This is a genomic window from Streptomyces sp. AHA2 (genome assembly GCF_036857595.1).
Lineage (GTDB): Bacteria > Actinomycetota > Actinomycetes > Streptomycetales > Streptomycetaceae > Streptomyces.
Map to the genome: position 1 here is coordinate 1 of NZ_JAUQWJ010000025.1, position 94,425 is coordinate 94,425.

A 94,425-nucleotide genomic window follows, 5' to 3' on the forward strand; every position below is an offset into this window, starting at 1 on the left:
CGCGGTCCGGCGGCCCGGCGGCCCGGTCACCTGCGGCGGTTCGGCCCCCGCACCGCTTGTGGTGTCCAGGCCGCCTCCGCGATCCGCACCCGGTCACGATCCGGCCGCCCGCACCCGATCGCGATCCAGGGGCCCCGCCGCGGTCCGGCGGCCCGGCGGCCCGGTCACCTGCGGCGGTTCGGCCCCCGCACCGCTTGTGGTGTCCAGGCCGCCTCTCCGATCCGCACCCGGTCACGATCCGGCCGCCCGCACCCGGTCACGATCCAGGGGCCCTGCCACGGTCCGGCGGCCCCGTCACCTGCGGCAGTTCGGCCCCCGCACCGCTTGTGGTGTCCAGGCCGCCTCCGCGATCCGCACCCGGTGACGATCCAAGGGCCCTGCCACGGTCCGGCGGCCCGGTCACCGTCTCGCCGGCCCGGACCCGGACCCGGTCCTGCGGCCCGGTCGGCGGGGATCGCTCACCCGCGCGACGCGGCGCGGGCCGGGCACCCGCGGCCGTCACGCCCGGCCGCCCGCTACGCCGACAGTTCCTGCCGCAGCGCGTCCCGCAGGCGGGCTGCCCGTTCCGCCACGGACTCCGGGCCGAGCGTCACCGCGCGGTCGGCCCAGCGCTGGCCCTCCGCCAGCTCTCCCCGACGCGCGTAGACCAGGGCGAGCCGCAGCGCCGCCCGTCCGTGACCGGCGTCGGCCGCCCGCTGCCACCAGACCGCCGCCTCCGGCTCACTGCCCTCCCGCGCCAGCAGCAGCCCGAGGTTGAACGCCCCGTTGCGGGAGCCGGCCTCGGCCGCCTCCCGGTACCACCGGGCCGCCTCGACGACGTCACCCCGCGCCGCCGCGAGCATGCCGACCCGGACCTGGGCCCGCCGGTGCCCCTGGGAAGCCGCCCGCTCGTACCACTCCTCGCACTCGCTGCGCCGGTGCACCGGCTCCCCCAGCTCGTGCGCCGGCTCCGGCGGCCGCCGCGCGTCCAGCACGGTCGCCAGCCGGTACGCGGCCTCCGCGCTGCCGCCCCCGGCCGCGCACCGCAGATGCCGCTCCGCCTCCTGCTCGTCGCCGGCGCGCAGCCGCGCCATGCCGACCTGGAGCGCCGCCTCGGTGTGCCCGGCGGCAGCGGCCCGCTCGTACCAGCGCAGCGCGGCCTCGTCCTCACCCCGCCCGGCGTGCAGGATGCCCAGGTTGAACGCGGCGTCCACGCTCCCGGCCTCCGCGGCCTTGGAGAACCACGGCTCCGCCCCCGTCTGGTCGCCCCCCTGCAGCAGCAGGATCGCCAGCGCGTTCGCGGCCTCCCGGTGCCCGGCGTAGGCGGCGCGGCGGTACCACTGCTCGGCCTGCGGTGTCCGGCCCTGCTCGGCGCAGAGCAGCCCGAGGTTGTACGCGCCGTTCACGTCACCGGCGTCCATCGCCGCCCGGTACCACCGCTCGGCCGTCTGCGTCTCGCCCCGCTCCGCGTGCAGCGCGCCCAGCGCGTTGGCCGCGTTGCCGTCGCCGTCCTGGGCGGCGCGCAGCCACCACACGGCGGCGTTCTCGGTGTCGCCCGCGTCGCGCAGCAGGAACCCGAGCGCGCACGCGGCCCGCGCCTCGCCGTCCTTGGCGGACGTCAGGTACCAGCGTCCCGCCTCCCTCAGCTCGCCGCGCCGCTCCAGGATCGTCCCGAGGTGCAGCGCCGCCCGGCGGTGGCCACGCGCGGCGGCCTGGCGGTACCACTGCTCCGCCTCGGCGGCGGCCCCGTGGACACCGTTGTCACCGTCGCTCTCCCCTGCCGCCCTGCGGTCCAGTGCTCGCGCCAGCCGGTACGCAGCCTCCCGGTGGCCGCGCTCGGCCGCGACCCGCATCCACCGCTCGGCCCCGGCGTCGCCGCGGTGCTCCAGCAGATCGGCGAGCGCGTACGCGCCCAGTGTGTGGCCCTGTTCGGCGGACTGGCGCAGCCAGTACTCGGCGGCGGGCTCGTCCCCGCGCTCGCGGTGGTGCCGGCCGAGGGCGTGCGCGGCCGCTGCGGACCCCGCGACGGCGGCGATCCGCCACCATCCGGCGGCCTCGTCGGCGTATCCGCGCTGGTGGAGGAGGACTCCCAGGTTGTTGGCCGCGGCCCGGTCGCCCGCGGCGGTGGCGGCACGCAGATGGGGTTCGGCACCGTCGAGATCACCACGGCGCAGCAGCATGGCCCCGAGGACACTCATCGCCTCGACGTCGCCGGCCTCCGCGGCGAGCCGCTGACGCAGCTCTTCGGCCGCCTCGTCGGCGATTTCCCCGGTCTCGTCCGGGGTCTCGGTGTCCTCCCGGCTGGAAGGCTGCACAAAACGCCCTGTCTCGAACAGAGTTGCCTTGTCCCCCATAACGTCCATCGTCGCACCACCTGCAACCTGGGTACACCTGGTATACCGCAGCCAGTGAGGTCACTACAGCGTTTTGTCGACATGCCCACAGAGAGACAAGTCAAACACAGATCGCCCAACTCCCCCCGGCGGCGCGGCCACAACTCCCGCCAGCACATGCGTTCACACATCACGAAGGCCCGGATTCCTCTGTGGAATCCGGGCCTTCGTCGCCGCTTCGTCACTCGGACATCGCGACTGCAGTAGCGGGGACAGGATTTGAACCTGCGACCTCTGGGTTATGAGCCCAGCGAGCTACCGAGCTGCTCCACCCCGCGCCGTTGTGTTCACCACCGTATCACGGCGCGGGGTGGGCCATTTGACCAGGCTGGAGCGCTAACTGCTCGGCTTCGGGCTCGGGCTGCCGCTGGGCTTGCTCTCGCCGCCCCCGGCACCCTGTCCCGCCGCGGCCTGCGCGTCCTCGGCCCTCTTCAGGGCGTCCTCGAGGTCCTCCTGCGCCCGGCCGTACGCTTCCCAGTCGTTGTTCTTCAGGGCCTCCTGGCCGGCGTCGAACGCCTTCTGGGCGTCCTCCAGGGCCTGTTGGACCGTCGGGTTCTTCGACGACGGCGGTGGCGGCGTCGGGTCGTTGTCACCCTCGTCCGGCGGTTCGGGGGTCGCCCCCTCGGCCCCGAAGACCTTGTTGAGCGCCTCGTCGAGCGTGTTCTCGAAGGCGGTCTGGCCTCCGTAGGTCACCAGGACCTTGCGCAACAGCGGGTACTTCAGTCCACCACCGCGTACGTAGACCGGCTCCACGTAGAGCAGTCCTCCGTCGAGCGGGACCGTCAGCAGGTTGCCGTACTCGACTTCGGAGTCGCCGCCTCTCAGGAGCCTGATGGACTCGGCGATGTCCTCTTGGGAGTTGAACTGGCTCTGGACCTGCTTGGGTCCGTTCACCGTGGTGTTGGTCGGCAGTTTCAGAATTCTGATCTTGCCGTAGTCGGTGGTGCCGGCCTCGGCGTCGACCGCCATGAACGCACTCAGGTTGTCCCGGCCGTTGGGCGTGAAGGTCGTCGTCAGCGAGAACGCCTGCGCCTTCTGGTCGGGCATCTTCATGCTCAGGTAGTACGGCGGCACCGCGCTGCCCGACCGGTTCGTCGGGTCGTCCGGCACCTGCCACACCTCGCTGCCGCTGAGGAACGTCGTGGCGTCCCTCACGTGGTAGCGGGTGAGCAGCTCACGCTGGACCTTGAACAGGTCCTGCGGGTAGCGCAGGTGGTCCATCAGCTGCGGGGAGATGTCGCTCTTGGGCTCGACGGTGTCCGGGAAGGCCTTCATCCAGGTCTTCAGGACGGGGTCCTTGGTGTCCCACTGGTAGAGCTTGACCTCGCCGGTGTAGGCGTCGACGGTCGCCTTCACCGAGTTGCGGATGTAGTTGACCTGGTTCTGCTGGGCCACCACCGCGCGGTTGTCGTTGGTGGCGGTCAGCGAGTCGGCCGTGGTGTCGCCGAGCGTCGTGCGCGAGGAGTACGGGTAGCCGTTCGTCGTCGTGTACGCGTCGACGATCCACTGGATGCGCTTGTTCACCACCGCCGGGTAGGCGTCGCCGTCGATGGTCAGCCAGGGGGCGACCGCCTCGACGCGCTCCTTGGGCGTGCGGTTGTACAGGACCCGCGAACCGTCGCCGATGGCACCGGAGTACAGGATCTGCGGCTCGCCGAACGCCACCGCGTACGCGGCCCGGTTGACCGGGCTGGAGAGGTTGACCCCGCTGTCGCCCCGGTAGCTGGTGGTCTTCTCGCCGTTGTCGTCGGAGTAGTCGATCTCCTTCTGGGGACCGCCGACGATCGAGTAGGTGGTGGTCTTCTCGCCGTAGTAGACCCGCTGCTCGTACGTGCCGAGGTCGCCCTTGGAGGGCAGGTCGGACTCGGTGAAGTTCGGCCGGCCCTGGGCGTCGGCGCTGGTGCCCTCGGCGGCGACCACTCCGTAGCCGTGGGTGTAACGGAAGTGGTTGTTGATCCAGTTCTTCTTCGGGATGCCCGCGAGGTTGATCTCGCGCAGACCGAGGACCGTGTCCTGGTCCTTGCCGTTCTTCGGGTAGCGGTCGACGTCCAGGTTGGTCGGGAACGCGTAGTAGTTCCTGATCTGCTGGAGCTGCTGGAAGGTCGGCGAGACGATGTTCGGGTCCAGGATCCGGATGCTCGCCGTGGCGCCGACGTCGTCGCGGAGCGTGGACTTGTCCTCGGTCTTGCTGGTGCCCGAGTAGTCGGTGACCTTCGTGCCGTCGATGCCGTAGGCCTTGCGCGTCGCCTCGAGGTTCTTCTCGACGTACGGCGCTTCCTTGGCCTGCTCGTTCGGCTGGACTTGGAACTTCTGGACGATCGCCGGGTAGAGGCCGCCGATGAGGATGGCGGACAGGACCATCAGGCCGAAGCCGATGACGGGCAGCTGCCAGGTGCGCCGCCACAGGGTGGCGAAGAACAGCAGCGCGCAGATCACGGCGATGCAGAACAGGATCGTCTTGGCCGGCAGGTAGGCGTTGGCGTCGACGTACCTGAGGCCGGTCCAGTTGTCGGTCGCCCGGAAGTCACTGGACTTCACCGCGAGCCCGTAGCGGTCGAGCCAGTAGGCGACCGCCTTCAGCGCCACGAAGATGCCGAGCAGCACCGACAGGTGGCCGGTGGCGGCGGCCGTGGCGCGGGCGCCGGGGCTGGTGACGCGCAGCCCGCCGTACAGGTAGTGGGTGAGCGCGGCGGCGATCAGGGAGAGGATCGCGGCGGCGAAGCCGAAGCCGAGCAGGAACCGGTACCAGGGCAGGTCGAAGGCGTAGAAGGAGACGTCCAGCTTGAACTGGGGGTCCTTCTGCCCGAAGGGGACGCCGTTGACCCACATGAGCCAGGTGCGCCACTGGCCGGACGCCGAGGCGCCGGCGATCAGACCCACCAGGGAGGTGACCCCCAGCAGCAGCCACTTCTTGTAGGGCGCGATGCCCATGCGGTAGCGGTCGAGGTTCTGCTGCTCCATCGACATCGCGCTCAGCGGCGGCCGCAGTCGGTGGGCCAGCCAGATGTTGACGCCGACGGCGAGAGCCATCAGCAGCCCGAAGACGAAGAAGAGCCCGATCTTGGTCCACAGGGTGGTGGTGAAGACCGACGAGTAGTTCACCGACCGGTACCACAGCCAGTCCGTCCAGAACCCCGCGAACATGGTGAACGCCATGCCGAGAACGGCCAGGACGCCCAGGGTCATGAGCAGGGTCCGGACACGCCGGGACGGGCGGCCCACTCTCATCCGCGGCCCTGTCGGGCCTCCGCCGCGGTCCGGCATCTGGAAAGCCAAGGTGCGCACCTCGAAGTCGCTGTCGATTCGTCGGGCCCGCGTCTTCACGGACCGTCAGCGGCCCCCGTGATCGTGGGCCCCCACCTATGCAACTTACTCACCGTTTACTCGGTTCCCGATTTCGGCCAGGAACGAGAGAGGATTGTGACCATGTCCAACACTCCCATGGCTGCGAACCCGCTCACCCGGGCCGTTCTCGAGATCGACGAGTACGTCTCCGGCCTCGGCTGGGACCAGCCGGCCCGCCTCTTCGCCCTCGTCGACACCGCACGGCTCAAGGCCGAACAGCCCTCACTGGCGGATCGGCTCGGTCTCGGCGACGAGCCGGAGAGCGCCGGCCTCACCCCGATCGAGCAGGACGAGGTGCCGACGGGCAAGCCCCTCGACGAGTTCCTCGCCACCATCGCCTGGCCGGACGCGGTCGCCGGCTGCGCTCTCACCGTGGAGCGCCTGATGCTGCCGCCGTCCGCGGAGGCGCAGGTTCCGAAGGATCTGGACGAGGCCGCGCTGACGAAGTGGGTGGCGGACCACCCGGACCGCCAGGAGGTCCGCATGACGGTCGCGGTCCTGCGCGACGGCACCCGCGACTCGGCCCTGCGTCTGCGGGAGAAGGACTCCCCCACCGAGGTCCTGACCGGGTCCGACCTGGTGCCGGGCCTGGCGGAGGCCCTGACGGCGACCTTCGAGGACTAGGGCCTGTCTGACGATTCCCGCCGTCGGCCGGAGGGCGGCCTCGCGGCGTCAGGTGCGTGCTCTCGGCGTGCCGGGCGTAGAGCGTCGTACCGGATGTACTCGGCTCTGCGCCCGGTGCGGCCAGAGTGCGTGCATGGCGTCGCGAGGCAGGAGGGAATCGTCAGAGGGGCCCTAGCGGACGCCGCTGCGCCCGGCCGGGGCGCCGGCGCCGGGAGGGTGCGCGCTCGACCGGCCGCGCATCCCGGCCTGCCGGCCGCAGACCCCGCTACCGAGGGCGCACCCGGGCCCGCCGCCCGTGGGCGCCGGTCTACTCACCGCACTTCGGCAGGTTCGCGGTGTCTCCGCCGCGCAGGTCCTTCAGCGCGCCGAGGGCGTCCTCGATGGTGTCCACCTTGATCAGGGTGAGCCCTTCGGGGGTGTCCTTGGCGGCGGCCGCGCAGTTGTCGGCGGGCGTCAGGAAGTACTGGGCGCCCTTGCTCCGCGCGCCGACGGTCTTCATCTCGATGCCGCCGATCGGCCCGACCTTGCCCTGGTCGTCGATCGTGCCGGTGCCCGCCACGAACGTGCCGCCCGTCAGGCTGCCGGGCGTGAGCTTGTCGTAGATGCCGAGCGCGAACATCAGCCCGGCGCTGGGACCGCCCACGTCCGCCAGCTTGATGTCGATGGTGAAGGGGAACGTGTGGTCGGTGCCCGCGGAGATGCCGACGATGGCGCGCTTCTCGCCGGTGTCGTCGGACGTCGCCGTGGTGATGGTGACGTTCTCCGTCCGGGTGGGCGTCCGCTTCTCCTTCTCCGCGGCGGCCTGTTCCTTGGCCGGCACGATCGTGAAGCGCACGTCCTGTCCGGGCTTGTGCTTGGTGACCAGCTTCGCCACGTCGGCCGGCTCCTTGACCGCCGTGCCGTCGACGGCCTTGATCACGTCCCCGGCGTGCAGCTCGCCCTCGGCCGGTGAGCCCTTGACGACGGTGGAGACGATCACCCAGGACCTCACCGGGACACCGAGTTCCTTCAGCGCCGCGACCTTGGCGCTCTCCTGGGACTGGCTGAACTCCTCGGCGTTCTCCTGCGTTGACTGCTCCTCCGTCTTGCCGTCCGGGTAGAGCGTGTCGTGCGGCACGACCTTGTTGTCGTGCGCGAGCCAGCCGTAGACCGCCTCGACCAGGTTCATGCGGTAGTCGGCGCTGGTGACCCGGACCGTGGTCATGTTCAGGTGACCGCTGGTCGCGTAGGTCTTGCGCCCCGAGATGTGCAGCACCGGCTCGCCGTCGTGGTCGCCCAGCGTGTTCACCGTCGGCCCCGGCGACATCTCCGCGTACGGCACGGGGATGAAGACTCCCGCGCACAGGAGCGCGATCAGCATCAGGGTGGAGGCGAGCATCGTCGCGGTGCGGCGTGGCATGACTCGACAGTACGGGACGGTTCTGTCAGCGCACCGTCAGGGCCGCCCGTCCGGGGCGGCCCTGTGGCTTCAAGCGCTTGTGACCTGCTGTTCTCCGGCCCCGAGCTAGCGGACCGGGGGCTTCTCCATGGCCTCGCGGAAGCGGGCGTACCCGACGAGTTCCGGGCCGTCGTTGCGGACCTTGCGCGTCCGGTTGGCCCAACTTCCCCACAGACCGGCGCCGATCGCAGCCACAAGCGGAATCAGCAACCAGGCGAGCGCCGCCATGCCGACCTCCAACCCCATCGAGCTCCGCGAACTGACTGATCAGCAGATTAACCATCCGCAGTGACAACGCTCACGCCAGGGGTGCGGTTACGCAACCGGAAATCCCGGTTCCCGGGGTCAGCAGGCGCCGACCCACTCCTCGGTGCCGTCGGAGAACCTTTGGTGCTTCCAGATGGGCACCTCGTGCTTGAGGTCGTCGATCAGCCTGCGGCACGCCTCGAAGGCCTCGCCACGGTGCGGGCAGGAGACGGCGACGACCACGGCGAGATCGCCGACCGCCAGGTCGCCGACCCGGTGCACGGCGGCCAGCGCCCGCACCGGGAACTCGGCGGCGACCTTCTCGGCGATGCGCCGCATCTCGGCCTCGGCGCTGGGGTGGCACGAGTAGCCGAGCTCCTCGACGTCGGCACCTCCGTCGTGGTCGCGCACGGTCCCTACGAAGAGGGCGGTGCCCCCGGCCGCGTCGTCCCCGACGGCCCGGAACACCTCGTCCACGGAGAGGGCCGTCTCACGGATGGCGATCAGCCGGATCGGGTCCTGCGCCGCCTGCTCACCGGGGTGCTCGCTCGTGGGTGCCATGCCTCCATCGTGCCCCACGGCACCGACGGCACGGAATAGAGCCATCGACCGGCACGCGCGCGTACGCGTTGGAGCGTCCTACAGGTGCGCCGCTCCACAGGGTGCCCGGCACGGAGGCGCGGCTCAGATGCGCCGCCGCGCCTTGCGGGCGCGGCGCACCACCGCCGCCGCACCCAGCAGCGCCACCGTCGCGCCGGCGGCACCCGCGGCCGTCGCGTCCTTGCGGCCCAGCCGGCGCCCCGCCACCGTGTGCCGGCCGGAGACCTCCTCCAGCAGTTGCGCCAGCACCTCCTCGTTGGTGTACCGCGGCCGCCAGCCAGCGTCGTGCAGCCGGCTCCCGCTCACGACCCAGGGGTACATCGTGTAGGCCAGGTCACCCGCGGGTGACGGGGTGAGTCCGATGCGGTGCAGCCGTGCCGCCGCCCCCAGCGCGACCGCCGAGGGCAGCTCCATCCGCCGGATGCCGCTGAGCTCCTCCACCTCCTCCTGCTCCAGCCATCCGTCGCAGCCGACGGCCAGCTCCCCGTCAACCTTCTCCAGGACGGCGTACTCCAGCGCGCTGCACAGGTCCTCGACGTGGCAGAACTGCCAGGCGGGCCGCGAACCGGCGACGACGAGCAGCCGCGGCGACTCGAAGTACCGGGTCAGTGCCGTGTCGGTGCCACCGACCAGGACGGCGGGCCGCACCACGGTGACGTTCAGCCCGGGGTGCGCGCGGGGCGCCCGGCGCGCCAGCCGCTCGACCTCCAGCAGGTCGCCGACGCCCGTGGCCTCCGCCGTGGCCCGCAGCTCCGCGTCCTCCGACAGCGGCAGCTCGTTGTCCGGCAGGGCCCCGTAGACCATCGCCGACGTGCACAGCACGACCCGGTGCACCCCGGCCGCCGCCGCGGCCGTCAGGACGGTCTGGGTCCCCCGTACGTTGTAGGCCGTCCGGGCGGCCGCGTCGGTCTCCAGGTCGAGGTCCAGCGCCAGGTGGACGACCACGTCGGCGCCGCGCAGCTTGTCCGCGATGGCCGGGTCCCGGACGTCGAGGATGTGCCACTGCGCCGCGGCGCACTCGCCGCGCCGCTCGTCGATGGCCACGACCTGCTTGACCTCGTCGGACGCCGCGAGGCGCTCCGTGAGCAGGGCTCCCACGCCGTACGCGGCGCCGGTGACCGCGACGACGGGTCCGCGCGCCGCGGGGCCGGCGGAACTGGTTGACTGGTTTCGCGCTGCGCGAACCTGCGGATCTGGGGAACTCACCGGGCGTCTCCAGCGGTTGTCTTCAGTACGAGCGCGTGCCACGCGTGCGTACCAGGTGGCATCCATCCTGCCGCAGGCCGTCAGTCGGCGAAGCACCGAGGCCCGATCCGCCCCAGGTGTCTACGCTGGGTGGTGTTGTCGGGCAGCCGTGCCGCCGGAAAGAACCGGCGGCCCTACCAGCCGAGGAATCCCGTGAGTGACACCCCATTCGGATTCGGCCTTCCGCCGGAGGAGCCGGACGACGGCGACGAGGGCAAGAAGAAGGACCAGCAGAGCGGTGGTGGTCAGGGACCGGCCAACCCGTTCGGTTTCGGCGGCCTGCCCGGAGCCGGTGGCTTCGGTGGTGGCCCCGGTGGCCCCGGCGGCCCCGGTGCGGACAATCCGTTCGCAGCCATGTTCGGGTCGCTGAACCCCACCGACCTGGGCGCCGCGTTCCAGCAGCTGGGCCAGATGCTCTCCTACGAGGGCGGCCCGGTGAACTGGGACATGGCCAAGCAGATCGCCCGCCAGACGGTGTCCCAGGGCTCCCCTGACGGCACCAAGGACGCGAGCGTCGGCCCCGCCGAACGCCGCGCCGTCGAGGAGGCCGTCCGCCTGGCCGACCTGTGGCTCGACGACGCCACCTCCCTGCCCTCCGGCGCCGCCTCGGCGGTCGCGTGGAGCCGCGCGGAGTGGGTCGAGGCGACCCTGCCCGCCTGGAAGGAGCTGGTCGACCCGGTCGCCGAGCGCGTCGGCACCGCCATGGGCGATGTCCTGCCGGAGGAGATGCAGGCCATGGCCGGCCCGCTGATCGGCATGATGCGCTCGATGGGCGGCGCGATGTTCGGCACGCAGATCGGGCAGGCCGTCGGCGTGCTCGCCGGCGAGGTCGTCGGCTCGTCCGACATCGGCCTGCCGCTCGGCCCGGCCCGCAAGGCCGCGCTGCTGCCGGTCAACATCGAGACGTTCGGCAAGGACCTGAGCGTCCCCCAGGAGGAGGTCCGGCTCTACCTGGCCCTGCGCGAGGCCGCCCACCAGCGCCTCTTCGCGCACGTGCCGTGGCTGCGCTCGCATCTGTTCGGCGCGGTCGACGGCTACGCCCGCGGCATCAAGGTCGACACGGCCAAGCTGGAGGACGTGGTCGGCCAGTTCGACCCGCAGAACCCCGAGCAGTTGCAGGAGGCTCTCCAGCAGGGCATGTTCCAGCCCGAGGACACTCCGGAGCAGAAGGCCGCCCTGGCCCGGCTGGAGACGGCTCTGGCGCTCGTGGAGGGCTGGGTGGACGCGGTGGTCCACGCCGCCGCGAAGCCCCGCCTGTCCTCCGCCGACGCCCTGCGCGAGACGTTGCGGCGCCGCCGCGCCTCGGGCGGCCCCGCCGAGCAGACGTTCGCCACGCTGATCGGTCTGGAGCTGCGTCCGCGCCGCCTGCGGGACGCCTCCCGCCTGTGGGCCTCGCTCACGGACGCGCGCGGGGTCGACGGCCGGGACGCCCTGTGGCACCACCCGGACATGCTGCCGACGGCGACCGACCTGGGCGACCCGGACGGCTTCGTGCACCGGGAGCAGATCGACTTCTCCGAGCTGGACAAGATGCTCGGCGAGGCGGCCGACAAGCCGGACCTCGACAAGCCCGGGACCGAGGACGGCGGCGAGGACGAGCGCAAGGGCGACGACGCCGGGTGAGTCTGTACGACGACGCGGTCCTCGTGCTGAAGGGGTACGAGGACCAGACGGAGCTGCGCGAGGCCTACCTCGCCCATCTGGCGGAACACCCGGACGGTCTGTGGAAGGCCTGCCACGCCGGTCACCTCACGGCGAGCGGCCTGGTCGTCGATCCGCAGCGCGGCCGGGTGCTGCTGACCCTGCACAAGAAGCTGCGGATGTGGCTGCAGATGGGCGGCCACTGCGAGCCCGGTGACACCTCGCTCGCGGCCGCAGCCCTGCGCGAGGCGACGGAGGAGTCCGGCATCTCGGGGCTCTCCCTGCTGCCCGGCGGCCCCGTGCGCCTGGACCGCCACCCGATCCCGGCCCCGTGCCACTGGCACTTCGACGTCCAGTACGGCGTCCTGGCACCCCCGGACGCCGCGCACGCCGTCAGCGACGAGTCCCTCGACGTGCGCTGGTTCGGCTACGACGAGGTGGCGGACGTGGCCGACGAGTCGGTCGTCCGGCTGCTGGAGGCCACGCGCGCGAGGCTGGCCGTCTGCTGATCACAGCGGGCAAGGGGCGACCGCATCGGCGGCCGCCCCTCGCAACTCCGTCACACGGGAAGCGCAACCCACGAGGGCGCGGCGCGGGAACTGCGTGACCAGCCGCAGACCGGCCCGCAGCCGGGCAGGCCGCGCAGTCCACGACGCGTCGGCTGACCGGCGGCGGAGCGCTCAGCTCCAGGCGTTGCCCTGGTTCTGCCCCCGTGCCCCCTGCTGGCCCATCCCGTACTGCGCGGCGAGGCCCGAGCCCATCTGGGCGTTCTGCGGCGGCAGCAGTTCACTCGGCTGGACCAACGCGAAGCCGGAACCCATGAAGCTGAGCTCCCAGCCCTCGCCGGTGTTGCCGCGCCGCCGCCACACGCCGGAGGAGTGCGTCTGCGCCTGCATCTGCACGCGCAGACTCGTCGACCAGGCGACGATCGCGTCGGCGTCGCAGTTGACGTACTTGTCGGGCGTCACCTGCATCAGCAGCGGCATGCCCGAGGTCATCAGGGCGACCTTGCCCCGGCCGCTGATGTTGAGCTGGTACTTCCCCGAGCCGGCGATGCCGTAGAGGCTGTCGACGGCGATGACCTCGTGGTGCAGCGAGGAGTCCATCGCCAGCACGTAGCTGCTGTCGACGGTCAGGCCCTCCTGGTCCACCTCCATGATGTGCACGTGCTGCTTGAGGTTGGCGAGGTAGACCGTGCCCTGCCCGTGGCAGCGCATCAGGTCCAGCCCCTCCCCGGTCTGCGCACGCGCGCGTGACTGCTGGTTCGTCTGGAACTCGGCGTCGAACTCGACGAGTCCCTGGTAGGCGACCATGGTCCCCTTGCGGGCCAGGACGTCGTCGTGGCCCTCCAGGCTGACGCGCAGCATCTGCTTGTTCTGCAGGCTCCAGCGTTCCTGGGTCTGCTGATCGTTGTAGGCGAAAATCGGGCTCTGCATGGTGTGTTGCTCCCCCTCAGCCCCGGAACCGGAGGCGGTCGGTGCTGTCCTCGCTGGGCTGGACGACGACGATGCCCTGACCGGAGAAGGCCATCTGGTAGGCCTCGCCGCTGCCGCGGCCGATCAGCGACTGGGCCCGGAAGCTGCGCTTGCCCTTCACCTTGAGGTTCGGGGACCAGGCGACGAGCGCGTCGGGGTCCACGTAGGTCTCGTCCTCGCCGCCCCCGCAGTCGACGACGATGGGCTTGCCCCGGGAGGTCAGCGCCACCCAGCCCTGTCCGGAGATACGGGTGTTCCATAGACCCTGGCCGGCGAACTTCGCCAGGCCCTTGACCCGCTCCACGCCCCAGTTCAGGTGGGCGTCGAAGGCCAGCAGGTTGGTGGCGTTGACGGAGATGCCGTCGCCGTTGAGGTTGATGACGACGACGTTCGCCCCGTAGTCGGCCAGGTAGAGCAGGCCGTCGCCGGAGCACTTCATCAGGGGCGCGCCCTCGCCGGTGAGCCAGTCCTTGGCGATCTGGCGCACGGCCGGCGGGTTGGGCTCGTACTGGACGAACCCTTCGTAGGCGACCATCGACCCCACGCGCGCGAGGAGGTCGTTGCCCGTCTGCATGGCGACCTTCAGCATGTGGTTGCCGTGGTTCTCCATGCGGGCGGTGACGGGTGCGGGGGCGTAGCCCGCGAGCGGCTGGTTCATGACGGGCTCTCCCTCAGATCTCGTACGGCTGGACGACGATGAAGTTGCCGGGGGCGCCCCGGAACTGGAGGTTCACGCTCTCGCCGGTGTCGCCCGGGTAGGCGTTGCGGCGCATGCGCACCTGGCTGGAGACGACCACCTGGGAGGCGGCCGACCAGGCGACCACGGCGTTGCAGTCGGCGAACGTCGTGGGCGTGACCGGGAGCACCACGGGCGTGCCGTGCGTCTTGACGACGATCGTGCCGGTGCCGGTGAACTGCATCGTGAACAGCGCGCCGCCGGGGATGCCGTGCCCCTCGATGCGGCGGACCTCGTACTGCAGGCTCTCGTCGAAGGCCAGGACGTTCTCGGCGGAGACGCAGATGCCGTCGCCCTGGAGCTCGATGGGGTGCAGCATCGTCGAGTTCTCGGCGAGGAAGACCTGTCCCTGGCCGGTGCAGCGCATCAGCTGCATCTCCTGGCCGGTGGCGTTGCCGACGATCCGGCCGGAGAAGCCGGCTCCCTTGTAGCTGAAGTCGACCTTGCCCTGGTAGAGCACCATGCTGCCCTGCCGGGCCAGGACGGGCTGTCCGCCGACGCCGAGGTCGACGCGCACCAGCTTCTTGTTCTGCTGCGTCCAGCGGTGGCCGGTGGGCGTCTCCTTGAACTGCTGCAGCGCGGCGGCCACGCCGGGCCCCTGTCCGGCACCGGCCTGCGGGGCGCCCTGCTGGGGGACGCCGTAGGGCGCCTGGCCGTACGGCTGCTGCTGGCCGTAGCCGGGGGGCGGGGTGGGCTGGCCGTAGCCGGGGGGCGGGGCCGGGGCGTGGGGTGCCTGCGGGGCCGGGGGCTGGCCGTAACCGGGCGGCGGGGGCGTCTGGCCCGGGGGCTGGCCGTACGGCGGCGGCTGCTGGCCGGGCTGCCCGTAGGGCGGGGGCGCCGCGGTGGGCGGGGGCACCGGGGAACCGCCGGGCGGGGTGTGCAGGGGCGCGACGATGGTGGGCGCGGCGTGCACCTGGGGCGCGGGCGCCGGCGGCGGGGTGGCACCCGGCGGGGGCGCGAAGCCCTGCGCGGCCGGCTGCGGTGCGGGAGCGGAAGGCACGGCCGGCGCGGGCGCCGGAGCCGGCGGGACGGCCGGGGCGGGAGCCGGCGGGGTGGCCGGGGCGGCGAAGGCGGGAGGGGCGAAGCCGGGGGCGGCACCTGCCTGCGGCTGCTGCGGAGCGGCGGCCGGTGTCTCCTCCTCGGCCACCTCGCCGCCGAAGTTCTTCAGCAGCGCCTCCAGCCCGCCGTCGAAGCCCTGCCCGACGGCGGCGAACCGCCACACGTCCTTGAGGTAGAAGTCGCCCAGCATCACGGCCCGCTCGGTGGAGAACTCCGAGCCGTTGAAGGAGTAGCGGGCCACCTCCTCGCCGCCCGCGACGATCCGGATGTATCCGGAGGCGATCTGCGACATCTGCCCGGCGCCGTCGATCGTCGCCGTGAAGGACAGCTTCCGGATCTGCGGGGGAACCCGGTCGAGCGTGACCCGGAAGGACTCCGTGTCGCCCGCCTGGGCGCCCAGGAGCTGGATGGCCTCCTCGGGCGACTTCGGCTGGTTGAAGAAGACGAAGTACCGGTCGTCGGAGAGCCGTTCGTCGGCGTCGAGGCCGAAGCAGCTGATGTCGAAGCTCAGGCCGGGGCCGGAGATCTGCACGCCTACGTACAGATCCGTGCCCGCGGTGAGGTCACTGATCCTGGCCTTGTGGCCGCGTTGGAATTCCCTGGCCATGCGTAACGACCGTCCCCCATCCAGAACGTGAGTGCGTCGCGCCAGGCTAACGGCAAATCCGGACACCGGTAGATGTCGGTACAGACCCGGTACAGAACCCGCGTCCGGCCGTATCCGCTGCTCGCTCCCGGTGAGCGGTCACTCACCCGTGGGGGTCGCGTCCCGTGCGCCGGGCACGTGGGGCAGGCGCTCGGCGGCGGCCACGCCTTCGAGGTAGCCCCGCGCGCGTTCGGTGCGCGGATAGGCCTTCAGCAGCGCCCAGAAGCGGGGACCGTGCCCGGGGACGAGGAGATGGGCCAGTTCGTGGAGGAGGACGTAGTCGACGACGTACTCGGGCATCCCCTGCAGACGGTGGGACAGGCGGATACTGCCCTCGGCGGGGGTGCAGGACCCCCAGCGGGTGTTCTGGTTGGTCACCCAGCGCACCGTCGCCGGCCGGGCCCGCCCCCCGAAGTACTGCTCCGACAGGCGCCGGGCCCGCTCGGCCAGCTCGGCGTCGCCGAGGGCCCGCTTGCTCTCCTGGGCCGCCAGTTTGGCGAGCATGACGTCGACCCAGCGCTGCTCCTCGGCCTCGGACATCCGGGCGGGGATGAGCACCACGGTGCGGTCGCCCTCGCGGTACGCGGAGACCGTTCTGCGGCGGCGGGTGCTCCGGCGGACCTCGATCGCGCTCGCCCCGGAGCCGCTCGGCGGCTGGCTCGTCGTGCTGCGCTGTGGGTTTCCGGCGCGGTGCAGTGGGTCGGCGGGCACGCCCCGACGGTACCCGCTGGGCCGGGGGAAGTCCCGGCTCCGGGACGCTTCCGTGCCGACACCGCCACCGGCCGCCGGATTTGTACGACGAATCCCCGGGCCTGTGGACAACTTCCGGCAGCGGGTCGCGGTGGACGGGCAACCTGGACCGCGTCGGCGAGCGCTGCGGCGGTCGTGGGCGGCGGTCCACCACCGTGGACCGGAGCAGCGGCGGGCGCCGGTCCGGCCGCAGGAGCGACCGTGAACGAGCTGGGACCGTCTATGACATACGGGGGTTGTCGTGCATCCGGTGGTGAAGCCCGCGCTCAGGCGCGGTTGGCGCGATCTGAAGACCGTGCAGTTCGGGATGGCTCCGGCGCACGCGATGACGCTCGGTCCGCTGGACCAGGCGTCCGGGTATTTCCTCGACCTGCTCAACGGCACGCGGGGCATGGAGCTCCTGCGCGAGGAGGGCCGCCGGATGGACCTCCCCGACGGCCACGTCGACCGGCTCGTGCGCGGCCTCGCCGAAGCCGGGCTGCTCGACGACGCCCGGGGCGGCGGGCCGGACGCCGAGGCGCTGCGGCAGAACAGGGACGTCCTCGACCGTCTGCGCCCGGACCTGGCGACCCTCTCCCTGACGACGTCCCGGCCCGGCGAGGCGATGGGCCGGCTGGCCGCCCGGCGCGCGCAGCGGGTGCAGGTGCGGGGCGCGGGCCGGGTGGGTGTGATGCTTGCCTCACTGCTCGCGGGCGCCGGTGTGGGCGAGGTCGAGGTGCTCGACGGCGGCTGTGTGGAGCCCTGGGACGTCGCCCCCGGCGGGCTGCCCGTGGAATCCGTCGGGGACCGCAGGGACGCAGCGGCTCGCCGTGCCGTGCGGCGGGCCGCTCCTGACCGCCCACCGCGCCGGCCGGCGGCCGGAGCGGCTCCGTCGGCGGCTGATCCGGGCTTGTCGCTGGTGGTTCTCGCTCCCCGCGACGACGTCGCCGTGCACGCGCCGGACCCTGCCTCCGCCGAGCCCTTCATGTCCGCCGGCACACCCCATCTGTTCGCCGGTGTCGTGGAGGGGACGGGTGTCGTCGGACCGTTCGTCCTGCCCGGGGAGACCGGCTGCGCGGAGTGCCTGCACCGCGACCGCACCGACCGTGATCCCACCTGGCCCCGCCTCGTCGCCCAGTGGCGCTCGGGCCGGCAGCGTCAGGTGCGGCCCTGTGACCTGACCCTGGCCACCACCGTGGCCGGACTGGCCGCCGCCCACGCGCTGGCCTTCCTGGACGGCCGGCTCCCGTCCAGCGCCGGGGCACGCTGGGAGGTCTCTATTCCGGAGCTGCACTGGCATGCACGGCCCGTCTACGCGCATGCTGCATGTCCGTGCGGGGCGACGACGAGAGGAAACGAGGAGCACCTTTCCGAGGACGGGGAGCCGCACGAGACAATGGCTGTGCAACGGCCGCCGACGCAGTGCCGTGAGGCAGCGGCGGAGCGGCCGGCTGGGACTTGGAGGGCGCATGTCTGATCTTCCCCGGAAGGCGGTCACCCGGACCGCCAAGCTCGCCGCGCTCCCGCTCGGCATCGCCGGGCGGGCGACCTGGGGGTTCGGCAAGCGGATCGTCGGCGAGTCCGCCGAACTCGTCGGCCGTGAGCTCCAGCAGCGCACCGCCGAGCAGCTGTTCAAGGTGCTCGGTGAGCTCAAGGGCGGGGCGATGAAGTTCGGGCAGGCCCTGTCCGTCTTCGAGTCCGCCCTGCCGGAAGAGGTGGCCGGGCCCTACCGGGCCGCCCTGACCAAGCTCCAGGAAGCCGCACCACCGATGCCGACCCGTACGGTGCACACGGTGCTGCGCGAGCGGCTCGGGGAGGACTGGCAGGAGCTGTTCCTGGAGTTCGAGGACAAGCCGGCCGCGGCCGCCTCGATCGGCCAGGTGCACCGGGCGGTGTGGCACGACGGCCGTGAGGTGGCGGTCAAGGTGCAGTACCCGGGCGCCGGCGAGGCCCTGCTGTCCGACCTGAACCAGCTGAGCCGCTTCTCCCGCCTGCTCGGCCCGCTCATCCCCGGCATGGACATCAAGCCCTTGATCGCCGAGCTGAAGGACCGGGTCTCGGAGGAACTGGACTACGGGCTGGAGGCGCAGGCCCAGCACGCCCACGCCGACGAGTTCGCGGACGACCCGGACGTCGTCGTGCCGCAGGTGGTCCATCAGTCCGAACAGGTCCTCATCACCGAGTGGATCGACGGCATCCCGCTGTCGGAGATCATCTCGGACGGCACCCAGGAGCAGCGCGACCGGGCCGGTCAGCTCCTGGCCCGGTTCCTGTTCTCCGGCCCCGCCCGCACCGGCCTGCTGCACGCCGATCCCCACCCGGGCAACTTCCGCCTCCTGCCCGGCGGCCCCGGCGGCGAGGACGACTGGCGGCTTGGCGTGCTCGACTTCGGCACGGTCGACCGCCTGCCCGGCGGACTGCCCGCCACCATCGGGGAGTGCCTGCGGCTGACCCTCGACGGAGAGGCCGAGACGGTCTACGAGCTGCTGTGCGCGGAAGGGTTCGTCAAGGAGACGATAGAGCTGGAGGCCGACGCGGTCCTCGACTATCTGCTGCCGATCATCGAGCCGGCCCAGGTCGAGGAGTTCACCTTCACCCGCGGCTGGATGCGCAGCCAGGCGGCCCGGGTCGCCGACCCCCGCTCCCCCGCCTACCAGCTCGGCAAGCGGCTCAACCTGCCCCCGTCCTATCTGTTGATCCACCGGGTGACGCTGAGCACCATCGGCGTGCTGTGCCAGCTGGGGTCCACGGTGCGGCTGCGCGAGGAACTCGAGGAGTGGCTCCCGGGATTCCTCCCCGAGGAACCGGAGGACGGCGAGGAGTCGGTCGCCCAGGCATGAGCCGCGGCGCCCGGTCCGGGCCGGGCTTCACCACCAGTCGGAGTCCAGCCGCCCCTCGATCGACCCGAGGTTCTCCCGCGAGCAGGTGTCGCAGTAGGAGCGGCCGACGCCGCGCTCCACCGAGAACGTCCAGGTCGGTGGCGGGCCTTCCGCTCGGGCGTCCGCCGCCGCACCACAGCGGGCGCACACCGGCCGCGGGGGCTCTGCGGACGCGCTGTCGCCGTCGTCGGCTCCGGCAGGACTTGTCGAACTCGCCACGCGGCGACCATACGCCGCGACACCGGCCGCGAACACCGGGGCGACGAGGCCCGGCCGGCTGCCGGCACACCGCGGGGGCCGGTCCGTCGGTACGGACCGGCCCCCGCGAGAAGAGCCCGGCCTCCGGCTCGGGAGGCCCGTGCGTCAGATCCGGCCGGTCACTGCATGACCGCCATGGCGAGCGCCCGGCGGGCGCGCCGCGAGGCGCGCTCCGCCCTGCGCTGCATCCGGCGGGCGGTCACCAGGCGCACGGCCCGGCGTTCCTGCTCCGCCTCCTGCAAGCGCTCGTGCATATGCGCACGAGCCAGGGCTTCTGGGATGAGTTGCATCTCTCGGGTCCTGTTCTGACGCGAGTCCTTCGCGCCGGTGGTGGTGAAATCGCGGGTCGCGGAGCCTGCGGGCTCGTCGGTGGACGGCTTCATCGGGGCCTGCTTCTGGGGGTCGTGCGTGAGGGGACGGTCGATCGTTCCTGGGGTGTTCATGCTGTGACCGGGTTCTTGCGCGGGCGGCCACGCGGCCGCTTCCGGGCGACGACGACACCCTGGACGAACAGCTCGCCACCCCAGACGCCCCAAGGCTCACGCCGCTCCTTGGCGCCGGCGAGGCAGGCCTCGACCAGCGGGCAGGTACGGCAGAGGGACTTGGCGTACTCGACGTCCGCGGGCGACTCGGCGAAGAAGACCTCCGGGTCGTAGGAGCGGCACGGGACGGGTACGCCGAGGTTCTCGATGGCGTCGTCGAGCGCGGTGAGCGCGGTGAGCGGGGTCAAGGCGGAGTCCTCCGTGGAGCCGGGCTTGGGGATCGTGTCGGAAGGCGGTACGGACGGTGCGTGCGCTTCGAGTTGCACGGTTCGTCTTCCTCGTCTGGTCGTTCCGGCCTGTTGGCCGGGGCGGCTGGTACCGGGTTCTTTTCTTGTCCCGAGGCTCCTTCGGCCTGTCGCCCCTGGTCGGGGACAAACAGAAGGGCCGCGGATCCCGGATGGGGTTCCGCGGCCCTGAAGGCGCCGGCCTGATCGCCGATCAGGCTGGATCACTCCAGGGTTCTGGCCCACGGAAGGCCCACATCTGGTGGTGCTGCGTCGTCTGCTTCCGGAATCCGGCACCGGTCGCCGTAAAGGCATAGGCCTGCGCCTGCGCCACTACTGCTGCTTCCAGTGCCTTGGTCGGTCGCTCATTGCGCTCGCGGACAGGAAGGGCCGCGGGAGCAACGGAGGAGGCAGCCGGAAGGACGGCACGAATGCCGGACAGACCGGTGCCCAGGTTCGAGACGCCGAGCATGCACGTGGAGACGGCCGAGCGATCGGTCATTTTCACGATGCTGAAGAAGCTGGTGTTGATGCTGATCACTGGACTCGCCTCCTCTCGGCGTCTCGGGGGACTGGACGGACCAGTCCTGCGGATATGCAAGTACAACACGGAATCAGGGCCTTCGAGAAGGCCGCTGCTCTCGTGCCTAAGAACCTATGGGGATCGCCCGGGCATGCGCAAACTATTTTTTCGACGAGTTCGTGTCAGTCCTCATCGGTGTCCGAAGCGCCGTACTGGCCTGCGCAGATGGCCAGCACCTCGGCCCCGTAGCGGTTGAGCTTGCGCTGCCCGACGCCCGGGATGCGGGCCAGCTCGTGGGCGTCGTCCGGGGCGGCCTCCGCGATCGCCATCAGGGTGCGGTCGGTGAAGACGCAAAAGGCGGGCTGACCACTGGTGCGTGCCTGGTCCGCGCGCCATTCGCGCAGCCGCTCGTAGAGACCCTCGTTCATGTCGGAGGGGCAGCCGTCGCAGCGCATCAGCTTCATCTCGCCGGCGTCGGTCAGGGTACGGCCGCAGACCCGGCAGCGCGCGGGGACGCGACGCGTGCGTCTCGGGGTGGAGCCCCTGGTTCCGGGGATGCCGCGCTCGATTCCGCCCGCTCCGCCCGCGGCGGAGCGTCCGGTGGTGGCCGTGGAACCGGGGCGCAGCCCCTCGAGGAAGCGGCTCGGGCGGCGGCTGGGACGGCCGCCGGGTGAGCGGGAGAGCGACCAGGAGAGGTGGAGGCGCTCGCGTGCGCGGGTGACGCCGACGTAGAGCAGGCGGCGCTCCTCCTCGATCTGCTCGTCGGTCTTCGCGTAGGTGATCGGCATCATGCCTTCGGCCACGCCGACGAGGAACACCACGTCCCACTCCAGGCCCTTGGCGGAGTGCAGGGAGGCCAGGGTGACGCCTTGCACCGTGGGGGCGTGCTGGGCGTTGGCACGTTCGTCGAGCTCGGCGACGAGGTCCGCGAGGGTGGCGCCGGGCCGGGCGGCGGCGAAGTCGTGGGCGAGGTTCACCAGGGCGGCCAGCGACTCCCAGCGTTCGCGCATGGCGCCGGAGCCGGCCGGTGGCTGCGGGGTCCAGCCCTCACCCGACAGCACCGCGCGCACCTGGGAGGGCAGGTCGACGACGTCGTCCAGCAGGGAGTCGTTACCGCCGAAGCGGGCCGCGCCGCGCAGGGCGACGCCCGCCTTGCGCACCTCCGGGCGGTCGAAGAACCGCTCGGCACCGCGCAACTGGTAGGGCACCCCGGCGTCGGCGAGAGCCTGCTCGTAGGTCTCGGACTGCGCGTTCGTGCGGAAGAGGACGGCGATCTCGGCGGCCGGGACACCGGAGTCGACGAGCTCGCGGATGCGACGGGCGGCGCCTTCGGCTTCGGCCGGCTCGTCGGTGTACTCGGTGTAGACGGGCTCGGGACCGGGACCGCGCTGGGAGACGAGCTCCAGGCGGTGGTCGGCGGCGCGGCCCCGGGCCTGGGCGAGCAGGCCGTTGGCGAGGTGGACGACCTGGGGCGTGGAGCGGTAGTCGCGGACCAGTTTGACGACCGTCGCCCCGGGGTGGCGGGTGCGGAAGTCCAGCAGGTGATCGGGGGTCGCCCCGGTGAAGGAGTAGATGGTCTGGCTGGCGTCGCCGACCACGCAGAGGTCGTCCCGGTCGCCCAGCCACAGTTCGAGCAGGCGCTGCTGCAGGGGGCTGACGTCCTGGTACTCGTCGACGACGAAGTGCTGGTACTGGGCGCGGACCTGCTCGGCGATGTCGTGCCGGTCCTGCAGGACGGCCACGGTCAGCAGCAGGACGTCCTCGAAGTCGATGACGGAGCGCTCGCGTTTGACGTCCTCGTAGGCGGCGTAGAGCTGAGCGATCTCGGCCGGGTCGCGGGGCGTCTCACGGCCGGCCTTGGCCGCGGCGGGGGCGTAGTCGGCGGGGACGGTCTGGGTGACCTTCGACCATTCGATCTCGGCGGTGACGTCCCGCAGCTCACCGCGGTCGAGCCGGATGCGGCAGGCGGCGGCCGCGTCGGCGACGAGCTGGATCTTGCGATCGACGAGTCGCGGCATGGAGCCACCGACGGCTTTCGGCCAGAAGTACTGGAGCTGGCGCAGGGCCGCCGAGTGGAAGGTGCGGGCCTGGACGCCCTCGGCGCCGAGCTGGCGCAGCCGGCCGCGCATCTCCCCCGCGGCGCGGTTGGTGAAGGTGACGGCGAGCACGCTGGCGGGGTGGAGGATGCCGGCGCGCACGCCGTAGGCGATGCGGTGGGTGATCGCCCGGGTCTTGCCCGTACCGGCGCCCGCCAGGACGCACACCGGACCGTGCAGGGCGGTGGCCACCTCGCGCTGCTCGGGGTCGAGCCCTTCGAGCACCGCGTCGGCCGAGTCCGGTACCCGCGGGAAGAGGGGGGAGTGCGTTGCTGCTGTCACACGGCCATGCTGCCAGGTCACCGGAGACGGCTGTGCCGGTTGTCCACAGGCACGCACCGATAGTCGTACTGATGCGACAGGCGTCACTCCGGCCGGTGCGGTGGGCGTCACAGCCGATGACAGTCGCGGAGCCGTTGGGAAGCGGGTGGAGCGGGGCAGCGGGAATGGTGGACGTTTCACATACGTTGCCTCCACTGCGAACCCGTCCCCGAGTCACCGAAGGAGCGCGAGCGACATGCCGGGCACTGTGACGATGTACAGCACCACGTGGTGCGGCTACTGCCGCCGGCTGAAGAGCCAGATGGACCGCGAGGGCATCGCGTACGACGAGATCAACATCGAGCAGGACCCGGAGTCCGCCGCGTTCGTGGAGAAGGCGAACGGCGGAAACCAGACGGTGCCCACCGTTCTGTTCCCCGACGGCTCCACGCTGACCAACCCTTCGCTGGCCCAGGTGAAGCAGAAGATCGGCGCGTAACCGCGCGGTCGTACGCGAAAGGCGGCTTCCGAGAAGCTCGGGGGCCGCCTTTCGTGTACTTCGTCCCAGGGCTCCGTCAGGCGGCCGTCCTCGTCGGGAGCGGCTTGCCGTACCAGAGCTCGATCAGGCGGGCCGCGATCGAGATGCCGTAGGGCGGGAGCACCTCGCCCGACTCGAAGGCGGCGCGCAGTTCGTCGCGGGAGAACCAGCGGGCCTCGTGGATCTCGTCGCCGTCGACGTCGATCTCCGTCGAGGTGGCGCGGGCCAGGAAGCCCAGCATGAGGCTGGACGGGAAGGGCCAGGGCTGGCTGGCGACGTACTCGACCGGGCCGACGGTGATGCCGACCTCCTCCTGGACCTCGCGGCGCACCGACTGCTCGATCGATTCGCCGGGCTCGACGAAACCGGCGAGCGTCGAGAAGCGCCCCTCGGGCCAGTGCACCTGGCGGCCGAGCAGGATGCGGTCGTCCTCGTCGGTCACCGCCATGATCACGGCCGGGTCGGTCCGCGGGTAGTGCTCGGCACCGCAGGCCGGGCACCGGCGGATGTGGCCGGCCGCGGCGATGACGGTGCGCTCGCCGCAGCGGGAGCAGAAGCGGTGGGTGCGCTGCCAGTTCTCCAGGCCCACGGCGTGCACCATCAGGCCGATGTCCCGGGCCGACAGCAGCAGGCCCGCCTCGCGCAGACCCGCCGGGCGCGCCGACTGGTCCATGCGTCCGGGCAGGGCGTCCTTCTGCAGGGCGAAGTAGCTGACGCCGTCGTCGTCGATGCCGAGGAAGTAGCGGTGCGCCTCGGTGAGCGGGGCCTCGAAGGAGGGGGTCATGACGAGTTCGGTGCGTCCGTCCGCCGTCTCGTCGATGAGGACCTGGCCGCCGGAGACCACGAAGCAGCGGGTGGAGGGATGGCTCCACGCCGCCGCGAGCCAGGCCTCGTCGAGCCGGTGGTGGGCGGCCCGGTCGATGCCGCTCGGGGCGGTGAGCGAGATGGGACGGTCGGCGTTGTGGTCGGTCCAGGTGGTCACGGGTGCTTCCAACTCCCCCGGTGGAACGGTTGGTTCGGCGGACTGATCGACGGGCTGTACGGCGGGAGACGAAGTGGTCCGGCCGGCTCCGGCAGTGCGGGGCGGCCCTTCCAGTGTGCCCCGCGCGCGTGGCCGGCCGGACGCGCGGAAGACTCAGGGGGCGTGGCCCCAGTGCTCGGCGAGGTCGCCCCACAGGTACGCGGTGGCCTCGACGCCCTTGAGCAGCAGGTCCAGCTCGACCTTCTCGTTCGGGGCGTGCCAGCCGTCGGACGGGACGGAGATACCCAGGAACAGCACCGGGGCGCCCAGGACGTCCTGCAGGTCGGCGGCCGGGCCGGAGCCGCCCTCACGGGTGAAGCGGACCGGCTTGCCGAAGGCCCGGCCCATGGCGCGCACGACCGACTGCAGCGCCGGGTGGTCCAGCGGCGTCAGGCACGGGCGCGTGGCCCCGCTGAACGTGATCTCGCAGCGGACGCCGTCGGGCACCTGCTGTCCGGCCCAGGCGCGGACGGCCTTCTCGACGTGGCCGGGCTCCTGGCCCGCCACCAGACGGAAGGACAGCTTCACCCTGGCGGAGGACGGGATGATCGTCTTGCTGCCGGGGCCCTGATAACCGCCCCCGATGCCGTTCACCTCCGCGGTGGGGCGGGCCCACACGCGCTCCAGGGTGCTGTAGCCGACCTCCCCGTGTGCCGCGTACGACTTGGCTCCGCGCAGCCACCGCTCCTCGTCGAAGGGGAGTTCCGCGAAGAGGTCGCGCTCTCGGTCGGTCAGTTCGACCACGCCGTCGTAGAAGCCCGGGATCGCCACGCGCCCGTGCTCGTCGTGCAGGGCGGCGACCAGGCGGGCGGCGGCCGTCGCCGGGTTGGGCACGGCGCCGCCGAAGGAGCCGGAGTGGATGTCCTGGTCGGGGCCGTGCAGCGATATCTCGCACTCGGCCAGGCCGCGCATGCCCGTGCACACCGTGGGGGTGTCCTCGGACCACATGCCGGTGTCGGAGACGATGACCGCGTCGGCGGCGAGCCGCTCCGCGTGCTGTTCGACCAGCGCCCGGAAGTGCGGCGAGCCGGACTCCTCCTCGCCCTCGATCAGCAACTTCAGGTGCACGGCCGGGGCGGTGCGGCCCGTGGCGGCGAGATGGGCGCGCACACCGAGGGTGTGGAAGAACACCTGCCCCTTGTCGTCGGCGGCCCCGCGCGCGTAGAGGCGGTTGCCGCGCACGACCGGCTCGAACGGCTCGCTGTCCCAGCCGTCCTCCCGGGCGGCGGGCTGCACGTCGTGGTGGCCGTAGACCAGCACCGTGGGCGCCTGCGGGTCGTCGCAGGGCCACTCGGCGTAGACGGCGGGCGCGCCCTGGGTGGGCCAGACCTCGGCCGTCGGGAAGCCGGTCTCCTTGAGCTTGGCGGCGAGCCAGTCGGCGCTGCGTCGTACGTCGGGCGCGTGGCCGGGCTGGGCCGACACCGACGGGATGCGCAGCCACTCGGCGAGGTCGTCGAGGAAGGCGTCGCGATGCTGCTCGATGTACGTACGGACGACGCTGTCCGGGGTCTGGCTCATGGTCACGAGCCTATCGGCCCGCGCCGACGTCGTCGGAGTGCGGTTCCTCACCGAGCCGCCCTCCCTCGGGCTCTTCCGTGAGCAGCCGCTCCAGGGCGGCCCGGCCGGGCAGGTGCCGCGGGCGTACGACCTCCCCGCCGCGCACGTACAGGAACGCTGCCGTGACCCTCTCCGGGGGCACGCCCTGCTGCTCGGCCCAGGCGAGGCGGTAGACGGCCAGCTGGAGCGGGTCGGCGGTGCGGGACCGGCTGGTCTTCCAGTCGACGATCTCGTACGTCGCGTCCTCACCGTCGCCCTGCTTGTAGACGGCGTCGATGCGGCCCCGGACGACCCGGCCGGCGATCGCCAGCTGGAAAGGGGCCTCGACCCGGTACGGCGTGCGGCGTGCGTACTCGGTGCGTTCGAAGGCCTCCTTGAGCGCTTCCAGGTCTCGTTCGTCGGCGATCTCGGCGTCGGTGCCGGGCAGTTCCTCCGGCTCCAGCATCGGCAGCGTGAGTTCCTCGAAACGGGCCTCGACCCAGGCGTGGAAGCGGGTGCCGCGGCGGGCGGCGGGCTGGGGCGGGCGCGGCATGGGGCGGGCCAGCTCCTGGGCGAAGCCGTCCGGGTCGGCGGCCAGGTGCATCAGCTGGGACGCCGTGAGCGACGCCGGCAGGGGGACCTCGGTGATGCTGTCGCGGGCGCGCAGCAGCTCCCCCGTGAGGGCGTCGAGGTCGCGGTCCCAGGAGGCGACGGTGCGGGCCTCCTCGGGGGTGAGACGCGGGTCGCCCCGGAAGGGCGCGGGCTCGGCCGGGGCGGCCTGGTGGGGGACGGTGGGACGGCGGTGCCTGGTCCCGGCGTCGCCGGCGCCCGGCTCGGCCGGCAGGGCGCGGTCGTCGAACGCACCGGACTCGTCGAACGCACCCGACTCGTCGAACGCACCGGACTCGTCGAAGGGGTCCGGCTCGTCGTACGAGGGCTCACCGTAGGAGGGCTCCTCGTAGGGGGGCTCTTCGTACGAGGCCTGGGCGTGAGGGGGCTCGTCGTACGGCGGCTCGTCGTCCTCGGGCGGTGGGGGCCACTCCGGGTCGTCGACGAGACCCGGGGCGTGCACCGCGGCGGGCTGGATGTCCTCCCGGGACGCGAGGTCCTCCAGGTGGGCCAGGACGGTCTCGGCAGCCGCGCGGCGGCGGGCCAGGGCCGCGTCGTCCAGGGGCAGGGGCCACACCTGGTCGGCGGCGGCCTGGTGCAGGGCCGGGTTCTCCTCGTCCTCGGCGGGTTCCTCCGCCCAGGCCTCGATCTCGCCGTGGCCCGCTTCGCAGTGCTCGTAGAGGGCCTGGAGGAACGCCGACGGTCCGCGGCGCTTCTTCTGGGTCGGGCCCCACCAGTGGCCGGAGCCCAGCAGGAGGGAGCGGGGGCGGGTGAAGGTGACGTAACCGAGGCGGAGTTCCTCGGTGTGCTGGTGGTCCTTCATCGCCTCGTGGAAGGCCTTCATGCCCCGGGCGTCCCAGGAGGTGACGTCGGGCAGGGTGTCGGCGTCACCGCGCAGCTCGTGCGGCAGGACCTTGCCCTGGGAGGTCCACTTCTCGCGGCCCTGGCTGCTGGGGAAGGTGCCGGTGACCAGACCCGGGACGACCACGACGTCCCACTCCAGGCCCTTGGACTTGTGCGCGGTGAGCACCTTGACGGTGTTCTCCCCGCCGGGCAGCGCGTTGTCGAGGCCCTTCTCGTACTGGGCGGCGGTGCGCAGGAAGCCGAGGAAGGCGAGCAGGGTCGCCTCGTTGTCGCCGGCGGCGAAGGAGGCGGCGACGTCGAGGAAGTTCGACAGGGTCTCGCGGCGGCGGGCGGCCAGGGCGTGCGGGGACGCCGACAGCTCGACCTCCAGGCCGGTGACGGCGAGTACGCGGTGCAGGACGTCCATCAGCGGGTCGGACAGGGAGCGGCGCAGCTCGCGCAGTTCGGTGGCCAGCCGGGCGAAGCGCACGCGCGCGTCGGGCGAGAAGGGGAGCCCGTCGTCGTCCCCGCGGCCGTCGAGCGGTGTCTCCAGGAACGTGTCGAGGGCGTCCGCGAGGGAGATCACCTCCGACGGGTCGGTGCCCTCGACCGCCTCGGCGAGCCGGCGGTCCGGGTCGTCGTCGCCCTCCACGCGCGCGTGGGCCACGAGCAGCCGGGCGCGCCGCCCCAGCAGGGCGAGGTCGCGGGGGCCGATGCGCCAGCGGGGGCCGGTCAGCAGGCGGACCAGGGAGGCGTTGGCGCCGGGGTCCTGCAGGACCTCGCAGACGGCCACGAGGTCGGCGATCTCCGGCAGGTGCAGCAGCCCGGACAGGCCCACGACCTCCACCGGGACGTCCCGCGCGACCAGGGCGCCCTGGATCTCGGCGAAGTCGGTGGCCGTGCGGCACAGGACGGCGATCTCGCCGGGCGGAGTGCCCGTCCGCACGAGATGGGCGACGGAGTCGGCGGCCCAGTCCAGTTCCTCGGCGTGGGTGCGCAGCAGGGCGCACCGCACCATGCCGTCGCGCTCGGCGCCCGGGGCCGGGCGGAGTGCCTCCACGCCCGCGTGCAGGGCGCGCAGGGGTTCCGCGAGACCGTTGGCGAGGTCGAGCAGGCGGCCGCCGCTGCGGCGGTTCTCGCTGAGCGCCTGCCGGGTCGCGGGGCGGCCGTCGGCGCGGGCGAAGTGCTCGGGGAAGTCGTCGAGGTTGGCCACGGAGGCGCCGCGCCAGCCGTAGATCGCCTGGCAGGGGTCGCCGACGGCGGTGACCGGGTGGCCGGTGCCCTCCCCGAACAGGCCCGCCAGCAGGACGCGCTGGGCGACGGAGGTGTCCTGGTACTCGTCGAGCAGGACCACCCGGAACTCCTCGCGCAGCAGGCGTCCCACCTCCGGGGTCTTCGCGAGACGGGCCGACAGGGCGATCTGGTCGCCGAAGTCGAGCAGGTCCCGCTCACGCTTGGCGGCCCGGTAGCGGGTGACCAGCTCGGCGAGTTCCCGGCGGGCGGCGGCCGCTTCGGGCACCTTGCGCAGGTCGGCGTTGCTGAGCTTGGCGCCGTGCAGGGCCAGCAGCAGCTCCGCGTCGTAGGCGCGCAGTGCCTCCGGGCGTACGAGGTGCTCGGCGAGCTCGGCGTCCAGCGCGAGCAGGTCGCCCACGAGGTCCGGGAAGGACCGGGTCAGGGCCGGGTAGGGCCCGGGTGACTCGCGCAGCACGCGCGCGGCGAGCTGGAACCGGGTGGCGTCGGCGAGCAGGCGGGAGGTCGGCTCCAGGCCGATGCGCAGGCCGTGGTCGGTCAGCAGCCGGCCCGCGAAGGCGTGGTAGGTGGAGATCACCGGCTCGCCGGGCGGGTTGTCCGGGTCGATGGCGTCGGGGTCGGTGACGCCGGCCTTGACCAGCGCCTTGCGGACGCGCTCGGCGAGTTCGGCGGCGGCCTTGTTCGTGAAGGTGAGGCCGAGCACCTGCTCGGGGGCGACCTGGCCGGTGCCGACCAGCCACACCACGCGCGCCGCCATCACCGTCGTCTTGCCCGAGCCGGCTCCGGCCACGATCACCTGCGGGGCGGGCGGCGCGGTGATGCAGGCCGTCTGCTCCGGGGTGAAGGGGATGCCGAGGAGCTCTTTGAGCTGTTCGGGGTCGGTGATACGGGCGGGCACGTCGAAGAGGCTAGCGGCGGCCACTGACAGCGGTGACCGGATCGGCCCGCGGGACGGCGGAAACGCAGGTCGGCACGGGTGGTGCGATGGGTCACTCCACCACGTGGCGCCCTTCCTGACGGGCACTGCAGGAGGCCCGGAACGCGCAGTTCGTGCAGTGCTGCCCCGCGGTCGGCGTGAAACGTTCGTCGAGGACCTTCCCGGCGGCCGTGGCCAGCAGATCGCCGACCCACTCGCCCTCGAGCGGCTGCTGCGCCTGCACCTTGGGCAGGGTCTCGCCGCCGTCGCGCTTGGCCGCCCCCTGGCGGAGGTGGACCAGTTCTGCTCCGCCCGGCTCGGGGCGCACCCCGTCGAAGACCTCGTCGACGGCGCCCTCGCGGACGGCCAGCTGGTAGACGGCCAGCTGCGGGTGGTGCTCGACCTCCCTGGAGGTGGGCGCCTGCTTGCCGGTCTTGAAGTCGACCACGTAGGCGCGGCCGTCGCCGTCCGCCTCGACGCGGTCCATCTGGCCGCGGATGCGCACCTGGTAGTCGCCCGCCTCGATGGTGACGTCGAAGTCGTGCTCGCTGGCCACCGGGGTGCGCCCGGTGCGGTCCATGACGTGCCACTGGAGGAAGCGTTCGAGCGCCACGCGCGCGTTGGCCTTCTCCTGCTCCGACTTCCAGGGCGCGTCGAAGGCCAGGGCGTTCCACACGGAGTCGAGGCGTTCCATGAGGACCGACAGGTCGGCCGGGGTGCGCCCGGAGGCGACCTCGTCGGCGAGGACGTGCACCACGTTGCCGAACCCCTGCGCGGCGGTCGCGGGCGCGTCGGCCTTCACCTCCCGGCCCAGGAACCACTGCAGGGCGCAGGTGTTGGCCAGCTGGTCGAGGGCGCTGCCCGACAGGACGACGGGCTGGTCGCGGTCGCGCAACGGCACCTTGGACTCGGTCGGCTCGAACATGCCCCACCACCGGTAGGGGTGGGCGGACGGCACCAGGGGCCGGCCGTCCTCGTCGGAGAGGGCGGCGAGCCGGGCCAGGCGGCGGGCTGCGGCTTCCCTGAGGGCGTCGGAGACGCGCGGGTCGACCGTGGTGGCGCGCAGCTCGGCGACGAGTGCGGGGACGGACAGCGGGCGGCGGGGGCGCCCGGTGACGTCCTTGGGTTCGACGCCGAGTTCGGTGAGGAACCGGGACGGCTGGTCACCGTCGTCCGCGGGGGCTTTGACGGCGGTGACGACGAGCCGTTCACGCGCGCGCGTGGCGGCCACGTAGAACAGGCGGCGCTCCTCGGCGAGCAGCGCACCCGGGGTGAGGGGTTCGGCGAGTCCGTCGCGGCCGATGCGGTCGGCCTCCAGCAGGGAGCCGCGGCGGCGCAGGTCCGGCCACAGGCCCTCCTGGACGCCCGCGACGACGACGAGGCGCCACTCCAGGCCCTTGGAGCGGTGAGCGGTCATCAGACGCACGGCGTCCGGGCGCACGGCCCTCCGCGTGAGGGTGTCGGCGGCGATGTCCTCGGCGTCGATCTCCTCCAGGAAGTTCAGCGCGCCCCGGCCGCCGGTGCGCTCCTCGGCCCGGGCCGCGGTGGCGAACAGCGCGCAGACGGCGTCCAGATCGCGGTCGGCGTTGCGTCCCGCCGCGCCGCCCCTGCGGGCGGTCCGCTCCAGCCGGGCGGGCCACGGTGTGCCCTCCCACAGGTCCCACAGCGCCTCTTCGGCCGTGCCGCCGCCGGCCAGCCGCTCCCGGGCCTTGCGCAGCAGCGCGCCGAGACGCTGAGCACCACGCGCGTACGTGGGGTCGTGCACGGCCAGCCGCTCGGGCTCCGCCAGCGCCTGCGCGAGCAGCACGTCGGAGGGCGGCGGCAGGGGGTTGCCGGCGGCCCGTTCCTCCTCGCGCAGGGCGCGGCCGAGCCTGCGCAGGTCTGCGGCGTCCATGCCGGCGAGGGGGGAGGTGAGCAGGGTGAGGGCGGTCTCGGTGTCGAGCCAGCAGGGGCCGGCGTGGCCGACGGGGTTGTCACCGGGGCCGGAGCCGGAGTCGATGACGGGGCTGTCACCGGGCCCAGAGCCGAGGCCGGAGTCGATGGCGGGGCTGTCGTCGAGGCCGGAGTCGGGAGCGGTGCCGTCACCGGGGCCGGATGCGCGGGAGGAGCTGTCGCTGGTGCCGGAGGTGGGGCCGGTGCCGTCGCCGGGACCGGAGCCGAGGGTGGGACCGGAGTCGAGGGTGGGGCTCTCACGGGAGTCGGAGGCAGTTGCGTCGGCCGCGGGCCGGCGCTCGTCGTCCGCCGTCCCGGCGAGCCCCGCCTCGGCACCGGCCACCGCCCGCAGCGCCGTCAGCAGCGGGGCCACGGCCGGTTCGTGCCGCAGGGGCACGTCGTCACCGTCGACGTCCACCGGGACGCCCCCCGCCGTGAGGGCGCGGCGGATCGTCGGGATGGTGCGGGAGCCGGCGCGCACCAGGACGGCCATGTCGCTCCAGCGGACGCCGTCCTCCAGGTGGGCTCTGCGCAGGATGTCGGCGATGTTGTCCAGTTCCGTCCCGGACGTCGGGTAGGTGTACGCCTCGACGCGGCCGCCGTCCCGCACGGGGGCCAGTTCACGGTGGGCGCGGACCTTCTCGGCGGGCAGCCGGGTCAGCGGCATGCGCTGGGTGAGCAGCCGGGTCGCGGCCAGCAGGGCGGCACCGGAGCGGCGGGACGTGCGCAGCACCGCCACGGGGGCGGGACGGCCGTCCGCGCGCGGGAAGGCGTGCGGGAACTCCAGGATGCCGTTGACGTCCGCCCCGCGGAAGGCGTAGATCGACTGGTCGGGGTCGCCGAACGCGACGAGGGTGCGGCCGCCGCCGGCCAGCGCGCTCAGGAGCCGCACCTGAGCGGGGTCGGTGTCCTGGTACTCGTCGACGTACACGGCGTCGTACCGGGCGGCGAGCCAGGAGGCGACCTCGGGGCGGCGGGCGAGGAGCACCGCGCGGTGCACCAGTTCGGCGTAGTCGATCACGCCCTGCAGGTCGAGCACGTCCAGGTACTCGGCGAGGAAGGCCGCCGCGGCGCGCCAGTCGGGGCGGCCCGTGCGGCGCGCGAAGGCGTCCAGGGCGTCGGGGCCGAGGCCCAGTTCGCGGCTGCGGGCGAGGACCGCGCGGACCTCGTCGGCGAATCCCCGGGTGGTGAGGCAGGCGCGCAGTTCGTCCGGCCAGCGCACGTGCGCCAGCCCGAGCCGCTCCAGGTCCACCTGCCCCGCGAGCAGCTCCCGGACGGAGACGTCCTGCTCGGGGCCGGAGAGCAGGCGCATCGGCTCGACGAACAGGTCGTCGTCCTGGTGGGCGCGGACCAGCGCGTAGCAGAAGGAGTGGAAGGTGGTCGCCCGGGGCGCGCGGGCCGCGCCGGTCCGCAGGGCCATGCGGTCGCGCAGTTCGACGGCGGCCCGGCGGCTGAACGTCAGCACCAGGATGCGCTCGGGGTCCGCCCCGCGGGCGATCCGCTCGGTCACCGACTCCACGAGCGTGGTCGTCTTGCCGGTGCCCGGACCTGCGAGGACCAGCAGCGGACCGGCCCGGTGGTCAACCACGGAGCGCTGCGCCGCGTCCATCACAGGGGGATCCACCCGGACGGGAGGGGTACGTACCAGTCGGTAAGCGCCACGGCTCCCCCGCCGCACCCGGGGGTGCGTCAGGCCGCTGGTGGAGGAAGAGGAGCTCACGTGGTTCGCCGGTCCTGGTGGAAGTGCTGGTTGGCGGGCCACCGCGCGTGGCGGGCGGTGACCGCGGGATGACGGGGACGGGTGCGGCCGACGCTACGCCGCCGAGTGAGGCGGAGGCAGGGCTTCCCCTTCTTCCCTCCGGTCACTCGGGACACGCTCGGCACTCGAGTCCCTCGCCTCACGAACGTACGTCATGCCACCGACGTGCCACATGTCCCCCGTCCGGATCATGCGTCACACGAGGTGGCTCACGATGGCGGAAGCTGTCAGGTGTGACCCTCCGCGCGATCGCCGCCGTCCCACCGCGCGCGTCTCATGTCGATGCGCGGCAGGTGACCCTCGGCGGCCCGGCCGGCCTGCTTCAGGGGCGTGCCCTCCTCCCGGTAGTGCCCGAGGGCGCGCTGCTCGTGCCCCGGGAGCAGGACGCCGTCCGCGCGGACGACCCGCCACCACGGCACAGCTCCCCCGTAGAGCGCCATCACCCGGCCGACCTGCCGTGGGCCGCCCTCCTCCAGCCACTCGGCGACGTCGCCGTAGGTGAGGACGCGACCCGGCGGGATCAGTTCCGCTACGTCGAGGACCCGCTCGGCGTACGCGGGCAGCGCTTGCGCGCCCCCGTCGTCGTACCGGCCCCCCTCGGGGTTCTGCTCGCTCATCCGCCCCATCCTGCCCCACCCCACCGACAACGGGCCGCGGGTGCGCACAGGCTTGCGAGTCGCCCGGCACAGGCGCGTCGGGCAGACTGTCCGCCCCCGCATGTGCACCCTGATGCCCGTGCGCATCGGTGTGGCATGCCACCATCGTGCGGGCGGTGACCGGTGATACGAGACCAAGAAGAGACGATGAAGCAGCAGGGTGCACAGGACACGGAGGGCACCTCTGACGCTTCGTCGCGCCCGGGACCCGCGGACGACGGCCGCAAGGCGGCCCCGAAGCGGAGCCGGCCGGCCGCCGAGGAGCCGGACGTCGCCCACATCGACCAGGTCGAGGGCGACGAACCGCTGCTCCCCGCGCGCGTGCACCGGCCGTCCGACCTCATGCGGCTCCTCGTGGGCGTGCTCGCCGTCGCGGTGCTCATCGGCGTCGCCGCGTTCGCGCACGGCACCACCTCGGGCCTCGAACAGGACATCAACAAGGGCACCGGGCAGGCGCCCGACCTGCTCATCAAGATCGCGGGGTTGGCCTCCAGCATCGCGATCCTGCTGGTGCCGGTCGCCTTCGCCATCGAACGGCTGATCAAACGGGACGGCCTGAGGATCGCCGACGGCGTCCTCGCGGCCGTCCTCGCCCATGGTGTGACGCTGGCCACCGACCTGTGGGTCGCGCGGGCGGCCCCCGGCTCCATCCAGGAGGCGCTCACCCAGCCCTCCCCGGGCGACGTCCACGCGCTGACCGACCCCGTGCACGGCTACCTCGCGCCGGTCATCGCGTACATGACCGCGGTCGGCATGTCACGCAGGCCGAGGTGGCGTGCGGTGCTGTGGGTCGTGCTGCTCCTCGACGCCTTCTCGATGCTCGTCACCGGGTACACGACCCCGTTCTCGATCATCCTCACGGTGCTGATCGGCTGGACGGTGGCCTACGGCACGCTCTACGCGGTCGGCTCGCCCAACGTCCGGCCCACCGGGCGGACCCTGATGGCAGGTCTGCGGACGGTCGGCTTCCGGCCGGTCAGCGCCTCCCGTGAGGACGCCTCGGACAACCTGGACACCGGCGACCGGGGTCGCCGCTACTTCGTCACCCTGGAGGACGGCCCACCCCTGGACGTCACCGTGGTCGACCGGGAGCAGCAGGCTCAGGGGTTCTTCTACCGCGCCTGGCGCAATCTGACCCTGCGCGGTTTCGCCACCCGCAGCAGCCTGCAGTCGCTGCGCCAGGCACTGGAGCAGGAGGCGCTGCTCGCCTACGCGGCCATCGCGGCCGGCGCCAACGCGCCCAAGCTGATCGCCACCTCCGAGCTGGGCCCCGACGCGGTGATGCTCGTCTACGAGCACAGCGGTGGCCGCAGCCTCGACTCGCTGGCCGACGAGGAGATCACCGACGACCTGCTGCGCGACACCTGGCACCAGGTCAAGGCCCTGCAGTCCCGCCGGATCGCGCACCGCAGGCTGGTGGGTGACGCCATCCTGGTGGATCGTTCCGGCACGGTGATCCTCACCGACCTGCGCGTCGGGGAGATCGCGGCCGGAGATCTGCTGCTGCGGATGGACATCTCGCAGCTCCTGGTGACCCTCGGCCTGCGCGTCGGGGGCGAGCGTGCGGTCGCCTCGGCGGTGGGCGTGCTCGGCCCGGACGCGGTGGCGGACTGCCTGCCGATGCTCCAGCCCATCGCGCTCAGCCGCTCCACGCGCGCGACGTTGCGCCGACTAGCCCGCGAGCGGGCGCAGCGTGAGCGCGAGGCGGTCCTTGAGGCGTCCCGGCAGGCCAAGCAGGCCCGTCTCGAGGAGTCCGCCGGCGAGGCGCCGGCGGCCCCGGAGAAGCCCGGCAAGAAGGCCGTACGCGCCGAGCAGCGGGCCGAGAAACGAGCCATCGACGAGGCCCTGGAGGAAGCGCGCGAGGAGGACCTGCTCACCCAGATCCGCCACGAGGTGCTGCGCATCAGGCCGCAGGCCCCGGTCGAACCGGCCCGGCTGGAGCGGGTGCGGCCGCGCACGCTGATCAGCTTCATCGCCGGCGCGATCGGCGCGTACTTCCTGCTCACGCAGCTCACCCACATCGAGTTCGGGCCGCTCATCGCGAACGCCGAGTGGGGCTGGGTGGCCGCTGCCGTGCTGTTCTCCATGGCCAGCTATGTCGCGGCCGCGATGGCCCTGCTGGGCTTCGTGCCCGAGCGGGTGCCGTTCCTGCGGACCGTGGCGGCCCAGGTCGCGGGCTCGTTCGTCAAGATCGTCGCACCGGCGGCGGTGGGCGGCGTCGCCCTGAACACGCGCTTCCTGCAGCGCGCGGGAGTGCGCCCGGGGCTCGCGGTGGCGAGTGTGGGCGCCTCGCAGCTGTTCGGGCTGGGCTGTCACATCCTGATGCTGCTGTCCTTCGGCTACCTCACCGGCACCGAGAAGACGCCGTCGCTGTCGCCGTCCCGCACGGTCATCGCCGGTCTGCTGACGGTGGCGGTGCTGGTGCTCGTGGTGACCTCGGTGCCGTTCCTGCGCAAGTTCGTCGTCACGCGCGTGCGGTCGCTGTTCGCCGGTGTCGTGCCGCGCATGCTGGACGTACTGCAGCGGCCGCAGAAGCTGGTCACGGGCATCGGCGGCATGCTGCTGCTGACCGCCTGCTTCGTGATGTGCCTGGACGCCTCCATCCGCGCGTTCGGCGACGAGACCACCTCGATCAGCATCGCCAGCGTCGCCGTCGTCTTCCTCGCGGGCAACGCCCTGGGGTCCGCGGCGCCGACGCCGGGCGGTGTGGGCGCGGTCGAGGCGACCCTCACGGTGGGTCTCATCGCCGTGGGGCTGCCCAAGGAGGTCGCGGCACCGGCGGTGCTGCTGTTCCGCCTGCTGACGCTGTGGCTGCCCGTCCTGCCGGGCTGGCTGGCCTTCAACCACCTGACCCGTAAGCAGGCGCTCTAGGGGTATTGGTCACGGGCGTCGTCGACGCCGGCCGGCCCTCCTGGCCACGGCATGGCCACAGCAACTGGCCGCAGCAGGGCCCGACGGTGCCTGCTCCCTCGTACGGCACGCGTCCCGCGCGGACCCGTGCGGGCCACCGCAGGATGGAACCATGCCGACCCGCCTCCGCCTGCGCGCCACCGCCCTGACCGCCTCCGCCGCGTTGCTGTCCGCCGTCCTGGCGGGCTGTGCGGGCGACGACGCCAAGGACGAGGACCTCACCCGGCAGACCCTTGACTGGAAGGCCTGCCCGGCCCCGGACGATGCCCAGGGCGGTGGTCCCGCGCCCTCCCCGCTGCCGGACGACGGCGAGTGGGAGTGCGCCACCATGAAGGCGCCGCTGGACTGGGACGACCCCGAGGGGGACGCGATCGGCCTGGAACTGATCCGGGTCCGCACCACGGGCGACGACAACGCCCGCGTCGGCTCGCTCATCTTCAACTTCGGCGGCCCCGGCGGCTCGGGCGTCACCTCGCTGCCCGCCTTCGCGGAGGGCTACGCGAAGCTGCGCACCCGCTACGACCTGGTCAGCTTCGACCCTCGCGGCGTCGGCCGCAGCGCGCCCGTGATCTGCGAGAACGACCAGCAGCTCGACGCCTACTTCCAGCAGGACGCCACACCCGACGACGCCGCGGAGCGCACCGCGCTGCTGGCGAACACCAAGGAGTTCAACGCGGCCTGCGAGGACAACTCGCGGAAGATGCTGCCGAACGTGCGCACGACCGACGCGGCCCGCGACCTGGACCTGATGCGCCAGGTACTCGGCGACGACAAGCTGCACTACTTCGGCATCTCCTACGGCACCGAACTCGGCGGCGTGTACGCCCACCTGTTCCCCGAGCGCGTCGGCCGGGCCGTGTTCGACGCCGTCGTCGACCCTTCGGAAACCGCCGAACAGGGCTCACTCGGGCAGGCCGAGGGCTTCCAGCTGGCGCTCGACAACTTCGCCGAGGACTGCGTGTCCAAGACCGAGGAATGCCCCGTCGGCGACAGCGCACAGGACGTGAAGGACCGCATCGCCGAGCTGCTGGCGGACCTCGACCGCAGACCGATCCCGGGCATCTTCCCGCGCGAGCTGACCCAGACGGCCGCGACCAGCGGCATCGCACAGGCGCTGTACTCGAAGGACTTCTGGGAGTACCTCACCGAGGGTCTGGAGCAGGCCTACGACGGCAACGGCCAGATCCTCATGCTGCTGTCCGACTCGATGAACGGACGCAGCGAGAACGGCGAGTACAGCAACATCGCCGCCGCCAACGCGGCCATCAACTGCGCCGACGACAAGGCTCGGTACGACACCGCCTACGTGGAGCGGAAGCTGCCCGAGTTCCGTGCCGCCTCGGAGCTGTTCGGCGACTACCTGGCCTGGGGCATGATCAGCTGCACCGACTGGGCGGTGCCGGGCGCGGCCGATCATCCGGACGTGAGCGCTCCGGGCTCGGCCCCCATCCTGGTCATCGGGAACACCGGCGACCCGGCCACCCCGTACGAGGGAGCACGGGCGATGGTGGAGGCGCTGGGCGAAGGGGTCGGGATCGAGCTGACGTACCGGGGACAGGGGCACGGGGCCTACGACAGCGGGAACAAGTGCGTCCAGGGCGCCGTGAACGGCTACCTGCTGGACGGGAAGGTGCCGCCGGCCGGCACCGTCTGCACCTGACACCGCAGAGGCACCGACCGCTACGGCTGAACCCGACACCGCAGGAGATCCGGTCGGCCCCGTCGGCGTCGGCTACCACAGCGGTTCCTGCAAAACCACAGGTCAGACGGTTATCCACAGGCCAAGCCGGCGGCAGCGTGTTCTGCCTACCATGGCCTGACCGCCATCCGCGGCACGAAGCGGACGGCCTGTGAGGGGGGATGGGCGATGACGCGTTTCGTACGGTGGGCCGCTGTGGGGGCTGCCTCGGCGCTGCTGGCCACGGGCTGCAGCGGCGGCGACACGTCCGACGACGGCAGGGGCGGGCTTTCCTGGGGCCGCTGCAAGGCCACCGCGGACGGGCCCGCGCCGAGCAGCGAATGGCAGTGCGCCACGCTGAAGGTGCCGCTGGACTGGTCGAAACCGGACGGCGAGACGATCGGCCTGGGGCTGATCCGCGCCAAGGCGCGCGGCGGGGACCGCGTGGGCTCGCTGCTGTTCAACTTCGGCGGTCCGGGCGCCTCGGGCGTGTCCATGATGCCGTCCTACGCACCGACGGTCTCCCGGCTGCGTGAGCGTTACGACCTGGTGAGCTGGGACCCGCGCGGCGTGGGCGCCAGTGAGGGGGTGCGCTGCCGCGCCGACAAGGAGATCCAGGCAGCCGAGTCGGTGGACGTCACACCCGACACGCCGGCCGAGGAGAAGGCGTACCTCGCCGACGCCGCCGACTTCGCCAAGGGCTGCCGGAAGGACGCCGGCAAGCTGCTGGCGCACGTCTCCACCGCCGACTCGGCGCGCGACATGGACCGCATCCGCGAGGCTCTCGGCGACGCCAGGATGCACTACTTCGGTATCTCGTACGGCACGGAACTGGGCGGCACGTACGCCCACCTCTTCCCGGAGAACGTGGGGCGCATGACCCTGGACGCGGTCGTCGACCCCGGCGCCGACACGGTGGGTCATGCCGAGAACCAGGCCCGGGGCTTCCAGCGCGCGCTGGACAACTACGTCGCGTCCACCGGCCAGGACCCGGAGGAAGGCTCGCGCGAGATCGCGGCCCTGCTGCGCCGGATGGACGAGCAGCCCCTCCCGACGGGCTCGCCCGGGCGGAAGCTGACCCAGGCCCTCGCCGTCACGGGCATCGTCCTGCCCCTGTACAGCAAGGACAGCTGGCCGACCCTGACCCGTGCCCTCGACGCCGCGAAGAAGGGCGACGGGTCGGAACTGCTCGCCCTGGCCGACGGCTACAACGAGCGTGACCCCTCGGGGCGTTACGGCACGACGACCCACTCCCAGCGGGTCATATCGTGCGCGGACGACAGGCAGCGGCCGACCGCTGCCGAGACGAGGAAGCTGCTGCCCCGGTTCGAGAGGATCTCCCCGGTCTTCGGCACGTTCCTCGCCTGGGACACGGCCGGCTGGTGCCACGACTGGCCGGTGCCCGGGCAGCACGACACCCCGGAGGTCAGCGCCCCCGGAGCCGAACCGGTTCTGGTGGTGGGCAACACGGGCGACCCGGCGACGCCCTACGAGGGCGCCCGGAGGATGGCCGACGAGCTGGGCGAAGGAGTCGGCGTGATGCTCACCTGGCGGGGCGAGGGCCACGGGGCGTACGGCAGCGGCAGCGACTGCGTGGACTCCGCGGTGGACGCGTACCTGCTGGAGGGCTCGGTGCCGAAGGACGGCAAGGTCTGCTCATGACGACGGCGGGGGCCCCGGGCACTCGTGGTGCGCGAGACCCCCGCCGCCGGGAGCGATCGTCACGGTCCGGCGCGGTACGCCGGACCGTGAGGCCGGTGTCAGTAGACCGGCTTGCTCGGCTCGATCTGATTGACCCAGCCGATCACGCCGCCGCCGACGTGGACGGCGTCCGAGAAGCCCGCGGACTTCAGGACCGCGAGGACTTCCGCACTGCGGACACCCGTCTTGCAGTGCAGGACGATCTTCTTGTCCTGCGGCAGGCTCTCCAGGGCGGTTCCCATGAGGAACTCGTTCTTGGGGATCAGCCGGGCGCCCGGGATGGAGACGATCTCGTACTCGTTCGGCTCGCGGACATCGATGATGTCGATGCTCTCGCCGTCGTCGATCCACTCCTTGAGCTGCTTGGGAGTGATCGTGGAGTCGGCGGCCGCCGCCTGGGCCTCCTCGGACACGACGCCGCAGAAGGCCTCGTAGTCGATGAGTTCGGTGACGGTCGGGTTCTCGCCGCAGACCGCGCAGTCGGGGTCCTTGCGGACCTTGACCTGGCGGTACTGCATCTCCAGGGCGTCGTAGATCATCAGGCGGCCGACGAGCGGCTCGCCGATGCCGGCGAGGAGCTTGATGGCCTCGTTGACCTGGATGGAACCGATGGACGCGCACAGCACGCCCAGGACGCCGCCCTCGGCGCAGGAGGGGACCATGCCGGGGGGCGGGGGCTCCGGGTAGAGGCAGCGGTAGCAGGGACCGTGCTCGGACCAGAAGACGGAGGCCTGACCGTCGAAGCGGTAGATCGAACCCCACACGTACGGCTTGTTCAGCAGCACGCAGGCGTCGTTGACCAGGTAGCGGGTCGCGAAGTTGTCCGTGCCGTCGACGATCAGGTCGTACTGGCTGAAGATGTCCATCACGTTGTCGGCCTCGAGCCGCTCCTCGTGAAGGACCACGTTCACGTACGGGTTGATGCCCTTGACGCTGTCGCGGGCGGACTCGGCCTTCGAGCGGCCGATGTCGGCCTGGCTGTGGATGATCTGACGCTGCAGGTTCGACTCGTCGACCTCGTCGAACTCCACGATGCCCAGGGTGCCGACGCCCGCTGCGGCCAGGTACATCAGCGCCGGCGAGCCCAGGCCGCCGGCGCCGACACACAGCACCTTGGCGTTCTTCAGCCGCTTCTGCCCGTCCATGCCCACGTCGGGGATGATCAGGTGGCGGGAGTACCTGCGAACCTCGTCTACGGTGAGCTCGGCAGCCGGCTCGACCAGGGGTGGCAACGACACGGGGACTCCGTTGGTCGGTCAATCACTACGGTTGTTCTCCCCGTAACACTGCCATGCCCTTTTTCATTCCGAGACACCCGTCCCGACCAGCGAGACGATGTCGTCCCAGTAGCCGGGCATCGCCTCCCAGGGATCGGCCCGGCCACCGCGGTCGGTGTGGTCGGTGTGGTCGGTGTGGTCGGTCAGCCAGATCGTCGCGGCTCTCCGCCGGCGGGCGATGCGCAGCGCCTCCTCCAGATGGGGCCGGGGCACGCCGTGCACGAAGTGGCAGAAGCGCTCGGGTTCGTACTCGGCGGTCCAGTCGGCCACCTGGCACCAGCGGTAGTCGCTCCACGGGCCGGAGAAGGTGACGAGCTGGTCGGCGAGGTCGGCGTATCCCGGGTGCGGGTGGATGCCGTGACCGAGGACGATGTGCGCCTCGTCACGGATCACTCGGAGAGTTGCGACCGTGCGGCGCACCTCGGGCAGCCCGACGTGGTCGGCCGGGCAGCGGTCCAGGAGGAAGCCGTCCACCTGGTACCAGTCGACGAACCGGTGGGCGTCCGAGATCAGTTCCGCGAAGTTCCGGGTGCCGTGGCGGGTGTCGAGGTGCCCGAGGACGCGGACACCCGCGTTGCGCAGGCGGCCGGCGGCCTCCAGGCAGTGCGGGTCGGGGCGGGCGCCGGGCCCGTCGGCCACGTTGAGGACCACCCAGTGCAGGGGTGTGCCGGGCCTGGTCAGCTCGCCCCATTCGGTGCGGGCGAGGAGGGGGTGCGCGTAGCCGGGGACCCCGACGCCGTGGCGCAGTTCCGTGCCGGAGGCGCGGGGCCGGATCCTGGTCAGATGCGGCATGCCGCCTCCATCCAGATGTCGGCCAGGGACTCCTCCAGACCGATCCGGGGCCGCCAGCCGAGCCGGTCGCGGGCGGTGCGGACATCGGCCTGCTGCCAGCTGCCGCAGCCGTCCGGGTACGGGTACGCGACCGGAGCCGCGTGGTCGGAGTCGGGCCGGGGGTGCCCGATGGCGGGGCGCAGGGCACCGGGCGGGCCGTCGAGTTCATGGAGGGCGCCGCCGTATCCGGCCACACGGGCGAGGACCGCGGCGGCGTCACGCAGCCGTACGGCGCGTCCGGAGCCGATGTTGATGACGCCCTGCGCGGCGGAGAGGGAGGCGGCGTGCACGGCGCGGGCCACGTCGCGGACGTCGACGAAGTCGCGCTGGGCGCCGAGGCCGCCGAGTTTCAGTTCACCGTCGCCGGACTGCATGGCCCGGCGCATGGCCTCGGCGAGGCGGCCCAGCGGGGAGCCGGCGGGAGTGCCGGGACCGGCCGGGGAGAAGACGCGCAGGACGACGGCGTCCAGTCCTGAACCGAGGACGAGTTCCGTGGCGGCGAGTTTGCTGACACCGTACGGGCCGCCGGGCCGGGGTACGGCGTCCTCCGCGGTGGAGGAGCCGGGCTGGCTGGGTCCGTACTCGGCGCTGCAGCCGATCTGCACCAGGCGGGCACCGCAGCCGCTGCGCCGCAGGGCCTCGCAGACGGTGGCGACTGCGACGGTGTTGTGCCGGGTGAGTTCGCGGGCACCGCCGCGGGTGGCACCGGCGCAGTTGACGACGACTCCGGGGTGGACAGCGTCGAGAAAGCGGGTGAGTGCGCCGGGGCTGCCCGAGGCGAGGTCGAAGCGGACGTCGGCGTCGTCACCGCGGCCGAGGGCGGTGAGCTGCACGGCCGGGTCGGCGAGCAGGCGGTCGGCGACGAAGCGGCCGATGTAGCCGTTGGCTCCGATCAGCAGGACTCTCATCGCGCGGCTCCCGATGCGGCCGGGGCTCCTGGCTGGGTGGTCATGCGGGTTCTCCTTCAGGGCGGGGCGGAACGGGTGGGGGGTGGTGTCCGAGGCAGTGGGGGGAGGCCTGCGAGGCAGTGCGGGTGGCTGCGGGAGGCGGCCGGGAGGTGGTGGCCGTGTCCGGCCGGCCGCTCACCCGGGAGCCGTCACCGGGGCGCTTCCGGCGGCGCGTGGGCCGAGGCCCGGGTCAGCTTGCGGATGGTGTGGAGCAGGAGGGCCGAGGCCGCCGCACCGCACGCCAGCGCCGGGACGCTGCCGGCTCCCCAGTTGGTGACCAGGGCCTCGACGGGCGTGGCGACGAGACCGCATCCGGGCAGGCGGGAGACGAACACCGCGGCGACGGCGGCCGCCTCGGCCAGGGCGGTGGCCGTGAGGACGAGGGCGGGGGCGTAGGTGAATCCGTGGACGGTGAGGAGGCGGGCCAGGTAGAGCAGGGCGCCCAGGGTGATCACCTCGGCATGGGCCGGGGGCTCGTCCAGGAGGGTCGTGCTGAGGACGGCCAGGACCGTCAGGGCGGCCAGAAACAGGGTGAACGTGCCGAGCAGCAGCGGCCGCACGGAAACGGCGAAGTCCTCCAGGCCGCGGCTCGCGGCGAGTTTGCGCCGGGCGCGCGCGGTGAGGAGGTGGGCGCTCCACGCCGCCGGTGCGCACGCCATGGCGAGTGCCAGGGCCGGGGCGGCGGTGAGGGGCCAGTGTCCGTCCGCGGCGCCCGTCGGGGGGAGGTCCGGGCCTCCCGTGAGGGCGCTGCGGAGCAGGCCGTCGCCCAGCAGGGCGTAACCGAGGAGCCACAGCGTCCAGACGGCCGTCCTGCCCCGGGCCGCACCGGGCCGGGGGCCGGGTCCGCCTCCCTCGGTGGTGCTCAGGGGGCCGCGACGCAGGGCCGAGCGGAGGGCCAGGGCCACGGCGAGGACCCCGGCGACCGCCGCGCACAGGCGTGCCCGGCCCTCGGTGAGGTCCAGGGCGGCCACGGCGACGGCACACAGCGCGCCGGGCAGGAGCGTCAGCACGACCCAGTCGGCACGCACGCGGGGAGCGGCGGCCGGGATGGGCGGGGGCGCGTCGTTCTCCCGGGAGACGCGTGCGTACATCTCCTCCGCGAGGGAGAAGACGTCCCGGTGCCGGAAGCGGGCGGCGGTGCGGTCGGTGATGCCGTGCGCTTCCAGACCGGCGGCGATCTCGAGCGGGTCCACCGCGCGTTCACAGAGCTCGCGGTGGCGGTGCATGAGCGCCTTCACGGGGTCGGCCGCGCCTCGACGCGGGGCGGCTGCCGGGGCAGCGGCCTGACCGCGCGTCACGGCAGCGGATGCACCAGGCGCGGTGACAGCCGCGCCGGCACCGCGCGTCACGCCGGCGGCGGCGCCCGGCGCCGCTGCCTGCGGGGTGCCCCCTTGTCCGGCCGCAGTGGCCATCGCCCCCGCCGCTGCCGTCAGCGCGGGCGCGGACTCCGCGTGCTTCGGCACCGGCGCCCCCGGTTCCGCACGCTCGGACGCCCAGGACTCCCGTCCCGCGCGTTCCGACACCTGCGGCTCCCGTTCCGCACGCCGGGACACCGCTCGCTCCGGGTCCGGCGCTCGCTCCGGGTCCGGCGCTCGCTCCGGGTCCGGCGCTCGCTGCGGGTCCGGCGCTCGCTCCGAGTCGGCGTTCCATGGCCCGGGGCTGGTCGGGGTGCCGGGCCGGTCCAGTGCGCCCAGGTCCTTCATCGCGCTCCCTCCGGGGCGGGCACGGGCGTGGCCCGGACGGGGCTGCCTGTGGCCCAGCCGGGGCCGTTACGCGCGGCCAGGCGGGGCGACGGGGAGGACCACCGCACCGGGACCCGCGCCTCGGCGGGCACCGCGAAGGGCAGCGGCTCGCCCGTGCCGTCGAGGACCCGGCGGACGGGCGCGCGGGAGACGATCTCCAGGTAGAGGCCGTGGAAGGCCGCGATGTTCTGCTCGGCCGTGAACAGTTCGAGCGCCCGGGCGCGAGCGGCGGCACCGAGGCGCTGACGGCGCTCGGGGTCGCGCAGCAGCGCCACGCACGCATCGGCGAGCGCCCGGGGGTTGCGCGGCGGGACGACCAGCCCGGTGCCGCCGATGATCTCCACGACCGCGCCGACGTCGGTGGAGACCGTCGCGCGCCCGCACAGCATGGATTCCACGAGACCGGCCGGGAAGCCCTCCACGACGCTGGACAGGACGGTCACGGCGCCGGAGGCGTAGGCCTCGGCGGGGGACGGCAGTTCCGGGCCGCCGATCTCCTCGAAGGAGACCGGGTTGTCGCCGGCGGCGTGCGGCCCCGCGGCCTCGTCCGGGAACAGCTGGGCGGCCAGCGTCCGGCAGTGGCCGAGGTAGGCGGCGCCCTCGTCACCGGCGGCCGCACCGACGAGGCGCAGGCGCGTCCGCGGTTGCTGCCTGCGGATCTCCGCGAACGCGTGCAGCAGGGAGACCAGGTCCTTCGCGGGCTCGACGCGGCCGACCCAGACGAGCGTGTGGGGGTCCGCGTACTCGGGCGACTCCCCCACCTCCGCGAACGGCCGGGCGTCCATGCCCGGGTAGACCGTGCGGAGCTTGTCCCGGCCGGCGCCGCAGCGTTCCTGCCAGCGCCGGGTGTGGGTGTTGCCCGCGGTGACGACCTCGGCCCGCCGGTAGGCCTCCGCGGTGAGCAGGCCGTGGAAGGCGGCGAGCAGGGAGCGTACGGCGGGCGGGGCGTCCGGGGTGGTGAGGTAGTGCGTGCGCAGGCGCACGCCGTACTCCGTCACCATCAGGGGCACGCCGGTGAAGTGGTGGGCCAGCAGGCCGGGCAGGGCGGCCGTGCCGCCGGACGCGGCGTGGCACACGTCGACCGCGCCGAGGCCGTCGTCCTCGTACCAGTCGAGGGAGAGGGGGCGCAGGGCGCTTTCCAGGTGGGCGGTCACGGCGAGGAGGTCGGGCACACGGGCCTCGCGGGCCGCCCGGTGTGCGCCGTGCGCACGGCAGGCGCGCTCCAGCGTGCGCACGGCGGCCTCCGAGCGGAGCGCTCCGGCCAGACCGCCCTCCTCGCGGGCGAGTTCGGCGAGTGTGTACAGAGCGTTGGCGAAACGGTCCGCCTCTGGGGCGGACCTCTCCCCGGGAGCCCCGGAGGGTGCGGCCGCCGAGCCGCCGGACACACCCGTGCCCGTGCCCCTGCCCATGCCCGTGCCCGTCGTGCACATGACGGCCGCCAGTTCGGCGAAGCACTCGGTGAAGCGCCGCCGGGCGCGGCGTCCCAGCACGGGCTCGTCGTCCTCGGCCGACCAGGGTGAAGCGGTGCGCACCCGGCGGACGTTGGGCGGCAGCGGGACCCAGCCCTCGTCCTCCTGGTGCCGGCTGCGGCTGAGCGCGTAGACGTCGAACTCGTGCTGGGCGAGCCCGTGTACGAGCCGGTCGCACCAGAGCCTGGCGTCACCGCTCACGTACGGATAGCCACCCTCCGTCAGCAGTCCGATGCGCACGAGTGCACCCCCGATCTCCCGTATGGGGAGCCGCCGTTGCCCGGCGGCTCGCAGCGGGACGAACGTATGCGGACAAGGCGGGGGTGCGACGGACGGTTGTCCGTCGCACCACCAAAAGGGGTGAACGGTCGTAACTTTCCCGTGCGGGTCGCGTTCCGTCGCGCTAGGAGATCAACCGGGCACGTATCGTCACGCTCCGGCCGACTCCTGTCGTCCCGGGAGCGTTGACACCCGCTCCGCGTCTGTCCTCTCGTGCCTCACGGGCGGCGCTCAGGCCACCACCGGCTCCCGCCGCTCCGCCCGGCGCCGGGCCGCCGCCTCGGGGTCGAGGGCCGGCACGGCCGCCAGCAGCTGCCGGGTGTACGGGTCCCGCGGCGAGACGTACACCTCGTCGGCCGGACCCTCCTCGACGACCCTGCCCCGCCGCATCACCGCGACCCGGTCGCTGACCTGGCGTACCACGGCCAGGTCGTGCGCCACGAAGACCAGCGCGAGCCCGAGCTCCCGCTGGAGCTCCCCCAGCAGGGACACCATGTGGGCCTGTGTGGTCACGTCGAGCGCGGAGACCGGCTCGTCGCAGACGATGACCCGCGGCTCGGCCGCCAGGGCCCGGGCGATGCCGATGCGCTGGCGCTGGCCGCCGCTGAACTCGTGCGGGTAGCGGTCCTGATGGGCCGCCTCGAGCCCGACGCGTTCCAGCAGTTGACCCACGCGCTCCCGGACGCGTTGCCCGTCGCGCTCGCCACGCGCCCGCAGCGGGTCGGCGACGGACTCGCCCACGCTGCGCCGCGGGTTGAGCGAGGACACGGGATCCTGGAAGACCATCTGCACGGCCGGATTCACCCCGGTGTGCGGGCGGCCGTCGAACGTGATCGACCCGGCCGTCGGTTCCAGCAGCCCGACGAGCATGCGGCCCAGGGTCGTCTTCCCGCTGCCGCTCTCGCCCACGATGCCGAGGGTCTCCCCCCGGCGCAGGGTCAGCGACACGTCGTCGACGGCGGTGACCGCCCGCTTGCCCCGCCCGAAGTCGCGCCGCAGGCCGCTCGCCTCCAGCACGACCTCCCCGGGGGCCGCCGGCTGTGCCCGCGGCGCGTCCAGCCGGGGTACGGCGGCCAGCAACTCACGCGTGTAGGGCCGCTCGGGAGCGCCCAGGACGGTGGCGACGGGGCCGTGCTCGACCGCCCGTCCGTGCCGCATCACCAGCACCTCGTCCACGCTCTCGGCGGCGACGCCCACGTCGTGCGTGACGAGCAGCAGCCCCATGCCGGTCTCGGTGCGCAGGTCGTGCAGCAGGTCGAGGACCTGGGCCTGCACGGTGACGTCGAGGGCGGTGGTCGGCTCGTCGGCGATCAGCAGGGCGGGCTCGCAGGCGAGCGCCATGGCGATGAGGACGCGCTGGCGCATGCCGCCGCTGAACTCGTGGGGCCGGGAGCGCGAGCGGCGTGCCGCGTCCGGGATGCCCACCCGGTCCAGGACCTCCACCGCACGCGCGCGTGCCGCCCGGCGGGACACGCGCGCGTGCACCCGGTGCACCTCGGCGATCTGGTTGCCGATCGCGTAGTACGGGTCGAGGGAGGACAGCGGGTCCTGGAACACCATGGCGGCCTTGCCGCCGCGCAGCCGCCGCAGCTCCTCCTCGGAAGCGGCCTGCACGTCGGTACCGGCCACCCGGACCTCCCCGCGCACCCGGGCTCCGGTGCCGCGGTGCAGGCCGAGCAGGGCGGACGCCACCGTCGACTTGCCGGACCCGGACTCGCCGACCAGGGCCAGGGCGGCGCCCTGCTCCAGCCGGAAGGACAGCCCGTCGACGGCCCGCAACCCGCCGAAGTCGACGTGGAGGCCGGTCACCTCGACCAGGCTCATGTCAGCACCACCCGTCGGTCGGCCACCGCGTACAGCACGTCCGCGACGGCGTTGGCGAGGACCACGAAGAAGCCGGTGACCAGGACCATGCCGACGACCACCGGGAGGTCGACGACCTTGACCGCCTCGACCATCTCCCGGCCCACGCCGGGCAGGCCGAACAGCGTCTCGGTGAGGACCGCGCCGCCGAAGAGGACACCGATGTTGTTGGCGTTCACGGCGATGAGCGGGGCCACGGCGCCGCGCAGCGCGTGCCGCCGGATCACGGCCCGTTCCCCGACGCCGTAGGCGCGGAAGGTGCGCACGTGGTCCTCGGCAAGGGTCTCCAGCATCGCGGCCCGGGTCAGCCGGGCGTACGTCGCGGACTCGACGAGCGCCAGCGACAGCCAGGGCAGCAGCAGGTTCCAGGCCCACTGCTCGGGGTCGTCGGTGAAGGCGACGTACTGCGGGAACGGCAGCAGCTCGAGCTGGCCGCAGACGACGATCATCAGCACGAGGCCGATGACGAACACCGGCGTGGACATGCCCGCGAGGGTCAGCGTGGTCAGCAGCCGTTCGGTGAGCCGCCCGCGCCGCCGCACCGACAGCACGCCGGTGCCGACGCCGATGATCAGCCACAGCACCATGGCGCCGAGCGCGAGGGAGGCCGTGACCGGCAGCTTGGCCAGGATCAGCGCGGTGACCTGCTGGTCGCTCCGGTACGACAGCCCGAGGCAGGGCGCGGAGCAGTGCTGCACCGCGGTGCCGGTGGAGTAGTCCTGGCCGGCGACGAGGCCCTGCAGGAAGTGCCGGTAGCGCTCGTACAGCGGGTCGTTCAGGTGGAGCTGCTCCGCGACCTGCTGTACCTGGGCGGGTGAGCAGCGGGGCCCGCAGGTGATCTGGGCGACGTTGCCGGGCGTGACGTAGAAGACGACGTAGATGATCACCGAGAGGGCGAACAGGGTGACCAGGGCGCCGACGGCTCGGCGCAGCACGAACCCTCCGAAACCGGTCACGGGGCGGCCTCCTTCCTGCGGCCCGTTCCGACGCGCAGCCGTGAGGAGGCGCGGGGGTCGAGGGCGGTGCGCACGCCGTCGCCGAGCACGGTGAGGGCGAGGACGGTGACGAACAGGGCGCCCGCGGGCAGCAGCAGGTACTGCGGCGCGGCCTGGTACCAGACGTCGGCCGAGGTGAGCATCTGCCCCCAGGACGGGGTCGGCGGTTTCACGCCCACGCCGAGGAAGGACAGGGCCGCCTCGACGGTGATGTTGGCCGGGACGAGGATGGCCGCGAAAGTGATCACGGGCGCGGCGAGTCCCGGCAGCAGCTCGCGCCGGGCGATGCGGACGGTGCCCCAGCCGCTGAGCCGGGCGGCGGCGACGTAGTCGAGTCCCTTGAGGGTGAGGGTCTGGGCGCGCACCATCTTGGCGAGCGTGCCCCAGCCGGAGACCAGTCCGACGACCAGCGCCACCAGCACGGGGCGCGGGAAGCTCGTGGGCACGACGGCGAGCAGGGCGAGGGCGACGACCATCAGCGGCATGGCGACGAAGATGTCGGCGACCCGGGTCAGGACGAGGTCCACCCAGCGGTTGCCGAGCCCGGCCGCGACGCCGATGACGACGCCGAGCACGAGCTGCACGACCGTCGCGGCGAGCGCGACACCCAGCGACACCCGCGCGCCGTACACCAGCCGCGCGAACAGGTCCCGGCCGGTCTGCGGTTCGACGCCGAGCCAGTGGTCGGCGCCCGCTCCGCCGAACGGGCCGACGGGCACGCCGCCGCGGGCGGAGTCGACCAGGGCGGGGTGGTAGGTGGTCGGGTCCTGGCCCTCGATCGCGGTGAGCAGGGGTGCGGCGAGCGCGACGAGGACGAGAGCCGCGACGACGGCCGCCGCGACGAGGGCGGCGCGCTGCGAACGCAGCCGCCGCCAGAACTGACGGGCCCCCGAGGCGGCCGGGACGGTGGTGTCCGTCCGGGCCGCCTCGACGGTGACGAGTGCCTCGCTCACGGCGTCACTTCACCGCGACCTGCGAGACGTCCAGCACACCGGTCCAGTCGCTGATCACGACGTTCTTGACGTCCTCGCCGTACAGGCGCTTGTAGACGGGGTGGAACAGCGGGACGGTCAGGGCCTTCTCGCCGATCCTCTTGTCCAGCGCACCCCACCGCTTCGCGGCCTCGTCGAGGTCGGTCAGCTTGTTGATCGCGTCGATCTCGGCGTTGACGGACTTGTCGTTCAGCAGGCCCGTGTTGAAGTTCGCGCCGTCCTCGACGATCTGCCGGCCGTCGAAGATCGGGGCGAGGAAGGGACCGCCGGAGGGCCAGTCGGCGCCCCAGTGGGCGAGGAAGAAGCCCGGCTCGGTCTTCACGTCGTGGATCTTGTCGGAGTAGTCGTTCTCCTCCAGGCCCTGCAGCTTGACCGTGATGCCGGCCTTCTTGAGCGCGTCCTGGACGGCGGTCGCGATCTCCGGGCTGGTCTCGAAGTCCTTGGCGTTGGAGTGCGTCAGCGTGATGGTCAGGCCGTTCGGGTGCCCGGCCTCCTTCAGGAGCTGCTTCGCCTTCGCCGGGTCACCGGCCTTGCCGGCCGGGAAGAGGTCGTAGGGCGTGTGGCCGAAGGACTTCTGGTTCGGCAGGAAGGTCGTGGCGGGCTCGGCCAGGGCGGACCCGCCGGCCGCGTTGACCACGGAGGACCGGTCGATGGCGTACGAGATCGCCTGGCGCACCTTGACGTCGTCGAACGGCTTGATCCTCGGGTTGAACGCGAGGTAGTTGGTGTAGCCGAAGTGCCCGGTGCCGACGCGCGCGGCGAGGTCCTTGTCGCCGGTGACCTTGGCGAGTTCGGCCGGCCCCAGGTTGGTGTCCGTGGTGACGGCGGCGGCGTCCGCTCCCCGGGACGCGGACAGCCGCTGGTTGATCACGGACGAGTCGAGCCCGGACCGTACGTCGATCCTGTCCGGGTAGGCCTTGCGCTCGGCGTCGGTCGCGGCGGACCAGTGGGGGTTGCGTTCGAGGATCAGCCGCTCGCCGTCGTTCTCGTTGCGCACGACCTTGTACGGCCCGGAGGAGACCGGGTGCTCCTCGTACGCGGTGCCCTTGTCCTTGTTCTTCGGCACGGGCGCGAACTGCGTCTGCGTGGCCAGGTAGGGGAACTCGCCCTCGGGCTTGTTCAGGTGGAAGACGATGGTCCGCTCGTCCGGCGTCTCGATCGCGTCCAGGCCCTTCCCGCCCTTGTAGGGACCCTGGTAGTCGGCGGCACCGGTCAGCCAGTCCCGCAGGTAGGGGGCGCCGCCGGACAGCTCGGGGGCGAAGGAGCGCTCGATGCCGTACTTGATGTCGGCGGAGGTGATCGGCGTGCCGTCCTCGTACGTCAGGCCCTTCTTCAGGGTGTACGTCCACACGGTCGCGTCCTCGTTGGGGCGCCCGGTGTCCGTGGCCAGGTCCGGGACGACCTTCGCGCCGGCGGCGCCGTCCTCGCGGTTGCGGGTGGTGAGGGTGCGGAAGACCAGGGACGGGACGTTGCCGCCGCCGGAGGTGTAGAGGCGGGCGGGGTCGAAGTCCTGCTGCGGGTCGGCGTTCAGGACCGTGAGGGTGCCGCCCTTGTGGGGCGTGGAGTCGCCGCCGGCTGCCTTGGCATCGTTGTCCTCCGGCCCGCAGGCGGCGGCACCCGCTGCCAGGACCAGGCTGACGGATGCCGCGGCCACGCGGCGCGCTGTGACGGACGGTTGGCGCATCGGATGACGACCTCTCGGAAGGGCGTCCCGCGGGTTCCGGAACGGTCGATCCCGGATGGCGAGACGGAGTGACGAAGGGTGAGACGGAAGAAGACAGACGTCTGCCCGGCGCCGGGTCGTCGAAGAAGGCGTGACGGGGTCACGCGGAAGAGGGTGCTGATTCGCGACGCGCGCCTGGAGCGGGCGTCAGCAACAGTGAATGTCGGCCACGCAGAGCGGGGTCACGCCGATGAGCGCCAGCTCGATGGCGGCGCGAACGGAGACGTGACGGGGCGACATGCCCAGAAATATGTACGAACTCTCTGCACATGTCAACGCGATCCGCGCCACACGCCCCACCCGGTGGGTCAACTGCCCGGATACGGCCAGGCGTTGGCGCGGCAGCTGATGCCGTCGTGCTCCAGGAACTTGGTCTGCTGCTGCATGACCGGGGCGAGGTCGCCGTCCTTGTCGCAGGTCACGTGGCCGTATCCGAGACGGTGACCGACCTCGTGGTTGATCAGCATCTGCCGGTAGGCGTGGATCCTGCCGTCCCCGTAGGTCTCCGAGCCCTGGGCCCAGCGGTAGGCGTTGATCATCACGCGCTCGGTGGCGGCCGAGTCGCAGGAGACATTGTCCACGGTGGTGTCCAGGCCCGACTTCGCGCACCACTCGGCGGTGGTGCCGGGGCTGGCGAGCGTGATGACGAAGTCGGGCTCGCCGGAGTGGATGCGCTCGAAGGTGCGGGCACCGCCGTGGGCCCAGCTGCGCCGGTCGTTGAGCGTCTTCTGCACGGCCTCGGCGAACAGCTCGCCGTCCAGCCCGAGTCCCCGCTCCACGTCCACGCGGTAGGTGTACTTCTGCCCGGAGCCGGGTGCCTCGGCGATGCCGGGGACGGCGTCGAACTTCCCCGAGCCCGTGTGGGTCGCGCCGAGCGGGTAGATCCGGCCCATCTTCTCGTCGTAGGTCAGCGGGGGCGCCGCGGGCAGCGGGGCGGGTGCCCTGCCTTCGGCGCGCGAGGCGGAGTCACGCAGGTCACGGGCCTGGTCGGCGGCGGACTGCGACTGCACGTCGGTGCGGCCCTGGTCGTCGGCGACCTGACCGGCGACGACGACGGCGAGCACGGTGGTCACGGCGGCGGCCGCGATGCCGGTGAAGGTGCGGCCCTTGCCGCCCTTGCCGGACGCGGGCGTGCCGACGGGCCGGCCGGCATCGCCGGAACCGGCCGGGGTGCCGGCGGACCGGTCCGGGGCGGAACCGCCGGCGTCCGCGGCGTGCGCGGAGGCGGGCGTACGGGGCGCGAAGACGTCGTCCTCCTCGTCGAAGGCGTCGAGATACTCCTGCCGCGGCGCGGGCACGGACGCCCGGCGCTGCCGAGGTATCGGAGCACCGACTCCGGCGGGTCCCCCGCCGGCCCTTCTCAACTCGCCCCAGCCGCCCCCGGCTTCCCGCTGCTCGGGGTGACCGCCCCGCACCTGCGGAAACCCGCGCGCGGGCGTCCCGTCCCCCAGCCGCGGCACCTGTGCGTGGGCCCCACCGCCCGGACCCGGCACTCCACGGACAGGAGTACCTTCCGGCAGCCGAGGCACACCCTGAGCGGGCGTCCCGTCGGGCATGCGCGGCATCCCACGAGCCGGTGTGCCGTCCGGCGGGCGCGGCACACCGTGTGCCGGGGTGCCGTCAGGGAAGTGGTCGTCGGCGTGAAGCGGGGCACCGAAGGTCGGCGCCGCCGGTGCCGGGCGCGGTCCCGGGACCCTGCGGGGGCCGGGCGGCGGCCAGCCGCCCTGCGCGGCTCCGGACGGCACGGTGAGGCCCTCGGGGCTCGCGCCGGGGCCCTGCGCCGGCCTCTGCACCGAAGCGGCGGCCCTGCTCTGCGCGGTGTCGCCCTTGGCGACCGGCCCGCGGCGGCTGTGGCGTCCCACGTCGCGCCTCAGCCCCCCATGCTCTCGTCGGTGCTCTCCGGCTCCGGCCCGTCCTGCGCGGCACTCTCGGCCCGCCGCGTCCGCTCGGTGCCCAACTCTCCCGCATCGGCGAGGAGTTCGCGAAATGCCGTGGCCACCGTCTCCGGGTACTCCATCATCGCCACATGACCCGCGTCCGGCAACGTCACCAGCCGGGAGTCACGGAAGGCGCGGGCGGCCCGCTGCGCCATGCGGAAGCCGACGAGCTGGTCGCGGCCGCCGTAGACGAGCAGGGTCGGCGCGAGGACCCGCTCGGCCTGGCGCCACAGTCCGTGCTGGCCACCCAGGGTGTAGGCGTTGACGATCCCGCGCGCGGAACGCGCCATCGCGTCCCAGAAGTACGGCAGCTTCAGCCGCCGCTCCATCTCCTGCACCGCGTTGCGGAATCCTTCCGGCGTCACGCGCCCGGGGTCGCCGTAGCAGAGCGCCATGACGCCGCGGACCCGCTGCTCGGGTGTCCAGGCCCGGGTGAGCCGGGTGAAGAGCGGGGCCACGCCGGGCACCGCCAGGAGCCCGGTGGGCACGGCGGAGCGCTGGACGCGGATTTCCGGCAAGGCGGGTGACACAAGGGTGAGCGTACGGACCAGATCGGGACGAACCGCGGCGACACGGGTGGCGATGGCGCCCCCGAGCGAGTTTCCGAACAGGTGCGCGGGGCCGCGGCCGGAGGCGTCGAGGTAGCGGATGACCGCGCGCGCGTGCCCGGTGACGGAGTAGTCGCCGTCGTCCGGCGGCGGGGAGTCGCCGAAGCCCGGCAGATCCAGGGCCTCGCTGTCGACCGCGTCCTCCAGCAGCGGCATCAGCGCCGACCAGTTCTGCGACGAACCTCCGAGCCCGTGCACGTACAGGGCGGGCGGCAGGCCCTCGCGCGCCGCGGGCCTCGACCGCACGGTGAGGGTGACCCCGGGCAGCTCCACCGAGCGCAGCCGCTCGCCCTCCGCGACCCGGACGGTGCCCACCTTCGGCAGCACGTTGGCAGGCGGCACGAACGGCAGCTCGGTCGAAGACATGCGGCAATGTTACGAGACGATCACGCGGCGACCCGTGTGTTCGCCGTCACAGGATCGAGCCGGATGGAGGGTCGCACCGGAGGCACTCGGGAGCACCATGGAAAGCAGTCGACGGGACGCACAACGGGTCACGTCCCGGACGCGGATCGCATAGCGTCCGGATCGGGTGTCTCCTAGGCTCGTGGAGAGGGCACCCGCTTGTGGCCCCTGCATTCCCAGGGACGTTCGTAGGAAGGGAGCCCAGCATGGCCGTTGACCCCACCGATCCGGAGACGTTCGAGGCCGAGGAGGCGTCGCAGGCGCCGGAGTTCGACGTCGAGGCCCCCGAGGTCGACGCGGCCGAGCAGCACGCGGACATCGCGCCGGACCGCGACGACCCGCTGACCGTCGTCGACCCGGAGCGTGCCAACGAGGCCGACATGGCGGAACAGGCGCGGATCGTCTCGCTCGACGAGGACGACTACCGGTGACGCACGCCGCCGACGGGCGACGGAACGCACCACCCCGCAGGAAAGGGGCCGCATTTTGCCCGCTCTGACCCTGTTTGAAACCTTGCCGACCGATTTCGTAACCGTCCGGTCCGTGAAATTCTGCGCTCTCACCGCGCACACCACGGTTACCGAAAAGTACGATGGCGACGCGGCCAGATCCGCACGTGGACGACTATGGGAGGCGGCGTGACAGCCATCGAGCAGACAGAGGCGGTTCGCCCGCGGGGCACACGCCTGCCGCGCCGTGCCCGACGCAACCAGCTCCTGGGCGCCGCCCAGGAGGTCTTCGTGGCCCAGGGCTACCACGCCGCCGCGATGGACGACATCGCGGAGCGGGCCGGTGTCAGCAAGCCGGTGCTCTACCAGCACTTCCCGGGCAAGCTCGACCTCTACCTCGCCCTGCTGGACCAGCACTGCGAGTCGCTCATCCAGTCCGTGCGCCACGCGCTCGCCTCGACGACCGACAACAAGCAGCGCGTCCGCGCCACGATGGACGCCTACTTCGCGTACGTCGAGGACGACGGCGGCGCCTTCCGTCTGGTCTTCGAGTCGGACCTGACCAACGAGCCCGCCGTGCGCGAGCGCGTCGACAAGGTCACCAACGAGTGCGCCGAGGCGATCTGCGACGTGATCGCCGAGGACACCGGTCTGTCGCGCGCGGAGTCCATGCTCCTCGCCTCCGGCATGGGCGGCCTCGCCCAGGTGGTGGCCCGCTCCTGGCTGCACAGCGACCGCAGCGTGCCCCGCGACCAGGCGGTGCAGCTGCTCACCTCGCTGGCGTGGCGGGGCATCGCGGGCTTCCCGCTGCACGGGACGGATCAGCAGCACCACTGACGGGCGCCTTGTTCCCGCCCGGTGTTCGCTCGTGGCGTTCTCGGGCGGAGCATGTACGTCCCCTCACCGGGCTAATGTGTGCTGCGTACGGCGCGGAAGGTCGCGCACATCACTGACCGTCGGAGGGACATAGCCGTGGAGGTCAAGATCGGCGTGCAGCACGCGCCCCGCGAGATCGTTCTGGAGAGCGGTCAGAGTGCCGAGGAGGTCGAGCGGGCCGTGGCCGAGGCTCTGGCCGGGAAGTCGGCGCTGCTGAGCCTCGTGGACGAGCACGGCCGCAAGGTCCTGGTCCCGGCCGACCGTCTCGCCTACGTGGAGATCGGCGAGCCGGCTCCGCGCAAGGTGGGCTTCGGCGCGCTGTAGGCGCTTGCACGAAACGGGGCGGGACGGCCGGCGGCCGTCCCGCCCCGTTCGCGTCCCCGCCTCCGCATTCCCACCTCGGGATTCCCGTGTTCCTCCACGAATGGAGCACAGGTGACCCACAGGGGGGATTGGATTCCGCAGGTCAGGGGTAAGACGGGCTACGACCGATTCGGGCAGGCCGGCCATGTGGGAGGGACCCCCGACATGCTCCTGGAAACGCTGAGTTCCGCGATCCTCGGCCTGGCTCTGGCCTGGACGGCCGCGCACCGCCTGCCGCACCGCTTCCCGGCCCGCCACCTGGTCCTGTCGACCGGAGTCATGGGGGCCCTGTTCGGGGCGTTCGTCATGCACAGCGCGCTGGACGCGGGGCATCTGCTGGTGGTGCTGCTCGGCGCGGTGATCGTCTCGGTCGCCTCGCTGTCGCTGCTGCTCCGCCCCGCGGGACGGCTGCGCCGCCGATCGGCCACCGCTTGAACCGTCCAGCGGTCACCGGTCACCGGCTGAACCACCCGACGGTCACCGCCCGAACCACCCCCTGACCGGCCGCCGGTCCCGGCGCCCGAGGCGACGGGACCGCCCTGAGGCCGGTCCCGCCCGGGACTCGGTGATCGTCGGCTAGGCGGCCAGACCCAGGGCGGCCATTCGCTTGGTGTGCGCCTCGGTGATCCGGGAGAACATCTTGCCGACCTCCGCGAGGTCGAAGCCGTCCGCGACTCCGCCCACCAGCATGGTCGACAGCGCGTCGCGGTCCGCGACCACCCGCTGCGACTGCGACAGCGCCTCGCCCATCAGCCGCCGCGCCCACAGCGCCAGCCGGCCGCCCACCCTCGGGTCGGCGTCGATCGCGGCCCGCACCTTCTCCACGGCGAAGCCGCCGTGCCCGGTGTCGTCCAGCACGGCCAGCACCAGGTCGCGGGAGTCGGAATCCAGCCGGGCGGCGACCTCACGGTAGAAGTCGCTGGCGATGGAGTCCCCGACGTAGGCCTTGACCAGGCCCTCCAGCCAGTCCGAGGGAGCCGTCTGCTTGTGGAAGCCGTCGTACGCGGCGACGAACGGTTCCATCGCCCGCGTCGGCTCCTCCCCGATCTCGGCGAGCCGGTCCCGCAGCCGCTCGAAGTGGTGGAACTCGGCCGACGCCATCTTGGCCAGCTCCGCCTTGTCCGCCAGCGTCGGCGCCAGCTTGGCGTCCTCCGCCAGCCGCTCGAACGCCGCCAGCTCCCCGTACGCGAGCGCGCCCAGCAGGTCCACGACCGCGGCCCGGTACTGCGGGTCGGCGGAGGCCGTCGCCCAGTCCCGGGCGGCGACCGGGGTGGTCGCGGAGGCGGCGGTGTCCGAGGCGTTCTCAGGCTTGTCAGAGCTCGTCATGCAGCGCACAATAGCCCGCCCGCCGGGGGGTGTAAGGCCCTGGTCAATCACTGTGACGACGACTACGTGACCAAATCGGCCATCGCGTGTGCGCGAATCCGGGGTATGGTGGTAATGCGCCTGCTGGTACGTCGACGTACCTCGACAGGCCGCACGTATGAGGATGCCCGGTCGGTGGCCCGATCGGCTCCGACCCGACAGACCTCCAGCCCGTACGGCACTGTGCGTACGGAAGCCGGAGGGACACCCTCAGCGGCATGAGCGCTCGAGCGTCGGCGCGGTCCCGTGCTCCACGGCCCGCCCGTAGGCAGCCGACGTCCCCGGCACGGTCCGACACGACCCCCGCGCTCGCCTCGCGCCGCCCACACAGAAGAGGCAGCACCCTGACTACGACGTTCCGAGAGCTCGGAATCCTTCCCGAGACCGCCGAGGCCCTGGAGGCCGTCGGCATCACCACCGCCTTCCCCATCCAGGAGATGACGCTCCCCGTGGCCCTGTCGGGCTCGGACGTCATCGGACAGGCCAAGACCGGCACCGGCAAGACGCTGGGCTTCGGCCTCCCGCTCCTCGAGCGCGTCACCGTCCCCGCCGACGTCGAGGCCGGACGCGCCAGGCCCGAGGACCTCACCGACGCCCCGCAGGCGCTCGTCGTCGTCCCCACGCGCGAGCTGTGCACGCAGGTCACCAACGACCTGCTGACCGCCGGCAAGGTGCGCAACGTGCGCGTCCTCGCGATCTACGGCGGCCGGGCCTACGAGCCCCAGGTCGAGGCCCTCAAGAAGGGCGTCGACGTGGTCGTCGGCACCCCGGGCCGGCTGCTCGACCTCGCCGGGCAGAAGAAGCTGAACCTGAAGCACGTCCGGTGCCTGGTCCTCGACGAGGCGGACGAGATGCTCGACCTGGGCTTCCTGCCCGACGTCGAGAAGATCATCAACATGCTGCCGGTGCGCCGTCAGACGATGCTGTTCTCGGCCACCATGCCGGGCGCGGTCATCGGACTGGCCCGCCGCTACATGTCGCAGCCCACGCACATCAGCGCCACCGCGCCGGACGACGCGGGCGCGACGGTCGCGAACACCAAGCAGTTCGTCTACCGCGCGCACAACATGGACAAGCCCGAGATGGTCGCGCGCATCCTCCAGGCCGAGGGCCGCGGGCTGGCCATGGTCTTCTGCCGTACCAAGCGCACGGCGGCCGACCTCGCCGACCAGCTCAAGCAGCGCGGGTTCGCCTCCGGCGCGGTCCACGGCGACCTGGGCCAGGGCGCCCGCGAGCAGGCGCTGCGCGCGTTCCGCAACGGCAAGGTGGACGTGCTCGTCTGCACCGACGTCGCCGCCCGCGGCATCGACGTCGAGGGCGTCACGCACGTCATCAACTACCAGTCGCCGGAAGAGGAGAAGACGTACCTGCACCGCATCGGCCGTACGGGCCGCGCGGGCGCGAAGGGTACGGCGATCACGCTCGTCGACTGGGACGACATCCCGCGCTGGCAGCTGATCGACAAGGCGCTGGACCTGGGCTTCAACGACCCGCCGGAGACGTACTCCACGTCCCCGCACCTCTTCTCCGACCTCGGCATCCCCGAGGGGACGAGGGGCGTCCTGCCCCGCTCGGAGCGCACGCGCGCCGGGTTGGACGCCGAGGAACTGGAGGACCTGGGCGAGACGGGCGGTCGCGGGCCGCGCGGGCGCGGTGGCCGGGACGGCCGCAGTGGCCGGGACGAGTCGCGTTCCGACGGCCGCGGCGGCCGGGACGAGTCGCGTTCCACCGACCGCGAGCGCTCCGAGCGCACGCCGCGGCGCCGTCGCCGCACGCGCGGCGGTACCCCGCTGGAGGGCACTCCGGCGTCCGCGGGCACCAGCGCCCCGGAGACCATCGCCACCGGCGGTGCGGCCGAGGCGGAGGCCGCCACGGCGCCGCGCACCCCGCGCCGCCGTCGCCGCACGCGCGGCGGTGCCGCGGCCGGAGCCGCTCCGGTCACGGCCGTCCAGGCACCGGTGAGCGAGCAGGCGGAAGCGGCCGTGGCGACGGCCGAGGGCGCGAGCCCGGAGGCCGCGACGGCCGCGGAGACGGACGCCGAGCCGCGCCGGCGCCGCACGCGCCGCTCCGAGGCGACCGCGGGCGTGACGCCGGACGCGGCGCAGACCGTGCAGACTCCGCCGGTCGCGGAGGCAGCGCCGGTCGCCGAACCGGTGACCGAGCCGGTGACCGAGCCGGTGACCGCCGAGCCCGAGGCCCCCGCCCGGGCGCCGCGTCGCCGCACGCGCAAGACGGCCGCGGCGGCGCAGGACGCCGTCGACACGGCCGAGGGCGTCACCGAGCCCGCGCCGACGGAGACGAAGCCGCGCCGTACACGGAAGGCCGCCGCCGCACCCGCCGAGGCCGCTGCCGTGGCGGACACGGAGGAAGCCGCCGCGGCCAAGCCGCGCCGTACCCGCAAGACCACGGCCGCCAAGGCCGAGGCGGCGGTCGACACGGCGGAGGCCACCGAGGCCAAGCCCCGCCGCACCCGCAAGACGGCCGCCGCAACGCAGGACGCCACCGACACGGCCGAGGCCGCCGAGGCCAAGCCGCGCCGCCGCACCCGCAAGGCAGCCGAAACCGCCGAGACCGCGACCGCCGGGATCCCGGCCCAGACGGTCCAGGAGCCCGACGCCGCCGCGGCCAAGCCGCGCCGTACCCGCAAGACCACGGCCGCCAAGGCCGAGGCGGCGGTCGACACGGCGGAGGCCGCCGAGGCCAAGCCCCGCCGCACCCGCAAGACGGCCGCCGCAACGCAGGACGCCACCGACACGGCCGAGGCCGCCGAGGCCAAGCCGCGCCGCCGCACCCGCAAGGCAGCCGAAACCGCCGAGACCGCCGAGACCGCGACCGCCGGGATCCCGGCCCAGACGGTCCAGGAGCCCGACGCCACCGAGGCCAAGCCGCGCCGCACCCGCAAGACCACGGCCGCCAAGGCCGCCGCGCCGGAGGAGACGGCCGAGGCGAAGCCGAAGACGCGCCGGACCCGCAAGGCCACGGCCACCGCGGAGCCCACGGAGGGCTGACCCCTTCCCGGACGGCCCGGCCCCCACGCACCCGGGGGCCGGGCCGTCGGCGTTTGCCCCACCGGACGGTCCGGAGCACCGCCGCGCGGCGACGGACGCTGTGGAGCCCCGGGAAGACCGCCCACGACGACACGCGGCCACCTCACCCGGCTGCCGGCCTCCACGCGCCGACTCGGACCACCGCAGCCGACGGCCGCTCGTCCTCGGAGCCCGAGGTGACAAGCCGTCAGCGCGTGCCCGGCGGCCTCGGGAGACCGGGCACCCACCCGTTACCCTCACCCCGTGACCAGCCACCCCGCCTTCCCTCCGCCGCCGGGCGCCCGCGCCTACCGCCTGCACACGGACCGCGGTGAGTTCGCCGTCGTCGACTCGTCTCCGGCGCAGGGCAGGGACGTCGAAGGGGTCGTCCTGATGCTGCCCGGGTTCACCGGGAGCAAGGAGGACTTCCGCCTGCTGCACGAGCCGCTCGCCGAGCGCGGGTACCGGCTCGTCGCCGTGGACGGCCGTGGCCAGCACGAGTCGGACGGGCCCGCGTACGACGAGACCGCCTACGCCCAGCGGGAGCTGGCCCGGGACGTGCACGCGCAGGCCGCGGCGCTCGGTGTGCCGGTGCACCTCGTCGGGCACTCGCTCGGCGGGCAGATCGCCCGTGCCGCCGTACTGCTCGACCACTCCCCCTTCCTGTCGTTCACCCTGATGTCGTCCGGCCCGGCGGAGATCTCCGTCTCCCAGCAGCAGCGCGTGAAGCTGCTGCGCGACGCACTGGCCGTGATGTCGATGGAGGAGGTGTGGGAGGCCATCCGGGCGATGGGCCCGCCGGAGGACGTGGGCGGGCCGGCCCGCGGGTTCGGCGACGAGGAGCAGATGCGCCGCCGCTGGCTGGGCAACAAGCCCGCCCAACTGCTGGCGACGGGACGGCAGTTGTGCAGCGAGCCGGACCGGGTGGCCGAACTCGCCGCCGTGCCGCTGCCGATGCACGTGCTGTCCGGCGCGTACGACGACACCTGGCCGGTGCCGGTCCTGGACGACATGGCCGTCCGTCTGGGCGCGCACCGCACGGTCGTCGAGGGCGCCGAGCACTCCCCCAACGCCGACCGCCCCCTGCCGACGGCCCGCGCCCTGGCCGACTTCTGGGACGGTACGCGGCGGGGGTGAGGTCCCGGCTTCAGCCGGGACCTAGTACAGCGTCCGCAGATGCTCCCAGAAGCCGTCGCGCAGGGCGCGGCGCAGGTCCGCCTGGCCGCGGAGGGAGTACTGGAGGAGGCCCTCCGCCTCCACGAGCAGGTCCTGGTCCACCGAACCGGGCAGGTAGGGGTGGCCGGGCAGCAGTTCCACCAGGGTGTCCCGCCCGCGGGCCGCGAGCCATTTCGCCGCGATCTGCGCGCCCACGAACCGCACGTCGTCCCGGGTGGGCCGGCCCGCGGCTGGCTCGTAGGCCGCGGCCGTGCGGCGGGAGACGTACGGCTTGAAGAAATCGAGGTCGAGGGTGCGCTGGCTGTCGACCTCCCACAGCAGGGGCTCCGCCTGGTTGCGGCCCTCCGGCGCCTCGATGCCCCAGAGGTGGACCCGGGCGCCGTAGCCCTGGGCGGCCTCGACGGCGGAGACCAGGTCCTCGTCGCCGCCGAGGAGGGCCGCGTCGCTGATGGCGCGGTGCCGGGCGAGGGACTCCAGGTCGGTGCGGATGAGGGAGTCGACGCCCTTCTGCTGGTTGTTGGCGTTCAGGTTGCCCAGCCGCACCTTGACGTCCGGCAGCTCGGCGATGACCTGCTGCTCGGCGGTGTGGATGCGGCGGCGGGCGCCGTCGTACCAGTAGACGCGCAGCAGCCTGCTGTCGGCGAAGATCGTGCGCGCCTTGTCGATGAGCGCGTCGATGAGTCCTTCGGCGTCGAGGTCGAAGGCGCGCCGGTCCTCCGTGCCGGAGACCAGGCGTCCCGCGGCCGCGTAGAGGTACCCGGCATCGACGAAGATCGCGTGCGTGGAGGGCGTCTTCGCCACCTCGGCGAGCATGCGCTGCAGCAGCTCGTTGGTGCGGTCGATGCGGGCACTGAGGGCCGCCAGGTCGTCGTTCATCTCTGCCATTGTCCGGGCGGTCACGCAGTGGACACAACCGGTCCCGGTCGGTCCCGTAACGACACTCTTACGGCTCAGTAATTAGCCGTTCGAAAATTTTCTTTAGCGTAGGGAATGTTTGACGCACCCTCCCCCGTTGACTCATACGGAACACCGAGCACCGCAGCCTGGTGGGCCACCACTCAAGTAGTTCTCCTCAGGAGGATGACCAGACGAAGGGAGAAGCCCTTGCGCTTCGAAATCATGCGACTCGACGACGTCGACGGCACACCCGTGGACTCGACCGTTGTGGACGCCGCCTCCGTCAACCACATCGTGCAGCAGGCCGCCGCCATCGGGCAGCGCCTGTGGATACGCCCGGCCGAGACCACGGCCTCATAACGCGCTCAGCGCATCCAGAGCTTCGCGGCCCCCGCCCGGCACCGGCCGAGCGGGGGCCGCGCTGTTCGCGGCAGGCGCCGGGCGGGGACGCGCGGGGCGCCTCAGCTGCCCTGGATCACCTGGGTGACACCGTTGATGATCTGCTGCACGGCGATGGCGGAGAGCATCATGCCCGCCAGCCGCGTCACGAGGACCACACCGCCGTCCTTGATGATCCGGATGATCACCAGCGAGTAGCGCATGACCAGCCACAGCACGACGTGGATGGCCAGGATCGCCGTCCACACCGACACCTGCGTGGCGACGCTGTCGGCCTTCTGCACGGCGAGGATGACCGACACGATCGCGCCCGGCCCGGCCAGCAGCGGCATGCCGAGCGGCACCAGGGCGACGTTGACGTCCTTGGTCTGCTGCGGCTCGTCGGTCTTGCCGGTGAGCAGGTCGAGCGCGATCAGCAGGAGCAGCAGCCCGCCCGCGATCATCAGGGCGGGCACCGAGACGTGCAGGTAGTTCAGGATCTGGTGCCCGAGCAGCCCGAACACCGTGATCACCCCGCCGGCGACGCAGACGGCCTGGAAGGCCATCCGCTTCTGCACCTTGCCGGGCCGCCCCGCGGTGAGCGCGAGGAAGATCGGGGTGATGCCCGGCGGGTCCATGATGACGAACAGGGTGAGGAAGAGGGAGCCGAAGACGGCGAGGTCGAACATGTGCGTGGTGGCCTTGCGAGTGAGCGGAGGGCGGGGCCGGGCGGCGGGCCGCGAGCGATGCGGCCGCCGGTGCCACCGCCGGGGGCAGGCGTCCCTGCGGCACGGCGGTGGGGAACACCGGACCGACCGCACGGACGTGGGTGAGAGCGTGACGAGGGCACGGCGGATGACGCCGAGCGCCCGTCGGGGATCAGTGCGAGGAAGACCTCAGACGGTTCCACCGGCGCCGGGCACCGGAAAGGCCCCGAACGCCCGGCGGGTGATCTCCCCGTAGACCTCGGGGTCCGTCGTGTACTCGCCGAGCACACAGGTCTTCCGGCTGCCGTGGTAGTCCGAGGACCCCGTCACCAGGAGCCCCAGCTCCTTGGCGAGGCCGCGCAGGCGTGCCCGCGTGTCGGCGTCGTGGTCCATGTGGTCGACCTCGATGCCGTCCAGTCCGGCCTCGGCCATCTTGGCGATGGCGGCGTCCGGCACGGTGCGGCCGCGCTTGCTCGCGCCCGGGTGGGCGAAGACCGCGACCCCGCCGGCGCCCTTGACGAGCCGGATCGCCTCGATGGGGTCCGTCTCGTGCTTCTCCACGAAGGCCCGGCCGCCGTCCGCCAGCCAGTCCTCGGTGAAGGCGTCGTTGACGGTGGGCACGACACCCAGCTCGACGAGCGCGCTGGCCACGTGCGGCCGCCCGACCGATCCGCCGGCCGCGATCCGCTCCACCTGCTCCCAGGTCACGGGCACGCCCAGCTCCTGGAGCCTGGCGATCATTCCCCGGGCGCGCGGGACCCGGTCGTCGCGCACGAGCTCGCGCTCGGCGAGCAGCGCGGGCTCCTCGGGGTCGAAGAGGTACGCCAGCATGTGCATGCTGATGCCGTCGATGCGGCAGGACAGCTCGGCCCCGGTGACCAGTGTCAGCCCCTCCGGCAGGGCGGCGACGGCCTCGGCGTGGCCGCGCGTGGTGTCGTGGTCGGTGAGCGCGACGACGTCCAGACCGGTGACGGCGGCCTTGCGCACCAGTTCGGCCGGCGTGTCCGTACCGTCGGAGGCCGTGGAGTGGGTGTGCAGATCGATACGCACGACGCTGACTCCAAACGGGGGACGACGGACACGGACGCTTCAGGATAACCGTCTTTCCACACCGCCCTGTCACACCCACCAGGGGTGTGCGCCCCCTACAAGCCCACGCCGGCGTGCGGTGCGGCGCGGCCGCTACGGCTGGAGCAACCGCGGCGACAGCGCCCCGCACGGCACGAGTTCCACCTCGGCGCCCGCCTCGCGCAGGTCCGCCAGCACCAGCTCGTCGTACATCAGCAGACCCGACTGTTCCGGCCACACCACGGCCCACAGCCACATCCCGAGGGCCTCACCGGCGAACACGGCCCGGTCATCGGGTGCCCCGCTGACGTGCCACAACGGCGTGGGCCGCCCCGCGGCCAGGACCTTCGCCTGCGCGGGCTTGCCGACGTCCATGAGCGGCCCGGGGTCGGGTCCGGCCACGCCGGCGTACCGCGCCCCGAGTCCGACGCCGAGCTCCTCGGCGACCAGGATCAGCTCGCCCATCCCGCCGAGCGGCCCGGGCCCGGTGCACGCCACCGCGGTGGCCCGGCCGCCCGTGCGGTCGTCGCCCGCGCAGGCCACTCCGGTGAACAGCCACCCGACGGGCAGCGGCCACGGCATCCACACCGGCACCTGCGTGCGGTGCACCACGACGTCGAGGGCGTCCACGCTCGGCGGTATCACGGGCTGCACCGGATGGACGGTGCCGTGCGCATCGCACTGCCACGAATCGGAGAAGAGGCCGGGAGCCCTGACCCGGCCACCGCACTTCGGGCAACTGGGTTCGCCCCTCATAGGGCCCCACGGTCCTACCCCTGTCCCTCCGCGTCAAGGACGATCACCCAACCGGACGGAACCCCTTCACCCCGAAACAAGGTGTAGTTTGCATTAATTAGACTGTCTAACTTAGTGTGTGTATATGCCAACCATCTTCGTCTCGGGAAAGGGAGCACGCATGGACCCCTTCGACGCCGGAGCGGGCGGTCTCCTCAAGCAGCCCAGGTCCGTGTGGGCGACCGCCGGGGCGTCGGTCGTCGCCTTCATGGGCATCGGACTCGTCGACCCGATCCTGCCGTCCATCGCCCAGGGCCTGGACGCCACGGCGGGCCAGGTCTCCCTGCTCTTCACCTCCTACTTCCTGATCACCGCCGTGGCGATGCTGGTGACCGGCTTCGTCTCCAGCCGGATCGGCGGGCGCAGGACCCTGCTGCTCGGCCTGGCGTTCGTGGTGGTGTTCGCCGGGCTCGCCGGGACCTCCGGCTCGGTGGGCGAGCTGGTCGGCTTCCGGGCGGGCTGGGGCCTCGGCAACGCGCTGTTCGTCTCGACGGCCCTCGCGGTCATCGTCGGCGCGGCGGCCGGCGGCAGCGCCGCGGCGATCCTGCTGTACGAGTCGGCCCTCGGCCTCGGCATGGCCTGCGGACCGCTGCTGGGCGCCCTGCTCGGCGACGCCAGCTGGCGCTACCCGTTCTTCGGCACGGCGTTCCTGATGGCCGTCGGCTTCCTGTGCATCACGGTGTTCCTCGAGGAACAGCCCAAGCCCGCCCGGAAGATCTCGGTACTGGACCCGCTCAAGGCGCTCGGCCACGGCGGCCTGGCCTCGGCGGCGGTCTCGGCGTTCTTCTACAACTACACGTTCTTCACCGTGCTGGCCTTCACGCCGTTCGTGCTGGACATGAGCCCCTACCGGTCGGGCGCGGTGTTCTTCGCCTGGGGTGCGCTGCTCGCCGTGTTCTCGGTGATCGTGGCGCCCCGGCTGCAGAAGCGGTTCGGCTCGCTGAGGGTGCTGGGCGGCTCGCTGGCGCTGCTCGCCGTCGACGTCCTCGTGCTCGGCTACGGCTCCCACACCACCGCCGTCGTGTGCACCGTCCTGTCCGGCGCCTTCATCGGCGTGAACAACACCGTCTACACCGAACTGGCCCTCGGCGTCTCGGACGCGCCCCGGCCGGTGGCGAGCGCGGGCTACAACTTCGTCCGCTGGTTCGCGGCCGCCGCCGCGCCCTACTTCGCACCGAAGATCGAGGAGTGGACCGACCCGCACGTGCCGTTCGTGGTGGCGGCCGTCACCGCGGTCCTCGGTGCCGGCGTGGTCGTCGTACGGCGCAAGGCCCTGACGCACGAGGCCGAGGAACTCCGGCCCCGGCACGCGACCGAGGACGGGGTCACCGTCATCGCCGGCTGAGGCCAACTGCGGCCCCCGGGTCCGAAGTTGGTGACCTTGCTCACTCCAGCGGCACGGACTTCCGGGACGGGTCCCGCAGGTCCGTGCCGTGGTTCAGCCAGCGCTCCCGCAGCGCCTGCGCCCCGTGCACCCGCTTCCAGGCGGCCTCGTTCGGCGTCATCGGCAGCAGCGGCAGGAACCGGACCGGGTCGAGGGGCTCGTCCAGCTCGAGGTCCTCGACCAGGCCGCCCGGTTCGGCGACCAGGACCGAGGTGAAGGGCGCCCCGGGCCACAGCGGGTCCCCGACGTCCAGGGACGCGCCGGGGGCCACCACCAACCCCTCCACCTGCGGCGAGGCGGCCAGCACGGCGAGCGGGCGCAGCACCTTGTCGGTGTCGGCGCGCCCGGAGCGCACGGACAGGACCAGTTCGGCCCGCGGGCCCCGGACCGGGTCGGCGACGACCGCGGTGGGGTCCGTCATGGGGTGGGCCGACATGCCGAGCGTGGCGTAGCGGACGATGTCGCCCTCCTGGAAGCGGAGCACCTCGATGCGGTCCGTACCGAGGAAGGTGACCGCCGCGCGTGCGTCCGGTTCGCCCAGCGCGGTGCGCAACCGGGCCTCGACCAGAGGAAGAACATCTGCCATGCCGCGAGCATAGAACTCGTCAGTAGCGGGCAAAGCAGCGCCTTGACAGTTGTGTCGGCTGCTACTCTTGCCCGGTGGTTCGGGGCAGCACGCAGAAGCGTCGCGGTCAGGCCCCGACGCCGAAGGAACTCCCTCACGAGGGACCGGCCGGAGGAGGTGGGGCTGCAATGGATCGAAGTCGACCGTGCAGTAGCACCACGCTCTCCCGCCGCTGATGTAGCTGCTCCGTCTTCTGGCCGGCTGCCACCTCTCGCACTCGCCTCACGCGGAAGAGCGCTTCGTTTCGCTTTGCCTGATCTGCCTCAGTAGCTGAATCAGTGACGAACTCGCCACCGCGACGGTGCGGTGCTCCCCGCTTTGTGGACGTGCCAAACATCCGCAGTCACCACGTCTTCATTCCGGGTGGTTCCAGCCGTCGCCGGCGCCGTTCGTCGCCCGCCCGCGAAGGAGCCCGCCATGTCGATGATCCGCGACCTGCGCGCCGTTGTCCGTCCCTCCCGTGTGTCGCTGCGCAAGGACGGCGGGACGTACGACACCACCCGCAGCCCCGCGGCGACCACCGCCGTCGTCGACTGCGCCGTCTACCGCGACGGCCGCCGCATCGAGACCGGGACTCCGCTCAGCCCGCACGAGGCGGTCCGCCTGGTGCGCCGCGACGGCGGCTTCGTGTGGATCGGCCTGCACGAGCCGACGGAGGCCGAGTTCTCCGGCATCGCCCGGGAGTTCGGGCTGCACCCGCTGGCCGTGGAGGACGCCGTACAGGCCCACCAGCGGCCCAAGCTGGAGCGCTACGACGACTCGCTGTTCACGGTGTTCAAGACCATCCACTACGTGGAGCACGACCAACTCGACGCCAACAGCGAGGTCGTCGAGTCCGGCGAGGTCATGTGCTTCACCGGCCGGGACTTCTTCATCACCGTCCGGCACGGCGGCCAGGGCTCCCTGCGGGCCCTGCGCCACCGCCTCCAGGACGACCCCGAACTGCTCGCCAAGGGCCCCTCGGCCGTGCTGCACGCCATCGCCGACCACGTCGTCGACGGGTACATCGCCGTCGCCGACGCCGTGCAGGACGACATCGACGAGGTCGAGACCGACGTGTTCTCCCCGGGGCGCAAGGGCGCGCCGCGCGGGTCGGACGCCGGCCGGATCTACCAACTCAAGCGCGAGGTGCTGGAGTTCAAGCGGGCCGTGTCGCCGCTGCTGCGGCCCATGCAGCTGCTCAGCGAGCGGCCGATGCGGCTGATCGACCCGGACATCCAGAAGTACTTCCGGGACGTCGCCGACCACCTGGCCCGCGTCCAGGAGCAGGTCCTCGGCTTCGACGAACTGCTCAACTCCATCCTCCAGGCCAACCTGGCGCAGGCGTCCGTCGCGCAGAACGAGGACATGCGCAAGATCACCTCGTGGGCCGCGATCATCGCCGTGCCGACGATGGTGTGCGGGGTGTACGGCATGAACTTCGACCACATGCCGGAGCTGCACTGGCGCTACGGCTACCCGGTGATCCTGGGCTTCACCGTGATGGTGTGTCTCGGCATCCACCGCACCCTGAAGCGCAACGGCTGGCTGTGAGCGGCCTGGATAGGCTGGTGCCCATGACAAGCGAGCTGCTCGGCCAGGCCCTCGTCGAGGAGGCCACCAAGAAGTCCGGCCTCGTCTGGGTCCAGGGCCCCCACGGCCCGGCGCGCGCCCTGTGGCACGTGTGGCACGAGGGCGCCGCGTGTCTGGTCGGCGACGGGCCCGGCGAGCAGCCGCTGCCCGGGCTGGCCGACGGCGCCGAGGCCCGGGTGACGGTCCGCAGCAAGGACAAGGGGGGCCGGCTGGTCTCCTGGACGGCCCGGATCACCCAGCTGGAACCGGGCAGCGAGGCGTGGGACGCGGCCGTCGCGGAGCTGAAGGGCAAGCGGCTGAACGCGCCCGACGGCGAGGCCATGACCGAGCGCTGGGCCCGCGAGTGCCGGGTGCTGCGGCTGGAGCCGACCGGCGGGAGGGAACCGCTGCCCGATGGCTCCCTGTCCGCGGCGCCCCTGCCCTCCCCGGCGACCACCCGCCGGCCGGTCCCCGCGGGCCTGCCCCGGCTGCTGCTGAAGAGGAAGCGCAAACGGGCCTGACGCGGCCTACGACGCCGGCAGCTGCTTGCCGTAGTCGACCGTCTCGCTCTTGTCCGGCTCCTTCAGTGCGAAGTCCTGCCCCCAGGCGGAGAACGTCAGGGTGCCGGCCCCGCCGGCCCGCTCCAGGCGCAGCGGGTACGGCCTGCCCTCCAGCGAGACCTCCAGGGTGCCGCCGGAGCCCTTGTCGCCGGTGACCCGGATGGTGCGGACGCCCGCCTGCTCGTCGTGGCCGTCCGTGGCGAGCGTGCCGTGCAGCGTCAGCAGACCGTCGAGGAGGACCGCCTTGTCCGTGAACCCCGTGAACTTCCTGTACGAAGGGTCGCCCTGGGGCACCTTCACGAACTTCCCGCTCAGCTTCGAGGCCGCCGCCGCGTCCGACGCGCCCGACTCGCCCTGGCCGCTGCCGTGACTCCAGAACTCCGCGTCCGCCATGACGAAGAGCTGCTCGCCGACGCGCAGCAGCCTGAAGGTCGCGCCCTTGGTGGTCACCGAACCGGTGCCGCCGTCGTCCTTCAGCCGCATGTCGAGGGCGTACGTCCGGCCGCCGCTGACGACGTTGCCGTGCACCCGCACCGCCCCGGCGGACTCGGCCGCCGCACGGGTCTTGGCCTGGATCTTGGCCGCCGGGAGCCGGCCGACGCCGTTGGTGCCCTCGTTCGGGTCCTCGGCGCAGCCCGTGAGCACCGTCCCCGTCACGAGCAGCGCGCACGTCGCGCTCGCGAGTGCGGCACTGCGGTTGCGGCCGTGGCGAATCGGAGTCACAGGTGGGGCTGCCTCTCTGACGGGAGACCTGAACGGCGTACCGCAGGGTACCGGGGACGTGCGAGCAGGTCGGAGCCGGTCCGTCCGGACCGTCCGCCGACGCAACGCCGATCGGGACGGGCTAGCCTGAAGCCCACCCGAGCGGGCAATTCGGAAGAGACAGGCACCAGCACAGCCCCACACGCAGGCATCACGAACCACCCCGCACGAAAAGGAGCCGCGGCCATGGCAGCGGGCGCCCCCCGGATCTTCGTATCGCACCTCTCCGGCATCGCCGTGTTCGATCCCGCCGGTGACCAGGTGGGGCGGGTGCGCGATCTGGTCGTCATGCTGCGGGTGGGCCAGCGGCCGCCGAGGCTGCTCGGCCTCGTCGTCGAACTCGCCACCCGCCGCCGCATCTTCCTGCCGATGACCCGGGTCACCGCCATCCAGTCCGGCCAGGTGATCACCACCGGCGTGCTCAACGTGCGGCGCTTCGAGCAGCGGCCCACCGAGCGGCTGGTGTTCGGGGAGCTGCTGGACCGGCGCGTGACGCTGACCGAGACGGGTGAGGAGGTCACCGTCCTTGACCTGTCGGTGCACCAGCTGCCGGCCCGCCGGGACTGGGAGATCGACCGGGTCTTCGTCCGCAAAGGCAAGCGCGGCGGGGCCTTCCGGCGGGCCAGGGGCGAGGCGCTGACCGTCGAGTGGTCGGCCGTCACCGGCTTCTCGCTGGAGGAGCAGGGGCAGGGCGCGGAGAACCTGCTGGCCACGCTGGAGCAGCTGCGCCCCGCCGACCTGGCCAACGTGCTGCACCACCTCTCCCCCAAGCGCCGGGCCGAGGTGGCCGCCGCCCTGGACGACGACCGGCTGGCCGACGTACTGGAGGAGCTGCCGGAGGACGACCAGATCGAGATCCTCGGCAAGCTGAAGGAGGAGCGGGCCGCCGACGTCCTGGAGGCCATGGACCCGGACGACGCGGCCGACCTGCTGGGCGAGCTGCCGACGGACGAGCAGGAGCGGCTGCTGAGTCTGATGCAGCCGGGCGACGCGGCCGACATGCGGCGGCTGATGTCCTACGAGGACCGCACGGCGGGCGGTCTGATGACCACCGAGCCGATCGTGCTGCGTCCGGACGCCACCGTCGCCGACGCCCTGGCCCGCGTCCGCAACCCCGACCTGTCGCCGGCCCTGGCCGCGCAGATCTACGTGTGCCGGCCGCCGGACGAGACCCCGACCGGCAAGTACCTGGGCACGGTCCACTTCCAGCGCCTGCTGCGCGAGCCACCGCCGTCCCTGGTCAGTTCCATCGTGGACACCGACCTGCAGCCGCTCGACCCGCAGGCGGACCTGCACGCCATCGCCGAATTCTTCGCCACCTACGACATGGTCGCCGCCCCCGTGGTGGACGAGGCGGGGTCGCTGCTGGGCGCGGTGACGGTGGACGACGTGCTCGACCACATGCTCCCGGAGGACTGGCGCGAGCAGGAGTTCCACCTGGACGAGGAGGTGACGACCGATGGCTCCTGAGCGCGACACCGCACGCGACCGCGCCCCCGCGGGCGCCACCGCCGCCTCCCGGCCGCGGACCCGTCTGGACCAGCCGCTGCCCCGCAGGCGCCGCTTCCTGCCGGAGTACGACCCGGAGGCCTTCGGGCGGCTGTCGGAGCGGATCGCGCGCTTCCTGGGCACCGGGCGGTTCATCGTCTGGATGACGGTCGTCATCATCCTGTGGGTGGTGTGGAACGTCTTCGCGCCCGGGCAGCTGCGCTTCGACGAGTACCCGTTCATCTTCCTGACGCTGATGCTGTCCCTCCAGGCCTCCTACGCCGCCCCGCTGATCCTGCTCGCGCAGAACCGGCAGGACGACCGCGACCGGGTCAACCTGGAGCAGGACCGCAAGCAGAACGAGCGGTCCATCGCCGACACCGAGTACCTCACGCGCGAGATCGCCGCCCTGCGCATCGGCCTGGGCGAGGTCGCCACCCGCGACTGGATCCGCTCCGAGCTGCAGGACATGGTCAAGGAGCTGGAGGAGCGGCAGAACGGCCACCGCCGCGACCCCGTCGTATTCCCGGCGGAACGGCCACGGGGACGTGACGCAGACGACCGCTGAGACGCTTTCCTACGCCCCGGTACGGCGCCGTACCATCGTCCCTATGGCTATGGAAGACGCGGTGCGCGAGGCACTGGCGACGGTGAACGACCCCGAGATCCACAAGCCCATCACCGAGCTCGGGATGGTCAAGTCGGTGGAGATCGGCGCTGACGGCGCGGTCGCGGTCACCGTGTACCTCACGGTCTCGGGCTGTCCGATGCGGGACACCATCACGCAGCGCGTGACCGACGCGGTCTCCGCCGTCGAGGGCGTCACCCGGGTCGACGTCACGCTGGACGTGATGAGCGACGAGCAGCGCCGCGAGCTGGCCTCCGCCCTGCGCGGCGGGCAGACCGAGCGCGAGGTGCCCTTCGCCAAGCCGGGCAGCCTGACCCGCGTCTACGCGGTCGCCTCGGGCAAGGGCGGCGTCGGCAAGTCCTCGGTGACGGTCAACCTGGCCGCGGCGATGGCGGCCGACGGGCTGAAGGTCGGTGTCGTGGACGCCGACATCTACGGCCACTCCGTACCGCGCATGCTGGGCGCCGACGGCCGGCCCACCCAGGTCGAGAACATGATCATGCCGCCGTCGGCGAACGGCGTGAAGGTCATCTCCATCGGCATGTTCACGCCCGGCAACGCCCCGGTCGTCTGGCGCGGCCCGATGCTCCACCGCGCCCTGCAGCAGTTCCTGGCCGACGTGTACTGGGGCGACCTGGACGTCCTGCTGCTGGACCTGCCGCCCGGCACCGGTGACATCGCGATCTCCGTCGCCCAGCTGGTCCCGAACGCGGAGATCCTGGTCGTGACGACCCCGCAGCAGGCGGCCGCCGAGGTCGCCGAGCGCGCGGGCTCCATCGCCGTGCAGACCCACCAGAAGATCGTCGGCGTGGTCGAGAACATGTCGGGGCTGCCCTGCCCGCACTGCGGCGAGATGGTCGACGTCTTCGGCACGGGCGGCGGCCAGGTCGTCGCCGACGGCCTGACCCGCACGACCGGCGCGAACGTCCCGGTCCTCGGCAGCATCCCGATCGACGTCCGCCTGCGCGAGGGCGGCGACGAGGGCAAGCCGGTCGTGCTGACGGACCCGGACTCCCCGGCGGGCTCGGCCCTGCGCGCGATCGCGGGCAAGCTGGGCGGCCGACAGCGCGGCCTGTCGGGCCTGTCGCTCGGTATCACTCCGAGGAACAAGTTCTAGTTCGACTCGTCCTCGGGGGCAGCCCCCGAGGGGCGCGGGGAACTGCGCGACAAGCCACGACGTACCCGCAGTCGCCCACAGGCCGGAGCCCGACGGCGAAGGGGCGCCGGCCTTCCGGCGCCCCCCCCGGGGGACTCACGCGTACGCGGCGATGTCCTTCACCACGGCGAAGCCGAGCCCGTACGCGCTCATGCCCCTGCCGTACGCCCCGACGTGCACCCCGGCCGCGGTGGACCCGGCGAGCACCCAGCCGAACTCGGACTCCCGGTAGTGGAACGCCGTCGGCACTCCGTCCACGGGCAGTGACAGCGTCGACCAGTCGGGCCCGTCGAGGTCGTCGGCCAGCACCCACGCCGTCTCGGTCTGCTGCTCCAGCCAGTCGTCCCGCAGGGCGTGGTCCATCTGCCCGGGCCAGGTGAAGGACAGCAGCCCCACCCCCGCGAGCCAGGCCGCGGACGACACCGACGTGGCCTCCAGCAGCCCCGTGCCGTCGGCGGTGCGCCGCTGCGGGTTGGCCGCCACGGTCACCACGACCGCGAACTTCTCCTTGGACTCCTGGTCGCCCCCGGCGGCGTGCTCGTTGCGCACCGTGGGCTCGTCTCCGTGTCCGATGGACCCGTGTTCCACGGCTCCGTCGGCCGTGGTCCCGACCTGCATCAGCCAGCGCGGTCCCGTGAAGGCCTCGTCGAGGCCGTACCACGGGAAGGGCGCACGCAGGTAGCCGTCGACCGTGCGCCGTGCGAAGGGGACCTGTTGTCCGCCCTCCGCGGCCGGCGCCTGCGCGACTGCCCGACTCGTCGTCTCCATGTGCCCGGACGCCTCCTCGCTCTCGTCGGGCCGGTGGGCCCGCCCCCCTCGGGTGGCGCTGCTGGTCCGTGTGCGGCCACCCGTCAACTGGGCAGCATAGCCACACCGCCGCGAGCAGCAGGGAAAGCGCCCGGCGCGTGGGCCGCACGGGCGCCCGGATCAGGCCGTACTCGCCCCGACCGGAGTATGAGACGCGTCACTCGCGCCCGGCGCACTCCCCCGGGCCGGTCCGCTCAGGTGGCGTCCGCGTCGAAGGGCGGACGGTCGTCCCGGCCCGGGGTCTCGGGCTTCTTCGTCATGTCGATCCGGCCGCCGGAGGAACCGGACGACGAGGAGGAGGCGTCGGACTCGCGGCCGTGGACGGCGTCGGTGACCTCGGCCATCTCCTTCTTCAGGTCGAAGCCGTTGCGGATCTCCTTGAGCCCGAGGTCCTCGTTGTCCAGCTGCTTGCGGATGAACGTCTTGGGGTTGAGGTCCTCGAACTCGAAGTCCTTGAACTCCGGGCCCAGTTCCTCCCGGATGTCGTTCTTGGCGCTCTCCGAGAACTCACGGATCTTCCGGATCGTGCGCGTCACGTCCTGGATGACCTTGGGGAGCTTGTCCGGACCGAAGACGAGCACGGCAAGGACGATGAGCGTCACCAGCTCGAGTGGTCCTATGTCATTGAACACCTGAAGCTCCTAGCGATGTCCTCGGTCCTCGGCCCTCGTGGTCGGTGCGGGTCCTGCCGTGGTCCGGGCCGGATCCACGGTACCCGGCCATCCCGTCCGACCGGTACCGTCCCGGGATCTCCGGACGTTCGCGGTGGGAGCGCTTTCCCGATTGTTCGCCTCGTCGGCCCCTCCCGGGAGCCGACGAGTCGGCTGCGCGCATCCGGCGCGTCATTCATCCCTCAGCCGCCGGACGATCCGAGCACCAGGGAGACCGTCCGCTCCTTGCCGCCCCGTTCCAGGGTGAGTTCCAGCCGGTCACCGGGGCGGTGCGCCCGGGTCTTGACGATCAGCTCCTCCCCGGAGTGGACGCGCTGGCCGTCGACCTCGGTGATGACGTCTCCCGCCTTGATGCCGGCCTCGGCCCCCGGGCCGCCCTCGGTGACGGGCGCACCGCCCTCGCCGCCCTCGGTGGCGACCCGGGCGCCGTCGCCCGAGTAGTCCATGTCGAGGGTGATGCCGATGACCGGGTGGGTCGCCCTGCCGGTGTTGATCAGCTCCTCGGCGACCCGCTTGCCCTGGTTGATCGGTATGGCGAAGCCCAGGCCTATCGAGCCGGACCGTCCGCTGTCCGGGCCGGAGCCGCTCCCCGCCGAGCGGATGGCCGAGTTGATGCCGATCACCCGGGCCTGGGCGTCGAGGAGGGGCCCGCCGGAGTTGCCGGGGTTGATGGGCGCGTCGGTCTGCAGCGCGTCGACGTACGACACGTCGCTGCCGTCGCCCTTCTCGCCGCCGGCCGTGATGGGCCGCTGTGTGGCGCTGATGATGCCGGAGGTGACCGTGCCGGCCAGGTCGAAGGGCGCGCCGATGGCCACGACCGGGTCGCCGACCCGCACGTTGTCCGAGTTGCCCAGGGGCAGGGGGGTCAGGCCGCGCACGCCCTTCACCTTCACGACGGCCAGGTCGTAGCCGCTGTCCCGGCCGACCACCTCGCCGCGGGCGGTCTGCCCGCCGTCGAAGGTGACGGTGATGTCTCCGCCCGATCCGGCGGGCTGGACGACGTGGTTGTTGGTGAGGATGTGGCCGCGGGTGTCGAGGACGAACCCGGTGCCGGTGCCCTGCTCGCCCGAGCCGCTCACGTGCAGGGTGACCACGCTGGGCAGGGCCCGGCCGGCGATCCCGGCGACACTGCCGGCGTCCCGCCCCGCGGGCTCCTTCCCGGCCTGCGGCAGCTCGACGGCGCCGACACCTCCGTTGCGCTCCAGGTACGTGCCCACGGCACCGCCGATGCCGCCCGACACCAGCGCGATCACCACACCGGCGACAACGAGCGACGTCCGGCCCTTCCTGCGCCGCTGACCGGTGCTGAGCACGGCGGCGCCGTTCTGCTGCAGCGGTCCGTGGCTGCCGCCGGGCGCCGCCCACGGGTCGTAACGCTGCCAGGGGTCGAAGCCGTTGCCGGGGGCGGTCTGCCCGGCCGGGTCCCCGGCGGGGGCCGGGGCCGGCGGTGGGCCAGGCGCCGCGGGGCCGTTCGGCGACGCCTGGGCCGGCACCGGAGCGGCGGCCGACGGGGCCCGGACGGTGGGCTCGGCCTGCGCAGGCACCGGGGCGGGAACACCGGCCGACGGCAGCGGCGGCGCGCTGTGTGGTGCCGCCGCCGGCCCGCCCGGGGGCGGCACCGGCGCGGCTCCGTGGGACGCCGGTACGGGCGTGCCCGGCGCGACCGGATGGCCCGGGGTGGCCACGGCCTGGGTCGATGCGGCCGCGGGGTGCTGCACGGGCGGCGCGGGCGCCCAGGGCCCCGGTTCTCCGTAGGGCGGGGTGCTGTAGGGGTCCGGGTCGTGCAGCGGCTTCAGACCGCTCCCGGCGGGCACGGCAGTGGACGGCGAGGACACGTCCGCTGCGGCCGGGGTGGCGTCCGCGTGCAGGGCGGCGTCCTCGGCGGGGGCGGCCGACGCGTCCGCCTCCTCGGCCTGCCCGTCAGCCGACGCACGAGGTCCGGCCACGGGAGTCTCGGGGCTTCGCAGTTCGTAGTCGCCGTCGCCCTGACCGGTCCGCTCGCCCGGGGTGAGCCGGTCGGTTCGGTCGTCGACGACGCTCCGGCCTGCTGCGGGGCGTGCCAGTTCGAAGTCCCCGTCCGGCTCGGCGGACGCCGCCCCGGTGGTGCCCGCCGGGGCCGGCTGCGGTGCCCGGCCGGGGTCGTCCCCGCCCGTCGCCTGCCGCGGGCCGCTCCCCTCCGGCTCACCCGCGTCGTCCTGCGCCCGTGGCCTGCCCCACCACTTCGCCTTCGTGGGCTTCCCCTCGTCCATGCTCTCCCCACAGCCGCGGCACGGCCCGTCGCGGTGGCCGCAGTTCGTCGAATCGGCGCCCCGGCCCCTGCCTCGGCCGCGGGCGGCAACCCCCGGATTCAATCAGGTCCCCGGCCCACCGCGCAGGGACCGGTCAGTGGGCCGTGCGTGACGAGGGCGTCGAGGACGGGGCGGCGGTGGGATCCGTCAGCGGCACCGCGAGCAGGGGCGCGGTGATCTCGGGGACCGCGGACCACGAGGTCAGAGCGGCCGGTGTGGCCGCCTGCAGAGGACGTATCAGCGGGGACACGACCGCGGCGCCGGCCATGACCGGGGCGGCCAGCGCGTGCACCGCCTGGTGCGGGGCGGCGGGCGCGGGTACTCCGGGCAGCAGCGGTGCGGACACCTCGGTCGGGGCGACCGGGGGGTGGCCCAGCACGTTCTGCGTGAGCAGCGGGACGGCGGCGCGGCGACGCTGGGACTCGGGGGCCGTCGCCGCTCCCGTGCCCTGCGTGCGCATCGGCGTCACGTTGCTCCCCGTGCCCGAGCCGCTGCGGGCCTCGGTGTCGGTCGGGGTGCCGGCGGTGACACCGCCCAGCGCGATCGCGGCCAGGGACACCGCCCCGGCGGCCACGAAGGCGAACCGCAGCCGCGAGGAGGACCGGTCCGGGTCGGGCCGCCCCATGTCGTGGATACGGAAGCCCCGGCTCCCCGAGGGGAGACCGCTCCGGTCGGACGGCAGGGCGGGCACGTGGTCGCGGGAGGGGGCGTAGCCGAAGTCGAACCGGTCGCCGCGCTTCACGCCGAAGGCACCGGACGAGCCGAACCGTCCGGACACGCCGGGCGGCCCTCCCCCGCCCGGCGGTATGGCATCACCGTCCGGGCCGCCGCCCGCGGGTAGTCCCTGCAGGCGGGCCAGGAAGCTCTCGGAGGGGGGCGGCGGGGCCGCCTCCGCGAAGACGTTCTTCAGCCGGCGCTGGGCGTCCACCTCCGCCTTGCACTTCGGGCAGGTGGCCACGTGCGCCAGTACGCGCTCGCGCGCGTCATGACCGAGCTCCCCGTCCACCAGGGCGGAGAGTCGGTCTCCCAGGTGCTGCTCTGCGAGGTGTCCCTCGGAAGCCTCCGGTCGTGTTCCGCTCACGCGCTCGCGCCCCCTCCTCCCAGGGCGGGGACACGGGGCACGAAGGAGCGGCGCTCGGCACGCGCCTCCGGCGAGCGGTGCGCGAGGGCCTTGCGCAGCTGGGAGCGGCCACGGTGGATGCGCGAACGGACGGTGCCGAGCTTCACCCCGAGGGTCGCGGCGATCTCCTCGTACGACAGCCCCTCGATGTCGCACAGCACGACGGCGGCACGGAACTCGGGGGCCAGGGTGTCGAGGGCCTGCTGGACGTCCGCGTCGAAGTGCGCGTCGTTGAAGACCTGCTGGGGCGTGGGTTCCTTGCTGGCGAGCCGCTCGGCCGCGTCCTCGCCGAGCGCGTCGAAGCGGATGCGCTGCTTGCGGCGGACCATGTCCAGGAACAGGTTCGTGGTGATGCGGTGCAGCCAGCCCTCGAAGGTGCCGGGCGTGTAGGTGGACAGGGAGCGGAAGACGCGGACGAAGACCTCCTGCGTGAGGTCCTCCGCGTCGTGCTGGTTACCGGTCAGGCGGTAGGCGAGCCGGTAGACGCGGCCGCTGTGCGTGCTGACGATCTCCTCCCAGGTGGGCGGAGTCCACGCCTGCCCGTCCGCGTCGCTGGTGAAGGTCGCGGTCTGGGTGAAGCCGGCGTGGCTCTGGTCAGCAACGGTGTCGTTCACAGATGTCGGCCTGCCCGCCGATCCGAGGAAGCGCCTGAGCACTCCCGCACGATCGCCGGCCGCAGCCGCACCTCCCCTGTCAGCTCTGGTGGTGTCCAGTGGAGCCCCTACCATAGCCACCTCGCCCGTTAGGACCGGATAAGCGGTTTTACGAGAAATTGATGTGGGCTGATACGCCTCGTACTGCTGCGTCGGGACTTGCTCGCCGTCCTGATCCACCGTCCGCCCCCCCCGTCACGGCCCACGCCTGTCGCTCATCCCCTTAAACGACCGGTCCCATCTGCGGGTTCCCGCGCCCAACGGATACAGTCACGCCCAGGCATTCGCGGGGACAGGAGAGGGTCATTACCGGCAACCGGCAGACGAGCTGGGCGTTCGCCGACGCCTATGTCGCCGAGGACGAAGCGCTGCACTGGGCCCGGGACCGGGCCCGTGAGGCAGGGCTGCGCTCGGTGACGCCCGGCACGGGCGCCGCGCTGCGCTTGCTGGCCGCCTCCGTCGACGCGAAGGCCGTCGCGGAGATCGGGACGGGGTGCGGGGTCTCCGGGATCCACCTCCTGCACGGTATGCGGCCGGACGGCGTCCTGACGACCGTCGATCCGGAGCCGGAGCACCAGCAGTTCGCGCGCCAGGCCTTCCGCGCCTGCGGCTTCGCCAGCAACCGGGCGCGCTTCATCCCGGGCCGCGCCCTGGACGTGCTGCCCCGCCTGGCGGACGCCGGCTACGACCTGGTCTTCTGCGACGGCGACCGCCTCGAGGTCATGGACTACCTCGCCGAATCGTTGCGGCTGCTGCGCCCCGGCGGACTGGTCGTCTTCGAGGGCGCGTTCGCCAACGGACGGACCGTGGACTCCGGTCCGCAGCCCACCGAGGTGCTGCGGCTGCGGGAGCTGCTGCGCGCGGTGCGCGAGAGCCAGGAGCTGGTGCCGTCGCTGCTGCCGGTGGGCGACGGTCTGCTGTGCGCGGTGAAGCGCTAGCGGACCACGCGCGCGCGTGGCGGCCGGGTCAGGAACACGGACGGGCCCGCTCGCATGGCGGCGGGCCAGGACGGCGGACAGCCCGCCCGCTCGGTTGCCGGGGCAGGGCCCGGGGACGTCGGCGCAGGTCACGGGGGGGAAACAGCTACCCCGGCACCTCATGTGATGCCGGGGCAGCTGAAAGGGTATGGTCGCTTGCGCGTCAGCCGACGACCTTCTTGAGGGCGTCGCCGAGGGCGTCGGCCTCGTCCGGGGTCAGCTCGACGACGAGCCGACCGCCGCCTTCGAGCGGAACGCGCATGACGATGCCCCGCCCCTCCTTGGTCACCTCGAGCGGGCCATCACCCGTCCGCGGCTTCATGGCCGCCATGCTCGTTCCCCTTCCTGAAACCCAGCTCATCGTCAAAGCCGACGGCCCTGAGAAAGGGCACACGTGCGGCCCTTGTGGCAGGACACGCGACACCGGCATCGAACACATTGCTTCCCAGCCATTATCCCGCATCCCAGGACCCGATGACCAACATCGGTCGGCATCGCTTGGGCAACGCACGCGAGCAAAACCACTCAATTCGGCGATGAGGCTGCGATACTCCGCCACCGCACGCACATCCGCCGAACAGATCCGGACGAGAATTCTTTGACGCAGGTCACACGACCGGTCCGGTCTTCCGCCCGCGCTACCCGTCATGCTGTCCTGCAGACCCGGGACGTACCGGCCGGTACGTGCCTGATCCGCGACCGGAGGGGATACGCCATGGCCGACACCGTGCTCTACGAGGTGAGCGACGGGCTCGCGACGATCACGCTGAACCGCCCGGAGGCGATGAACGCGCTGAACGTGGCGGCCAAGGTCGCCCTGCGGGAGGCGGTCGAGTCCGCGGCGGGCGACGCCGCCGTGCGGGCGGTGCTGCTGACCGCTGCCGGTGACCGGGCGTTCTGCGTGGGTCAGGACCTGAAGGAGCACATCGGCCTGCTGGCCCGGGACCGGGAGACCGGCTCGGGGCAGACCATGAGCACGGTGCGGGAGCACTACAACCCGATCGTGCGGGCCCTGGCCGGGGCGAAGAAGCCGGTCGTCGCGGCGGTGAACGGGGTCGCGGCCGGGGCGGGCTTCGGCTTCGCGCTCGCGGCGGACTACCGGATCGTGGCGGACACGGCCTCGTTCAACACCTCGTTCGCCGGGGTCGCGCTGACCGCCGACTCGGGCGTCTCCTGGACGCTGCCGCGGGTGATCGGCCCCGGCCGCGCCACCGACCTGCTGCTCTTCCCACGCAGCATCAGCGCGCAGGAGGCGTACGAGCTCGGTGTCGCCAACCGGCTGGTGCCGGCCGGGGAGCTGCGCGCGGAGGCCGAGAAGGTGGCGCGGACGCTGGCCGAGGGGCCGACGGTGGCGTACGCGGCGCTGAAGGAGTCGGTGGCCCACGGGCTGACGCACTCGCTGGAGGAGACGCTGGAGAAGGAGGACGAGCTGCAGACCCGAGCGGGCTCCTCCGAGGACCACGCCATCGCCGTGCAGGCCTTCGTCAACAAGGAGAAGCCCAAGTACCTGGGCCGGTAGCACCCACGGGGGCGGGCACGCCCCCCGCCGGACCCTCCTCCAGGGCCTGTCCGACAATTCCCGCCGCCGCCCGGAGGGCGGCCTCGCTGCGTGCATGGCGTCGCGAGGCAGGAGGGAATCGTCGGACAGGCCCTAGCGGGCTCTCCTCGCCACGCACGCCTCCAGGTGGTCGTCGACCAGGCCGCACGCCTGCATCAGCGCGTACGCCGTCGTGGGGCCGACGAACCGCAGGCCCCGCTTCTTCAGCGCCTTGGACAGGGCCGTCGACTCGGGCGTGACCGGCGGGACGTCGGAGAGGGCCCTGGGGGCCGGGCGGGTGGCGGGGTCGGGGGCGTGCGACCAGATCAGCTCGTCCAGCTCGCCCGGGGACCACTCGGCCAGCACCCGGGCGTTGGCCATCGTCGCGTCGATCTTGGCGCGGTTGCGGATGATGCCGGCGTCGGCCATAAGGCGCTCGCGGTCCTCGTCCGTGAAGGCGGCCACCGAGGCGATCTCGAAACCGGCGAAGGCGGCGCGGAAGCCCGGGCGGCGGCGCAGGATGGTGATCCAGGACAGCCCGGACTGGAACGCCTCCAGGCTCAGCCGCTCGAACAGCGCGTCGTCGCCGTGGACCGGGCGGCCCCACTCCTCGTCGTGGTAGGCCACGTACTCGGGGGCGGACAGGGCCCAGGGGCAGCGCAGCGCACCGTCCGGGCCGGCGAGGGCGGCACCCGTGCTCACGAGCGGTCCTCCTGGCCGGGGGCCTGCTTGTCCATGGGGACACGGTGCTCGTCGGCGCCGTGCACCGGCCCGTGGGGCGCGGCCGAACGAGCCCCCGCCAGGGCCGACTCCAGGTCGGCGATGCGCGCGTCGCGCTCGGCCAGCTCCGCGCCCAGACGGCTCAGGGCGTCGTCCACGTCGGCCATCCGGTAGCCGCGGGCGGCCAGCGGGAAGCGCAGGCTCTCCACGTCGGCGCGCTCGACCGGGCGGTCCGCGGGCAGCGGGTCGCGCAGCCGCTCGGGCGCGGCCTCCGGCAACGGGCCGTTCTCGCCGCCGCCCACCACGGCGAGGGTCACGGCGGCGACCAAGACGGCGAGCGCGACGACCAGGAACAGGAACATAACCATCGCGGGCCCCCACGGTCGCATGGAACTTGAGTCTTCTCGGACGGACGGTGTCAGGGTCCGATCGTGCCATGCGAGTGTGACGGTTAGGGTCGCAGGCGGCGGAAGAGGGGCACCTACCAGGAAAGGTCACAGGGGATGCTCAGGCTGGGCGGGCGGGAATTCGGACCCCACGAGCCGGTGGTCATGGCGATCGTCAACCGGACCCCGGACTCCTTCTACGACCGGGGCGCCACTTTCCGCGACGAGCCGGCCCTCGCCCGCGTGGAGCAGGCCGTGGCCGACGGTGCCGCGATCATCGACATCGGCGGGGTCAAGGCCGGGCCGGGCGACGAGGTCACGGCCGAGGAGGAGGCCCGGCGCACGGTCGGGTTCGTGGCGGAGGTGCGCCGCCGGTTCCCGGACGTGATCATCAGCGTGGACACCTGGCGGGCGGAGGTCGGCCGGGCGGTGTGCGAGGCCGGGGCGGACGTGCTGAACGACGCGTGGGGCGGTGTCGACCCGGGCCTGGCGGAGGTCGCCGCCGAGTACGGGGCGGGGCTGGTGTGCACGCACGCCGGGGGCGCCGAGCCGCGCACCCGGCCGCACCGGGTCGAGTACGGCGACGTCATGGCCGACATCCTCGACGTCACGGTCGGACTGGCGGAGCGGGCGGTGTCGCTGGGCGTGCCGCGGGAGTCGGTCATGATCGACCCCGGGCACGACTTCGGGAAGAACACGCGGCACAGCCTGGAGGCGACGCGGCGGCTGGACGAGATGGTCGCCACGGGGTGGCCGGTGCTGGTGTCGCTGTCCAACAAGGACTTCGTCGGGGAGACGCTGGACCGGCCCGTGAAGGAGCGGGTGGTGGGGACGCTGGCGACCACGGCCGTGTCCGCGTGGCTGGGCGCGCAGGTGTACCGGGTGCACGAGGTGGCGGAGACGCGGCAGGTGCTGGAGATGGTCTCGGCGATCGCGGGGCATCGGGGTCCTGCCGTCGCCCGGCGGGGGCTGGCCTAGGGCCTGTCTGACGATTCCCTCCTGCCTCGCGACGCCATGCACGCACTCTCGCCGCGCCGGGCGCAGAGCCGAGTACATCCCGTACGACGCTCCACGCCCGGCACGCCGACAGCACGCACCTGACGCCGCGAGGCCGCCCTCCGGGCGACGGCGGGAATCGTCGGACAGGCCCTGGCCCGGGTACCAGGGGGCTTCGCCCCCTGGCCGCCCGGCCTTCGCCCACCCACCCGAACCGGTCGGGCGGGAGCCCGGCTCGCCTTACCTGCCCGCTTCCTTCGACACCAGGGCCACCGCCTCGTCCACGTCGTCGGTCACGTGGAACAGCAGCAGGTCCTTGTCGGCCGCCTTGCCCTGGGCGATCACCGTGTCGCGCAGCCAGTCCACCAGGCCGCCCCAGTAGTCCGTGCCGAAGAGGACGATGGGGAAGCGGGTGACCTTCTGGGTCTGGACCAGGGTGAGGGCCTCGAAGAGCTCGTCGAGGGTGCCGAGGCCGCCGGGCAGGACCACGAAGCCCTGCGCGTACTTGACGAACATCATCTTCCGCACGAAGAAGTAGCGGAAGTTGAGCCCGATGTCGACGTACGGGTTCAGCCCCTGCTCGAACGGCAGCTCGATGCCGAGGCCGACCGAGACGCCCTTCGCCTCGCAGGCGCCCTTGTTCGCGGCCTCCATGGCGCCCGGCCCGCCGCCGGTGATCACCGCGAATCCCGCCTCCACCAGGCCGCGGCCCAGCTGGACGCCGGCCTCGTACTCCGGGGAGTCCGCCGGGGTCCGGGCCGAACCGAACACGCTGATCGCGGGTGGCAGTTCGGCCAGCGTGCCGAAGCCCTCGATGAACTCCGACTGGATGCGCAGCACCCGCCAGGGGTCGGTGTGCACCCAGTCGGAGGGGGCGCGCTCGTCGAGCAGCCGCTGGTCCGTCGTCGCCGGCTGCACCTGGTCCCGCCTGCGGAGGACCGGGCCCAGGCGCTGTTCCTCCGGCGGCTGCTTCTTCCCCTCGGGGTTGCCGGTCGCCATGTGCGCTCCCTCCGTCGTGCCTGTCTTTCCACCTCAGCGTAGATCTACGCGGGTTACGAACGAGGGACGTGAGCATGTCCGCGATGGAGCGGCGTAAACACGGCGGGGGTGACCGCCGCGTCAGGCGGTGAGCCAGTTCCGCAGCCGCTCCTCGCCCGCCAGGATCTTGGCGACCTCCACGCGCTCGTCCCGCTTGTGGGCCAAGTGGGGGTTGCCGGGGCCGTAGTTGACCGCCGGGACGCCCAGCGCCGAGAAGCGGGAGACGTCGGTCCAGCCGTACTTCGGCATCGGGGTGCCGCCGACCGCCTCGATGAACGCCTTGGCCGCCGGGTGGGACAGTCCGGGCATCGCGGCCGGGCTGTGGTCGACGACCTCGAACCCGCTGAGCGCGCAGTCCGCGAAGACCTCCCGGACGTGCGCGACGGCCTCCTCGGGCGTGCGGTCGGGGGCGTAGCGGAAGTTGACGGTGACCACGCACTCGTCGGGGATGACGTTGCCGGCCACTCCCCCGGCGATGCCGACCGCGTTCAGGCCCTCGCGGTACTCCAGGCCGTCGATGACCGGCCACCGCGGCTCGTAGGCCGCCAGGCGGGCGAGGATCGGGGCCGCCGCGTGGATCGCGTTGGAGCCCATCCAGCCGCGCGCCGAGTGGGCCCGCTCGCCGGCGGTCCTCAGCAGGACCCGGAGGGTGCCCTGGCAGCCGCCCTCCACCTGGCCGTCGGACGGCTCCAGCAGAATCGCGAAATCGCCCGCCAGCCAGTCGGGGTGGGCCTCGGCGACGTGCTTGAGGCCGTTGAGCTCGGCGGCGACCTCCTCGTTGTCGTAGAAGACGAAGGTCAGGTCGCGGTTGGGGGCCGGGACGGTGGCCGCGATGCGCAGCTGGACCGCCACGCCGGACTTCATGTCACAGGTGCCGCAGCCCCACAGGACGCCGTCCTCGTCGAGCCGGGAGGGCACGTTGTCCGCGATCGGGACGGTGTCGATGTGCCCGGCCAGGACGACCCGTTCGGCGCGGCCCAGGTTCGTCCTGGCCACGACGTTGTTGCCGTACCGGTCGACCGTCAGGTGGGGCAGCGCGCGCAGGGCGGTCTCGACGGCGTCCGCGAGGGGCTTCTCGGTGCCGCTCTCGGAGCGGAAGTCGACGAGCCGGGCGGTGAGCTCCGCGGCGTCCAGCGTGAGGTCAAGCGAGGTGTCGGCCATGCCGTCGACCCTAACGCGCCAGGTCCCGCGGCCGCTGTCCGCACCGGGCTCCTGTCACTCCGTACTCTCCAGTACCTTGTACCGCGTGCCAGAGCAGTCTTCTCCCAAGCGTCGTGGCCGCCTCTTCCGATGCGGGTCCGCCTTCGTGGCCCTGCTCGCGGTCGCCGGTTACCTCGTCGTGCAGTACGTCACCGGGGGATCGGGCGGGCCGGGCTGCAAGGTCGTCTCGGGCAAGGGCGACGGGGCCTCGTACGAGTTCACGCCCGAGCAGGCGGTCAACGCCGCGACGATCACCGCCGTGGGCACCGCGCGGGGCCTGCCGGAGCGGGCGGTGACCATCGCGCTGGCCACCGCCCTGCAGGAGTCGGCCCTGCGCAACATCGACTACGGCGACCGCGACTCCCTCGGCCTGTTCCAGCAGCGGCCCTCGCAGGGCTGGGGCACGCCGCGCGAGATCATGGACCCGACGTACTCGGCGGGCGAGTTCTACGACCACCTGGTCAAGGTGCCCGGCTACACGCGCCTGCCGCTGACCGTCGCCGCGCAGCGGGTGCAGCGCAGCGGCTTCCCGCAGGCCTACGCCAAGCACGAACCGGACGCCGCGCTGCTGGCCGCGGCCCTGACCGGGCAGTCCGCGGCCACGCTGACCTGCGAGGGCCGCCCGGGCGCGACGCGCGCCTCGGGCGCGGACGGGGTGCGGGCCGCGCTGGTGCGGGACTTCGGCCGGGACGTGCTGGCACCGGCCGCCGCACAGGTGGACGCCTCCCCGACGGCCGCGTCGACGCCCTCGCCGGGTACTGCGGGCGCGACCGCGCCCGCCCCCGGCGCCCCGGCCGACGTGGCGCCCTCCCGCAGCGCCTCGGCCGCGCCGGAGCCCTCTGCGAGTGTCTCGGCCGGCGACGGCGGCCGGACCGTCACCCTCCCGGTGACCCCGGGCACGCCGGGTGCCGGGCGCGCGGCGGACCAGCGGGGCTGGCAGCTGGCGCACTGGGCGGTGGCCAACGCCTCGGAGCTGCACATCGCACGGGTCGCCTACGGGGGCCGGGAGTGGGTCGCGGGGAACACGGCCAGCGAGTGGCGCGAGGCCCCCGCGGCGGGCACTGCGGGCGCCGAACGGGACGCGGAGGCGGTCCGCATCGTCACGATGCGCTGACTCGGGCAGGGGTGCGGGGCCTCACTCCGGAGAGTTGCCCTACCGGTGGTCCGGGGCCCGGGTGGGCAGGTTTTCGCACGCTCACCCCACGTACCCCGAAATCCCTTGGGAACAAAGGGCGGGAAGGTTTCCGCGGGCGTTTCCGCAGGGGCCTCTTTGACCGTTTTTATCCGCAGCCGATAATGCGACGCATTACCAACTCTTTACGTCGGGTCGCCGCAACCTTCGCGGGCTTCGAGCGGTAGTCACTGCGTCCGAGCCGGGGCGATCGACAGCCGGTCGATCAACTACCGGACCCCATCGGACAGTTCACGAACTCACTGTTTTCACCCGTCGAAGGAGCACCATGTCCCTCCCCCTGACCCGCCGGATCGCCCGTGCCGCGCTGCTCGTCGCTGCGGGAGCGGCTGCCGGGGTCGGTGCGGCCGGCTCCGCCAGCGCGGCCCCCGAGCTGCCCGCCACCCCCAACCTCGGTGGCCTGACCGCCCTGGACGGGGCGAACGTCGCCAACACCGTCGACGGTGCGGCGCAGAACGTCACCGAGTCCGCGGGCGAGACCGGCGGCAAGACCGTCAAGAAGGCGGTGCCGGCCGCGGGCAGGACCGGCGGCAAGGCGGTCAAGCAGACCACGCCCGTGGCGCAGAAGGCGGCCGGTGACGCGGCCGGCACGGCCGGTCAGCTCGTCGGCGACACCGCGGGTTCGGCCGAGGGCGGTCTGCCGACCGACTCCCTGGCCAAGGGCGGCGTGCCGTCGGCCGACTCGCTGCCGGTGAAGAGCCTGCCGCTCGGCTGACGGGCCGGTGTCCTGACAGGGCGAAGGGGTCCGGGGAGCGCTCCCCGGACCCCTTCGCCCTGTCCGCGTGGCCCGGCGTGCGGTCACAGCCGCCGTACGGCGGCCGCCACCCTCTCGTCCGTCGCCGTGAACGCCACCCGGACGAACTGCGCGCCCGCGGGGCCGTAGAAGTCGCCCGGGGCCACCAGGATGCCGAGGTCCGCGAGGTGGGCGACGGTGTCCCAGCAGGACTCGCCGCGCGTCGCCCACAGGTACAGGCTCGCCTCGCTGTGCTCGATGCGGAAACCGTGCCCGAGCAGCGCCTCGCGCAGCAGGGCGCGGCGGGCGGCGTAGCGCTCGCGCTGGACGTGGACGTGCTCGTCGTCGCCGAGGGCCGCGACGACCGCCGCCTGGGTCGGCGCGGACGTCATCATCCCGCCGTGCTTGCGGATCTCCAGCAGCGGGCCGAGGACCGCCGGGTCGCCCGCCAGGAAGGCGGCGCGGTAGCCAGCCAGGTTCGAGCGCTTGGACAGGGAGTGCACGGCGACGATGCCCTCGTACGAGCCGCCGTTGACGTCCGGGTGCAGGACGGAGACCGGGTCGGCCTCCCAGCCCAGTTCCAGGTAGCACTCGTCGGAGACGAGCAGGACGCCGTGCTCGCGGGCCCAGGCGACGGTCCGGGTCAGCTCCTCCTTGGACAGCACCTTGCCCGTCGGGTTCGACGGGGAGTTGAGCCACAGGAGCTTCAGGCCCTCGGGGTCCGGCGCGGTCGGGTCGTCGTAGGCCTCGTACGCGGCGCGGGCCAGCCGGGCGCCGACCTCGTAGGTCGGGTAGGCCAGCCGCGGGAAGGCCACGCGGTCGCCGGGGCCGAGACCGAGCTGGGTCGGGAGCCAGGCGACGAGTTCCTTGGAGCCGACGATCGGCAGCACGTGGCGGTGGGTGACCTCCCGGGCGCCGAGGCGGCGCTCGACCCAGCCGGTGATCGCGTCGCGCAGCTCGGGCGTGCCCCAGACGGTCGGGTAGCCCGGCGAGTCCGCCGCGGCCACCAGGGCCTTCTGGATCAACTCGGGAACCGGGTCGACCGGGGTGCCGACGGACAGGTCCACGATGCCGTCCGGGTGGGCGGCGGCCGTCGCCTTGTAGGGCGCCAGCTTGTCCCAGGGGAAGGCGGGGAGGCGGTCGGAGACTGCGGACACGGGTTCTGGCTCACTTTCTGGTCCGTACGAGCCGGGTGACGGCGAACGCCTCGGCCCCGTACGGCGATCAACGGGTGATCGGGCCGTACGGGACCGAGGCGGCGCTGGCGCGGACCGCTCTTACTGGTTCTGCGGCGGCAGCGCGGCGACGAACGGGTGGTCCCGCTCGATCAGCCCCAGCTTGCTGGCCCCGCCGGGCGAGCCGAGATCGTCGAAGAACTCGACGTTCGCCTTGTAGTAGTCCTTCCACTCCTCGGGAGTGTCGTCCTCGTAGAAGATGGCCTCCACCGGGCACACCGGCTCGCAGGCCCCACAGTCGACGCATTCGTCCGGGTGGATGTACAAGGACCGCTGGCCCTCGTAGATGCAGTCGACCGGGCACTCCTCGATGCACGCCTTGTCCTTGACGTCGACACAAGGCTGCGCGATGACGTAGGTCACGCTGTCGTTCCTCCTCGATAGGGCGCTGGCGGGCCTCCTCAGGCTCCGCCGCCTGGCGCGCGGGAGCGCGGCGTCGTCGATGCCCGCCCCTAGTATCTCCGTTCCTGGGCATGATCCGAACAGGAGGGGTGAACTGACCTGTGGAAATCTCTGCCGCCGGGCGACTCGAGGTCCGTGTCACGCCTGCTGACGTGGGCAAACGGGTCTCCGTGCGGAGCTTGATCGAACCTCCGGTTTCGCTGGAGAAGTTCACCGACACGGTCGGTGTTCTCACATCATGGGACAACGGTGTGCTGCTGATCACACGCAGGAGTGGCGAGCGTGTCCGCATAGCGGAGTCCGCACTGGTCGCGGGCAAGGTCGTGCCCGCCGCCCCGGCGCGTCGCCGTGGCCCGGCCGCCTCCTACGAGGAACTGGCCCGGGTCGCCGCGCGGGCCTGGCCGCCCGTGGAGAGCGAGCGGCTCGGGGACTGGGAGCTGCGCGCCGCGTCCGGGTTCACCCGCCGCGCCAACTCGGTGCTGCCGCTGGGCGAGCCGGGCCTGCCGCTCGACGAGGCCCTCGACGCCGTGCGCCGCTGGTACGGCGAGCGCGGCCTGCCCGCCTACGTGCAGACCGCGACCGGCGCGGAGGGCGCTCAGGAGCTGCTCTGCGCCGCGCTGGAGGAGCGGGGCTGGGTGCGGGAGGTGACCGCCGAGCTGTGGGTGGGGCCGCTGGCGCCGGTCGCCGACCTGGAGCAGTCGCCGCAGGTCGTGCTGTCCCGTGACGCCGGCGAGGACTGGCTGGCCCGCTACCGGCGCAAGGGTGTGGGCGAGGCGGCCCTGCGGGTGCTGCGCGCGGGCCCGTCCGTGTGGTTCGCGACCGTGCCCGGGCCGTCGGAGCCGGCCGCCATCGGACGGTGCGTGGTGGACGGGCGCTGGGCCGGGTTCGCCGCCGTCGAGGTCGACCCGGCGCTGCGGCGCCGGGGCCTCGGGACGGCCGTGATGGCCACGCTGGCCCGCCGGGCGCTCGACGAGGGCGCGTCGGCCGCCTGGCTCCAGGTCGAGACCGGCAACGCGGCGGCGCGGGCGCTGTACGCCGGGATGGGCTTCGCCGCGCACCACGCCTACCATCACTACCGGGCGCCGGACAGCACCGGCGGGCCGGCCGGTGACGGAACGTCGTGAGAGGGCCCGAACCAGCCATGCGTCCCCCCTTCCCCCCGCCCCCGGAACGCTCCGCCGAGCTGCGCCGGCGGTTCGCCGAAGAGGCCCGGTCCGAGCGGCCCGACCTGTCCACGCTGTGCCTGCTGGTGGGCGCGGAGGCGGACGGCGACCTCGACGAGGCGGGCCTGGACGCCGCCCAGGTGGAACTGGACCGGCTCGCCGGGCTGCTGCCCTACCGGCCCGGCGGACCGCGTGCCTGGGCGCTCGCGCTGCGCGACCTGCTCGGTGAGCGGCTCGGCTTCCACGGCACGCCGGCCGACTACCGGCGGCTGGAGTCCTCCCTGCTGCACGCGGTGCTCACCCGGCGCCGGGGGCTGCCGATCCTGTTGTCCGTGGTGTGGATCGAGGTGGCCCGGCGCGCCGGGGCGCCCGTGTACGGGATCGCCCTGCCGGGGCACTTCGTGGTCGGTTTCGGGCCCGACGAGGGGCAGGTGCTCGCCGACCCCTTCGACGGGGGGCGGGTGCTGAGCGGCGGGGACGCGGAGCTGCTGGTGGCCGGGGCCACGGGTACGGGTCTGGAGCCGGCGATGCTGCGGCCCGCGGATCCGCTGGACGTGGTGCTGCGGATCCTGAACAACGTGCGGGCGTGGGCCGCGGCCCGTCCCGAGCGGTCGGACGTGGCGTTGTGGGCGGTCGAGCTGTCCCTGCTGCTGCCCTCTCATCCGGCGCGGTTGCGGTACGAGCGGGCGCAGGTCCTGGTGCGGCGCGGGGACTTCCTGGCCGGGGCCCTGGAGCTGGAGGCCTATGCGGAGGTCGTCTCGGCGGTGGACGACAGGGCCGCGGAACAAGTGCGGGGGGAGGCTTCGGCGGCCAGGGCGATGTTGAACTGAGCCGTCTCGCCGTGGGGCCCATGCTGCCCGGCGCACGCGGGTGCGGCGCTCCTCGGCGCGCAGTCCCCCGGGCCGCTGACGGGGCGCTTGTCCGACCGGCCCTTTGCTCCTGCTCCCGGAGGACCGCCTCCGCGCGGTTGCGCACCGCCGGGATGACGGACGCGAGCCCCCCGCCCTCGATGGGCGGGGGGCTCGCGTCGCGGCGGGCGCCGGGGGTCAGTTCGGCTTGGTGTCGATGACCCCGACGCGCTCCGCGGGCGTCTTGCCGCGCAGGGCCTCGCGCAGGGCCGCGACGACGTCCTGCGGTATGACGTCGCGCTTGCCGCTCGCGCCCTCGACCTGCACGCCGTCGAAGGTCTGCCCGTAGGCCTCCTGGAGCGCCTTGAGGTCGTAGGTGTCCACGAGCTTGCCGTCGACGGCCTTGAAGCTGAGGATCTTCGGCAGGGAGACCGGGCCGAAGTCGATGCTGTGGGCCGCGTCGGTGCGGACGGTGACCAGGTCGGACATCGCGGGCTGCGCGATCTCCTTCAGCACCCGGTCGACCTCGGCGTCGGAGACCGTCGGCTGCCGGGTGGTGGTCGGCAGGGTGACGGCGCCCGCCGCGCCGGTCTCCACCTGGGTGCGGTACGCCTGCTCCACCGCCGCCGTCGACTTGGCGAGGTCGACGCCCTTGCCGGGCTTGCCGTAGACGGGGACGGCCTTGCCGCCCTCGAACTTGATCGTGCCGTCGGTCGAACCGCCCGAGCCGCCCGCGGCGTTGCGCAGGGAAGCGTGCAGCTTCTCCTCGTCGACCGGCATGACCGGGGTGACGATCCGGTGGTTCCCGAAGAGGGAGCCGATCACGGAGACCGGGTTGTAGTCGCTCTTCGCCGCCGCGTCGACCGTGGCGTCCATGTCGAACTGGAGGCCGGCGTTGTCCGGGTCGAGGGAGACGGTCCTGCCGTCCACCGAGAGCTTCAGCGGCTTGCCCGCCTGCTCCTCGAAGGCCGCGTCGAGCTTCTTCACGGCACCGTCGCGCGTGGTGCCGCCGATGTCGACGCCGAGCACGGTGGTGCCCTTGGGCACGTCGGTGCGGTTCATCAGCAGGCCCGCGCCGTAGAGGCCGCCGGCGGCCACGACCAGGCCGGCCGCGAGCAGGACGAGCTTGTTGCGGCCCTTCTTCCTCGGTGCCTTCGACGAGTTCGCCGCGGGCGGCGAGGCCGGCCCCGGCTTCGGGACCGACTGCGGCGCCGGGCCGTCGCCGGGCGTGCCCGGGCCGAACGGCGAGCCGGTGCCGGGGGTCACGACGGGCATGCCGCTGGTGACGGTGTGGCCGGAGACGTTGTCGTGCCGGGGGTAGCCCTGGCCGTCCGACGGCTCGGGGACCTGCTTCTGCGGGGTGAGGACGGCGGTGTCGTCGCTCAGCCCGCCGCCGGGGTCCGCGGCGCCCGGGGCGGTGGGGCCGCCGGCGGCCGCGGGGCCGGTGGGGGCGCCGGGACCGCCGCCTGTGGCCCGCGGGCCCGCGGGAGCGCCCGGGCCACCCGGACGACCCGAGTCGTGGAAGGCGCCGGGGGTGCCCGGGCCACCGGGGGCGCCGGGGCGGCCGGGATCGCTGAAGTTCTCGGGCCCGCCGGGCCTGCCCGGCTCGCCGAAGGCCGGACCACCGGGGCCGCCGGTCGCGTGGAAGCCACCGGCGCCGTCCGGCGCGTCGCTGAACCCGCCGGGCACACCGGAGCCGCCGGCCCGGGCCGGGCCGCCCTGCGGGTCGAAGGCGTGGGGGCCACCGGGGCCCTCGGGAAGGTGGTAGGAGCCGGTGTCCTCGGGATTGCCCTGCCCGGCGAAGCCGCCGTGCGCGCCGAAGGCGTCGGGGCCCTCGGGAAGGCCGTA

At 72.9% G+C, this 94,425-nt stretch carries 80 protein-coding genes, 1 tRNA gene and 1 pseudogene; 29 read left to right on the forward strand and 53 right to left on the reverse strand.

The window, feature by feature from the left end:
* Positions 1–515: 515 nt before the first annotated feature.
* The 3 genes from Q5694_RS31045 to Q5694_RS31055 all read right to left on the reverse strand — a co-directional run bounded on the left by Q5694_RS31045 (position 516) and on the right by Q5694_RS31055 (position 5,636).
* Positions 516–2,342: a tetratricopeptide repeat protein gene (locus tag Q5694_RS31045; protein ID WP_333936833.1), complete on the reverse strand. Its 1,827-nt coding sequence runs from the start codon at positions 2,340–2,342 to the stop codon at positions 516–518.
* Between the two features lie 234 nt (positions 2,343–2,576).
* Positions 2,577–2,650, reverse strand: a tRNA-Met gene (locus Q5694_RS31050).
* 58 nt (positions 2,651–2,708) lie between these two features.
* Entirely contained in the window at positions 2,709–5,636 is a 2,928-nt protein-coding gene (locus Q5694_RS31055) for a UPF0182 family membrane protein (protein ID WP_333936914.1), read from the reverse strand.
* A gap of 162 nt (positions 5,637–5,798) precedes the next feature.
* Here Q5694_RS31055 and Q5694_RS31060 point away from each other — a divergent pair, with 162 nt between their 5' ends.
* Entirely contained in the window at positions 5,799–6,341 is a 543-nt protein-coding gene (locus Q5694_RS31060; RefSeq protein WP_333936834.1) for a PPA1309 family protein, read from the forward strand.
* 307 nt (positions 6,342–6,648) lie between these two features.
* Here Q5694_RS31060 and Q5694_RS31065 read toward each other — a convergent pair whose 3' ends face one another.
* From Q5694_RS31065 to Q5694_RS31080, 4 genes are all read right to left on the reverse strand, one after another.
* Positions 6,649–7,740: a YlbL family protein gene (locus tag Q5694_RS31065; protein WP_333936835.1), complete on the reverse strand. Its 1,092-nt coding sequence runs from the start codon at positions 7,738–7,740 to the stop codon at positions 6,649–6,651.
* Between the two features lie 105 nt (positions 7,741–7,845).
* Entirely contained in the window at positions 7,846–8,025 is a 180-nt protein-coding gene (locus Q5694_RS31070; protein ID WP_333936916.1) for a hypothetical protein, read from the reverse strand.
* A gap of 99 nt (positions 8,026–8,124) precedes the next feature.
* Entirely contained in the window at positions 8,125–8,586 is a 462-nt protein-coding gene (locus Q5694_RS31075) for a molybdenum cofactor biosynthesis protein MoaE (protein WP_333936836.1), read from the reverse strand.
* A 123-nt stretch (positions 8,587–8,709) separates the two neighbouring features.
* Entirely contained in the window at positions 8,710–9,831 is a 1,122-nt protein-coding gene (locus tag Q5694_RS31080) for an SDR family oxidoreductase (protein ID WP_333936837.1), read from the reverse strand.
* Positions 9,832–10,023: 192 nt separating this feature from the next.
* Here Q5694_RS31080 and Q5694_RS31085 point away from each other — a divergent pair, with 192 nt between their 5' ends.
* Positions 10,024–11,493, forward strand: a complete 1,470-nt coding sequence (locus tag Q5694_RS31085; protein ID WP_333936838.1) for a zinc-dependent metalloprotease — start codon at positions 10,024–10,026, stop codon at positions 11,491–11,493.
* Complete coding sequence (locus Q5694_RS31090; RefSeq protein WP_333936839.1) at positions 11,490–12,020, forward strand: NUDIX hydrolase; 531 nt, start codon at positions 11,490–11,492, stop codon at positions 12,018–12,020. The genes Q5694_RS31085 and Q5694_RS31090 overlap by 4 nt, the downstream gene beginning before the upstream one ends.
* Positions 12,021–12,191: 171 nt before the next feature.
* Here the strand turns inward: Q5694_RS31090 and Q5694_RS31095 are convergent, their stop codons facing one another.
* The 4 genes from Q5694_RS31095 to Q5694_RS31110 form a co-directional block, all read right to left on the reverse strand.
* Entirely contained in the window at positions 12,192–12,947 is a 756-nt protein-coding gene (locus Q5694_RS31095) for an AIM24 family protein (protein ID WP_333936840.1), read from the reverse strand.
* A gap of 16 nt (positions 12,948–12,963) precedes the next feature.
* Positions 12,964–13,644 (reverse strand): AIM24 family protein, encoded by a 681-nt coding sequence (locus Q5694_RS31100; RefSeq protein ID WP_333936841.1) that lies wholly within the window; start codon positions 13,642–13,644, stop codon positions 12,964–12,966.
* 13 nt (positions 13,645–13,657) lie between these two features.
* Positions 13,658–15,388, reverse strand: a complete 1,731-nt coding sequence (locus tag Q5694_RS31105; protein ID WP_333936842.1) for a TerD family protein — start codon at positions 15,386–15,388, stop codon at positions 13,658–13,660.
* 138 nt (positions 15,389–15,526) lie between these two features.
* The gene (locus tag Q5694_RS31110) at positions 15,527–16,138 is read right to left on the reverse strand and encodes a M48 metallopeptidase family protein (protein ID WP_333936843.1); all 612 of its coding nucleotides are present in this window, start codon (positions 16,136–16,138) and stop codon (positions 15,527–15,529) included.
* Positions 16,139–16,418: 280 nt separating this feature from the next.
* Here Q5694_RS31110 and Q5694_RS31115 point away from each other — a divergent pair, with 280 nt between their 5' ends.
* On the forward strand, positions 16,419–17,633 hold the full coding sequence (locus tag Q5694_RS31115; RefSeq protein ID WP_333936844.1) for a ThiF family adenylyltransferase: 1,215 nt from the start codon (positions 16,419–16,421) through the stop codon (positions 17,631–17,633).
* The gene (locus Q5694_RS31120; RefSeq protein WP_333936845.1) at positions 17,626–18,996 is read left to right on the forward strand and encodes an ABC1 kinase family protein; all 1,371 of its coding nucleotides are present in this window, start codon (positions 17,626–17,628) and stop codon (positions 18,994–18,996) included. The genes Q5694_RS31115 and Q5694_RS31120 overlap by 8 nt, the downstream gene beginning before the upstream one ends.
* A gap of 27 nt (positions 18,997–19,023) precedes the next feature.
* Here the strand turns inward: Q5694_RS31120 and Q5694_RS31125 are convergent, their stop codons facing one another.
* From Q5694_RS31125 to Q5694_RS31145, 5 genes are all read right to left on the reverse strand, one after another.
* Complete coding sequence (locus tag Q5694_RS31125) at positions 19,024–19,254, reverse strand: hypothetical protein (protein WP_333936846.1); 231 nt, start codon at positions 19,252–19,254, stop codon at positions 19,024–19,026.
* 158 nt (positions 19,255–19,412) lie between these two features.
* Complete coding sequence (locus Q5694_RS31130; protein ID WP_333936847.1) at positions 19,413–19,736, reverse strand: hypothetical protein; 324 nt, start codon at positions 19,734–19,736, stop codon at positions 19,413–19,415.
* Positions 19,733–20,101, reverse strand: coding sequence for a WhiB family transcriptional regulator (locus tag Q5694_RS31135; RefSeq protein WP_037766327.1), 369 nt, complete (start codon positions 20,099–20,101; stop codon positions 19,733–19,735). Before Q5694_RS31135 ends, Q5694_RS31130 begins: the two co-directional genes overlap by 4 nt.
* A 172-nt stretch (positions 20,102–20,273) precedes the next feature.
* Positions 20,274–20,600 carry a hypothetical protein gene (locus Q5694_RS31140; protein WP_333936848.1) on the reverse strand — a complete coding sequence of 109 codons (327 nt, stop codon included), beginning with the start codon at positions 20,598–20,600 and terminating at the stop codon, positions 20,274–20,276.
* A gap of 164 nt (positions 20,601–20,764) precedes the next feature.
* Positions 20,765–23,017 (reverse strand): ATP-dependent DNA helicase UvrD2, encoded by a 2,253-nt coding sequence (locus Q5694_RS31145; protein WP_333936849.1) that lies wholly within the window; start codon positions 23,015–23,017, stop codon positions 20,765–20,767.
* 178 nt (positions 23,018–23,195) lie between these two features.
* Here Q5694_RS31145 and Q5694_RS31150 point away from each other — a divergent pair, with 178 nt between their 5' ends.
* Positions 23,196–23,438 (forward strand): mycoredoxin, encoded by a 243-nt coding sequence (locus Q5694_RS31150; protein WP_333936850.1) that lies wholly within the window; start codon positions 23,196–23,198, stop codon positions 23,436–23,438.
* A 76-nt stretch (positions 23,439–23,514) separates the two neighbouring features.
* On the opposite strand, the gene nudC is transcribed toward Q5694_RS31150, so the two are convergent.
* From nudC to Q5694_RS31175, 5 genes are all read right to left on the reverse strand, one after another.
* Positions 23,515–24,459 carry an NAD(+) diphosphatase gene (gene nudC, locus Q5694_RS31155; protein WP_333936851.1) on the reverse strand — a complete coding sequence of 315 codons (945 nt, stop codon included), beginning with the start codon at positions 24,457–24,459 and terminating at the stop codon, positions 23,515–23,517.
* Between the two features lie 153 nt (positions 24,460–24,612).
* Positions 24,613–26,016 (reverse strand): dipeptidase, encoded by a 1,404-nt coding sequence (locus Q5694_RS31160; RefSeq protein WP_333936852.1) that lies wholly within the window; start codon positions 26,014–26,016, stop codon positions 24,613–24,615.
* 10 nt (positions 26,017–26,026) lie between these two features.
* Positions 26,027–29,635 (reverse strand): ATP-dependent DNA helicase, encoded by a 3,609-nt coding sequence (locus Q5694_RS31165; RefSeq protein WP_333936854.1) that lies wholly within the window; start codon positions 29,633–29,635, stop codon positions 26,027–26,029.
* Positions 29,636–29,726: 91 nt separating this feature from the next.
* Positions 29,727–33,305: an ATP-dependent helicase gene (locus tag Q5694_RS31170; protein WP_333936855.1), complete on the reverse strand. Its 3,579-nt coding sequence runs from the start codon at positions 33,303–33,305 to the stop codon at positions 29,727–29,729.
* Positions 33,306–33,571: 266 nt separating this feature from the next.
* Positions 33,572–33,970 (reverse strand): MGMT family protein, encoded by a 399-nt coding sequence (locus Q5694_RS31175; protein WP_443040976.1) that lies wholly within the window; start codon positions 33,968–33,970, stop codon positions 33,572–33,574.
* A 177-nt stretch (positions 33,971–34,147) separates the two neighbouring features.
* On the opposite strand from Q5694_RS31175, the gene Q5694_RS31180 reads away from it, so the two are divergent.
* The 3 genes from Q5694_RS31180 to Q5694_RS31190 all read left to right on the forward strand — a co-directional run bounded on the left by Q5694_RS31180 (position 34,148) and on the right by Q5694_RS31190 (position 40,250).
* Positions 34,148–36,871, forward strand: a complete 2,724-nt coding sequence (locus Q5694_RS31180; RefSeq protein ID WP_333936857.1) for a lysylphosphatidylglycerol synthase domain-containing protein — start codon at positions 34,148–34,150, stop codon at positions 36,869–36,871.
* 151 nt (positions 36,872–37,022) lie between these two features.
* Entirely contained in the window at positions 37,023–38,570 is a 1,548-nt protein-coding gene (locus Q5694_RS31185; RefSeq protein ID WP_333936858.1) for an alpha/beta hydrolase, read from the forward strand.
* A 207-nt stretch (positions 38,571–38,777) separates the two neighbouring features.
* Complete coding sequence (locus Q5694_RS31190) at positions 38,778–40,250, forward strand: alpha/beta hydrolase (protein ID WP_333936859.1); 1,473 nt, start codon at positions 38,778–38,780, stop codon at positions 40,248–40,250.
* 98 nt (positions 40,251–40,348) lie between these two features.
* Here the strand turns inward: Q5694_RS31190 and moeZ are convergent, their stop codons facing one another.
* The 12 genes from moeZ to Q5694_RS31250 form a co-directional block, all read right to left on the reverse strand.
* Positions 40,349–41,527: an adenylyltransferase/sulfurtransferase MoeZ gene (gene moeZ / locus Q5694_RS31195; protein WP_333936861.1), complete on the reverse strand. Its 1,179-nt coding sequence runs from the start codon at positions 41,525–41,527 to the stop codon at positions 40,349–40,351.
* A 63-nt stretch (positions 41,528–41,590) separates the two neighbouring features.
* Complete coding sequence (locus Q5694_RS31200) at positions 41,591–42,358, reverse strand: spherulation-specific family 4 protein (RefSeq protein ID WP_333936862.1); 768 nt, start codon at positions 42,356–42,358, stop codon at positions 41,591–41,593.
* On the reverse strand, positions 42,346–43,305 hold the full coding sequence (locus tag Q5694_RS31205; RefSeq protein ID WP_333936863.1) for an NAD-dependent epimerase/dehydratase family protein: 960 nt from the start codon (positions 43,303–43,305) through the stop codon (positions 42,346–42,348). Before Q5694_RS31205 ends, Q5694_RS31200 begins: the two co-directional genes overlap by 13 nt.
* A gap of 188 nt (positions 43,306–43,493) precedes the next feature.
* Complete coding sequence (locus Q5694_RS31210; protein ID WP_443040977.1) at positions 43,494–44,570, reverse strand: hypothetical protein; 1,077 nt, start codon at positions 44,568–44,570, stop codon at positions 43,494–43,496.
* 473 nt (positions 44,571–45,043) lie between these two features.
* Positions 45,044–46,795: a DUF3492 domain-containing protein gene (locus Q5694_RS31215; protein WP_333936865.1), complete on the reverse strand. Its 1,752-nt coding sequence runs from the start codon at positions 46,793–46,795 to the stop codon at positions 45,044–45,046.
* 270 nt (positions 46,796–47,065) lie between these two features.
* Entirely contained in the window at positions 47,066–48,658 is a 1,593-nt protein-coding gene (locus tag Q5694_RS31220) for an ABC transporter ATP-binding protein (RefSeq protein ID WP_333936866.1), read from the reverse strand.
* Positions 48,655–49,653, reverse strand: coding sequence for an ABC transporter permease (locus Q5694_RS31225; RefSeq protein WP_333936867.1), 999 nt, complete (start codon positions 49,651–49,653; stop codon positions 48,655–48,657). The genes Q5694_RS31220 and Q5694_RS31225 overlap by 4 nt, the downstream gene beginning before the upstream one ends.
* Entirely contained in the window at positions 49,650–50,645 is a 996-nt protein-coding gene (locus tag Q5694_RS31230) for an ABC transporter permease (protein WP_333936868.1), read from the reverse strand. The genes Q5694_RS31225 and Q5694_RS31230 overlap by 4 nt, the downstream gene beginning before the upstream one ends.
* A 4-nt stretch (positions 50,646–50,649) precedes the next feature.
* Complete coding sequence (locus Q5694_RS31235; protein WP_333936869.1) at positions 50,650–52,368, reverse strand: ABC transporter substrate-binding protein; 1,719 nt, start codon at positions 52,366–52,368, stop codon at positions 50,650–50,652.
* A 186-nt stretch (positions 52,369–52,554) separates the two neighbouring features.
* Positions 52,555–52,647 carry an Ms4533A family Cys-rich leader peptide gene (locus tag Q5694_RS31240; RefSeq protein ID WP_311774658.1) on the reverse strand — a complete coding sequence of 31 codons (93 nt, stop codon included), beginning with the start codon at positions 52,645–52,647 and terminating at the stop codon, positions 52,555–52,557.
* Between the two features lie 68 nt (positions 52,648–52,715).
* Positions 52,716–53,972: a DUF3152 domain-containing protein gene (locus tag Q5694_RS31245; RefSeq protein WP_443040978.1), complete on the reverse strand. Its 1,257-nt coding sequence runs from the start codon at positions 53,970–53,972 to the stop codon at positions 52,716–52,718.
* 305 nt (positions 53,973–54,277) lie between these two features.
* The gene (locus tag Q5694_RS31250) at positions 54,278–55,318 is read right to left on the reverse strand and encodes an alpha/beta fold hydrolase (RefSeq protein WP_333936871.1); all 1,041 of its coding nucleotides are present in this window, start codon (positions 55,316–55,318) and stop codon (positions 54,278–54,280) included.
* Positions 55,319–55,563: 245 nt separating this feature from the next.
* Here Q5694_RS31250 and Q5694_RS31255 point away from each other — a divergent pair, with 245 nt between their 5' ends.
* The 4 genes from Q5694_RS31255 (at position 55,564) to Q5694_RS31270 (ending at position 57,480) form a co-directional block, all read left to right on the forward strand.
* Complete coding sequence (locus Q5694_RS31255) at positions 55,564–55,788, forward strand: hypothetical protein (protein WP_333936872.1); 225 nt, start codon at positions 55,564–55,566, stop codon at positions 55,786–55,788.
* Between the two features lie 207 nt (positions 55,789–55,995).
* Positions 55,996–56,643, forward strand: a complete 648-nt coding sequence (locus tag Q5694_RS31260; protein WP_333936873.1) for a TetR/AcrR family transcriptional regulator — start codon at positions 55,996–55,998, stop codon at positions 56,641–56,643.
* A 135-nt stretch (positions 56,644–56,778) separates the two neighbouring features.
* Positions 56,779–57,006: a DUF3107 domain-containing protein gene (locus tag Q5694_RS31265; protein ID WP_333936874.1), complete on the forward strand. Its 228-nt coding sequence runs from the start codon at positions 56,779–56,781 to the stop codon at positions 57,004–57,006.
* Positions 57,007–57,210: 204 nt separating this feature from the next.
* The gene (locus Q5694_RS31270; protein ID WP_333936875.1) at positions 57,211–57,480 is read left to right on the forward strand and encodes a hypothetical protein; all 270 of its coding nucleotides are present in this window, start codon (positions 57,211–57,213) and stop codon (positions 57,478–57,480) included.
* A gap of 141 nt (positions 57,481–57,621) precedes the next feature.
* Here Q5694_RS31270 and Q5694_RS31275 read toward each other — a convergent pair whose 3' ends face one another.
* Entirely contained in the window at positions 57,622–58,371 is a 750-nt protein-coding gene (locus Q5694_RS31275) for a ferritin-like fold-containing protein (protein ID WP_333936876.1), read from the reverse strand.
* 476 nt (positions 58,372–58,847) lie between these two features.
* Here Q5694_RS31275 and Q5694_RS31280 point away from each other — a divergent pair, with 476 nt between their 5' ends.
* Positions 58,848–61,418: a DEAD/DEAH box helicase gene (locus Q5694_RS31280; protein WP_333936877.1), complete on the forward strand. Its 2,571-nt coding sequence runs from the start codon at positions 58,848–58,850 to the stop codon at positions 61,416–61,418.
* 282 nt (positions 61,419–61,700) lie between these two features.
* Entirely contained in the window at positions 61,701–62,573 is an 873-nt protein-coding gene (locus Q5694_RS31285; protein ID WP_333936878.1) for an alpha/beta fold hydrolase, read from the forward strand.
* 21 nt (positions 62,574–62,594) lie between these two features.
* Here the strand turns inward: Q5694_RS31285 and Q5694_RS31290 are convergent, their stop codons facing one another.
* Complete coding sequence (locus Q5694_RS31290; RefSeq protein WP_333936879.1) at positions 62,595–63,488, reverse strand: NYN domain-containing protein; 894 nt, start codon at positions 63,486–63,488, stop codon at positions 62,595–62,597.
* Between the two features lie 228 nt (positions 63,489–63,716).
* Here Q5694_RS31290 and Q5694_RS31295 point away from each other — a divergent pair, with 228 nt between their 5' ends.
* Entirely contained in the window at positions 63,717–63,869 is a 153-nt protein-coding gene (locus Q5694_RS31295; RefSeq protein ID WP_333936880.1) for a hypothetical protein, read from the forward strand.
* Between the two features lie 101 nt (positions 63,870–63,970).
* Here Q5694_RS31295 and Q5694_RS31300 read toward each other — a convergent pair whose 3' ends face one another.
* The 3 genes from Q5694_RS31300 to Q5694_RS31310 form a co-directional block, all read right to left on the reverse strand.
* A complete protein-coding gene (locus Q5694_RS31300) occupies positions 63,971–64,576 on the reverse strand; it encodes a MarC family protein (protein ID WP_333936881.1) in 606 nt (201 codons plus the stop codon).
* Positions 64,577–64,783: 207 nt separating this feature from the next.
* On the reverse strand, positions 64,784–65,644 hold the full coding sequence (locus Q5694_RS31305) for a PHP domain-containing protein (protein WP_333936882.1): 861 nt from the start codon (positions 65,642–65,644) through the stop codon (positions 64,784–64,786).
* A gap of 132 nt (positions 65,645–65,776) precedes the next feature.
* Positions 65,777–66,418, reverse strand: coding sequence for a DUF6758 family protein (locus Q5694_RS31310; RefSeq protein WP_333936883.1), 642 nt, complete (start codon positions 66,416–66,418; stop codon positions 65,777–65,779).
* Positions 66,419–66,578: 160 nt separating this feature from the next.
* Here Q5694_RS31310 and Q5694_RS31315 point away from each other — a divergent pair, with 160 nt between their 5' ends.
* Complete coding sequence (locus tag Q5694_RS31315) at positions 66,579–67,802, forward strand: MFS transporter (protein WP_333936884.1); 1,224 nt, start codon at positions 66,579–66,581, stop codon at positions 67,800–67,802.
* Between the two features lie 40 nt (positions 67,803–67,842).
* Here Q5694_RS31315 and Q5694_RS31320 read toward each other — a convergent pair whose 3' ends face one another.
* On the reverse strand, positions 67,843–68,427 hold the full coding sequence (locus Q5694_RS31320) for a suppressor of fused domain protein (RefSeq protein ID WP_333936885.1): 585 nt from the start codon (positions 68,425–68,427) through the stop codon (positions 67,843–67,845).
* A gap of 456 nt (positions 68,428–68,883) precedes the next feature.
* Here Q5694_RS31320 and Q5694_RS31325 point away from each other — a divergent pair, with 456 nt between their 5' ends.
* Both Q5694_RS31325 and Q5694_RS31330 read left to right on the forward strand, forming a co-directional pair.
* Positions 68,884–69,999, forward strand: coding sequence for a magnesium and cobalt transport protein CorA (locus tag Q5694_RS31325; RefSeq protein WP_333936886.1), 1,116 nt, complete (start codon positions 68,884–68,886; stop codon positions 69,997–69,999).
* 23 nt (positions 70,000–70,022) lie between these two features.
* Positions 70,023–70,538: a hypothetical protein gene (locus Q5694_RS31330; protein ID WP_333936887.1), complete on the forward strand. Its 516-nt coding sequence runs from the start codon at positions 70,023–70,025 to the stop codon at positions 70,536–70,538.
* 6 nt (positions 70,539–70,544) lie between these two features.
* Here the strand turns inward: Q5694_RS31330 and Q5694_RS31335 are convergent, their stop codons facing one another.
* On the reverse strand, positions 70,545–71,300 hold the full coding sequence (locus Q5694_RS31335) for a hypothetical protein (protein ID WP_333936888.1): 756 nt from the start codon (positions 71,298–71,300) through the stop codon (positions 70,545–70,547).
* A 225-nt stretch (positions 71,301–71,525) separates the two neighbouring features.
* Here Q5694_RS31335 and Q5694_RS31340 point away from each other — a divergent pair, with 225 nt between their 5' ends.
* The 3 genes from Q5694_RS31340 to Q5694_RS31350 are packed head-to-tail and all read left to right on the forward strand — an operon-like array spanning position 71,526 to position 74,572.
* Complete coding sequence (locus tag Q5694_RS31340) at positions 71,526–72,809, forward strand: magnesium transporter MgtE N-terminal domain-containing protein (protein WP_333936889.1); 1,284 nt, start codon at positions 71,526–71,528, stop codon at positions 72,807–72,809.
* Complete coding sequence (locus tag Q5694_RS31345; RefSeq protein ID WP_333936890.1) at positions 72,799–73,395, forward strand: DUF1003 domain-containing protein; 597 nt, start codon at positions 72,799–72,801, stop codon at positions 73,393–73,395. Before Q5694_RS31340 ends, Q5694_RS31345 begins: the two co-directional genes overlap by 11 nt.
* A gap of 43 nt (positions 73,396–73,438) precedes the next feature.
* The gene (locus tag Q5694_RS31350) at positions 73,439–74,572 is read left to right on the forward strand and encodes an Mrp/NBP35 family ATP-binding protein (RefSeq protein ID WP_333936891.1); all 1,134 of its coding nucleotides are present in this window, start codon (positions 73,439–73,441) and stop codon (positions 74,570–74,572) included.
* Between the two features lie 135 nt (positions 74,573–74,707).
* Here Q5694_RS31350 and Q5694_RS31355 read toward each other — a convergent pair whose 3' ends face one another.
* The 5 genes from Q5694_RS31355 to sigE all read right to left on the reverse strand — a co-directional run bounded on the left by Q5694_RS31355 (position 74,708) and on the right by sigE (position 80,153).
* Positions 74,708–75,379 (reverse strand): hypothetical protein, encoded by a 672-nt coding sequence (locus Q5694_RS31355; protein ID WP_333936892.1) that lies wholly within the window; start codon positions 75,377–75,379, stop codon positions 74,708–74,710.
* A 233-nt stretch (positions 75,380–75,612) separates the two neighbouring features.
* A complete protein-coding gene (locus tag Q5694_RS31360) occupies positions 75,613–76,050 on the reverse strand; it encodes a sec-independent translocase (RefSeq protein ID WP_333936894.1) in 438 nt (145 codons plus the stop codon).
* Between the two features lie 221 nt (positions 76,051–76,271).
* Positions 76,272–78,338 (reverse strand): trypsin-like peptidase domain-containing protein, encoded by a 2,067-nt coding sequence (locus tag Q5694_RS31365; RefSeq protein ID WP_333936895.1) that lies wholly within the window; start codon positions 78,336–78,338, stop codon positions 76,272–76,274.
* A 133-nt stretch (positions 78,339–78,471) separates the two neighbouring features.
* Positions 78,472–79,458 carry an anti-sigma factor family protein gene (locus Q5694_RS31370; protein WP_333936896.1) on the reverse strand — a complete coding sequence of 329 codons (987 nt, stop codon included), beginning with the start codon at positions 79,456–79,458 and terminating at the stop codon, positions 78,472–78,474.
* Entirely contained in the window at positions 79,455–80,153 is a 699-nt protein-coding gene (gene sigE, locus Q5694_RS31375) for an RNA polymerase sigma factor SigE (RefSeq protein ID WP_333936897.1), read from the reverse strand. The genes Q5694_RS31370 and sigE overlap by 4 nt, the downstream gene beginning before the upstream one ends.
* A gap of 236 nt (positions 80,154–80,389) precedes the next feature.
* On the opposite strand from sigE, the gene Q5694_RS31380 reads away from it, so the two are divergent.
* Positions 80,390–81,088 carry an O-methyltransferase gene (locus tag Q5694_RS31380; RefSeq protein ID WP_333936915.1) on the forward strand — a complete coding sequence of 233 codons (699 nt, stop codon included), beginning with the start codon at positions 80,390–80,392 and terminating at the stop codon, positions 81,086–81,088.
* Between the two features lie 202 nt (positions 81,089–81,290).
* On the opposite strand, the gene Q5694_RS31385 is transcribed toward Q5694_RS31380, so the two are convergent.
* Entirely contained in the window at positions 81,291–81,458 is a 168-nt protein-coding gene (locus tag Q5694_RS31385) for a DUF3117 domain-containing protein (protein WP_003966491.1), read from the reverse strand.
* Between the two features lie 384 nt (positions 81,459–81,842).
* On the opposite strand from Q5694_RS31385, the gene Q5694_RS31390 reads away from it, so the two are divergent.
* The gene (locus Q5694_RS31390) at positions 81,843–82,646 is read left to right on the forward strand and encodes an enoyl-CoA hydratase/isomerase family protein (protein WP_333936903.1); all 804 of its coding nucleotides are present in this window, start codon (positions 81,843–81,845) and stop codon (positions 82,644–82,646) included.
* A 132-nt stretch (positions 82,647–82,778) separates the two neighbouring features.
* Here Q5694_RS31390 and Q5694_RS31395 read toward each other — a convergent pair whose 3' ends face one another.
* A complete protein-coding gene (locus Q5694_RS31395; RefSeq protein ID WP_333936904.1) occupies positions 82,779–83,366 on the reverse strand; it encodes a DNA-3-methyladenine glycosylase I in 588 nt (195 codons plus the stop codon).
* Positions 83,363–83,752 (reverse strand): DivIVA domain-containing protein, encoded by a 390-nt coding sequence (locus tag Q5694_RS31400; RefSeq protein ID WP_333936905.1) that lies wholly within the window; start codon positions 83,750–83,752, stop codon positions 83,363–83,365. Before Q5694_RS31400 ends, Q5694_RS31395 begins: the two co-directional genes overlap by 4 nt.
* 135 nt (positions 83,753–83,887) lie before the next feature.
* Here Q5694_RS31400 and folP point away from each other — a divergent pair, with 135 nt between their 5' ends.
* On the forward strand, positions 83,888–84,748 hold the full coding sequence (gene folP / locus Q5694_RS31405; RefSeq protein ID WP_333936906.1) for a dihydropteroate synthase: 861 nt from the start codon (positions 83,888–83,890) through the stop codon (positions 84,746–84,748).
* Positions 84,749–85,006: 258 nt separating this feature from the next.
* On the opposite strand, the gene Q5694_RS31410 is transcribed toward folP, so the two are convergent.
* A complete protein-coding gene (locus Q5694_RS31410; protein WP_333936907.1) occupies positions 85,007–85,765 on the reverse strand; it encodes a TIGR00730 family Rossman fold protein in 759 nt (252 codons plus the stop codon).
* Positions 85,766–85,885: 120 nt separating this feature from the next.
* A complete protein-coding gene (gene dapE, locus Q5694_RS31415; RefSeq protein ID WP_333936908.1) occupies positions 85,886–86,965 on the reverse strand; it encodes a succinyl-diaminopimelate desuccinylase in 1,080 nt (359 codons plus the stop codon).
* An 85-nt stretch (positions 86,966–87,050) separates the two neighbouring features.
* Here dapE and Q5694_RS31420 point away from each other — a divergent pair, with 85 nt between their 5' ends.
* Both Q5694_RS31420 and Q5694_RS31425 read left to right on the forward strand, forming a co-directional pair.
* On the forward strand, positions 87,051–88,118 hold the full coding sequence (locus Q5694_RS31420; RefSeq protein WP_333936909.1) for a heavy metal transporter: 1,068 nt from the start codon (positions 87,051–87,053) through the stop codon (positions 88,116–88,118).
* A gap of 346 nt (positions 88,119–88,464) precedes the next feature.
* Positions 88,465–88,911, forward strand: a complete 447-nt coding sequence (locus Q5694_RS31425; RefSeq protein WP_333936910.1) for an ATP-binding protein — start codon at positions 88,465–88,467, stop codon at positions 88,909–88,911.
* 83 nt (positions 88,912–88,994) lie between these two features.
* Here the strand turns inward: Q5694_RS31425 and Q5694_RS31430 are convergent, their stop codons facing one another.
* Together Q5694_RS31430 and fdxA are read right to left on the reverse strand one after the other, a co-directional pair.
* Entirely contained in the window at positions 88,995–90,086 is a 1,092-nt protein-coding gene (locus tag Q5694_RS31430; RefSeq protein ID WP_333936911.1) for a bifunctional succinyldiaminopimelate transaminase/glutamate-prephenate aminotransferase, read from the reverse strand.
* A gap of 120 nt (positions 90,087–90,206) precedes the next feature.
* Positions 90,207–90,527 carry a ferredoxin gene (gene fdxA / locus Q5694_RS31435; protein ID WP_014048159.1) on the reverse strand — a complete coding sequence of 107 codons (321 nt, stop codon included), beginning with the start codon at positions 90,525–90,527 and terminating at the stop codon, positions 90,207–90,209.
* A gap of 140 nt (positions 90,528–90,667) precedes the next feature.
* Between fdxA and Q5694_RS31440 the strand changes: the two genes are divergently transcribed.
* Entirely contained in the window at positions 90,668–91,690 is a 1,023-nt protein-coding gene (locus tag Q5694_RS31440) for a GNAT family N-acetyltransferase (RefSeq protein WP_333936912.1), read from the forward strand.
* Between the two features lie 17 nt (positions 91,691–91,707).
* A complete protein-coding gene (locus tag Q5694_RS31445) occupies positions 91,708–92,559 on the forward strand; it encodes a transglutaminase-like domain-containing protein (RefSeq protein ID WP_333936913.1) in 852 nt (283 codons plus the stop codon).
* Between the two features lie 216 nt (positions 92,560–92,775).
* On the opposite strand, the pseudogene Q5694_RS31450 reads toward Q5694_RS31445, so the two are convergent.
* Positions 92,776–94,425 (reverse strand): annotated as a pseudogene (locus Q5694_RS31450) (hypothetical protein); the annotation flags it as partial.

Coding starts and splice junctions, on each gene's coding strand:
- Q5694_RS31345 (WP_333936890.1), top strand. CDS start 72,799: ATGGCTCCTGAGCGCGACACCGCACGCGACCGCGCCCCCGCGGGCGCC.
- Q5694_RS31200 (WP_333936862.1), bottom strand. CDS start 42,358: ATGCCGCATCTGACCAGGATCCGGCCCCGCGCCTCCGGCACGGAACTG.
- Q5694_RS31175 (WP_443040976.1), bottom strand. CDS start 33,970: ATGGGGCGGATGAGCGAGCAGAACCCCGAGGGGGGCCGGTACGACGAC.
- Q5694_RS31105 (WP_333936842.1), bottom strand. CDS start 15,388: ATGGCCAGGGAATTCCAACGCGGCCACAAGGCCAGGATCAGTGACCTC.
- Q5694_RS31340 (WP_333936889.1), top strand. CDS start 71,526: ATGGCAGCGGGCGCCCCCCGGATCTTCGTATCGCACCTCTCCGGCATC.
- Q5694_RS31400 (WP_333936905.1), bottom strand. CDS start 83,752: ATGGTTATGTTCCTGTTCCTGGTCGTCGCGCTCGCCGTCTTGGTCGCC.
- Q5694_RS31410 (WP_333936907.1), bottom strand. CDS start 85,765: ATGGCGACCGGCAACCCCGAGGGGAAGAAGCAGCCGCCGGAGGAACAG.
- Q5694_RS31185 (WP_333936858.1), top strand. CDS start 37,023: ATGCCGACCCGCCTCCGCCTGCGCGCCACCGCCCTGACCGCCTCCGCC.
- Q5694_RS31365 (WP_333936895.1), bottom strand. CDS start 78,338: ATGGACGAGGGGAAGCCCACGAAGGCGAAGTGGTGGGGCAGGCCACGG.
- Q5694_RS31250 (WP_333936871.1), bottom strand. CDS start 55,318: ATGTCTTCGACCGAGCTGCCGTTCGTGCCGCCTGCCAACGTGCTGCCG.
- Q5694_RS31385 (WP_003966491.1), bottom strand. CDS start 81,458: ATGGCGGCCATGAAGCCGCGGACGGGTGATGGCCCGCTCGAGGTGACC.
- Q5694_RS31240 (WP_311774658.1), bottom strand. CDS start 52,647: ATGTCGCCCCGTCACGTCTCCGTTCGCGCCGCCATCGAGCTGGCGCTC.
- Q5694_RS31055 (WP_333936914.1), bottom strand. CDS start 5,636: ATGCCGGACCGCGGCGGAGGCCCGACAGGGCCGCGGATGAGAGTGGGC.
- Q5694_RS31190 (WP_333936859.1), top strand. CDS start 38,778: ATGACGCGTTTCGTACGGTGGGCCGCTGTGGGGGCTGCCTCGGCGCTG.
- Q5694_RS31355 (WP_333936892.1), bottom strand. CDS start 75,379: ATGGAGACGACGAGTCGGGCAGTCGCGCAGGCGCCGGCCGCGGAGGGC.
- Q5694_RS31255 (WP_333936872.1), top strand. CDS start 55,564: ATGGCCGTTGACCCCACCGATCCGGAGACGTTCGAGGCCGAGGAGGCG.
- Q5694_RS31095 (WP_333936840.1), bottom strand. CDS start 12,947: ATGCAGAGCCCGATTTTCGCCTACAACGATCAGCAGACCCAGGAACGC.
- Q5694_RS31210 (WP_443040977.1), bottom strand. CDS start 44,570: ATGCACCGCCACCGCGAGCTCTGTGAACGCGCGGTGGACCCGCTCGAG.
- Q5694_RS31205 (WP_333936863.1), bottom strand. CDS start 43,305: ATGAGAGTCCTGCTGATCGGAGCCAACGGCTACATCGGCCGCTTCGTC.
- Q5694_RS31270 (WP_333936875.1), top strand. CDS start 57,211: ATGCTCCTGGAAACGCTGAGTTCCGCGATCCTCGGCCTGGCTCTGGCC.
- Q5694_RS31220 (WP_333936866.1), bottom strand. CDS start 48,658: ATGAGCCTGGTCGAGGTGACCGGCCTCCACGTCGACTTCGGCGGGTTG.
- Q5694_RS31100 (WP_333936841.1), bottom strand. CDS start 13,644: ATGAACCAGCCGCTCGCGGGCTACGCCCCCGCACCCGTCACCGCCCGC.
- Q5694_RS31180 (WP_333936857.1), top strand. CDS start 34,148: ATGAAGCAGCAGGGTGCACAGGACACGGAGGGCACCTCTGACGCTTCG.
- Q5694_RS31445 (WP_333936913.1), top strand. CDS start 91,708: ATGCGTCCCCCCTTCCCCCCGCCCCCGGAACGCTCCGCCGAGCTGCGC.
- Q5694_RS31160 (WP_333936852.1), bottom strand. CDS start 26,016: ATGAGCCAGACCCCGGACAGCGTCGTCCGTACGTACATCGAGCAGCAT.
- Q5694_RS31130 (WP_333936847.1), bottom strand. CDS start 19,736: ATGAACACCCCAGGAACGATCGACCGTCCCCTCACGCACGACCCCCAG.
- Q5694_RS31060 (WP_333936834.1), top strand. CDS start 5,799: ATGTCCAACACTCCCATGGCTGCGAACCCGCTCACCCGGGCCGTTCTC.
- Q5694_RS31300 (WP_333936881.1), bottom strand. CDS start 64,576: ATGTTCGACCTCGCCGTCTTCGGCTCCCTCTTCCTCACCCTGTTCGTC.
- Q5694_RS31070 (WP_333936916.1), bottom strand. CDS start 8,025: ATGGGGTTGGAGGTCGGCATGGCGGCGCTCGCCTGGTTGCTGATTCCG.
- Q5694_RS31290 (WP_333936879.1), bottom strand. CDS start 63,488: ATGAACGACGACCTGGCGGCCCTCAGTGCCCGCATCGACCGCACCAAC.
- Q5694_RS31350 (WP_333936891.1), top strand. CDS start 73,439: ATGGCTATGGAAGACGCGGTGCGCGAGGCACTGGCGACGGTGAACGAC.
- Q5694_RS31425 (WP_333936910.1), top strand. CDS start 88,465: ATGTCCCTCCCCCTGACCCGCCGGATCGCCCGTGCCGCGCTGCTCGTC.
- Q5694_RS31045 (WP_333936833.1), bottom strand. CDS start 2,342: ATGGACGTTATGGGGGACAAGGCAACTCTGTTCGAGACAGGGCGTTTT.
- Q5694_RS31150 (WP_333936850.1), top strand. CDS start 23,196: ATGCCGGGCACTGTGACGATGTACAGCACCACGTGGTGCGGCTACTGC.
- Q5694_RS31065 (WP_333936835.1), bottom strand. CDS start 7,740: ATGCCACGCCGCACCGCGACGATGCTCGCCTCCACCCTGATGCTGATC.
- Q5694_RS31325 (WP_333936886.1), top strand. CDS start 68,884: ATGTCGATGATCCGCGACCTGCGCGCCGTTGTCCGTCCCTCCCGTGTG.
- Q5694_RS31235 (WP_333936869.1), bottom strand. CDS start 52,368: ATGCGCCAACCGTCCGTCACAGCGCGCCGCGTGGCCGCGGCATCCGTC.
- Q5694_RS31315 (WP_333936884.1), top strand. CDS start 66,579: ATGGACCCCTTCGACGCCGGAGCGGGCGGTCTCCTCAAGCAGCCCAGG.
- Q5694_RS31275 (WP_333936876.1), bottom strand. CDS start 58,371: ATGACGAGCTCTGACAAGCCTGAGAACGCCTCGGACACCGCCGCCTCC.
- Q5694_RS31330 (WP_333936887.1), top strand. CDS start 70,023: ATGACAAGCGAGCTGCTCGGCCAGGCCCTCGTCGAGGAGGCCACCAAG.
- folP (WP_333936906.1), top strand. CDS start 83,888: ATGCTCAGGCTGGGCGGGCGGGAATTCGGACCCCACGAGCCGGTGGTC.
- Q5694_RS31280 (WP_333936877.1), top strand. CDS start 58,848: ATGACGCTCCCCGTGGCCCTGTCGGGCTCGGACGTCATCGGACAGGCC.
- dapE (WP_333936908.1), bottom strand. CDS start 86,965: ATGGCCGACACCTCGCTTGACCTCACGCTGGACGCCGCGGAGCTCACC.
- Q5694_RS31320 (WP_333936885.1), bottom strand. CDS start 68,427: ATGGCAGATGTTCTTCCTCTGGTCGAGGCCCGGTTGCGCACCGCGCTG.
- Q5694_RS31310 (WP_333936883.1), bottom strand. CDS start 66,418: ATGAGGGGCGAACCCAGTTGCCCGAAGTGCGGTGGCCGGGTCAGGGCT.
- Q5694_RS31120 (WP_333936845.1), top strand. CDS start 17,626: ATGTCTGATCTTCCCCGGAAGGCGGTCACCCGGACCGCCAAGCTCGCC.
- Q5694_RS31390 (WP_333936903.1), top strand. CDS start 81,843: ATGGCCGACACCGTGCTCTACGAGGTGAGCGACGGGCTCGCGACGATC.
- Q5694_RS31245 (WP_443040978.1), bottom strand. CDS start 53,972: ATGCCGCGCATGCCCGACGGGACGCCCGCTCAGGGTGTGCCTCGGCTG.
- Q5694_RS31075 (WP_333936836.1), bottom strand. CDS start 8,586: ATGGCACCCACGAGCGAGCACCCCGGTGAGCAGGCGGCGCAGGACCCG.